100 protein-coding genes, 2 tRNA genes, 1 pseudogene and 1 riboswitch (1 of these 104 running past the window's edge) are annotated in these 115343 nt (G+C 72.9%); of the genes and pseudogenes, 44 read left to right on the top strand and 59 right to left on the bottom strand.

All coding sequences use genetic code 11. The features are described 5' to 3' along the window. Positions 1-110: 110 nt before the first annotated feature. Entirely contained in the window at positions 111-1373 is a 1263-nt protein-coding gene (locus tag ABT345_RS08195; RefSeq protein WP_345090703.1) for an LCP family protein, read from the top strand. 83 nt (positions 1374-1456) lie between these two features. Here ABT345_RS08195 and ABT345_RS08190 read toward each other — a convergent pair whose 3' ends face one another. Continuing rightward, entirely contained in the window at positions 1457-2629 is a 1173-nt protein-coding gene (locus tag ABT345_RS08190; RefSeq protein ID WP_030282242.1) for an acyl-CoA dehydrogenase family protein, read from the bottom strand. Between the two features lie 250 nt (positions 2630-2879). Here ABT345_RS08190 and ABT345_RS08185 point away from each other — a divergent pair, with 250 nt between their 5' ends. Then, a complete protein-coding gene (locus ABT345_RS08185; RefSeq protein WP_345090699.1) occupies positions 2880-4220 on the top strand; it encodes a UDP-glucose dehydrogenase family protein in 1341 nt (446 codons plus the stop codon). A gap of 59 nt (positions 4221-4279) precedes the next feature. Here ABT345_RS08185 and ABT345_RS08180 read toward each other — a convergent pair whose 3' ends face one another. After that, positions 4280-4846, bottom strand: coding sequence for a CGNR zinc finger domain-containing protein (locus tag ABT345_RS08180; RefSeq protein WP_345090696.1), 567 nt, complete (start codon positions 4844-4846; stop codon positions 4280-4282). A 74-nt stretch (positions 4847-4920) separates the two neighbouring features. Between ABT345_RS08180 and ABT345_RS08175 the strand changes: the two genes are divergently transcribed. Continuing rightward, the gene (locus ABT345_RS08175) at positions 4921-5289 is read left to right on the top strand and encodes a VOC family protein (RefSeq protein ID WP_345090693.1); all 369 of its coding nucleotides are present in this window, start codon (positions 4921-4923) and stop codon (positions 5287-5289) included. Between the two features lie 130 nt (positions 5290-5419). Here ABT345_RS08175 and ABT345_RS08170 read toward each other — a convergent pair whose 3' ends face one another. From ABT345_RS08170 to ABT345_RS08160, 3 genes are read right to left on the bottom strand one after another with little or no spacing between them, the layout of a single operon-like run. Next, a complete protein-coding gene (locus tag ABT345_RS08170; RefSeq protein ID WP_502965930.1) occupies positions 5420-6598 on the bottom strand; it encodes a dipeptidase in 1179 nt (392 codons plus the stop codon). A 14-nt stretch (positions 6599-6612) separates the two neighbouring features. Beyond that, positions 6613-7206: a 5-(carboxyamino)imidazole ribonucleotide mutase gene (gene purE, locus ABT345_RS08165; RefSeq protein WP_386460651.1), complete on the bottom strand. Its 594-nt coding sequence runs from the start codon at positions 7204-7206 to the stop codon at positions 6613-6615. After that, positions 7203-8354, bottom strand: a complete 1152-nt coding sequence (locus tag ABT345_RS08160; RefSeq protein ID WP_345090687.1) for a 5-(carboxyamino)imidazole ribonucleotide synthase — start codon at positions 8352-8354, stop codon at positions 7203-7205. The genes purE and ABT345_RS08160 overlap by 4 nt, the downstream gene beginning before the upstream one ends. Positions 8355-8591: 237 nt before the next feature. Here ABT345_RS08160 and ABT345_RS08155 point away from each other — a divergent pair, with 237 nt between their 5' ends. Then, positions 8592-9119, top strand: a complete 528-nt coding sequence (locus ABT345_RS08155; protein WP_345090684.1) for a GtrA family protein — start codon at positions 8592-8594, stop codon at positions 9117-9119. Between the two features lie 49 nt (positions 9120-9168). Here the strand turns inward: ABT345_RS08155 and ABT345_RS08150 are convergent, their stop codons facing one another. Together ABT345_RS08150 and ABT345_RS08145 are read right to left on the bottom strand one after the other, a co-directional pair. Then, positions 9169-10416: a sensor histidine kinase gene (locus tag ABT345_RS08150; RefSeq protein ID WP_345090681.1), complete on the bottom strand. Its 1248-nt coding sequence runs from the start codon at positions 10414-10416 to the stop codon at positions 9169-9171. 102 nt (positions 10417-10518) lie between these two features. After that, positions 10519-11199, bottom strand: coding sequence for a response regulator transcription factor (locus ABT345_RS08145; protein WP_030282226.1), 681 nt, complete (start codon positions 11197-11199; stop codon positions 10519-10521). Between the two features lie 479 nt (positions 11200-11678). Here ABT345_RS08145 and ABT345_RS08140 point away from each other — a divergent pair, with 479 nt between their 5' ends. Further along, positions 11679-13208, top strand: coding sequence for a peptide MFS transporter (locus tag ABT345_RS08140; RefSeq protein ID WP_345090676.1), 1530 nt, complete (start codon positions 11679-11681; stop codon positions 13206-13208). 111 nt (positions 13209-13319) lie between these two features. On the opposite strand, the gene ABT345_RS08135 is transcribed toward ABT345_RS08140, so the two are convergent. The 6 genes from ABT345_RS08135 to ABT345_RS08110 all read right to left on the bottom strand — a co-directional run bounded on the left by ABT345_RS08135 (position 13320) and on the right by ABT345_RS08110 (position 18889). Then, positions 13320-14750, bottom strand: a complete 1431-nt coding sequence (locus ABT345_RS08135) for a hypothetical protein (protein WP_345090673.1) — start codon at positions 14748-14750, stop codon at positions 13320-13322. A gap of 20 nt (positions 14751-14770) precedes the next feature. After that, on the bottom strand, positions 14771-15874 hold the full coding sequence (locus ABT345_RS08130) for a hypothetical protein (RefSeq protein WP_345090670.1): 1104 nt from the start codon (positions 15872-15874) through the stop codon (positions 14771-14773). After that, entirely contained in the window at positions 15871-16794 is a 924-nt protein-coding gene (locus tag ABT345_RS08125) for a COG1470 family protein (protein ID WP_345090667.1), read from the bottom strand. Before ABT345_RS08125 ends, ABT345_RS08130 begins: the two co-directional genes overlap by 4 nt. Positions 16795-16866: 72 nt before the next feature. Further along, the gene (locus ABT345_RS08120) at positions 16867-17580 is read right to left on the bottom strand and encodes an LPXTG cell wall anchor domain-containing protein (protein WP_345090664.1); all 714 of its coding nucleotides are present in this window, start codon (positions 17578-17580) and stop codon (positions 16867-16869) included. A gap of 264 nt (positions 17581-17844) precedes the next feature. Next, entirely contained in the window at positions 17845-18345 is a 501-nt protein-coding gene (locus ABT345_RS08115; RefSeq protein ID WP_345090661.1) for an ATP-binding protein, read from the bottom strand. Between the two features lie 169 nt (positions 18346-18514). Then, a complete protein-coding gene (locus ABT345_RS08110; protein ID WP_345090658.1) occupies positions 18515-18889 on the bottom strand; it encodes an STAS domain-containing protein in 375 nt (124 codons plus the stop codon). Positions 18890-19149: 260 nt separating this feature from the next. On the opposite strand from ABT345_RS08110, the gene ABT345_RS08105 reads away from it, so the two are divergent. Beyond that, entirely contained in the window at positions 19150-20088 is a 939-nt protein-coding gene (locus ABT345_RS08105) for an RNA polymerase sigma factor SigF (RefSeq protein WP_425584433.1), read from the top strand. A gap of 120 nt (positions 20089-20208) precedes the next feature. On the opposite strand, the gene hutI is transcribed toward ABT345_RS08105, so the two are convergent. Genes hutI through ABT345_RS08090 form a run of 3 tightly spaced genes read right to left on the bottom strand, consistent with a single transcriptional unit; the run spans position 20209 to position 24082 of the window. After that, complete coding sequence (hutI, locus tag ABT345_RS08100) at positions 20209-21378, bottom strand: imidazolonepropionase (protein WP_345090652.1); 1170 nt, start codon at positions 21376-21378, stop codon at positions 20209-20211. Between the two features lie 59 nt (positions 21379-21437). Further along, positions 21438-22835, bottom strand: a complete 1398-nt coding sequence (locus ABT345_RS08095) for a formimidoylglutamate deiminase (protein ID WP_345090649.1) — start codon at positions 22833-22835, stop codon at positions 21438-21440. Then, positions 22832-24082 carry an allantoate amidohydrolase gene (locus ABT345_RS08090; protein WP_345090646.1) on the bottom strand — a complete coding sequence of 417 codons (1251 nt, stop codon included), beginning with the start codon at positions 24080-24082 and terminating at the stop codon, positions 22832-22834. Before ABT345_RS08090 ends, ABT345_RS08095 begins: the two co-directional genes overlap by 4 nt. A 264-nt stretch (positions 24083-24346) precedes the next feature. Here ABT345_RS08090 and ABT345_RS08085 point away from each other — a divergent pair, with 264 nt between their 5' ends. The 5 genes from ABT345_RS08085 (at position 24347) to ABT345_RS08065 (ending at position 28767) form a co-directional block, all read left to right on the top strand. After that, on the top strand, positions 24347-24868 hold the full coding sequence (locus ABT345_RS08085; protein WP_345090643.1) for a hypothetical protein: 522 nt from the start codon (positions 24347-24349) through the stop codon (positions 24866-24868). 28 nt (positions 24869-24896) lie between these two features. Then, entirely contained in the window at positions 24897-25271 is a 375-nt protein-coding gene (locus tag ABT345_RS08080) for a transcriptional regulator (RefSeq protein ID WP_345090640.1), read from the top strand. After that, on the top strand, positions 25268-26212 hold the full coding sequence (locus ABT345_RS08075; RefSeq protein ID WP_345090637.1) for an ABC transporter ATP-binding protein: 945 nt from the start codon (positions 25268-25270) through the stop codon (positions 26210-26212). The genes ABT345_RS08080 and ABT345_RS08075 overlap by 4 nt, the downstream gene beginning before the upstream one ends. A 234-nt stretch (positions 26213-26446) precedes the next feature. Then, complete coding sequence (locus tag ABT345_RS08070) at positions 26447-27340, top strand: ABC transporter permease (protein ID WP_386460662.1); 894 nt, start codon at positions 26447-26449, stop codon at positions 27338-27340. 65 nt (positions 27341-27405) lie between these two features. After that, positions 27406-28767 (top strand): type III PLP-dependent enzyme domain-containing protein, encoded by a 1362-nt coding sequence (locus ABT345_RS08065; protein ID WP_345090631.1) that lies wholly within the window; start codon positions 27406-27408, stop codon positions 28765-28767. A gap of 240 nt (positions 28768-29007) precedes the next feature. Here ABT345_RS08065 and ABT345_RS08060 read toward each other — a convergent pair whose 3' ends face one another. Both ABT345_RS08060 and ABT345_RS08055 read right to left on the bottom strand, forming a co-directional pair. Beyond that, the gene (locus ABT345_RS08060; protein WP_345090628.1) at positions 29008-29598 is read right to left on the bottom strand and encodes a hypothetical protein; all 591 of its coding nucleotides are present in this window, start codon (positions 29596-29598) and stop codon (positions 29008-29010) included. 388 nt (positions 29599-29986) lie between these two features. Then, on the bottom strand, positions 29987-30877 hold the full coding sequence (locus ABT345_RS08055) for a MurR/RpiR family transcriptional regulator (RefSeq protein ID WP_345090625.1): 891 nt from the start codon (positions 30875-30877) through the stop codon (positions 29987-29989). Between the two features lie 527 nt (positions 30878-31404). Here ABT345_RS08055 and ABT345_RS08050 point away from each other — a divergent pair. Continuing rightward, positions 31405-32823 (top strand): purine-cytosine permease family protein, encoded by a 1419-nt coding sequence (locus tag ABT345_RS08050; protein ID WP_345090622.1) that lies wholly within the window; start codon positions 31405-31407, stop codon positions 32821-32823. Between the two features lie 387 nt (positions 32824-33210). Here ABT345_RS08050 and ABT345_RS08045 read toward each other — a convergent pair whose 3' ends face one another. Continuing rightward, positions 33211-34596, bottom strand: coding sequence for a cystathionine beta-synthase (locus tag ABT345_RS08045; protein WP_345090619.1), 1386 nt, complete (start codon positions 34594-34596; stop codon positions 33211-33213). Positions 34597-34796: 200 nt separating this feature from the next. Here ABT345_RS08045 and ABT345_RS08040 point away from each other — a divergent pair, with 200 nt between their 5' ends. From ABT345_RS08040 to ABT345_RS08030, 3 genes are all read left to right on the top strand, one after another. Further along, positions 34797-35846: an SGNH/GDSL hydrolase family protein gene (locus tag ABT345_RS08040; protein WP_345090616.1), complete on the top strand. Its 1050-nt coding sequence runs from the start codon at positions 34797-34799 to the stop codon at positions 35844-35846. 176 nt (positions 35847-36022) lie between these two features. After that, positions 36023-37243, top strand: a complete 1221-nt coding sequence (locus tag ABT345_RS08035; protein ID WP_345090613.1) for an acetyl-CoA C-acetyltransferase — start codon at positions 36023-36025, stop codon at positions 37241-37243. 474 nt (positions 37244-37717) lie between these two features. Next, positions 37718-38668, top strand: coding sequence for a hypothetical protein (locus ABT345_RS08030; RefSeq protein WP_345090610.1), 951 nt, complete (start codon positions 37718-37720; stop codon positions 38666-38668). A gap of 40 nt (positions 38669-38708) precedes the next feature. On the opposite strand, the gene ABT345_RS08025 is transcribed toward ABT345_RS08030, so the two are convergent. The 4 genes from ABT345_RS08025 to ABT345_RS08010 form a co-directional block, all read right to left on the bottom strand. Beyond that, positions 38709-39029: a hypothetical protein gene (locus ABT345_RS08025; protein WP_345090608.1), complete on the bottom strand. Its 321-nt coding sequence runs from the start codon at positions 39027-39029 to the stop codon at positions 38709-38711. A gap of 158 nt (positions 39030-39187) precedes the next feature. Continuing rightward, on the bottom strand, positions 39188-40015 hold the full coding sequence (locus tag ABT345_RS08020) for a Bax inhibitor-1/YccA family protein (RefSeq protein ID WP_345090605.1): 828 nt from the start codon (positions 40013-40015) through the stop codon (positions 39188-39190). 201 nt (positions 40016-40216) lie between these two features. Then, on the bottom strand, positions 40217-41308 hold the full coding sequence (locus ABT345_RS08015) for a baeRF2 domain-containing protein (RefSeq protein WP_345090602.1): 1092 nt from the start codon (positions 41306-41308) through the stop codon (positions 40217-40219). Between the two features lie 665 nt (positions 41309-41973). Beyond that, positions 41974-42055: transfer RNA gene (locus tag ABT345_RS08010), tRNA-Leu, on the bottom strand. 503 nt (positions 42056-42558) lie between these two features. On the opposite strand from ABT345_RS08010, the gene ABT345_RS08005 reads away from it, so the two are divergent. Next, positions 42559-43341, top strand: coding sequence for an ABC transporter ATP-binding protein (locus ABT345_RS08005; RefSeq protein ID WP_345090599.1), 783 nt, complete (start codon positions 42559-42561; stop codon positions 43339-43341). Between the two features lie 47 nt (positions 43342-43388). Next, positions 43389-45914, top strand: coding sequence for an ABC transporter permease (locus ABT345_RS08000; RefSeq protein WP_345090595.1), 2526 nt, complete (start codon positions 43389-43391; stop codon positions 45912-45914). A 59-nt stretch (positions 45915-45973) separates the two neighbouring features. Here the strand turns inward: ABT345_RS08000 and ABT345_RS07995 are convergent, their stop codons facing one another. The 12 genes from ABT345_RS07995 to ABT345_RS07940 form a co-directional block, all read right to left on the bottom strand. Continuing rightward, positions 45974-47284, bottom strand: coding sequence for a class I SAM-dependent methyltransferase (locus ABT345_RS07995; protein ID WP_345090592.1), 1311 nt, complete (start codon positions 47282-47284; stop codon positions 45974-45976). A 199-nt stretch (positions 47285-47483) separates the two neighbouring features. Next, positions 47484-48866: an NAD(P)/FAD-dependent oxidoreductase gene (locus ABT345_RS07990; RefSeq protein ID WP_345090589.1), complete on the bottom strand. Its 1383-nt coding sequence runs from the start codon at positions 48864-48866 to the stop codon at positions 47484-47486. A 457-nt stretch (positions 48867-49323) separates the two neighbouring features. Next, positions 49324-50265 carry a Ppx/GppA phosphatase family protein gene (locus ABT345_RS07985; RefSeq protein ID WP_345090586.1) on the bottom strand — a complete coding sequence of 314 codons (942 nt, stop codon included), beginning with the start codon at positions 50263-50265 and terminating at the stop codon, positions 49324-49326. Beyond that, the gene (locus ABT345_RS07980; protein ID WP_345090583.1) at positions 50262-50807 is read right to left on the bottom strand and encodes a DUF501 domain-containing protein; all 546 of its coding nucleotides are present in this window, start codon (positions 50805-50807) and stop codon (positions 50262-50264) included. Before ABT345_RS07980 ends, ABT345_RS07985 begins: the two co-directional genes overlap by 4 nt. Positions 50808-50893: 86 nt before the next feature. Then, on the bottom strand, positions 50894-51349 hold the full coding sequence (locus tag ABT345_RS07975; protein ID WP_345090580.1) for an FtsB family cell division protein: 456 nt from the start codon (positions 51347-51349) through the stop codon (positions 50894-50896). A 179-nt stretch (positions 51350-51528) separates the two neighbouring features. After that, complete coding sequence (gene eno / locus ABT345_RS07970; RefSeq protein ID WP_345090577.1) at positions 51529-52809, bottom strand: phosphopyruvate hydratase; 1281 nt, start codon at positions 52807-52809, stop codon at positions 51529-51531. A gap of 469 nt (positions 52810-53278) precedes the next feature. Next, a complete protein-coding gene (locus ABT345_RS07965; protein WP_345090574.1) occupies positions 53279-53947 on the bottom strand; it encodes a transglycosylase family protein in 669 nt (222 codons plus the stop codon). Between the two features lie 4 nt (positions 53948-53951). Further along, positions 53952-54119, bottom strand: a riboswitch (cyclic di-AMP (ydaO/yuaA leader). A gap of 259 nt (positions 54120-54378) precedes the next feature. Beyond that, positions 54379-55389, bottom strand: coding sequence for a transglycosylase family protein (locus ABT345_RS07960; RefSeq protein ID WP_345090571.1), 1011 nt, complete (start codon positions 55387-55389; stop codon positions 54379-54381). A gap of 232 nt (positions 55390-55621) precedes the next feature. After that, positions 55622-57061, bottom strand: a complete 1440-nt coding sequence (locus ABT345_RS07955) for a cytochrome P450 family protein (RefSeq protein WP_345090568.1) — start codon at positions 57059-57061, stop codon at positions 55622-55624. Between the two features lie 245 nt (positions 57062-57306). Next, a complete protein-coding gene (locus tag ABT345_RS07950) occupies positions 57307-58332 on the bottom strand; it encodes a nucleoside triphosphate pyrophosphohydrolase (protein ID WP_345090565.1) in 1026 nt (341 codons plus the stop codon). Positions 58333-58450: 118 nt separating this feature from the next. Then, positions 58451-59095: a SurA N-terminal domain-containing protein gene (locus ABT345_RS07945; RefSeq protein ID WP_386460675.1), complete on the bottom strand. Its 645-nt coding sequence runs from the start codon at positions 59093-59095 to the stop codon at positions 58451-58453. 341 nt (positions 59096-59436) lie between these two features. Continuing rightward, positions 59437-60168, bottom strand: coding sequence for an HNH endonuclease family protein (locus ABT345_RS07940; RefSeq protein ID WP_386460677.1), 732 nt, complete (start codon positions 60166-60168; stop codon positions 59437-59439). Between the two features lie 147 nt (positions 60169-60315). On the opposite strand from ABT345_RS07940, the gene ABT345_RS07935 reads away from it, so the two are divergent. Together ABT345_RS07935 and ABT345_RS07930 are read left to right on the top strand one after the other, a co-directional pair. Further along, complete coding sequence (locus tag ABT345_RS07935) at positions 60316-61830, top strand: DUF2079 domain-containing protein (RefSeq protein ID WP_345090559.1); 1515 nt, start codon at positions 60316-60318, stop codon at positions 61828-61830. A 52-nt stretch (positions 61831-61882) separates the two neighbouring features. Further along, entirely contained in the window at positions 61883-62416 is a 534-nt protein-coding gene (locus ABT345_RS07930) for a chloramphenicol phosphotransferase CPT family protein (protein ID WP_345090556.1), read from the top strand. 100 nt (positions 62417-62516) lie between these two features. On the opposite strand, the gene mfd is transcribed toward ABT345_RS07930, so the two are convergent. The 5 genes from mfd to ABT345_RS07905 form a co-directional block, all read right to left on the bottom strand. After that, complete coding sequence (gene mfd, locus ABT345_RS07925) at positions 62517-66065, bottom strand: transcription-repair coupling factor (protein WP_345090553.1); 3549 nt, start codon at positions 66063-66065, stop codon at positions 62517-62519. A gap of 286 nt (positions 66066-66351) precedes the next feature. Further along, positions 66352-67386, bottom strand: a complete 1035-nt coding sequence (locus ABT345_RS07920; protein ID WP_345090550.1) for a coiled-coil domain-containing protein — start codon at positions 67384-67386, stop codon at positions 66352-66354. Positions 67387-67547: 161 nt separating this feature from the next. Then, on the bottom strand, positions 67548-68606 hold the full coding sequence (locus ABT345_RS07915; RefSeq protein WP_345090547.1) for an LCP family protein: 1059 nt from the start codon (positions 68604-68606) through the stop codon (positions 67548-67550). Between the two features lie 110 nt (positions 68607-68716). Continuing rightward, positions 68717-71299, bottom strand: a complete 2583-nt coding sequence (locus tag ABT345_RS07910; RefSeq protein WP_345090801.1) for an SUKH-4 family immunity protein — start codon at positions 71297-71299, stop codon at positions 68717-68719. Between the two features lie 5 nt (positions 71300-71304). Next, on the bottom strand, positions 71305-72282 hold the full coding sequence (locus ABT345_RS07905; RefSeq protein WP_345090544.1) for an SMI1/KNR4 family protein: 978 nt from the start codon (positions 72280-72282) through the stop codon (positions 71305-71307). 293 nt (positions 72283-72575) lie between these two features. Here ABT345_RS07905 and ABT345_RS07900 point away from each other — a divergent pair, with 293 nt between their 5' ends. Together ABT345_RS07900 and ABT345_RS07895 are read left to right on the top strand one after the other, a co-directional pair. Further along, positions 72576-73088 (top strand): YwqJ-related putative deaminase, encoded by a 513-nt coding sequence (locus ABT345_RS07900; protein WP_345090541.1) that lies wholly within the window; start codon positions 72576-72578, stop codon positions 73086-73088. An 8-nt stretch (positions 73089-73096) separates the two neighbouring features. After that, positions 73097-73645: an SUKH-3 domain-containing protein gene (locus ABT345_RS07895; RefSeq protein ID WP_345090538.1), complete on the top strand. Its 549-nt coding sequence runs from the start codon at positions 73097-73099 to the stop codon at positions 73643-73645. A 474-nt stretch (positions 73646-74119) separates the two neighbouring features. Here the strand turns inward: ABT345_RS07895 and ABT345_RS07890 are convergent, their stop codons facing one another. Continuing rightward, positions 74120-75583 carry a sensor histidine kinase gene (locus ABT345_RS07890; protein WP_345090535.1) on the bottom strand — a complete coding sequence of 488 codons (1464 nt, stop codon included), beginning with the start codon at positions 75581-75583 and terminating at the stop codon, positions 74120-74122. Positions 75584-75737: 154 nt separating this feature from the next. Here ABT345_RS07890 and ABT345_RS07885 point away from each other — a divergent pair, with 154 nt between their 5' ends. The 7 genes from ABT345_RS07885 (at position 75738) to ABT345_RS07855 (ending at position 81518) form a co-directional block, all read left to right on the top strand. Beyond that, the gene (locus tag ABT345_RS07885; RefSeq protein ID WP_345090532.1) at positions 75738-76592 is read left to right on the top strand and encodes a hypothetical protein; all 855 of its coding nucleotides are present in this window, start codon (positions 75738-75740) and stop codon (positions 76590-76592) included. 38 nt (positions 76593-76630) lie between these two features. Continuing rightward, positions 76631-76702, top strand: a tRNA-Gln gene (locus tag ABT345_RS07880). Positions 76703-76877: 175 nt separating this feature from the next. Continuing rightward, a complete protein-coding gene (gene glmU, locus ABT345_RS07875) occupies positions 76878-78320 on the top strand; it encodes a bifunctional UDP-N-acetylglucosamine diphosphorylase/glucosamine-1-phosphate N-acetyltransferase GlmU (RefSeq protein WP_345090798.1) in 1443 nt (480 codons plus the stop codon). Positions 78321-78391: 71 nt separating this feature from the next. Then, positions 78392-79366, top strand: coding sequence for a ribose-phosphate diphosphokinase (locus tag ABT345_RS07870; protein WP_345090529.1), 975 nt, complete (start codon positions 78392-78394; stop codon positions 79364-79366). 203 nt (positions 79367-79569) lie between these two features. Continuing rightward, complete coding sequence (locus ABT345_RS07865) at positions 79570-80160, top strand: 50S ribosomal protein L25/general stress protein Ctc (RefSeq protein WP_345090526.1); 591 nt, start codon at positions 79570-79572, stop codon at positions 80158-80160. A 148-nt stretch (positions 80161-80308) separates the two neighbouring features. Continuing rightward, positions 80309-80896 (top strand): aminoacyl-tRNA hydrolase, encoded by a 588-nt coding sequence (gene pth / locus ABT345_RS07860; RefSeq protein ID WP_345090523.1) that lies wholly within the window; start codon positions 80309-80311, stop codon positions 80894-80896. 178 nt (positions 80897-81074) lie between these two features. Beyond that, positions 81075-81518 (top strand): hypothetical protein, encoded by a 444-nt coding sequence (locus ABT345_RS07855; RefSeq protein ID WP_345090520.1) that lies wholly within the window; start codon positions 81075-81077, stop codon positions 81516-81518. A gap of 103 nt (positions 81519-81621) precedes the next feature. On the opposite strand, the gene ppc is transcribed toward ABT345_RS07855, so the two are convergent. Further along, a complete protein-coding gene (gene ppc / locus ABT345_RS07850) occupies positions 81622-84411 on the bottom strand; it encodes a phosphoenolpyruvate carboxylase (RefSeq protein WP_345090518.1) in 2790 nt (929 codons plus the stop codon). A 446-nt stretch (positions 84412-84857) separates the two neighbouring features. Between ppc and ABT345_RS07845 the strand changes: the two genes are divergently transcribed. The 4 genes from ABT345_RS07845 to ABT345_RS07830 are packed head-to-tail and all read left to right on the top strand — an operon-like array spanning position 84858 to position 87203. Continuing rightward, positions 84858-85838 (top strand): acyl-CoA desaturase, encoded by a 981-nt coding sequence (locus ABT345_RS07845; protein ID WP_345090515.1) that lies wholly within the window; start codon positions 84858-84860, stop codon positions 85836-85838. A 7-nt stretch (positions 85839-85845) separates the two neighbouring features. Then, a complete protein-coding gene (locus ABT345_RS07840) occupies positions 85846-86538 on the top strand; it encodes a TetR family transcriptional regulator (protein ID WP_345090512.1) in 693 nt (230 codons plus the stop codon). Positions 86539-86598: 60 nt separating this feature from the next. Beyond that, on the top strand, positions 86599-86946 hold the full coding sequence (locus ABT345_RS07835; protein WP_345090509.1) for a DUF6247 family protein: 348 nt from the start codon (positions 86599-86601) through the stop codon (positions 86944-86946). Continuing rightward, positions 86943-87203 (top strand): hypothetical protein, encoded by a 261-nt coding sequence (locus ABT345_RS07830; protein WP_345090506.1) that lies wholly within the window; start codon positions 86943-86945, stop codon positions 87201-87203. Before ABT345_RS07835 ends, ABT345_RS07830 begins: the two co-directional genes overlap by 4 nt. On the opposite strand, the gene ABT345_RS07825 is transcribed toward ABT345_RS07830, so the two are convergent. Further along, positions 87187-87582 carry a VOC family protein gene (locus ABT345_RS07825; RefSeq protein ID WP_345090503.1) on the bottom strand — a complete coding sequence of 132 codons (396 nt, stop codon included), beginning with the start codon at positions 87580-87582 and terminating at the stop codon, positions 87187-87189. The genes ABT345_RS07830 and ABT345_RS07825 overlap by 17 nt on opposite strands. A 21-nt stretch (positions 87583-87603) precedes the next feature. Beyond that, complete coding sequence (locus ABT345_RS07820) at positions 87604-88419, bottom strand: trans-aconitate 2-methyltransferase (protein ID WP_345090500.1); 816 nt, start codon at positions 88417-88419, stop codon at positions 87604-87606. 195 nt (positions 88420-88614) lie between these two features. Here ABT345_RS07820 and ABT345_RS07815 point away from each other — a divergent pair, with 195 nt between their 5' ends. Next, the gene (locus tag ABT345_RS07815) at positions 88615-89112 is read left to right on the top strand and encodes a MarR family winged helix-turn-helix transcriptional regulator (protein ID WP_345090497.1); all 498 of its coding nucleotides are present in this window, start codon (positions 88615-88617) and stop codon (positions 89110-89112) included. A 653-nt stretch (positions 89113-89765) separates the two neighbouring features. Further along, positions 89766-91703: pseudogene (locus ABT345_RS07810) on the top strand (beta-galactosidase); the annotation flags it as partial. Positions 91704-92124: 421 nt separating this feature from the next. On the opposite strand, the gene ABT345_RS07805 reads toward ABT345_RS07810, so the two are convergent. From ABT345_RS07805 to galT, 4 genes are all read right to left on the bottom strand, one after another. Next, complete coding sequence (locus tag ABT345_RS07805) at positions 92125-92946, bottom strand: response regulator transcription factor (RefSeq protein ID WP_345090494.1); 822 nt, start codon at positions 92944-92946, stop codon at positions 92125-92127. 314 nt (positions 92947-93260) lie between these two features. Then, on the bottom strand, positions 93261-94457 hold the full coding sequence (galK, locus tag ABT345_RS07800; protein WP_345090491.1) for a galactokinase: 1197 nt from the start codon (positions 94455-94457) through the stop codon (positions 93261-93263). Then, positions 94457-95491: a UDP-glucose 4-epimerase GalE gene (gene galE / locus ABT345_RS07795; RefSeq protein ID WP_345090488.1), complete on the bottom strand. Its 1035-nt coding sequence runs from the start codon at positions 95489-95491 to the stop codon at positions 94457-94459. The genes galK and galE overlap by 1 nt, the downstream gene beginning before the upstream one ends. A 2-nt stretch (positions 95492-95493) precedes the next feature. After that, complete coding sequence (galT, locus tag ABT345_RS07790; protein WP_345090485.1) at positions 95494-96564, bottom strand: galactose-1-phosphate uridylyltransferase; 1071 nt, start codon at positions 96562-96564, stop codon at positions 95494-95496. Positions 96565-96868: 304 nt separating this feature from the next. On the opposite strand from galT, the gene ABT345_RS07785 reads away from it, so the two are divergent. Together ABT345_RS07785 and ABT345_RS07780 are read left to right on the top strand one after the other, a co-directional pair. Beyond that, positions 96869-98539: a sodium:solute symporter family protein gene (locus tag ABT345_RS07785; RefSeq protein WP_345090482.1), complete on the top strand. Its 1671-nt coding sequence runs from the start codon at positions 96869-96871 to the stop codon at positions 98537-98539. A 15-nt stretch (positions 98540-98554) separates the two neighbouring features. Next, positions 98555-98863 carry a hypothetical protein gene (locus ABT345_RS07780; RefSeq protein ID WP_345090479.1) on the top strand — a complete coding sequence of 103 codons (309 nt, stop codon included), beginning with the start codon at positions 98555-98557 and terminating at the stop codon, positions 98861-98863. A gap of 39 nt (positions 98864-98902) precedes the next feature. Here the strand turns inward: ABT345_RS07780 and ABT345_RS07775 are convergent, their stop codons facing one another. The 4 genes from ABT345_RS07775 to ABT345_RS07760 form a co-directional block, all read right to left on the bottom strand. Then, entirely contained in the window at positions 98903-99595 is a 693-nt protein-coding gene (locus ABT345_RS07775) for a response regulator transcription factor (protein ID WP_345090476.1), read from the bottom strand. A 148-nt stretch (positions 99596-99743) separates the two neighbouring features. After that, a complete protein-coding gene (locus tag ABT345_RS07770) occupies positions 99744-101540 on the bottom strand; it encodes an ABC-F family ATP-binding cassette domain-containing protein (RefSeq protein WP_345090473.1) in 1797 nt (598 codons plus the stop codon). Positions 101541-101666: 126 nt separating this feature from the next. After that, positions 101667-102014, bottom strand: a complete 348-nt coding sequence (locus ABT345_RS07765; RefSeq protein WP_345090470.1) for a hypothetical protein — start codon at positions 102012-102014, stop codon at positions 101667-101669. Beyond that, positions 102011-102229, bottom strand: coding sequence for a DUF302 domain-containing protein (locus ABT345_RS07760; RefSeq protein ID WP_345090467.1), 219 nt, complete (start codon positions 102227-102229; stop codon positions 102011-102013). Before ABT345_RS07760 ends, ABT345_RS07765 begins: the two co-directional genes overlap by 4 nt. Before the next feature lie 229 nt (positions 102230-102458). Here ABT345_RS07760 and ABT345_RS07755 point away from each other — a divergent pair, with 229 nt between their 5' ends. Both ABT345_RS07755 and ABT345_RS07750 read left to right on the top strand, forming a co-directional pair. Further along, positions 102459-103313, top strand: a complete 855-nt coding sequence (locus tag ABT345_RS07755; protein WP_345090795.1) for a helix-turn-helix domain-containing protein — start codon at positions 102459-102461, stop codon at positions 103311-103313. 10 nt (positions 103314-103323) lie between these two features. Continuing rightward, positions 103324-103524: a DUF397 domain-containing protein gene (locus ABT345_RS07750; RefSeq protein ID WP_345090463.1), complete on the top strand. Its 201-nt coding sequence runs from the start codon at positions 103324-103326 to the stop codon at positions 103522-103524. A 174-nt stretch (positions 103525-103698) separates the two neighbouring features. On the opposite strand, the gene ABT345_RS07745 is transcribed toward ABT345_RS07750, so the two are convergent. Next, positions 103699-104277, bottom strand: coding sequence for a TetR/AcrR family transcriptional regulator (locus ABT345_RS07745; protein WP_345090460.1), 579 nt, complete (start codon positions 104275-104277; stop codon positions 103699-103701). Positions 104278-104462: 185 nt separating this feature from the next. Between ABT345_RS07745 and ABT345_RS07740 the strand changes: the two genes are divergently transcribed. From ABT345_RS07740 to ABT345_RS07730, 3 genes are all read left to right on the top strand, one after another. After that, complete coding sequence (locus ABT345_RS07740; protein ID WP_345090457.1) at positions 104463-105281, top strand: SDR family oxidoreductase; 819 nt, start codon at positions 104463-104465, stop codon at positions 105279-105281. A 262-nt stretch (positions 105282-105543) separates the two neighbouring features. After that, positions 105544-106320, top strand: coding sequence for an SDR family oxidoreductase (locus ABT345_RS07735; protein WP_345090455.1), 777 nt, complete (start codon positions 105544-105546; stop codon positions 106318-106320). A gap of 114 nt (positions 106321-106434) precedes the next feature. After that, positions 106435-107115 (top strand): Rossmann-fold NAD(P)-binding domain-containing protein, encoded by a 681-nt coding sequence (locus tag ABT345_RS07730; RefSeq protein WP_345090452.1) that lies wholly within the window; start codon positions 106435-106437, stop codon positions 107113-107115. Positions 107116-107265: 150 nt separating this feature from the next. Here ABT345_RS07730 and ABT345_RS07725 read toward each other — a convergent pair whose 3' ends face one another. After that, positions 107266-107883, bottom strand: a complete 618-nt coding sequence (locus ABT345_RS07725; RefSeq protein ID WP_345090449.1) for a TetR/AcrR family transcriptional regulator — start codon at positions 107881-107883, stop codon at positions 107266-107268. A gap of 89 nt (positions 107884-107972) precedes the next feature. Between ABT345_RS07725 and ABT345_RS07720 the strand changes: the two genes are divergently transcribed. Both ABT345_RS07720 and ABT345_RS07715 read left to right on the top strand, forming a co-directional pair. Further along, the gene (locus ABT345_RS07720) at positions 107973-108917 is read left to right on the top strand and encodes a beta-ketoacyl-ACP synthase III (RefSeq protein ID WP_345090447.1); all 945 of its coding nucleotides are present in this window, start codon (positions 107973-107975) and stop codon (positions 108915-108917) included. A 40-nt stretch (positions 108918-108957) separates the two neighbouring features. Continuing rightward, positions 108958-109863: a ketopantoate reductase family protein gene (locus ABT345_RS07715; protein WP_345090444.1), complete on the top strand. Its 906-nt coding sequence runs from the start codon at positions 108958-108960 to the stop codon at positions 109861-109863. Between the two features lie 182 nt (positions 109864-110045). Here the strand turns inward: ABT345_RS07715 and ABT345_RS07710 are convergent, their stop codons facing one another. The 5 genes from ABT345_RS07710 to rsmI form a co-directional block, all read right to left on the bottom strand. Then, the gene (locus tag ABT345_RS07710) at positions 110046-110945 is read right to left on the bottom strand and encodes a 4-(cytidine 5'-diphospho)-2-C-methyl-D-erythritol kinase (protein ID WP_345090441.1); all 900 of its coding nucleotides are present in this window, start codon (positions 110943-110945) and stop codon (positions 110046-110048) included. After that, complete coding sequence (gene rsmA, locus ABT345_RS07705) at positions 110942-111865, bottom strand: 16S rRNA (adenine(1518)-N(6)/adenine(1519)-N(6))-dimethyltransferase RsmA (RefSeq protein WP_345090438.1); 924 nt, start codon at positions 111863-111865, stop codon at positions 110942-110944. Before rsmA ends, ABT345_RS07710 begins: the two co-directional genes overlap by 4 nt. 121 nt (positions 111866-111986) lie before the next feature. Next, the gene (locus tag ABT345_RS07700) at positions 111987-112928 is read right to left on the bottom strand and encodes a TatD family hydrolase (protein ID WP_345090436.1); all 942 of its coding nucleotides are present in this window, start codon (positions 112926-112928) and stop codon (positions 111987-111989) included. Positions 112929-113002: 74 nt separating this feature from the next. Beyond that, positions 113003-113425, bottom strand: coding sequence for a hypothetical protein (locus ABT345_RS07695; protein WP_345090433.1), 423 nt, complete (start codon positions 113423-113425; stop codon positions 113003-113005). Positions 113426-113718: 293 nt separating this feature from the next. After that, positions 113719-114585: a 16S rRNA (cytidine(1402)-2'-O)-methyltransferase gene (rsmI, locus tag ABT345_RS07690; protein ID WP_345090430.1), complete on the bottom strand. Its 867-nt coding sequence runs from the start codon at positions 114583-114585 to the stop codon at positions 113719-113721. Between the two features lie 522 nt (positions 114586-115107). Between rsmI and ABT345_RS07685 the strand changes: the two genes are divergently transcribed. Beyond that, positions 115108-115343, top strand: partial view of a hypothetical protein gene (locus ABT345_RS07685; RefSeq protein WP_345090427.1) — the 5' portion only. It continues 1 nt past the right edge of the window; 236 of the gene's 237 nt are visible here — the first part of the coding sequence; it begins with the start codon at positions 115108-115110; only part of the stop codon is in view: it crosses the right edge, with 2 bases visible at positions 115342-115343.

The raw sequence follows: 115343 nt of genomic DNA, 5'->3' as shown, positions 1-115343 counted from the left end.
ACATCCGCTTGGGGTATGGCCGCGCGCTTTGCATCAGCTCTGCAACAGCCCCGCCCCGAACCCACCCCCGCCCTGTAAGACCCGGTGCCCCGGCAGGCACACTCGTCTGCATGAATGAGTGGCACGGGAACGGACCCTCCCGCGACCAGCGCGGGTACGGACGCGGCAGTGGCCGCGCCCAGCCGGAAGGCGCACGCGCCATGCCGCAGGTACGGCGGGACGCCGGCCCCGGCTACGGCCGCCCGGGAACGGGAGCGGGCCCGCGCCGCGGCTCCGTCCCGCCGCAGCAGTCGCAGGGCTACGACGACTACGACGGCTACAACACCGGCCAGGTCTACGGCAGCGGCGGGCCCGGCGGTCCGCAGCAGGGCGGCTACAACGCCCGGCCGCGCCCGAACTGGGGCCGCCGCATCAAGTGGACGGCCCTGACCGTCGTCGCGGTCGTCGCGGTCGCCTCCGTCGCCACGTACTTCTGGGCCGACGGCAAGCTGCGCCGCGAGGTGGACCTGAGCAAGGTCATCGACCGCCCCGAGGCGGGCGACGGCACCAACTACCTGATCGTGGGCTCGGACAGCCGCGAGGGCATGACCTCCGAGCAGAAGAAGAACCTCCACACCGGATCCGTCGAGGGCAAGCGCACCGACTCGATGATGATCCTGCACGACGGCAGCAACGGCCCCACGCTGATCTCGCTGCCGCGCGACTCCGGCGTGGAGATACCGTCCTTCGTCGGCTCCGAGTCCGGCAAGAAGTACCCGGGCACCGGCCGCCGCACCAAGCTGAACGCGGCGTACGCCGAGGACGGCCCCGAGCTGCTGGTGCGGACCGTCGAGTACAACACCAAGCTGCACATCGACCACTACGTCGAGATCGGCTTCGCCGGCTTCGCCAACATCGTGGACGCGATCGGCGGCGTGGAGCTGGACATCCCCCAGGCGTTCAAGGACAAGGACTCCGGCTCCGACTTCCAGGCGGGCAAGCAGACGCTCAACGGCTCCCAGGCGCTCGCCTTCGTCCGCGCCCGCAAGGCGTTCGCCACCAGCGACCTGGCGCGCACCAAGAACCAGCAGAAGTTCCTGGCCGCCCTCGCCAACCAGGCGGCGTCGCCGGGCACGGTGCTCAACCCCTTCCAGCTCTACCCGACGCTCGGCGCGGGCCTGGACACCCTCATCGTCGACAAGGACATGAGCCTGTGGAGCCTGGGCAACATGTTCTTCGCGATGAAGGGCGTCAACAGCGGTGAGGGCACCTCGCTGAACATGCCGATGTCCGGCATCACGAACGGCTTCGTGGTGTGGGACAAGGCCAAGGTCCAGCAGCTCGTCCAGCAGCTCAACAACGACGAGAAGGTCACGGTCACCGACGGCAACTGACCCCGTCGCCCGCTCACCACGTACGCACACGACGGCCCCCGGCGAGAGCGCCGGGGGCCGTCGGCTGTGAGCGGGTGCCGCCGTTACGGCAGGTTCCGCGCCATCACGATCCGCTGGACCTGGTTCGTGCCCTCGTAGATCTGGGTGATCTTGGCGTCGCGCATCATGCGCTCGACCGGGTAGTCGCGGGTGTAGCCGTAGCCGCCGAGGAGCTGGACCGCGTCGGTGGTGATCTCCATCGCGGCGTCGGAGGCGTAGCACTTGGCGGCGGCGCCGAAGAAGGTGAGGTCCTCGTCCTTGCCGCCGGCGGAGATGCGCTCGGACTTGGCGGCGGCGGCGTAGGTCAGCTGGCGGGCGGCCTCGACCTTCATCGCCATGTCGGCGAGCATGAACTGCACGCCCTGGAAGTCGCCGATCGGCTTGCCGAACTGCTTGCGCTCGCGGACGTAGCCCTTGGCGTAGTCCAGCGCGCCCTGGGCGATGCCCAGCGCCTGCGCGGCGATGGTGATGCGGGTGTGGTCGAGGGTCTTCATCGCGGTGGCGAAGCCGGTGCCCTCGGCGCCGATCATGCGGTCGGCGGGGATGCGGACGTTGTCGAGGTAGACCTCGCGGGTCGGCGAGCCCTTGATGCCGAGCTTCTTCTCGGGGGCGCCGAAGGACACGCCCTCGTCGCCCTTCTCGACGACGAAGGCGGAGATGCCCTTGGAGCGCTTCTCCGGGTCGGTGACGGCCATGACCGTGTAGTACTCGGAGACGCCGGCGTTGGTGATCCAGCGCTTCACGCCGTTGAGGACCCAGAAGTCGCCGTCGCGGACGGCCTTGGTCTTCATGCCCGCGGCGTCCGAACCCGCGTCCGGCTCGCTCAGGCAGTACGAGAACATCGCGTCGCCCTTGGCCAGCGGGCCGAGGTACTTCGCCTTCAGCTCCTCCGAGCCGGAGAGGATCACCGGCAGCGAGCCGAGCTTGTTGACCGCCGGGATCAGCGAGGACGAACCGCAGACGCGGGCGACCTCCTCGATGACGATGACGGTGGCGAGCGCGTCGGCGCCGGCGCCGCCGTAGGTCTCCGGTACGTGGACGGCGTGCAGGTCGTTGGCGACCAGCGCGTCGAGCGCCTCCTGCGGGAAGCGGGCCTCCTCGTCGACGGCGGCGGCGAACGGTGCGATCTTCGCCTCGGCGAGGGCACGCACCGACTCCCGGAGCATGTCGTGCTCCTCCGACGGCCGGTACAGATCGAAATCAGCGGTTCCCGCCAAGGTTTCTCACTCCCCTGAGAGCTGCAGTGCTAACTACCGTTAAGTAACCCGTTCTGCTCGGGATTCTAGGCGCCCGGGGCCGGACGGGATACGTGAGGTTGCCGACAGACCATCCGTTCCCCGGTGGCCGGTGACCGACGCCCGCCGGCAGGGGCCCGACTATGCTCGGTCAGCGCCTTTTCGCCCGTCCGTCACCGATCCCGCACACCGCACACCGGCGCGCCGCGCCGAAACCTGGTTTGGAGCATCCATGGCCCTCAAGATCACCGTGATCGGCACCGGCTACCTCGGCGCCACCCACGCCGCCGCCATGGCCGAGCTGGGGTTCGAGGTCCTGGGACTGGACGTCGTCCCCGAGAAGATCGAGATGCTGCGGCGCGGCGAGGTCCCGATGTACGAGCCGGGGCTGGAGGAGCTGCTGCGCCGCCACATCGACGGCATCGAGGGCTCCACCGGCCGGCTGCGCTTCACCACCTCCTACGAGGAGGCCGGGGCCTTCGGCGATGTGCACTTCGTCTGCGTGAACACCCCGCAGAAGCACGGCGAGTACGCCTGTGACATGTCCTACGTCGAGAGCGCCTTCGCCTCGCTCGCCCCGCATCTGGACCGCCCGGTGCTGGTCGTCGGCAAGTCGACGGTGCCGGTGGGCAGCGCGGCGCGGCTCGCGCGGCTGCTGGCCGAGCAGGCGCCCGCGGGCGAGGCGGCGGAGCTGGCGTGGAACCCGGAGTTCCTGCGCGAGGGGTTCGCCGTCGACGACACCCTGCACCCGGACCGGATCGTCGTCGGCGTCGCGAGCGAGCGGGCCGAGGCGCTGCTGCGGGAGATCTACGAGAAGCCGGTCGCCGAGGGCTCGCCGTTCGTCGTCATGGACTACCCGACGGCCGAGCTGGTGAAGACCGCCGCCAACTCCTTCCTGGCGACGAAGATCTCGTTCATCAACGCCATGGCGGAGGTCTGCGAGGCGGCCGACGGCGATGTGGTGAAGCTGGCCGAGGCGATCGGGCACGACGAGCGGATCGGCAAGAAGTTCCTGCGCGCCGGGGTCGGCTTCGGCGGCGGCTGCCTGCCCAAGGACATCCGGGCGTTCATGGCCCGCGCCGGTGAGCTGGGCGCGGACCAGGCGCTGACGTTCCTGCGCGAGGTCGACTCGATCAACATGCGGCGTCGCGGCCACATGGTCGAGCTGACCCGGGAGGCGGTCGGCGGCAGCTTCCTCGGCAAGCGGGTCGCCGTCCTCGGCGCCACCTTCAAGCCGGACTCCGACGACGTCCGCGACTCCCCCGCCCTCAACGTCGCAGGTCAGATCCATCTCCAGGGCGGCCAGGTCACCGTGTACGACCCGAAGGGCATGGCGAACGCCCGGCGGCTGTTCCCGACGCTGGGCTACGCGGACAGCGCGCTGGAGGCGGTGCGCGGCGCGGACGCGGTGCTGCACCTGACCGAGTGGCGGGAGTTCCGGGAGCTGGACCCGGCGGTGCTGGGCGAGGCGGCCGGCGCCCGCCGCATCCTGGACGGCCGCAACGCCCTCGACCCGGAGCTGTGGCGGAAGGCCGGCTGGGTCTACCGGGCGCTGGGGCGTCCGCAGGCGTAACCCGTTCTCCTCTGCGTACCGCCCGGCCGGGTCCGTTCCCGGCCGGGCGGTCGCGCTTTTCAGCCGGATTCCGCGCGGCGGGCCCGGTAGCTGCGCATCTTCGCCCGGCTGCCGCAGACCGCCATGGAGCACCAGCGGCTGCGGCCGGCCGGGCTCCGGTCGTAGAAGACCCAGTGGCAGTCGTGGGCCGCGCACGCCTTGAGGCGCGGCCAGCTGCCGTCGGCGGCCGCGGTGGCGACACCGGCGGCCAGCACCGCGGTGAGGTGGTCGGCGCCGCGCAGTCCGGCGGCCGGGCGGAGCGCGGGGGCGCCGCCGGGGGCGACGGCGAGGACGAGCGGGGCGCGGGCCAGCAGCCGGTCCAGGGTGCGGGTGTCGGCGGGCGCCGGCGGGCGGCCCGCGGTGTGGGCGAGGCAGACGGCGCGCAGCGCCTCCCGCAGCTCGGTCAGTACGCGGACGGCCGCCGGGCCGTCGTCCTGCGGGGTGAGCGGGGGCAGGCCGTGCGCGGTGAGGAAGGCGTCGAGGCCGCCGTCCGCGGTCAGCGTGTCCGCGCCGATCTCGATGTCGAGGGTGTTCATCAGGTCCTGCACCGGGAGGAGGGACACCGGCGCCGTTCGGTTGTCCGCCACCCTTGCCACGTTACCGGCCGACCGCCATCATGCAGTAACGCAGTTACCGGTTAATGGCTTGAGAGGGTAACAACATGGCTCTGATCGAGCTGGGTGTCGTCGCGCTGGACTGTCCCGATCCGCGGGCGCTCGCCGGTTTCTACGCCGCGCTGCTCGACTGGCGGGTGACGGGCGAGGGGGACTGGTTCGAGGCCGTCGGACCGCGGGGCGAACGGCTGGCGTTCCAGGAGGTGGCGGGGTACCGGCCGCCGCAGTGGCCGGGCCAGGAGCAGCCGCAGCAGGCCCACGTCGACCTCGACGTGCGGCGCGCGGACATCGAGGCGGCGCAGGAGAAGGCGCTGGCGCTCGGCGCGAAGCTGGTCCAGCAGGACGACGCCCGGCAGAGCTGGCGGGTCTATCTGGACCCCGTCGGGCACCCGTTCTGCCTCTGCCTCGTCGGCTGACGGCGGGGCGGGCCCGGGCGGCCACCGCCGCGGGCGGTCGGCCCGGCGCCGCCCCGGCCGCCCGGATGCGGCAACGCACCGGCGGGCCGCCGTCCGGAGACGGGGCCCGCCGGTGCGCCTGGTGGTGCGCTCAGCCGTCCAGCTGCTCGATCGTGGCGATCGACTCCGGGCGGCGGGCCTGCTCGGCGCGCGCGACGTCCTCGGCGTCCCGCAGCGTGCGGACCGCGTTGCGCCAGGTCAGCTTGGCGAGGTCGGCGGTGGACCACTTGCGCTCCAGCAGCTCGGCGAGCAGGTTCGGGTAGCTCGCCACGTCCGCCAGATCGGTCGGGGTGAAGGCGGTGCCGTCGTAGTCGCCGCCCAGCCCGATGTGGTCGACGCCGGCGACCTCCCGCATGTGGTCGAGGTGGTCGGCGACGGTCGCGGCGGTCGCCTCCGGCATCGGATTCGCCGCCCGGAACTCCCGCTGCACCGCCATCGCCTCGGGCGTGGTCTCCAGGTGGTGGAAGCCGTGGGCCCGCATGTTCTCGTCGGCCCGCAGCACCCAGGGGCCGACCTCCTGGTGCACGAACTTCGGCACGAAGGTGGCCATCGCGGTGCCGCCGTTGGCGGGCAGCCGCTCCAGGACGTCGTCGGGGATGTTCCGCGGGTGGTCACAGACCGCGCGGGACGAGGAGTGCGAGAAAATCACCGGCGCGGTGGAGACCCGCAGCGCGTCGCGCATCGTCGTGGCGGCGACGTGCGAGAGGTCGACGAGCATGCCGAGGCGGTTCATCTCCCGCACGACCTCCTCGCCGAAGGCGCTCAGCCCGCCGGCGCGGGGCTCGTCCGTCGCGGAGTCCGCCCAGGCCAGGCTGTCGTTGTGGGTGAGCGTCATATAACGGACGCCCAGCCGGTGCAGGGCCCGCAAGGTGGCCAGCGAGTTGTTGATGGAGTGGCCGCCCTCGGCGCCCATCAGCGAGGCGATGACGCCGTCGGCGCGCGCCGCCTCCATGTCGTCGGCGGTGAAGGCGAGCCGCAGCGCCTCGGGGTAGCGCGCGGCCATCCGCCGCACCACGTCGATCTGTTCGAGGGTGGCGCTGACCGCCGTGTCGCCCGCGAAGTCGGCGCGGACGTAGACCGACCAGAACTGCGCGCCGACGCCGCCGGCCCGCAGCCGCGGGATGTCGGTGTGCAAGAACTCCGACTGGTCACCGGCGATGTCGCGGCGGTCCAGGTCGTAGCCGACCTGTGCGCGCAGCGCCCAGGGCAGGTCGTTGTGGCCGTCGACGACGGGGTGCTCGGCGAGCAGCGCGGCGATGCGCGGGTCCACCGCGCCGGCCGCCATCACTTGCCCCCGAAGCCGAAGCCGGCCGGGGAGGCGACCTTGTTCCGCAGCCGCTTGCCCTTCTCGGTGGCCTGGTCGTTCAGCTCCTGCTGGAACTCCCGCATCCGGCCGAGCAGTTCCTCGTCGTGCGCGGCGAGCATCCGCGCGGCGAGCAGCCCCGCGTTGCGCGCACCGCCGACGGAGACGGTCGCGACCGGCACGCCCGCGGGCATCTGCACGATGGAGAGCAGCGAGTCCATGCCGTCGAGGTACTTCAGCGGCACCGGCACGCCGATCACCGGCAGCGGGGTGACGGAGGCGAGCATGCCCGGCAGATGGGCGGCTCCCCCGGCGCCCGCGATGATCGCCTTGAGGCCGCGCCCGGCGGCCTCCTCGCCGTACGCGATCATCTCGTGCGGCATCCGGTGCGCGGAGACGACGTCGACCTCGTAGGGGATCTCGAACTCGTCGAGCGCCTTGGCGGCGGCCTCCATCACGGGCCAGTCGGAGTCCGAGCCCATGACGATGCCGACGACCGGCGCGGTGCCGGAGCTGGAGGGGCGCGCGTGAGCGCTCGGTGAGGGGTGGCGGTCGGGCGACGGGCGGGCAGTCATTCGGTGATCGTTCCTCGCAGGTAGCCGGCGGCGTGCGCGGCGCGCTCGCGCACGTCGGCAAGGTCGTCGCCGTAGGTGTTGACGTGACCGACCTTCCGGCCGGGCTTCACGTCCTTTCCGTACATGTGGATCTTCAGCTGCGGATCGCGTGCCAGGCAATGGAGGTACGCGGAATACATGTCCGGGTAGTCGCCGCCGAGAACGTTGGCCATCACCGTCCAGGGGGCGCGCGGGCGCGGGTCGCCGAGCGGGAGGTCGAGGACGGCGCGGACGTGGTTGGCGAACTGCGAGGTGATCGCGCCGTCCTGGGTCCAGTGGCCGGAGTTGTGCGGACGCATCGCCAGTTCGTTGACGAGCACCTGCGGTTCGCCGTCCGGGCCGGGGACCTCGAACAGCTCGACCGCGAGGTGGCCGACGACGCCCAGCTCCGCCGCGATGCGCAGCGCCATCTCCTGGGCGCGCGCCGCGAGGTCCGCGCTCAGGCCGGGCGCCGGGGCGATGACCGTGTCGCAGACGCCGTCGACCTGGATCGACTCCACGACGGGGTAGGCGACGGCCTGGCCGTGCGGCGAGCGGACGACGTTGGCGGCCAGTTCGCGGGTGAAGGGGACCTTCTCCTCGGCCAGCACGGGCACCCCGGCCCGGAACGGCTCGGCCGCCTCCTTGGAGGAACGTACGACCCAGACGCCCTTGCCGTCGTAGCCGCCGCGGACGGTCTTGAGGATCACCGGGAAGCCGGTGCCCTCCGCCGCGAACGCCGCCACGTCGTCCGGACCGGAGACGATGCGGTGCCTGGGGCAGGGCACGCCCAGCGCGTCCAGCCTCGCCCGCATCACCCCCTTGTCCTGGGCGTGCACGAGCGCGTCGGGGCCGGGGCGTACGGGGATGCCGTCCGCCTCCAGCGCCTTCAGGTGCTCGGTGGGTACGTGCTCGTGATCGAAGGTGATCACATCGCAGCCACGGGCGAAGGAGCGCAGCGTGTCCAGGTCGCGGTAGTCGCCGATGACGACGTCGCTGACCACCTGGGCCGCCGAATCCTGCGGGGTGTCGCTGAGGAGCTTGAACTTGATGCCGAGGGGGATGCCCGCCTCGTGGGTCATACGGGCGAGCTGACCGCCACCGACCATGCCGACTACCGGGAACGTCACGCCCCCCAGCGTATCCGTACGGGCGTGCCACTCCGCCGGGTGGTGATTGGAGGATCGTCCGAGTGCGGCCGCGGGACGGCGGTGATGTGCGGAGCGTGATCTTCCGCAGCACCGCCGGGCGGGCGTCGCTGCGCACGCCCGCGGGCGGCGGCCCCTGGGAAACGCTGGTTAGCATGAGGGGCGGTCCGGGACGACCGGCCGGGCCGGCCGCCACCGACAGGGAGCAAGACGATCACCATGAGTGAACGGAGCGCGCTGCGGTCGCGGCTGGAGCAGCTCCTGCGGGAGGTCGCCAAGTTCGGTGCCGTCGGCGGCGCCGGGGTGATCGTGAACTTCGCGGTCTTCAACCTCGTACGGCATCTGACGGAGCTGCCGGTCGTGCGGGCCAGCGTCATCGCGACGGTCGTGGCCACCGGCACCAACTACCTCGGCTACCGCTACTTCACCTACCGCGACCGCGACAAGCAGGGCCGCACCCGCGAACTCTCGCTCTTCCTGCTGTTCAGCATCGCCGGACTGATCATCGAGAACGGCATGCTCTACGCGGCGACGTACGGCTTCGGCTGGGACACCCCGCTGCAGAGCAACGTCTTCAAGTTCCTCGGCATCGGCGTCGCCACCCTCTTCCGCTTCTGGTCGTACCGCACCTGGGTCTTCCGCACCCCGGACGGCGAGGCGGCCGGGGAGGGCGGGCCGCTGCCGGACGCGGTCGGTGCCGGGGCGCGGGAGCGGCAGCCGCAGGCGCAGGGCGCCCCGCGCGGCTGACGGACCGGCCGGGCGGGTGACGGGACCCGAACCCGCGACACCGCCCCGCTCACCCCTCGGGCTGCTCGGCCTCCCGGGCCAGGAAGAGGGCGAAGACCGGCGGGTGCTGCTGAAGCAGTTCGAGCCGTCCGCCGTCCGCCTCCGCCAGATCGCGGGCGACGGCGAGGCCCAGACCCGTGGAGTTGCGACCGGAGACGGTCCGCTCGAAGACCCGCGAGCCGAGGTCGGCGGAGACGCCGGGGCCCGCGTCCGTGACCTCCACCACCGCTTGGTTGCCGGTGACGCGGGTGCGCAGCGCGACCGTCCCGTCGCCGTGCATCAGCGAGTTCTCGATGAGGGTGGCGAGCACCTGCGCCACCGCGCCCGGCGTGCCGACGGCCCGCAGCCCCTTCTTCCCGGAGCGGACGATGGAGCGGGCGGCGCTGCGGTAGGCGGGCCGCCACTCCTCGACCTGCTGCTTGACGACCTCGTCGAGGTCGAAGGCGACGGCGGAGCCGGAACGCGGGTCGCGGGAGTTGGTGAGCAGCCGCTGGACCACGTCCGTCAGCCGCTCGACCTGGGCCAGCGCGATGGTGGCCTCCTCCTTGACGGTGTCCGGGTCGTCGGTGAGCGTGATCTCCTCCAGCCGCATGGAGAGCGCGGTCAGCGGGGTGCGCAGCTGGTGGGAGGCGTCGGCGGCGAGGCGGCGCTCGGCGGTGAGCATCCGGGCGATCCGCTCGGCGCTGGCGTCCAGCACATCGGCGACCCGGTCCAGCTCCTGGACGCCGTAGCGGCGGTGGCGCGGGCGGGGGTCGCCGGAGCCGAGGCGTTCGGCGGTCTCGGCGAGGTCGGTGAGCGGTGCGGTGAGCCGGTGGGCCTGGCGGATCGCGAGCCCGACCGCGGCGACGATCGCCAGCAACGCGACCGCCAGGATGACCAGCAGCGTGCGGCCGATCTCCTCGTTGACGGTGGCGCGCGACTCCTGGACGGTGACCTGCTCACCGCGGTCGCCCGTCATCCGCGACTCGATGACGTCACCGGTGGGCCGGGTGCCGATCTCGATCGGCGCCGTGCCGGGCACCTTGATCCGGGCGTAGCGGTGGACGGTGATCTGTTCGGAGAGGGCGTCCGACGTGATCTTCTCGCCGCTGCCGATCCGGCTCTCGACGATGCCGACCAGCCGCACCGCCTCGGACGCCACGCTCTCCTGGGCGCCCGCCTGGATGGTGCGGGTCTCGACGACGACGAGTGAGAGGCCGAAGACGGCGATCACGACGAGCACCACCGCGAGGGTGGAGTTGATCAGGCGGCGGCGCACGGTGCCCTCCGGGCGGGGGTTGCGGTGGTCTGTCTGCGGGACAGCCCTCGGACGTCCCGCCCGGCGGGGGCTGCCCACGGCCGCGGCCGGGCCCCGGGTGTGTCAGCTCTTCTCGAAGCGGAAGCCGACGCCCCGGACGGTGGCGATGTAGCGCGGGTTGGCGGCATCGTCGCCGAGCTTCTTGCGGAGCCAGGAGATGTGCATGTCGAGGGTCTTCGTCGACGACCACCAGGTGGTGTCCCAGACCTCGCGCATCAGCTGATCGCGGGTGACGACCCGGCCGGCGTCCCGCACCAGCACCCGCAGCAGGTCGAACTCCTTGGCGGTGAGCTGCAGCTCCTCGTCGCCCATCCAGGCGCGGTGCGACTCGACGTCGATGCGCACGCCGTGGGTGGCCGGCGGCTGCTGCGGCTCGGCGGTCGAGCCGCGGCGCAGCAGCGCCCGGACGCGGGCGAGCAGCTCGGCGAGGCGGAAGGGCTTGGTGACGTAGTCGTCGGCGCCGGCGTCCAGACCGACGACGGTGTCCACCTCGTCGGCGCGGGCGGTCAGCACCAGGATGGGGAAGGAATGACCTTCGTTGCGCAGCCTGCGGGCGACCTCCAGGCCGTCCATGCCGGGCAGTCCCAGGTCGAGTACGACCAGATCGATGTGGTCCTGGAGGCCGGCGTCGAGCGCCGTGGGGCCGTCCTCGCGCACCTCGACTTCGTAACCCTCGCGGCGCAGTGCGCGGGCGAGCGGCTCCGAGATGGACGCGTCATCCTCGGCGAGCAGTACACGGGTCATGGCCCGATGGTAGTCCGATGCGCCGTGGCCAGGGGGCGAGCGGGGCGGGCGGGACGACATCGCGCGACAGGGGACGGCGAGGTTTCCCGACGGGCCGGAATGGTTCCCCATAACGAATGTGAGCGTTGTCTCACCCCTCCCAACGCCGGTCGAACGGGACGTATGGTGGGCCGAACGTCCATCGCACAACCGCCGGGGCCCGCGGCACCTCACGGGTGCCCGCGGTCCCCAGTTGTGTACGGGGTGCGGTACACCGCTCCCGGTGCACAGCGATTGACCTGTCGACCGGGTCCGCCACGCCAAGTAATGACGGGGGGCGTGGAAGGCGGTGTACGACCGTCCTGCCGACTCCGCATCCGGTGGCGTCGACCCCCTCGGACGTTGGGGTGCGCGGGCAGGTCTACGCCGGTGCCGGTCATCGACCCCCACCCGGGCGTGACGTTCGACCCTCGCGTCCCGAGCAGACCAAGGAAGCACCCATGGCGTCCAGCCTGACGAAGGACACCGCCGCGCAGGGGAACCCTGCATCCGGCGGTAAGACCTTCTTCGGCCACCCCCGCGGACTGGCCACTCTCTTCATGACCGAGATGTGGGAGCGTTTCAGCTTCTACGGCATGCGGGCCCTTCTCGTGCTGTACCTGATCTCCGGCGGCACGGATGCCAAGCCCGGGGCCCAGGGCGGCGGTCTCGCGATGACGATGGCCACGGCGTCGGCGATCTACGCGGTCTACCTCGCGATGGTCTACCTGCTGGCCATGCCCGGCGGCTGGTTCGCCGACCGCGTCTGGGGCCCGCGCAAGACGGTGATCATCGGCGGCTGCGTCGTGATCCTCGGTCACCTCACGCTGGCGGTGCCCGGTACGGCGATGTTCTTCGCCGGTATGGCGCTGGTCGCGCTCGGGTCCGGCCTGCTGAAGGCCAACATCTCGACGATGGTCGGCCACCTCTACGACGGTCCGCAGGACCCGCGCCGTGACGGTGGCTTCACGATCTTCTACATCGGCATCAACCTCGGTGGCTTCCTCGCCCCGCTGGTCGTCGGCACCATCGGCCAGAGCGTCAACTGGCACCTCGGCTTCGCGACCGCCGCGGTCGGTATGGGTCTGGGCCTGATCCAGTTCACCATCGGCACCCGTCACCTCTCGCCGATCAGCAGCACCGTGCCCACGCCGCTCTCCGTCCAGGAGCGCAACTCCTGGCTGCGCAAGGGCCTGATCTGGCTGGCCGTCGCCGCCGTCTTCTACGGCATCGTCATCGGCACCGGCACCTTCACCCTGAACTGGGCGCTCATCCCGATCGCGCTGCTCGGCCTGATCATCCCGATCTCGGTGCTGGCGCGGATCAAGCGCGACAAGGACCTGACCTCCGAGGAGCAGACGAAGGTCAGCGGCTACATCTGGTTCTTCGTCGCCGCCGCCGTCTTCTGGATGATCTTCGACCAGGCCGGCTCCACGCTGAGCGGCTTCGCCGAGAAGAACACCGCCGACTCCATCTTCGGTCTGCACTTCCCGTCGACGTGGTTCCAGTCCGTCAACCCGCTCTGGGTGATGGCGCTGGCCCCGATCTTCGCCTGGATGTGGCTGGCGCTGGCCAAGCGCCTCAAGGAGCCGAGCACCACGGTCAAGTTCGCCATAGCGATGGTGATGATCGGCATCTCGTACTTCGTCTTCATCGTCCCGATGGGGATGTCGTCCGACGGCACCAAGGTCAGCCCGATGTGGCTGCTCATGGTCTACATGATCCAGACCATGGGCGAGCTGTGCCTCTCCCCCGTCGGCCTGTCGGTCACCACCAAGCTGGCGCCGGAGAAGTACGCCAGCCAGATGCTGGGCGTCTGGTTCCTCGCCGTCACCGCGGGCGACTGCATCGTCAGCCTGCTCTCCACGGCCGGTGCCGACCTGAGCGGTGTGGGCGTCCTCGCCACGGAGGCGGCGCTGGCCGTCCTGGCGGGTGTCGCGATCTGGCTGAACCGCAAGAAGATCATGGCGCTGATGGGCGACGTCCGCTGACGCACCCCTGAGACGCACCGAGGGCCCGGCACACCACGTTCGGTGTGCCGGGCCCTCGTGCATGGCGCCGTCCGATGCCCGGTCATACGCGGCCGGGCCGCGCGGTGCCGGTCAGCGGCGGGCCCGGCGCCAAGGGGTGCCGAGCAGCAGCGCGCCGCCGATCAGCAGCACGGTGCCGGCGAAGAGGCCGAGGGCGCTCAGCCCGCCGTGGTCGCTCGCGCCGGTGTCGGCGAGACCGCCCGCGGCACCGCCCGTAGAGCCCGCGCCGCCCGTGGAGCCCGCGCCGCCCGCCGTGGACGTGCCGCCGGAGGCGCCGCCGGGCCGGGCCGCGGTGTCGAGGGTCAAGGAGGCGCCCGGGTCCTTCTCCGGGGTGCAGGTGGTGGTCGTCCCCAGCGCGTTGACGGTCAGGACGCCGGGGGTCAGCGTCGTGCGGCCGGTGGCGCCCGGGGTGTAGACGCCCTTGAGGTCGGGGATCTCGATGGGCTGCCCGGACTTGATGGGCGCGTCGTTGGCCGGGCCCTCGACCTTGACGGTGCCCTTGTCCGCGCCGCCCAGCGCGACCGCCATCGACGGCTTGACGGAGCCCTTGGGGATGTCCGCCGGGCTGTCCATCACGGACTTGGCGAACTTCACCGTCAAGTCGTAGCCGCCGCCCTTCGCCACCGCGTCGATCCGCACCGGCGAGGTGGCCTTCTTGTCCCCGATCGGCGTCTTGCAGGCGTACGGGACCTGCACCTGCTTCCCCTGGTGCGCGGTGCCGTCGGGCTCACCGCCGGAGCCGCCCGAGCCACCCGAGCCGCCGCCCGTGCCTCCGGAATCGGAGCCTCCGGAGGCGGCGCCGCCGTCCGTGCCGCCCGTGGACGCACCGCCCGCGGCCGTACCGCCGGACGACGTGCCGCCGGACGCCGCGCCACCCGAGCCGTCGGAACCACCGGAGGCGGCGCCGCCCGCGGCCGTCCCCCCGGAGTCGCCGCCCCCGGTCGTGCCGCCGCCGTCGTCGGTCACCTTGATCGTGACGGCCGGTTTCACCTGCTCCTTCGGGACGCACTTGGTGTCCGTGGAGATCGGCTTGTTGACGTTGATCGTGTACGCGCCGGGGGTCAGCGTCACCTCCCCCGGCTTCTCCAGCTTCAGCTTGCCGGTCATGTCGGACAGCACCATCGGGCTGTTCTTCGGGATCGGCGGATTGCTCCGCAACCCCTTCATCGCCAGCTCACCGGCCTGCGCCCCGGCCAGCTGCACCACGCCGGACGGCTGCACGGTGTCCTTGTCCAGGTCGAGGACGTCCGGGTTCTTCGAGGCGGCGGTGACCGTCTTCCACACCACCTCGATCTCCTCGCCGACCTTCGCGGTGGCCGGTGCGCTCAGCGCCACCGTCGTGGTGCCCTCGACCGGCGGCAGCCCCGAGATCGGTGGCGGGGTGCACTCCGTCCGGTACGCGGTGTCCGCCGCCTGCGCTGCCGGGGCCGTGGCCACCAGCCCCGCGCCCGCGAGCAGCAGCGCCGCCCCGGCGGCCACCCCCGCTCTCCTGCGCTGCCTCATCACGCTCCGCCGTTGCCTCATCACGATGGCCCTTCCGCTGTCGGTGGTGCGGTGGATGTGGTCGCGGACGGTGCGGTGTCCGGGGTGTACCAGGGCAGCGCGGCCGGGCGGTCCGCCGGTGCGGTCCTCCCGTCCGTGCCGCCACGACGAGCGTGCGGGCGGGCGCGCCACCGGCCCGGCGCCCGGGGCCCGGCGGCCGCGCGGGCGCCCGCGGCGGCGCGCGGCACCGGTGCGGCCCTGGGCCGTACGCGGTCCACGACGGCCATACCGGCGCGGAAGACGGCGGCGGGCACCACCAGGCAGAGCAGTACCCAAAACAGCGTCACGCCCCAGGGCCGGCCGACCCCCCATGCCTGCTCGACCAGCAGCTTTCCGCCGTACTTGGCGGAGACCTGGTAGTCGCCGTGGGCGCCGGCCGCCAGCTCCACGTCGAGTGCGACGCGGGCCTTCTTCCCGGCGGGCACGGTGCCGCGCCACTGCCGGTCCTCCCACTCGGGTGCGAACACGCCGTGCGCGGTGCCCACCGCGAAGACCGGGTCCTTGGCCGCGACCGCCCCGGTGTTGCCGACCGTGAAGGTCAGCCGGCGCCGCGGCGGGGCACCGAACCAGGTCAGCAGGTTGTCGCCGCCGGTCAGCTCGGGCCCGGAGAGCACGGCGAGGCGGGCGCCGCTCTCCTGCTTCGGCAGCGGGGCGACGGGGTGCCCGGCCACCGCGAACGGCACGTCGTCGGCGGCCGCCGGCCCGGTCACCGTCGCCACGTGCACCACGCAGGGACAGGGCTTGGGCGGCTCGGCCACCGGCAGCGCGGTGCTGAAGGCGCCGTGGCCGTCGGTGGTGACCGCGCGCCCGTCGCCGTTGGCGCAGGAGTTGGTGCCGCCGATCATGTTCTGGCCGCAGATCAGCAGGGTGAGCAGCGCCTTGGGCCGCCAGCCGCGCCCGGAGACGGCCACCGTCCCGCCGGTCCCGGCCTGGGCGGTGCCGACCTCGGCGGTGGGCGCTCCCGCGGCCGGTGCGGCGGCCGCGGCCGGCGGGTACGGCAGCAGCGCCGCGCCCAGGACGAGGACGGCGGCGGCCGCGCCACGCAGCCGGGCCCCTGCGGTGCGGCGCGCCGCGCCCCGGGTCACGGTCGGTCTCCCACGCGCGTCAACTCCCTTGAATTCGGGGCGAGTTCGGCTTGCGATGCAGTACGTCCGGCGCGCCGCCGCCGGCGCCACAGCGCACCGCCCGCGCCCGCGACGACGGCGAGCGCCCCCGCGCCGAGCGCGCCCCGGGAGAGAGGTGCGTATCCGGCGCGCGCGTAGGCGTGTGCGCCCCCGGCGGCGGTGACGGTGAGGGTCACGTCGAGGGCGTCCAGGGCGGGCGGATCGGACCAGGTCTCGGTGCGCCGGACGCGCTGTCCGGGGGCGAGCGCGAGCGGCAGCGCGCGGGCCGGGCGCCGCAACGCGCTCCCGAACACGCCGTCGGCGCGGACCGCGAGGCGGGGCCGGAGCACCGTGGTGCCGCGGTTGACCAGCGTGTAGCGGATCTCCGCGCCGCCGTCGCCCCGGGCCACGGCGACGTCCTCGACGGTCAGCGCGGCGAGCGCGGGCCCGGTCACCCGCAGATGGACGGGGACGGTCCGCCCGCCCCCGGGACCGTCGGCGCGCAGGACCGCGGTGCGCTCCCCGGGCGCGGCGTCCCGGGGCACCCGGACGGTGAACGGCACCGCCGCCCGGGTCCGCGCCGGGACGCGCACCCGCGCCGCGGCGGGCGCGAGCCAGGCGGAGGCGTCCGTACCGCCCCGCGCCGGGGCGCCGCGCAGCCGGACGGTGACGGGGTTCCCGGCCGGATTGGTCACCGCGAGCCGGTCGGCAAGGACGGTGCCGGGCGCGCCCTCCAGATAGAGGAACGGCCGGTCGCCGCCGGTCGGACGGCTCCCGGCGCCGGGCGCGGGCGCGACCGACCAGCCGGGCCGGGCGTCCGCCGCCGCGGCGCCCGGGGGCCAGCACGCCAGCGCGGCGGCCGTCGCGAGGGCCACGGACGCGCCGCGGGTACGGAACGGCATCGGCTGCTCCTGGTGCTCGGGCTCGTACGCGTACGGAAGGGGCGGTGCGGGTGCGCGCCCCGGGGCGCCGGGTCAGGCGGTGCGGCGGCGGCTGAGCCAGAGGGCGCCGGCCGCCCCGGCGAGCAGGACGGTGCCGCCGAACGTGCCGAGGGCGACGGCGGAGTCCGCGGGTCCGGTCTGCGGCAGCTGCCCGCCGGAGCCGGACGTGCCGCCGCCCGAGGCACCACCGGAGGAACCGCCGGACGCGCCGGAGCCGCCCTTGACGTCCAGGCTGAGCGACGGCTTGGGGTGGTTGTCGGGGGTGCAGGTGGTCGTGGTGCCGAGCGCCTTGATGGTCAGCTCGCCCGCGGTGAACGTCACCTTGCCGCTCGCCTTGGGCGTGTACGTACCGCTCAAGTCACTTATCTTGATAGGGGTGTTGGCCGGGACGGCCTGGTCGTTGGGCGGCCCCGACACCGGCACCGTCCCGCTGTCCGCGCCGCCCAGTTCGATGACGGCGGACGGTTTCATGGCGCCCTTGCCCAGCTCGACGGGGCTGGACGAGACGCCCTTCCGGAACGACATCACCAGCCGGTACCCGCCGCCGCTCGGGGTGGCCTTGATGTCGATGGGCGAGACGGCGCCCTTGTTGCCGATCGGGGTCTTGCACTGGTAGTTGACGTCGACGACCTCGGCGTGCGCGGCGGGCGCGGACAGCAGCACCGCCGCGCAGGTCAGCGCCGCGGCGACGGCGGGCCGGGCCGCGCGGCGGGGGCGGCGGATGTGCGATGCGTGGAAGCGGGCCACCTCTCGTTCCCTTCTCCCGGGTCCAGGGGCGCGGCGGGGCCCGTGCGGGCCGCGGGCCCGGCAGCCCCGTGCCGTCCCTGGGCGCCGCCCGTTTTACTGACGGCACATCAGATGGGTGGCTCAAGGTACGCCGGGGACCGCGAAGGGGGAAGGCACTGCGCGGGGCGGATCGGGGTGGAACGCACGGAGGGCGCGGACCCCGTGGCCCACGCCCTCGCCTCCCGGCCGCGCCGGGCTCCCGGGCGGCGCGCCGCCCGTCACCGCTCAGGACGGCGCGGCCAGTTCGGCCCAGACGGTCTTGCCGGGGCCGTCGGCGTTGCGGACGACGCCCCAGTCCAGGCAGAGCCGCTGCACGATGAACATGCCGTGCCCGCCGGGGCGGCCGGCGCGGTGCGGGGTGCGCGGGGCGGGCGAGCCGGCGCCGAGGTCGGCGACCTCCAGGCGCAGCACCTTGGCGCTGCAGCGCAGCCGCAGCTCCTCGGGACCCTCGGCGTGCAGGCAGGCGTTGGTGACCAGCTCGGAGACGACCAGCAGGACGTCCTCGGCGGCCGCGCGCTGATCGGCGGTGGCGGCCGGCAGCCAGCCCCAGTCCTGGAGGGCCTCACGGGCGAAGTCCCGGGCGCGGGCGACGGCTCCCCGGGTGCCGCTCAGGCGCAGCCTGCGGACCTGGCCGACCGGCGCGGCGGTCGGGGCGGCGGCGGAAGCACCGGCGCTGCCCGACTCCGGGCCGAGGTCGCCCGGCGGGTACGGCCGGGTGGTGCTCATCAGCGCTTCACCTCACCGATTCGCCTTTTCACGGAAAACGGATAACTGACAGATTCAACGGATTCAGATGTCTCCTGCCCGACCGGACCGTGAGAACACCCACTTCTTGGATACGGAAGATGTGACGCGGACTACGTGCCCGGAATGCCATCCTCCGGAGCATCCTCCGTCACCCCTCGGCGGCCAGCGCCGCGTCGAGTGAGTCGTGCACCGTGAAAACCGCCTCCGCGCCGGTGATCTCGAAGACGCGGGCCACCACGGGCTGCATCGCGACGAGATGGACCCCGCCCCCCGCGGCCTCCGCCTTGAGCCGCGCCCCGAGCAGGACGTTGAGTCCGGTGGAGTCCATGAATTCCAGGGGGCCGCAGTCGACCACGAGGCGGGCGTACCCCTCTTCCACGCACCCCTCCAGCGCGTCACGCAACAGATCGGCGGTGTGGTGGTCCAGCTCACCCGCCGCCGTCACGACCGCGCTGGCGCCGTGATGCCGGATCGCGACGTGAAGCCGGCCCCGGCTCGCACTGCCGACCGTCCCGCGGTCCATGCGCGCGCACCCCTCTTGCTGTCTCGACGTCGTTTGCCTATGACTGCGCTCATCGAACCCTACGCCTTCGCTTCACGCAGGGGTAGCTGAACAATCCGCATATAACACCAAATACGGGCATCGCACACTTGCCATCTTCCAGCAAAGCCAGGTAGGCGTAGATGCAGACACATTCGCCACGGCCGGCTTTGGAGGCGCCGCACACCGCAGCTTCACGTAGAGGCATCGGCAGCCATATGCCGAGAACGATGGAGGAGACCATGTCACCCCGGCTCGACGAAATGCGCACCGACGACACCCGGCAGCACACCTCGTCGACACCCCCGTCCGACCCGACCGGACAGATCCCTTCCCAGCCGGCCGCCGCCGAACCCGAATTGCCGGTGGTGCCCGAAGTCGACGGGCTGCCCGAGATCCCGCCGTTCGACGAGGTGGGTCCGGTCGACGCGAGGGCCCTGTCCAAAACCCTCTTCGAGCGGCTCGAATCCCTTGAAGAAGGCACCCACGAATTCGCCTACGTCCGTAACACCCTGGTCGAACTCAACCTCGCGCTGGTGAAGTTCGCGGCCTCCCGGTTCCGCTCCCGCAGCGAGCCGATGGAGGACATCGTCCAGGTCGGCACGATCGGTCTGATCAAGGCGATCGACCGGTTCGAACTGAGCCGCGGCGTCGAGTTCCCGACGTTCGCGATGCCGACGATCGTCGGCGAGATCAAGCGTTTCTTCCGCGACACCAGCTGGTCGGTGCGCGTGCCGCGGCGGCTGCAGGAGCTCCGCCTCGACCTCGCCAAGGCCGGTGACGAACTGGCCCAGAAGCTCGACCGTGCACCCACGGTCGGCGAGCTGGCCGAACGTCTCGGCATCACCCGGGACGAGGTCGTGGAGGGCATGGCGGCGAGCAACGCGTACACCGCGAGTTCGCTCGACGCCCAGCCCGAGGAGGACGACAGCGAAGGCGCGCTGGCGGACCGCATCGGCTACGAGGACCACGGACTCGAAGGCATCGAGTACGTCGAATCCCTCAAGCCGCTGATCGCCGAACTCCCGCCGCGCGACCGCAAGATCCTGTCGCTCCGCTTCGTCGCCAACATGACCCAGTCCGAGATCGGCGAGGAGCTGGGCATCTCCCAGATGCACGTCTCCCGGCTGCTCTCGCGCACCCTGGTGCGGTTGCGCAAGGGCCTGATGATCGACGAGTGACATCCCGCGGTCGCCACCGGTCCACCGGCCGGTGTCCGCCCGCGCGAAGGAGGGCCTGCCCCGGGCGACTCGGGGCGGGCCCTCCTTCGTGTGTGCGGCCCGTGGGGCCCGCGCCGGGGCTCAGGCCACCCGGACGCCCTTGCGCCAGACGCCCGAGACCAGCGGGACGCCGGGCCGGTAGGCGAGGTGGACGTGCGAGGGCGCGTCCAGCAGCGTGACGTCGGCGCGCGCGCCCGGGGTGATCCGGCCCACGTCGGTGCGGCGCAGCGCCTGCGCACCGCCCGCCGTCGCCGCCCACACCGCCTCGTCCGGCGTCATCCGCATGTCCCGGACGGCGAGGGCGATGCAGAACGGCATCGACGAGGTGAAGGACGAGCCGGGGTTGCAGTCCGTGGAGAGCGCGACGGTCGCCCCGGCGTCCAGCAGGCGGCGCGCGTCGGGCCAGGTGGCGCGGGTGGAGAACTCCGCGCCGGGCAGCAGCGTCGCGACGGTGGTGGAGTTGGCCAGCGCGTCGACGTCGGCGTCGGTGAGGTGGGTGCAGTGGTCGGCGGAGGCCGCGTCCAGCTCCACGCCGAGCTGCACGCCGGGCCCGTAGGACAGCTGGTTGGCGTGGATGCGGGGCAGCAGGCCGCGCTGCTTGCCGGCGGTGAGGATCGCGCGGGCCTGGTCGCCGTCGAAGGCGCCCTTCTCGCAGAAGACGTCGATCCACCGGGCGTGCGGGGCGCAGGCGTCCAGCATCGGGCCGGTGACGAGGTCGACGTAGCCGGCCGGGTCGTCGGCGTAGTCGGGCGAGACGATGTGCGCGCCCAGGTAGGTGACCTCGTCGGTGTGCTCCCCGGCGATGCGCAGCGCGCGGGCCTCGTCCTCGACGGTCAGGCCGTAGCCGGACTTGGTCTCGAAGGTGGTGGTGCCCTGACGCAGCGCCTCGGCCAGGTAGTGGGCGACGTTGGCGGAGAGCTGTTCGTCGGTGGCGGCGCGGGTGGCGGCGACGGTGGTGCGGATGCCGCCCGCCTCGTAGGGACGGCCGGACATCCGGGCGTTGAACTCCTCGGTGCGGTCGCCGCCGAAGACCAGGTGGGAGTGGGAGTCGACGAAGCCGGGCAGGGCGGAGCGGCCGCTCGCGTCGACGGCGTTGTCAGTGGCGGGTGCTTTGCTGGACGGACCGACCCAGGCGATGCGGTCGCCGTCGATGACGACGGCCGCGTCCTGGATCAGACCGAGGGGGCCTTCACCGAGGGAGGGGTCGTTGGTGACGAGCTGGGTGAGATGGGTCAGTGCGGTGGTGGTCATCGCGGTGGTGTTCTCCTTCGTCCGCTGGTTCGTCCGCTGGTTCGTCCGCTGGGGGCGCGTCAGTCGTTCGTGCGCACGGCGGCGATGGCCGCGGCGAGTTCGGCGGGCACGTCCGGCACCCGCGTGTGCACGCCGTCGCGGACGATCTGCCGGCCGCCGACGACGGTGTGCCGTACGTCGGCCGCCGTCGCGGCGAATACCGCGGTCTCCGCGCCGAGCCGGGGCAGCGGGCCCGCGGTCCGTACGGAGTCCAGCGCGATCGTGGTGAAGTCCGCGAGGGCGCCGGTGGTCAGGGCGCCGGCGTCGTCCCAGCCGAGGGCGGCATGCCCGTCGGCGGTGGCGGCGCGCAGCAGCGCGGCGGCGGTCCAGTGGCCGCGGGCGCGGGTGCGCAGCCGCTCGTTCAGCTCCATGGCGCGGGCCTCTTCGAGCAGGTCGATGACGGCGTGGCTGTCGCTGCCCAGGGAGAGCGGGCTGCCGCTGTGCTGGAGGCGGGCGGCGGGGCCGATGCCGTCGGCGAGGTCGCGTTCGGTGGTCGGGCACATGCACACCCCGGTACCGGAGTGGCCGAGCAGCCCGATGTCCTTGGGGGTGAGGTGGGTGGCGTGCACCGCGGTGGTGGTGCGGCCGAGGACGCCGTGGTCGGCGAGGAGGCGGGTGGGCGTGCAGCCGTGCGCCTCGTGGCAGGCGTCGTTCTCCGCGGTCTGCTCGGAGAGGTGGACGTGCAGCGGGGCGCTCCGCTCGCGGGCCCAGTCGGCGACGGTGCCCAGCTGGGCCGCGGGCACGGCGCGCACGGAGTGGATCGCCGCGCCGATGCGGGCGTGCTCGGCGCCCTTGAGCGCGGCGGCGCGCTCGGCCCAGGCGTCGGCGGTGCCGTCGGAGAAGCGCTGCTGGTGCGGGGCGGGCGGGGTGCCGAAGCCGGCGGAGAGATAGGCGGTGTCGAGGAGGGTGATGCGGATGCCGGCGTCGGCCGCGGCCGCGATCAGCGCCTCGCCCATGGCGTTGGGGTCGGCGTAGGCGCCGCCGCCGGGCCGGTGGTGGAGGTAGTGGAACTCGCCGACGCAGGTGATGCCGGCGAGCGCCATCTCGGCGTAGACGGCCCGCGCGAGGGCGTGGTAGCTGTCCGGGTCGAGGCGGGCGGCGGTGTCGTACATGACCTCGCGCCAGGTCCAGAAGGTGCCGGAGCCCACCTGCACGGTGGAGCGCAGCGCCCGGTGGAAGGCGTGCGAGTGGGCGTTGGCCAGGCCCGGCAGCGTCAGCCCGCGCAGGGCGGTGGCGCCTGGCGGCGGGGTGGCGGTGCCGGTGCGGACGGCCGTGATCCGCCCCTGCGCGGTCTCGACGGTCACCCCGGGCTCGACGTGCGTGTCGAGCCAGGCGTGTTCGAGCCAGTAGACGGTCGCGCCCTGTGGCGAGGGCGGTTCGGGCGCGGTGTCCTGCTCCGTCGTGTCCTGCGGCGTCATGCGCACGCGAGCCCCTCCAGTACGTCGGCGAGTGCGGTGACCCCGGCGACGCAGTCGTCCTCGGCCGCGGTTTCGGCGGGCGAGTGCGAGACGCCGGTCGGGTTGCGTACGAACAGCATGGCGGTCGGGACGGTCGCGGAGAGGATGCCGGCGTCGTGTCCGGCGCCGGTGCCGAGGACGGGCACGGGCCGTCCGTCGCCGGAGCGGGCGAGCAGGGTGCCCAGTTCGTCGCGGAGGGCGTGGCCGAATTCCACGACGGGGGTGAAGGATTCGCGGACGACGCGCAGGTCGACGCCGTCGCGGGCGGCGCTCTCCGCGGCGGCGCGTTCGATCTCCTTGACGACGGTGTCCAGGATGTCCTGGTCGGCGGCGCGGGAGTCGAGCCAGCCGCGGACGAGCGAGGGGATCGCGTTGACGCCGTTCGGCTCGACGGCGATCTTCCCGAAGGTGGCCAGGGCGCCCGCGGCGCGGGCGGCCTCGCGCGCGGCGAGGACGGTGCGGGCGTAGCTGAGCATGGGGTCGTGGCGGTCCTCCAGGCGGGTGGTGCCCGCGTGGTTGGCCTCGCCGTGGAAGTCGAACCGCCAGCGGCCGTGCGGCCAGATCGCGGAGGCGATGCCGACCGGGTCGCCGGTCAGGTCGAGGGCGCGGCCCTGCTCGATGTGCAGCTCCACGAACGCGCCGATCCGGTCCAGCCGGTCGCGGTCGGGGCCGATCGCGTCGGGGTCGTACCCGGCGCGCTCCATGGCCTGCGGCAGGGTGATGCCGTCGGCGTCGCGCAGCTCACGGGCGTCCTCGGGGGTGAGGGCCCCGGCGCTGAGCCGGGAGCCGACGCAGGCGAGCCCGAAGCGGGCGCCCTCCTCGTCGCCGAAGTTCACGAGGGCCAGCGGCGCGGTGAACTCCGCTCCCCGGCGGCGGAGTTCGTCGAGCGCGGCGAAGGAGGAGACGACGCCCAGCGGCCCGTCGAAGGCGCCGCCGTCCGGGACGGAGTCCAGGTGGGAGCCGGTGACGACGGCGGCGCCGGGGGCGACCTCGGTGTACGAGCGGACGCCGAGCCAGGCCCACTGGTTGCCGTTGCGGTCCACCTCGTACGCGAGGCCGCGGGACTCGGCCTGGGCGCGGAACCACGCGCGGCAGTCGGCGTCGGCGGCGGTCCAGGCGTGGCGGCGGTAGCCGCCGGAGGAGGCGTCGCGGCCGAGGGGCCGCAGCTCCCGCCACATGGTGTGGAACGACGCGGTCTGACCGGTCATGCGCGCGCTCCCGTCGTGGGATCGGCGGCGCCTTCACGCGGAACGGGACGAGGTCCTGGCACGGGTGCCTCCCGGCATCGATTGGATCGGGATATTCACATATTGGCTTCGCTGAATATGTCTAGTCAACAGGACGAAGAGGGCGACGCCTGCGCCGGCCGAACCGGGCACACGCGAAGATTCACCCCACTTTTTACTTGCCCAGCGGGAAAGCCGGTGTTAGCTTTCCTGGTGGGCAAGTAACGTCACGGGGAGGGACCGACCATGACCACACCGGTCGATGCGGAGCGCGCCTGGCAGGACCTGCAGCGCATCCGGGTGCCACAGGAGCGGGTCTACGACGAGGTGGAGCGCTGCGCCTCCGGCGATCCGGCCACCACCTACCTCTCGGCGGCCCTCATGTGGCTCTTCGTCGCCAGCTGGGGCCTCACGCTCCCGCGCTGGACCTTCCTGCTCATGACCGTGGCCTACGTCGCCCTGATCGGCGCCTTGGTCGCCCTGCGCGCCCGCCGCGCCCGGGTACGGCTGCACCGCTCGCGCCACACCTGGCGCTCGGGCGTCTCCGCCCTGCTCGGCGCCGTGACGACGCTCACCACCATCCTGCTCTCGGGCCATCTCGCCGAGACCCTGCGGCTGCCGCTGCCCACCGTCGTCCAGGCCACCGTCTCCGCCGGCGTCTTCGTGCTCTGCGCCGGCCCGATGAACCGCTGGACGCTGACCGCGCTGCGCGGCCGCGGCGACCGGCCCGCCCCGAGCGGCGCACCTGCCGCGCCGACCGCCCGATGATCCGCCCCCGTGGTGAGGAGTACGCCCGATGAGCGCCCCGACCGGCTTCGACGAACTGATCCATCCGGCGACCCGGCTGTCCGTGGTGGCCCTGCTCGCGGCCACCGAATGGGCCGACTTCCCGTTCATCCGTGACAGCCTCTCGCTCAGCGACTCGGCGCTCTCCAAGCAGCTCCACACCTTGGAGGAGGCCGGATATCTGGAGATCCGCAAGGAGGGCGGCGGCCGCCGGCGCCGCACCAAGGTCCGGCTCACCGGCCGGGGCAGGACCGCGTTCGAAGGCCATGTCGCGGCGCTCCGCGCCATCGTCGAGAACGCCCCGATCGCCACCCCGGCGGCCGCCGCACCCGCCGAGGACACCACCGCCCCGGCGCCCGCCGCCCCTGCCGAGGTGACCCGATGACGGCGCCCACGATGTCCGCGCGCCCCGGCGACGGCCCGGTGATCAGGGCGCACGACCTGCGGATGAGCTACGGCGAGCGGGAGGTGCTGCGCGGGGTGGATCTGGAGGTGCACCGCGGCGAGATCCTCGCCCTGCTCGGCCCGAACGGCGCGGGCAAGACCACCACCGTGGAGATCCTGGAGGGCTTCCGGCGGCGCTCGGCGGGCGAGGTCGAGGTGCTGGGCACGGATCCGGCCCACGGCGACGAGGCATGGCGCGCCCGGCTCGGCCTGGTCCTGCAGAGCTGGCGTGACCACGGGCGCTGGCGGGTCGGCGAACTCCTGACCCACTTCGCGCGCTACTACCGCGAGCCGCGCGACCCGGACGCCTTGCTGCGCCTCGTCGGCCTCACCGACCACGCCGGTCAGCAGGCGGCCCGGCTCTCGGGCGGACAGCGCCGGCGCCTCGATGTGGCACTCGGCATCATCGGCCGCCCCGAACTCCTCTTCCTGGACGAGCCGACCACCGGCTTCGACCCCGAGGCGCGCCGCGACTTCCACGTCCTGGTCGAACGGCTGGCCCGGGAGGAGGGGGTGACGGTCCTGCTCACCACGCACGACCTCGTGGAGGCCGAGCGGCTGGCCGACCGCATGGCGATGCTGGTCAAGGGCCGAATACGGGCCTGCGGCACGCCCCGGGAGCTGGCCCGGCGGGCGGCCGCGCAGGCAGAGGTCCGCTGGACGGCCCCGGACGGCACACCGCGCCGGGAGCGGACCGCCGACGCCTCCCGGCTGGTCTGGGAACTGCACCGGTCGGCCGGCGGCCCGATCCCCGATCTGGAGGTACGCCGTCCGACGCTGGAGGACACCTACCTCCACATGCTGCACGCACAGGACGGCGCGGCCGATCCGGCCGCGGACGGCCCGCAGGCGACCGCCGGCACCGCGGCACACCCGGCCTGACCATCCGGCCGCACACGGCACCGCACGGCCACCGCGCCACACCGCATCCACGCGAGCGATGCGAGCGATGCGAACGGCGCGAACGGCGCGAACGGCGCGAACGGCGCGAACGGCGCGAACGGCGCGAACGACGAGGAACATCACGGGGGCACGAGGGGGAATGAGGGGAATGACGTCATGACAGGTACGGGTACGGAGACGGCTTCGCGGGAGGCCTCCGGGCGGGCTCCGGGGGTGGAGCGAGGCCGGGGCGCCGGGGCGGCGGATGCCGGGGCGCGTGGGCGGAGCCTGCGGGCCGGGTGGGCGCGGGGCGTCATCGAGATACGGCATCTGCTGGGCAGCCGCAAGGAGATGACCGGGCAGCTGCTCAACATCGTGGTCGCGCTGGTGATCGCGGGGACGCTGAGCGGCACCGTTCCCGGCACCCGGATCCCGATGGGCCATCTCACCCTCGCCGGGTTCGCCGCCTATCTGCTCTTCCAGGTCGGGCTGATCAACCTCCCGCAGATGATGGTGACCGAGCGCGAGGAGGGCACGCTGCTGCGGCTGCGGGCCACGCCGGGCGGCATACCGGCCTATCTGCTGGCCAAGTCCCTGCTGATGGTCGCGATGGCCGTGGGCACCCTGGTGGTGCTGCTGGCGGCGGGCGCGCTGCTGGTGGACGGACCGCTGCCGCACGGAGTGGGCGGCTGGCTGACGCTGCTGTGGGTGACCACGCTGGGCCTGCTCGCCGTCATACCGCTGGGCGCCGCCATCGGCGCCGTGCTCCCCAACCCACGGGAGGCGCTGGCGCTGCTGATGCTGCCGGTGATGGCGCTGCTGGTGACGTCGGGGGCGATGTTCCCGCTGTCCGCGCTGCCCGAGGTGGTGCAGCGGGTGGCGTCCTGCTTCCCGCTGCGGTGGATGGCGCAGGGCATACGCTCGGCGCTGCTGCCGGACGCGGCACGGGCCGCGGAGCCCGCCGGTTCCTGGGATCTGCCGTGGGTCGCGCTGGTGCTGGCGGCGTGGACGGTCCTCGGGTTCCTGCTGGCCGTACCGCTGCTGCGGCGGGCCACCCGGCGGGAGTCCGGGTCGCGGCTGTCCGCGCGGCGGAAGAAGGCGGAGCTGAGCGGCGCCGGGGTGGCGTAACGGCTCGGTGACCGGTCCCCGGACACCTGTGGCGTCGCACGGCGGGGCGATGATGGAGTGGCGGCATGACTGGCCTCACCACTGGTTCTCCGACCGTTCCCGGCCTCACGGACCGGGACCGTGCCGTACGGGCAGCCGTCGAGCAGGGGCTCGTGAGCCCCGCCGCGCCCGTCGCCGGGCTGCTGGATGTCGCGGGGGTGCGGCGTTCGGCGGCCGAACTCCGCTCCGCGTTCGCCGAGTTCGCCGATGCCGGGGTTCCCGTGCTGCACGCGTTCGCGGTGAAGGCGGCGTCACTGGTGCCGGTGCTGCGGCTGCTCGCAGACGAGGGGCTGGGCTGCGAGGTGGCCAGCCCCGGGGAGCTGGCGCTGGCCCGTGCGGCGCGCGTCCCGGTGCGGCGCACGGTCCTGGACTCCCCCGCCAAGACCCCCGCCGAACTGCGGGAGGCCCTGGCGCTGGGCATCGCGGTCAACATCGACAATCCGGAGGAGCTGGCGCGCGTCGATGCCCTGGTGGCGTCGGCGCCGACCGGCGCCCCGCTGGGGCTGCGGGTCAATCCGCAGCTCGGCAGCGGCAGCATCGGCGCGATGAGCACCGCCACGGACACCTCCAAGTTCGGGGTGGCGCTGCGGGACGAGGGCGCCCGCGAGTGGGTGGTGCAGGCCTACCGAGACCGCCCGTGGCTGACCCGGCTGCACGGCCATGTCGGCTCGCAGGGCATGGCGTTGCCGCTGATGGGAGACGGGGTACGGGCGCTGTTCGACCTCGCCGAGGAGATCAACGCGCGGGTGGGGCGGGCGCAGGTCGACACCCTCGACATCGGCGGCGGGCTGCCGGTGAACTTCGCGTCGGACCGGGTCACGCCCACATACCGGGAGTATGTGGAGGTGCTCCGGGAGCGGGTGCCGGGGCTGTTCCGGGGGCGGTACGGGCTGGTGACCGAGTTCGGCCGGTCGCTGCTGGCCAAGCACGGCACGGTCGTGGCGCGGGTGGAGTACGCGAAGTCGGCGGGCGGGCGGCCGATCGCGGTCACCCATGCGGGGGCGCAGGTCGCCACCCGGACGGTGTTCGTGCCGGACGCCTGGCCGCTCCGGGTCGCCGCCTACGACGCGCGAGGGCTCCCCAAGGAGGGGACGCCCATGGCTCAGGACATCGCCGGGCCGTGCTGCTTCGCGGGCGATCTGGTCGCCGAGAACCGCCCGCTGCCCCTCCTGGCGTCCGGCGACCACGTCGCGCTGCTGGACACCGGCGCGTACTACTTCTCCACCCACTTCGCCTACAACTCGCTGCCCCGGCCCGGGGTCTACGGCTACACGGCGGATCCGTCGGGCGAGGTCCGCTTCGCGACCGTCCGTACGCCGCAGAGCCTGGAGGAGCTGACGGCGGAGAGCGGCGGCGCGCACGGGGAGGGGTTGCGGGCGTTGCGGTGAGGAGACCGGCCGAGGGGCGGGCCATATCGAGCCGGGGCTGTACGGGCCACCGGGCCGGGGCTGTACGGCCGCAACGGCCGGCCACATCGGGTCGGCCCGGTCACACCCCGCCCCCCGGCCGCGCCGGGCCAGCCCCATCCGCCCGGCCTGGCCCACACCCGCCCGGCCGCACCGCTGCCTGCCGCACCACCCAGCCACACCGGGCTGGCCCCCGCCCAGCCCTGCCGCATCGGGTCGCCCCTAACGCCGCCCCGCCCCCGTGGAGCGGCGCGGTTTGCGGGTGCCGCCCGGGGCGGCGTCGCCTGCGGCCAGGCCGGTGGTCCGGTGGCCGGGGACGGTGCGGCCCGCGGCGCCACCGCGTACCGCTGCTTCGGTGCGGACCCAGAGCAGGGCATCGTGGTCCCGTTCCCAGCGGCCGAGCCACAGCGCCTTGGCCCACAGCCCGAGCCCGGCGCCGGCGAGCAGCAGGCCACCGGCCGCGGGTAGGGCGAACGACGAGGCGACGGCGGCCAGGAACGCGAGGAGCAGCCACCGGCGGTGGGCCCGGCGCCAGGTGCGGAGGGTGACCGCCCGGTCCTGGAGGACGACGGACCGGCCGGCCCGTTCCGCGGCGCCGAGCAGGGCTCTCCAGCGGCGGCGGCGCGCGGCGTACACGGCGCTCGCCGCGATCAGACCGCCCGCGATCCCGGCGAGCACCCCGATCCGTCGCCCCGTCAGCCCCGGTGGAAGCGCCCCGATTCCGGCCGCGAGCAGCCCGGACCACCACAGCCATCCGGCCGGCGCGCGGACGATCACCGCCACCCGTGCCAACCCGTAAGCCCCACGCCCCACGCCGGGCCTCCTCACCTCGACCGTGCTGCGGCACCGACGGCCCGGCGCGGCCTCATCCGCGTACCGGCACGCCCGTACCGGCACACCTGCACCGACACCCCCGTACCGGCCGCGGATCGTAGTAAGTCCGGATGAGGATTCCCTGAGATGGGAGACGGCGGGAGGCCACGGCGGGCCCGGCCCTGGCCGCTTCTCCCCCGGTCAGACGACGGAAGAACCCCAGGTCACAGGCGCCCGAACCGCGCCGACGGCCACACACCGGACCCGCCTTCCACAGCCCCCGGACGAAGGCCCCGCACGGCGCAGGCCCCACGCAACGGCGCAAGCCTCACCCCGCGCAGGCCCACCCGGCTCCGGGCCGGTCCCGCGCCCCGGCCCCCACAGCCCCTCACTCCACGAACAGCCCCCGGGCCGCCGCCTTCGCGTCGAACTCCTCCAGGCCGGCCTGGGCGTCGGGCAGGGCGTCGCACATCGCCTCCAGCAGGACGCGGCCCAGGAGCATCGGGGCGCAGACCGTGTCGAAGGTCAGGCCGGTGCCGACGGGGGCGGGCAGCAGCAGATCGGTGTGGGGGGCGACGGGGGCGAAGGCGCTGTCGGCGACGGTGACGACGGTCAGCCCGACGGCACGGGCGTACTCCAGCGCCTCGACGACCTCGCGCGGATGGCGTGGCAGCGCGAAGCAGAGGAGGGCGCTCGCCCCGGCGCGGACGGCGGCGTCGATGCGGTCGGCCAGGAGCGAGCCGCCCTCGTCGAGGAGGCGGACGTCCGGGTGCACCTTGCGGGCGAAGTAGACGAAACCGGCGGCCTGGGCGGTGGCCGCGCGGAGCCCGAGGACGGGCAGCGGGCGGGAGGCGGCGAAGAGCCTGCCCGCCCGGACGACCGGTTCCGGGTCGGCGAGGACGGCGGCGAGATGGCGGAGGTTGTCGATCTCCGCCTGGACCGCCTGCTGGTACTCGTTGACGACGGCGGTGGCGTCCGGGCCGATCGGGGCGGTGTCGCGCAGATGGCGGCGGAGGGCCGGGTAGCCGTCGAAGCCGAGGGCGACCGCGAAGCGGGTCACGGAGGGCTGGCTGACCCCGGCGAGTTCGGCGAGTTCGACGCTGGAGAGGAACGGCACATCGGCGGCGCGGCGCACCATGCAGTGCGCGATGCGCCGCTGGGTGGGCGTCAGCCGCCGCCCCTCGAAGAGCCGCTGCAACCGCGCGGCCGCCGCATCGCCCCCCGGAACCCCGGCCGTCTCGACCACATCAGCCGCACCGGTCACCCCGGCCTCACCCATCGCACCGGCTGTACTGGTCGCCTCGGCCTCACCCATCACACCGGCCGCCGGGCCCCCGGCCCCACCACCCACCGGGCCCCCGGCCACACCGGCTTCACCACCCACCGGCCCCCCAGCCGCACCGTCCCCACCGACCGCCTCCACCGCTCCCACCACACTCCTCGCACCCGTCGCACCCGACGCACCGGCCGCACCGCCGCCGTGGGTCCCGTCCCCGTCCCCGTCCCCGCTCATCGCCTCTTCCTCCCGGCCCGGTCGGGGGCCATGTCGCGTACCGATCGACTCTACGGAAACTCCGGCCCCGCGACGCGCCCATGCCTCGCCGCACGCCCGCCCCGGTGTGCCGCCCGGACACCGCCGCCGGCCCGGCCGCCCGAAATCGGACCGCACCGGATCAGACCTCACCGAACCGGTCTCCCCGCCGCCCCGTCCGGCGCAGATGCCCCGCTCCCGCCTATTGACCTTCCATTCACTCCACCCTAATTCTGAATGAATTCATACAGGCGTCCCACAAGGAGGTGGTGTCCATGGCCGGTGTGGTGGAGAAGCGCTCGATCGATGTCGTCCCGGACGAGGAGCGGCACGGCAGCGCGTTCAGCCAGTTCACGCTCTGGCTGGGCGCCAACCTGCAGATCACCGCGGTGGTCACCGGCGCGCTGGCGGTCGTCTTCGGCGCGTCGCCCTTCTGGGCCCTGGCCGGACTGCTGGTCGGCAATCTGCTCGGCGGGGCCGTGATGGCGCTGCACTCCGCGCAGGGCCCCCGGCTCGGGCTGCCGCAGATGATCACCTCGCGGGCGCAGTTCGGGGTGCGCGGCGCCGTCGTCCCGCTGGCGCTGGTCATCGTGATGTACATCGGCTTCTTCGCCAGCGGCACGGTGCTGGCCGGGCAGGCGGTCGGTGAACTGACGCATCTCGGCGACACCACCGGAATTCTGGTGTTCGCGCTGGTCACGGGCGTCGCCACGGCCGTCGGCTACCGCCTGATCCACCTCCTCGGCAAGGTCGCCGGGCTGGTGTGCGCGCTCGCCTTCGTCTACCTCGGCGCCCGCCTGCTCCACCAGGCCGACCTGGGCGCACTGCTGCACCCGCACGGCTTCGGGCTGCCCGTCTTCCTGCTGGCGGTCTCGCTCTCGGCCTCCTGGCAGCTGGCGTTCGGCCCGTACGTCGCCGACTACTCGCGCTATCTGCCGCGCCACACCTCGGCCCGGGCGACGTTCTGGTGGACGCTGTCCGGCTCGGTGCTCGGCTCGCAGTGGTCGATGACGTTCGGCGCGCTGGCCGCCGCGGCCGCGCCCGCCGCCTTCGTCGGCCACGAGGTGACGTACATCGTGGGCCTCGGCGGCACCGGGCTGATCGCCTCGCTGCTCTACCTCGTCATCGCGCTCGGCAAGCTCACCATCAACATCCTCAACACCTACGGCGGCTTCATGTCGCTGGTGACCGGCGTCAGCGGCTTCCGTACGCAGCGGACCCTGTCGCCGCGCGCCCGCAGCGCGTACATCGCCGCGATCATGGCGGCGGGCACCGTCGTCGCGCTGCTGGGCAAGGATTCCTTCCTCGCCGCGTTCAAGGACTTCCTGCTGTTCCTGCTGACGTTCTTCACGCCGTGGTCGGCGATCAACCTCGTCGACTACTACCTGATCTCCAAGGAGCGGTACGACATCCCCGCGCTCACCGACCCGCGCGGCCGCTACGGCGCGTGGAACGGCACGGCGCTCGCGGTCTACGCGGCCGGCGTCCTGGCCCAGCTGCCGTTCCTGTCCTCCGCGTTCTACACCGGCCCGCTGGTCGCCCCGCTCGGCGGCGCCGATGTCTCCTGGCTCGTCGGCCTGCTGGTGCCCGCGGCGCTGTACGGGGTCCTCGCCCGGCGCGACACGGGGCGCCTGGTGCCGCCGGAGCCGGCCGCGGCCGCCGCCGAGGGGCCCGCAGCGGCCACGCCCCGCTGAACGCACGAGGCGGGGACCGCCGTACCCCGGCCGTGGCCGGGGTCGGGACGACGGCGGTCCCCGCGAAGGGACGCGTTCCGGGCCAGGACCGGACGCGGCGTCCCGGCGAAGCTGGAGGTCCGGGAGCCGCTCCGGAGTTCCGATCGCCGTGATCAGTAATCTGCCGGACCCGTGTTAAGCCCGTGCTGCGTCCACATGACGCATCCGTACATCTTGCGCGGCGGGGCGGCGGGGCCGCGGGGGGCCGCACACGGGACGGCCGGGCGACCGGCCGGAGCCCGGGCGCCCGGCCCGGCCCCACCCGGCGCGCCGGCCACGGGCCGCCCGGCTCCCGGCCGCACCGGGTCCCCGGCCGCCGGCCGCCCCCGCCTCACCCCCGAACGACCGTCACTTCCCGGCCTCGCGCGCCAGGTACGCCAGCAGGTCCTGCCGGCTGACGACACCGGTCGGCTTGCCCTCGACCAGCACGATGGCGGCGTCCGCGCCCTCCAGGACGGCCATCAGATCGGCGACCGGCTCGCCGGAGCCGACCTGCGGCAGCGGCGCCGACATGTGCTTCTCCAGCGGGTCCGAGAGCGAGGCGCGCTGGGCGAAGAGCGCGTCGAGCAGCTCGCGCTCGACGACGGAGCCGACGACCTCGGCGGCCATCACGTCCGGGTGCCCGGCGCCCGGCTTGACGATCGGCATCTGGGAGACGCCGTACTCGCGCAGCACCTCGATCGCCTGGCCGACGGTCTCCTCCGGGTGCATGTGCACCAGCGACGGCAGCGCGCCCTCCTTGTGGGCGAGCACCTCGCCGACGGCGGCGGCGCCGCCCTCCTCCAGGAAGCCGTAGTCGGCCATCCACTCGTCGTTGAAGATCTTCGAGAGGTAGCCGCGGCCGCTGTCCGGCAGCAGGACGACCACCACGTCGTCCGGCCCGAGCCGGGAGGCGACCTCCAGGGCGGCCACCACGGCCATCCCGCAGGAGCCGCCGACCAGCAGGCCTTCCTCCTTGGCGAGGCGCCGGGTCATCTGGAAGGCGTCCTTGTCCGACACCGCGACGATCTCGTCGGCGACGGTCCGGTCGTACGCGGTCGGCCAGAAGTCCTCACCGACGCCCTCGATCAGGTACGGGCGCCCGGAGCCGCCGCTGTAGACGGAGCCCTCCGGGTCGGCGCCGACGACCTTCACCCGGCCGTCGCTGGCGTCCTTCAGATAGCGGCCGGTGCCGCTGATCGTGCCGCCGGTGCCGACACCCGCCACGAAGTGCGTGATCTTCCCGTCGGTCTGCTCCCACAGCTCCGGGCCGGTCGTCTCGTAGTGCGAGCGCGGGTTGTTCGGGTTGCTGTACTGGTCCGGCTTCCAGGCACCGGGCGTCTCACGGACCAGCCGGTCGGAGACGTTGTAGTACGAGTCCGGGTGCTCGGGGTCGACGGCGGTCGGGCAGACCACGACCTCGGCGCCGTACGCCCGCAGCACGTTGATCTTGTCCGTCGAGACCTTGTCGGGGCAGACGAAGATGCACTTGTAGCCCTTCTGCTGGGCCACGATCGCCAGCCCCACGCCGGTGTTCCCGGACGTCGGCTCGACGATGGTGCCGCCCGGCTGCAACGCGCCCGACTCCTCGGCGGCCTCGATCATCCGCACCGCGATCCGGTCCTTGACCGAGCCTCCGGGGTTGAAGTACTCGACCTTGGCCAGAACGGTCGCCTGGATCCCTTGGGTGACGTTGTTGAGCCGCACGAGCGGGGTGTTGCCGACGAGCTCAATCATCGAATCGTAAAACTGCACGGTGGTCTCCGCGGTCGGGGGCACGCTGTCCTGCGCCCATCACATCAGCCTATTGCCCGCCCGTCTGCGGGGCCGCCGCGTTGCGTTCGGTGCGCTACGGGGCAACAACCTGTTGTACGTGTTCTCGCCGCATTTCCGGCGCGCGCCGACCGGTCCGGTACGGGGCGCGCCGGCGCACTGCACGGGGAGGTGCCCGGTCCATGCCGATGACGTTGTCCAGGGCGAGGGTGGCCCGGCGGATCGCCGCCGCCGCGGCGTACGGCGGCGGCGGGATCGGGCTGCTCGGGGTGGCCGCCGCCGGGGTGCTGCTGACCGAGGTCCGGTTGGCGCGCCGCACGGTCGGCAACTCCGGCGACATCCCGCCGTGCGCCGACGGCCGCTACGGCGCCGCGTTCGGCCACGGCGCCGACCGGCCGCCGCTGCGGCTCGCCTTCCTCGGCGACTCCACGGCCGCGGGCCAGGGCGTCCGCCGGGCCCGCGAGACGCCGGGCGCGCTCCTCGCCTCCGGCCTCGCCGCGCTGTCGGAGCTGCCGGTGGACTTCCGCAACGTCGCGCTGCCCGGGGCGCAGTCCGACGATCTGGAGCGCCAGGTCGATCTGCTGCTGGCGGACGGCGCGCCGGCCCCGGACGTCTGCGTGATCATCATCGGCGCCAACGACGTCACCCACCGCATGCCGCCGGCCCGCTCCGTACGGCTGCTGGCGGACGCGGTCCGCAGGCTGCGGGCGGCCGGCAGCGAGGTCGTCGTCGGCACCTGCCCGGACATGGGCACCATCGAGCCGGTCTACCAGCCGCTGCGCTGGGTGGCCCGGCGGCTGTCGCGGCAGCTGGCGGCGGCGCAGACCATCGGCGTGGTGGAGAACGGCGGGCGGACGGTCTCGCTCGGCGATCTGCTGGGCCCGGAGTTCGAGGCCCGGCCGCGGGAGCTGTTCGGCCCGGACAACTACCACCCGTCGGCGGAGGGCTACGCCACCGCCGCGATGGCCGTGCTGCCGACGCTCTGCGCCTCCCTGGGCCTGTGGCCGGAGGGCGAGCACCCCGAGCCCGCCCGGTACGAGGGCGTGCTGCCGGTCGAGGAGGCCGCCGCGGAGGCCGCGTCCGACGCCGGTACGGAGGTCGCCTCGGCCCGCGCCCCCTGGGCCCTGCTCAAGCACCGCAGGCGGCGCCGGATCCCGGCCCCGGAGGAGGCGGAAGCGCCGCCGGCGTCCCAGGGCGGTGGCGCCGTGGGCGCCGGGCCCGCCGCCACATAAGCATCCGCTCAGGCCGCCACATAAGCGTCCGCTTAGAAAAGAGTCCCGCATCACAGCGCGCACCCCGTGACCTCCGCGGTACGTACCGGTAACTTCCCTGACAGTCCCCGCCCGCCCGCGCCCGACGAGGCCCCCGGGTCTCGCGCCGCCGCACGTTACGACCCCATGGAGCCGTGATGCCCGAAGCCGTCATCGTCTCAGCCGCCCGCTCGCCGATCGGCCGCGCCTTCAAGGGCTCGCTCAATGAGCTGCGCCCGGACGACCTGACCGCGCAGATCATCGAGGCCGCGCTGGCCAAGGTGCCCGAGCTGGACCCGAAGGACATCGACGACCTGATGCTCGGGTGCGGGCTCCCCGGCGGTGAGCAGGGCCACAACCTCGGCCGCATCGTCGCGGTGCAGATGGGCATGGACCACCTGCCGGGCTGCACGATCACCCGCTACTGCTCCTCCTCGCTCCAGACCTCCCGGATGGCGCTGCACGCGATCAAGGCGGGCGAGGGCGACGTCTTCCTCTCGGCGGGCGTCGAGACCGTCTCGCGCTCCGTGAACGGCAGCTCGGACGGCATGCCCGGCACCCACAACCCGCTCTTCGCCGACGCCGAGGCGCGCACCGCGGCCCGCGCGGAGCAGGAGGGCGCAGGCTGGCACGACCCGCGCGAGGACGGCCTGGTCCCGGACGCGTACATCGCGATGGGGCAGACGGCGGAGAACCTCGCCCGGCTCAAGGGCGTCACCCGCCAGGACATGGACGAGTTCGGCGTCCGGTCGCAGAACCTCGCCGAGAAGGCCATCGCGGCCGGCTTCTGGGAGCGGGAGATCACGCCGGTCACGCTGCCCGACGGCACGGTCGTCTCGAAGGACGACGGCCCGCGGGCCGGTGTCACGCTGGAGGGCGTGCAGGGCCTCAAGCCGGTGTTCCGCCCCGACGGCCTGGTCACCGCGGGCAACTGCTGCCCGCTGAACGACGGCGCCGCGGCGCTGGTGATCATGTCCGACACCAAGGCGCGCGAGCTGGGCCTGACCCCGCTGGCCCGGATCGTCTCCACCGGCGTCTCCGGCCTCTCCCCCGAGATCATGGGCTACGGCCCGGTCGAGGCTAGCAAGCAGGCGCTGCGCCGGGCCGGTCTGACCATGTCCGACATCGACCTGGTCGAGATCAACGAGGCGTTCGCCGCCCAGGTCATCCCGAGCTACCGGGACCTGGACATCCCGCTGGACAAGCTGAACGTCAACGGCGGCGCCATCGCCGTCGGCCACCCCTTCGGCATGACCGGCGCCCGCATCACCACCACCCTGATCAACTCCCTCCAGTGGCACGACAAGCAGTTCGGCCTGGAGACGATGTGCGTGGGCGGCGGCCAGGGAATGGCGATGGTCATCGAGCGGCTGAGCTGAGCTGTAGCGGGACGCGACCATGAATACGCGCGGCTGAGCTGAGCTCAATCGCCGCCGAGGGTGCGCGGAAATCAGGAGGTCAACTCCCCCTTTCCGCGCACCCTTCGTCGTCGTGCGGGCACCCTCGGCAAGCGGGCGTGAGGTGGGTCACCCGGTGACAAGATCGCGACCCAATCGCCGCCAGGATTGTGACCAACGCCCCGCTGGAGAAGGGTTTTTGCAGGTCAGCCAGGGGACACCCACACGGAAGAGGCCCCAACCCCCCACTATTTCGGGACAAAGCGCTCGGGGCGCGGTCGCCGACGCCCGTCCGGCTGAGGTAGAAGTCGAAAGACCTTCTGCTATGGGGAGTACACCAGTGAGCGAGCGCAGCGAACGCAGCAGGGCCGCCTCCGCGGCCGCCGGCCGGGCCCGGGCCGTCGACGGGCGCGCGCCCCGCGCGGCCGGGGCCGCGGAGCGACGTGGGGAGGGCGCATGAGCGTCGTCGACCTCGTCCTGCTCCTGGCCGCGGCCTGCGCCGTGGCGGTGGGCGCCGCGGCGCTGCACACCGTCCGGGGGCTGCGCCGCCAGCTCACCGACGTGCGCACGGAGCTGGTGACCACCCGCGAGACCCTCGCCGCCCGGGCCGACGCGGTCCGCGCGGTCCCGGCCGCCCGGCAGGGCCCGGACGGGGCGACGCCGCTGGCGGACATACGCGCGGCGGTCGCCGACGCCCTCGCCGAGGAGCGGGAGCGGGAGCTGGCCGAGGCGCGGGCGTTCTGGGCCGCGCAGGAGGCCCGGGACGCCGCGGACGCGCCGTCGCTGCTGGGCGGGGTGCCCGGCATCGGCGAGGAGAGCCCGCTGGACCCGCGCGATCTGCCGGACGACCGGTTCGACGCGCGGCCGTTCCTGCCGCGCCAGGCGGACCTGGCCGGTCTGGAGCCGCTGCTCGGCCCGGACGCGCTGGAGCCGTTCGCCGTGCCGGAACCGTTCACCGCCGTGGAGCCCGCCCTGGAGTCGTCGGACGCGCTGCGGGCCGACGGGTGGGAGACGGCGGAGGAGGGCGAGTCGGCGGAGCTGGCCGCGGCCCGCCGCCGGCACCCCTCGCATCCGGACTTCACACCGGTCGCCGCCGTCACCGACCACGAGCGCACGGTGGCACGCCTGGAGGAGCTGGCCGAGCGGAGCGTGCCGCTGGTCGACGTCCGCCCGGGCCCGCTGGGCACCCTCGACGTCTACGTCTTCTCCGACGGCACCACCCTCTGTCTGACGCCGGGCCACCGCGAGACGTCCGAGAGCGTCGCCGAGGCGCTGCGCGAGGGGCACGCCCCGGTGCTGCTGGGCGGTTCCGCCATCGCCGGTGCGTACGCCCTGACGTTCGCCTGGGGCGAGGACCGGCAGGAGAGCGTCTACCTCCTGGCCGACCGCGTCATCGCCTCGCTCTGACCGTCCGTCGGCGCCCCGCTCACCGGGCCGCCGCCCCGCCTCACCAGCGCCGCGCCGTCTCCTCGACCCGCGCCACGGCCTCCGCCACATCCCCGGCGGAGGCCGTTTCCGCGTTCCGCAGCGCCTCGACGAGGTCGTGCCCGGCGACGGCGACCTGGTCGCCGACGGCGAACAGCCCCGCGTCGGGCAGCTCGTACGGCTCCCGGTCCGGGGCCTCCAGGCGCTGGGCGCGGGCGGTCAGCTCCCTCGCCAGGGCGAGCGCGTCGGCGGCCGCCCCCCGGCGCAGGGTGCTCTGCGGCAGCGAGCGGAGGCGGTCGGCGAAGGCGTCCACGGCGTGGACCAATGGCGTTACGTCAGGCACGGCGCGAGCCTATGCGACCGCGCACGGCGGCGCGCACGCAGTCAGGAGCAGCGCCCGCGTCCGGGAACGCCGAAGCCCCGCGGGCGGTGGCCCACGGGGCTTCGGGACGGCCGTCCCGGCGGACGGGCCGGGCGGCCGGGTGACGTCGCGTCAGCGCGTCAGTCGCGCAGGATCGAGATCAGCCGCAGCATCTCCATGTAGATCCACACCAGCGTCGTCGTCAGGCCGAACGCCGCCAGCCAGGACTCCTCACGCGGGGCGCCGTAGGCGATGCCGTCCTCGACCTGCTTGAAGTCCAGCGCCAGGAACAGCGCGCCGAGGACGACGCCGACCAGGCCGAAGACGATGCCGAGGCCGCCGCTGCGGAAGCCGAGGCCGTCGCCGCCGCCGAACACCATGAACAGCACGTTGACCAGCGACAGCAGCACGAAGCCCATCGTCGCGATCATCAGGAAGCGGGTGAAGCGGGCGGTGACCCGCACGATGCGCGTCTTGTAGGCGATGAGCATCGTGACGAAGACCGCCATCGTGCCCAGCACCGCCTGCATCGGCGCGCCGTTCATGTTCGGCAGGCTGTTGAGGTTGCCGCTGAGCGCGCCGAGGAAGACGCCCTCCAGTGCCGCGTACCCCAGGATCAGCGCCGGCGACGGCTTCTGCTTGAAGGACTGGATGAAGCCCAGCACCATCGCGGCGAGACCGGCGCCGATGGCGAAGCCGAGCTTCTCCGAGAGATACAGCCAGCCGACGACGGCGCCGACGATGACCGTGCCGAGGGTGAACGCCGTCCGCACGACGACGTCATCCATCGTCATGGGGCGGGTCTGCGGGGTGTGCTGCGGCGCCTGGGTGGCGGTCTGTGCGTACGGGTTGGCCCCGGCGTAGGGGTTGGCTCCGACGCCCCCGGCCTGCGGCGGCGCGTTGAAGCCCGCGTAGCCGGTGTCGCGGCTGAACCCCCGTCGCGAGAAGACCGGGTTGCTGCTCCTCATCCTCACTCCTCCATGGCCGCCCTGCGCGACCTCGCCACAAGAGTAATGGCCTGGCAAAGACACGGGGCTACTTCCTGAGCACGATTTCTCCCCGTCCGCCGGGGCCGCGTCTGCACCACGTGGAGTACGAACGGCCGCCCGCGATCGTGCCCGGCCCGGCGGCGGATCGCCCCGGACGCCGCCGGGCGGGTGGTGTGCGGCTCAGTAGCGCAGCAGGGCGGCCACGCCGTCGGTGCACTCGGTCGGCGGCAGGATCTCGCTGAAGGACGCGTCGCCGAGCACCGCCGCGCGCAGCAGCAGGAGCGGTGCGGGCGCCTCGAAGACCGTCGGGTCGTTGCCGAGGGCCGCCCGGTCGGTCGCCAGGGCCCGGGGGTTGCGCTCCGAGGCGAAGAGGGGGACGTCCCAGATGCCCTCGGGCGGCGCCATGAAGAGGGTGTCCACCCGGCCCTCGGCGAGGGCCTCCTTCACCGCCGGGATGCCCTGGAGGGCGCGTCCGCCGGCGAGGGCCTCCTCCAGCTGCCGCAAGGCCTCACGGTGGGACTCGGCCGAAATCTCGTGGAGCGCGGCGTCGGCCGCCTCGCGCAGCGCCGCGCGGGACTGCGCATCGGTACGGCCGCCGCCCACCTTCACCAACGACGCCGGCAGCGGCTCCAGATGGTCGCGCAGCAGCCCGAACGCCTTCGGGTCGCCGGCGACCAGCGCGACCTGGGCGCCCACCGCGTCGACGGCGGCGCGCACGTCCTGCGCCGCCTGCTCGGTGTTCTCGGACCAGACGTTGACGGTGCGCCGGTGGAACGACGCCTGGGCCTCGGCGCCGGCGCGGACGCGGGTGATGTGCAGGGTGCTGCCGTTGAAGGTGCGGCGGAAGGCCGGTTCGTGGGCGGCGGCCGGGTATCCCTCGACGTCGGCGCCCTCCCGGTCCACCGCGACGACCACGTGCGGCACCTGGTGGTCGCGGTCGAAGGCGAGCAGCAGCGGGTCCGGCACCGGCGCCCAGAGCGCCCGGTCGGCGGCGGGCGGCTCGGTCAGGGTGAAGACGCCGAGCAGCCGTCCGTCGGCGGCGAACAGCGCCTCGCCCTGGGGTCCGGGCAGGTCGGGCACGCCGCCGACCGTGGCGTCCAGCGCTTCGAGCGTCGCCTCGTCCGCGCCGTGCTCGGCCAGCGTGCGCCGCGCGGTCCGCCAGCGGGTGGCGATGCGCTCGTCCGCGTCCGGCACCGCGCGTGTGGTGTCGAGGTACACCGAGGCGACCGGAGCCCCCTCCGTGTAGAGGGGACGCAGGAAGGAGAGTTCCATGCCGTAAGCCACCGTCCTCAGTACGCTTAAATCCGACAAAGACTCACAATACGCACGGTTGACGCGACGTCCGGGACCCGGCACCCCGGCGCACGGGCCGCACCCCGGATGGGCCGCCCACCGGGAATTCGACGGCCGCGCGCCACCGCCCCCAAACCGCGCGGACCGACGGGGGCGCCTGCGGGCGGGGTCAAGCCGCGCTTCTCCGCGGGCGGGCGAAATCCGGTCGGCGGGGCGGCGAATTCCCCGGAACGAGCGAATGCGAAATACCGCGGAACGCCTCCCGGAAATCACCCGCACACGGCCTTCGGCCCGATATCCGGCGCCGGATCACGACGCGACCGCAAAGCCCGCACGCCACGGCGTCACCCTACGGATTCGTACGGTCACGGAAAGGCTCGCGGGAAGGAAGGGGCGTCCCCGCCAAACGCCTGCCGCATTTCTCCGGAAGCGGTACCCGGGCCGTCCGGTCACGCGGCGCGGCGCGCCCGGCGGAGCGACCGCGCCGCGCCGGGCACCGGCCGTCCGGGCAGGGAGAACGCGGCGGACGGGCGGCGGCGGACGGGCGCCGCCGGAGCGGAGTGTGAACGGGATGTGTCAGGGTATGTGCGGCACGGCGCAAGGCCCGGGAAAACCCTTCGGAACGGGCGGCCGATTGCCGGAAGTGCCCGGAGCCGGACTTGAACCGGCACGGCCCGAAGGCCAGCGAGGTTTAAGCTCGCCGTGTCTGCATTCCACCATCCGGGCGTGGACTCCCCCATGCCCCCACAGAGGCAACACGAGCGTAGCCCGCAGGCCGCCTGGCCCCCGGCCGCTCATCCCGAGGTTGTCTTATTTTATTGGCAACTGAGGGTGCGTCAGCCACTACCTCGGGCTGTTGTCACATGCCTGCGGCACACCTCCGGCGTAACGTCCTGAAACACGTTCGGGCCCCGAAATGACGGAAAGTCGCCGTACCGCCTCGCCAACCCGCCCCGATATGTGCTCGGCCGACACTCCGGCACGAATTCCACCGGTCCGGACACCCGCCGCCCGGCCCGCCCCGCGCCCCCGCGCCCCCTGGAACCGGGCGTCCGCCTCAGGGGCCGCCCTCATACCCAGGGATGACGGCCGACCCACCCGATACGCCCCAGGGCTGGTCCAGGTCGGCCGTCCGGGCTGACACGGCGGGCACTTCGCCGGGCCGACGATGGAAGGGTCCCCAGGCCGCGGCCGCCGGCCGCACCGTTTCGAAGTAGGAGCACCCTTCCGTGACCACCATCCCCTCCGGCGTCCCCACCGCCCCCCGCACCACCGCGGCGGCCGCCCGCGCGACGGATCTCACCAAGGTCTACGGAGAGGGCGAGACCCGGGTGGTCGCCCTCGACGCCGTCTCCGTCACGTTCCACCAGGCGCAGTTCACCGCGATCATGGGCCCCTCCGGGTCCGGCAAGTCGACGCTGATGCACTGCATGGCGGGGCTGGACACGATCTCCGGCGGCAGCGCCCGGATCGGGGACACCGAGCTGACCGGGCTGAAGGACAAGAAGCTCACCCAGCTGCGACGCGACAAGATCGGCTTCATCTTCCAGGCGTTCAACCTGCTGCCGACCCTGACGGCGCTGGAGAACATCACCCTCCCGATGGACATCGCGGGCCGCAGGCCCGACCGCGCCTGGCTGGACCGCGTCGTGGAGACCGTCGGCCTCAGCGGCCGCCTCAAGCACCGGCCCGGCCAGCTCTCCGGCGGCCAGCAGCAGCGCGTCGCCGTCGCCCGCGCCCTCGCCTCCCGGCCCGAGATCATCTTCGCGGACGAGCCGACCGGCAACCTCGACTCCCGCTCCGGCGCCGAGGTCCTGGGCTTCCTGCGCAACTCCGTCCGCGAGCTGGGCCAGACCGTGGTCATGGTCACCCACGACCCGGCCGCCGCCTCCTACGCCGACCGCGTCGTCTTCCTCGCCGACGGCCGCATCGTCGACGACATGCCCGACCCCACCGCCGACCTGGTCCTGGAACGCATGAAGGGCTTCGACGCCAAGGGCCGTACCAACTGACGCCCCGCCGCCCGCACTTCGGACCACTCCCCCAGGACTACTGACCCATGCTCCGTACCGCCCTGCGCAACGTCCTCGCGCACAAGGCCCGGCTGCTGATGACCGTCCTCGCCGTCATGCTCGGCGTCGCCTTCGTCTCCGGCACCCTCGTCTTCACCTCCACCATCTCCGACGCCCTGCGCTCCAGCGCCCGGGAGGGCTACGCCGACGTCGACGTGGCCATCCAGCCCCGCGGCGCCGACTCCGGCCCCGGCGCCCGCCCCGCCCTCGACCAGAAGCTGCTCGACGCGGCCGCCCACGTGCCCGGCGCCGCCTCTGCCACCGGCACCGTCACCGGCTTCACCGCCATCGCCGACCGCCACGGCAAGCTGGTCGGCACCGGCTTCTCCACCCGCGGCGGCAACTACTTCCCCGGCGCCGACGGCAAGGACGCCCGCTACCCGATGCGCGACGGCGCCGCCCCGCACGGCGCCGGCCAGATCGCCCTGGACGCCCGTACCGCCGACAAGGCCGGGTACAAGGTCGGCGACACCGTCCGGATCTCCTTCGACGGAACGGTCCACGAGACCCGGCTGACCGGCATCTTCACCACCACCGACGGCAACGTCTCGGCCGGCGGCAGCCTCGCGCTGTTCGACAACGCCACGGCCCAGAAGCAGCTGCTCGCCCCCGGCAAGTACAACGAGATCCACGTCAAGGCCGCCCCGGGCACCTCGCAGAGCGCCCTGGAGTCGCAGATCCGCACGGTGCTGCCCGCCAAGGGCGCCGAGGCCACCACCGGCCGGCAGCTCGCCGACGACGAGGCCGAGCAGATCGCCAAGAGCATGGAGAGCATGCAGACCGGCCTGCTGGGCTTCGCCGGCATCGCGCTCTTCGTCGGCATCTTCCTGATCGCCAACACCTTCACCATGCTGGTCGCCCAGCGCACCAAGGAACTGGCGCTGCTGCGCGCGGTCGGCGCCAGCCGCCGCCAGGTCACCCGCTCGGTGCTGATCGAGGCCTTCGTCGTCGGCGCGGCCGCCGCCGTCACGGGCCTGGCCGCCGGCATCGGCATCGGCGCCGCGATGCGCGCCCTGATGAGCGGCACCGGCGCGATCGTCCCCGACGGCCCGCTCGTCGTCGACGTCTCCACCGTCGTCACCTCGCTGGTGGTCGGCATCGGCGTGACCGTCCTCGCCGCCTGGCTGCCGGGCCGCCGCGCCGCGAAGATCCCGCCGGTCGCCGCGATGAACAGCGTCCACGCCACGGCCACCACCAAGTCCCTGGTCGTCCGCAACACCATCGGTGCGCTCCTCGCCGGCGCCGGCGCCGCCGCCGTACTTGCCGCCACCGGCATGGGCGACGGCAAGTTCATGATGGGCCTGGGCGCGGTGCTGCTGCTGGTCGGCGTGTTCGTCCTGACGCCGCTGCTCTCCCGCCCGCTGATCGCGCTGGCCGCCCCGCTGCTGCGGGTGTTCGGCGTCGCCGGCCACCTCGCCCGGCAGAACGCGCTCCGCAACCCGCGCCGCACCGCCGCCACCGCCTCCGCCCTGATGGTCGGCCTGACCCTGATCACCGGTCTGACGGTGATCGGGAACAGCGTCCAGAAGGGCATCGACAAGATGGCCGTCGACTCGCTCAAGGCCGACTACGTCGTCTCCATGGCCGGCCTCACCCAGCTCTCCCCGCAGGTGGCGCAGAAGCTCGGCGGCCTCGACGAGGTCACCGCCGTCAGCCCGCTGCGCAGCTCCGAGGCCGAGATCGGCGGCCGGACCGCCTATCTGACCGGCGTCAACGGCAAGGACTTCGGCGAGCTGACCCGCCTGGACTTCACCTCCGGTTCCCTCGGCGACCTCGCCGCCGGCGGCATCGTCGCCGACGAGGGCACCGCGAAGGAGCGGGGCTGGAACGTCGGCGCCCGCGTCCCGGTGACGTTCGAGGACGGCAAGCGGGAGACCCTGACCGTCTCCGGCGTCTACCGCGGCAACGAGATGATCCAGCAGATCATCGTCGACAACGGCGTCCTGGGCGCCCATCAGAAGCACGCCACCGACGAGAAGGTGCTGCTCAAGACCGCGGGCGGCGCCACCGACGCCACCAAGCAGCAGCTGATCGACGCGCTGGGCAAGAACCCGGCCCTGAGCGTCGAGGACCGCAAGGACGTCTCCGACGGCATCTCCCAGTCCGTCAACCTGCTGCTGAACATGCTCTACGCGCTGCTCGCCATGGCCGTGATCGTCGCCGTGCTCGGCGTCGTCAACACGCTGGCCATGTCGGTCTTCGAGCGCTCCCAGGAGATCGGCATGCTCCGCGCCATCGGCCTGGACCGCACCGGCGTCAAGCGGATGGTCCGCCTGGAGTCCCTGGTCATCTCGCTCTTCGGCGGTGTGCTCGGCATCGGCCTCGGCGTCTTCTTCGGCTGGGCCGCCGGTGAGCTGATCTCCGCCTCGCTCACCACCTACGAACTGGTGCTGCCCTGGGGCCGGATGGGCATCTTCCTAGCCCTGGCCGCGCTGGTCGGCGTGGTCGCCGCCCTGTGGCCGGCCCGCCGCGCGGCGAAGCTGAACATGCTCGCCGCCCTCAAGGCGGAGTAGCAGCCGGAACACCAGAAGGGCCCCGGACCGTACGCGGTCCGGGGCCCTCCTGCATGCGCTCAGCCCTGCCAGACGCGCGGGCGCAGCGGCAGCCCCGACGCCCCGGAGTCCGGCGTCCGCACGGCGAGCACCTGGTTGACCCCTATGCGGTTGCGCTCGAAGGACAGCGCGGACGCGGCCATGTACAGCCGCCACACCCGGGCCCGGCCCGGCGTCGTCAGCCGCACCGCCTCCTTCCAGCGGGCCTCCAGATTGGCCACCCAGCGCCGCAGCGTCAGCGCGTAGTGCTCCCGCAGCACCTCGACGTCCCGCACCTCGAACCCGGCGTCCTCCAGCGCACCCGCGGTCCGGCCGACGGGCGCCAGCTCACCGTCGGGGAAGACGTACCGGTCGATGAACTCGTCGACGTGGTAGGTGTCCTCGTCGTCCAGCGGCCGCCGGGCGATCTGGTGGTTGAGCAGCCGCCCGCCGGGCTTGAGCAGGGCGTACAGGGCGCTCGCGTACTCGGCGTAGCGGGCCCGCCCGACGTGCTCGGCCATGCCGATCGAGGAGATCGCGTCGAACGGCTCGTCATGGATCTCGCGGTAGTCCTGCACCCGGATCTCCACCCGGTCGGCCAGCCCCTCCTCCGCGACCCGCTTACGGGCGTACGCCGCCTGCTCCTCGGAGAGGGTGATGCCGACGGCCCGGACGCCGTACTCGCGGGCGGCGTGCAACACCATCGAGCCCCAGCCGCAGCCCACGTCAAGGAGCCGCTGCCCCTCGGCGAGGCCGAGCTTGCGGCAGATCAGGTCGAGCTTGTCGCGCTGCGCCTGCTCCAGCGTCGCGTCGGGGCTCTCCCAGTACGCGCACGAGTAGACCATCGACGGGCCGAGCACCAGCGCGTAGAAGTCGTTGCCGACGTCGTAGTGGTGGCTGATGGCTTCCTTGTCGCGCAGCAGCGTGTGGAGCGGACCGCGGCGGGTGCGGGCCTCCTCGGCGGGCGGGGACGGCGGCAGCGGGGCGCCCGCGAGGGTCAGCAACTCCTTGGCCGCCGCGCGGATCTCGGGCCGCGCCAGGGCCCGCAGCAGGGGCGCGCGCCGCGGCGCGGGGGCGGCGGTGCCGCGCTCCCAGATGAGGCCGGCCAGCAGGTCGAGCGCCTCGTAGAGATCGCCCTCGATGTCGAGGTCACCGGCGACCCAGGCGCGGGCCAGGCCGAGTTCGCCGGGTTTGAAGAGCAGGCGGCGCAGTGCGCGGCGGTTGCGGAAGACGAGAACCGGGGCGCCCGGCGGGCCGAACTCGCTGCGGTCCCACGCGCGGATGCGGACCGGGAGCTTCGCCCCCAGCACCTCCTCGGCGAGCTTGGTGAGCCGTCCAGCGGCGTCGGCCATGTCGCACACCTCCGTCTTGACGAGTCGGCGAAACACTTTCACCGACCACGTAAACGCCGTGCAGGCGCCCGGATAGTCCCGTTCCCGCGTAAGGGGACGGTAAAGCGCGTCACGGCTCCGACGGCGGACATGCCGAAGGGCGCCCGCCCCACGGATGGCGGACGCCCTTCGGGCCGACCGGACTACTCCGGCCTGGAGATCAAGAAGCCTTGGCCTTCGGCTTGTCGGCCTCGGCGGCGGGCTTCGGCGCCGGCTTGGCGGCCTCGTAGAACTCCTCGCGGGGGTTCTGCATGGCGCTGAGCGAGACGACCTCGCGCTTGAGGAACATCGCGAGCGTCCAGTCGGCGAAGACCCGGATCTTGCGGTTGAACGTCGGCATCGCCATGCCGTGGTACGCGCGGTGCATGTACCAGGCGAGACGGCCCTTGAGCTTGATCTTCGCCTTGCCGACGACGATCATCGCGACGCCCTTGTGCAGGCCCAGGCCCGCCACGGCGCCCTTGTTGGCGTGGCTGTACTCCTTCTGCGGGAAGCCCCGCATGCCGGAGACCACGTTGTCGCCGAGGACCTTCGCCTGACGCAGCGCGTGCTGGGCGTTCGGCGGGCACCAGGCGTTCTCGTTGCCGGCCCGGCGGCCGACCATGTCCGGCACCTGGGCGTTGTCGCCCGCGGCCCAGATGTAGTCGGTGCCCTGCACCTGGAGGGTGGCGGCGGTGTCGACGTGGCCGCGCGGACCCAGCGGCAGACCGAAGCGGCCCAGCGCCGGGTTCGGCTTGACACCAGCGGTCCACACGATGGTGTTCGAGTCGACCTCAAGGCCGTTGTTGAGCACGACGTGACCGTCGACGCAGGAGTCCATGCCGGTCTTGAGGTAGACCTCGACGCCACGGCCCTCAAGGTGCGCCTTGCCGTACGCACCGAGCTTCGGACCGACCTCGGGGAGGATCTTGTCGGCGACGTCGACCAGCAGGAAGCGCATGTCTTCGCGCTTGACGTTGTTGTAGTACTTCGCAGCGTCGCGGGCCATGTCCTCGACCTCGCCGACGGTCTCCGCACCGGCGAAGCCGCCGCCGATGAAGACGAAGGTCAGCGCCTTGCGGCGGACCTCCTCGTCGGTGGTGGAGTCGGCCTTGTCCAGCTGCTCCAGCACGTGGTTGCGCAGCCCGATGGCCTCCTCGACGCCCTTCATGCCGATGCCGTTCTCGGCGAGGCCGGGGATCGGGAAGGTACGGGAGACCGCGCCCATCGCGATGACCAGGTAGTCGAAGGGCAGCTCGTACGCCTCGCCGACGAGCGGCGCGACGGTGGCGACCTTGCGGTCCTGGTCGATGGTGGTCACCCGGCCGGTGAGAACCTCCGCCTTGGGCAGCACACGCCGCAGCGGAACCACGACGTGGCGCGGGGAGATGCTGCCGGCCGCAGCTTCAGGGAGGAAGGGCTGGTACGTCATGTACGAGCGCGGGTCGACGACCGTGACGGTCGCCTCGCCGTACCGCATCTTCTTGAGGATGCGACGCGCCGCGTACAAACCTACGTACCCACCGCCTACAACGAGGATCCTGGGACGCTCCGTGGTGCTCATGCAATCGAGTATCCACCTCCCCTTGGGGGGCTGCTCGTGAGCCCCTTCACAAGAACCAAAGGGGTGTCTGCTACACTGCGCCGCCCCCGTGACGGACGCCATACCACTTCCGGGGAACCACTCGCCGCCGCGGCCCGTTGAGACCCCTTGTGATCAGGGCTTGTGAACCCAGGGGCGACCGAACCACACACCGGGTGAGCACCGGCACCGCCCGCGCTCTGCCGCACATTCCCCGCCTCAAGAGGTCCTAGGACCTTCGATTGAGGCCCGTAGGGCCCCTTTCTTCGGCCGTCGGCCACCTTTTTCATGTGAAGAGTTTCACGAACTTTTTCGGGGGCGCCGCGCGGCGGGGTGCCAGAAGGAGCTGAATCCCCGTGAGAAAGGGGCCGCACCCGGTGAACACGACGGCCCCCGCCACCCCAAGGCGGCAGGGGCCGTGCGGACCGTCCGGGGTGGCTCAGGCCAGGCTCCAGGCGATGCCGTCGAGGATGTCGTGCTCGCTGACCACGACCTCCTCGGCGCCCGTGCGGTCCATGATCTCCAGGAGGACGAGGGCGCCGGCGGCGATGACGTCGACGCGGCCCGGGTGGATGACCGGGATCGCGGCGCGTTCGGCGTGGGTGGAGGTGACCAGGCGGTCGGTGATCTCCGCGACGCGGGCGCGGGAGATGCGGGAGTGGTGGACGGCCGCCGAGTCGTAGTGGTCGAGGCCGAGGGCGATGGCGGCGACGGTGGTGACCGAGCCGGCCAGTCCGACGAGGGTGGCGGCCTCGCGGAGCGGGACGGCGGCCTCTGCCTCGTCGAGGGCGGCGGCCGTGTCGGCCCTGATCGCGGCGATCCGGTCGGCGGCCGGCGGGTCGCTGATCTCGCCGTCGCGCACCAGGTGCCGCTCGGTCATCCGCACGCAGCCTATGTCGACGGAGCGGGCGGCCCGGACGGAGCCGTCGCCGAGGACGAACTCGGTGGAGCCGCCGCCGATGTCGACGACGAGGTAGGGGCGGGCGAGATCGGGGCGGCCGGTCAGCTCCCGCGTCGCGCCGTTGAAGGAGAACTCCGCCTCCTGGTCGCCGGTGATGACCTCGGGCTCGACGCCCAGGATGTCCACCACGCCGCGCACGAAGTCGTCGCGGTTCTCCGCGTCGCGGGAGGCGGAGGTCGCCACGAAGCGGGTGCGCTCGGCGCCCAGCTCCTTGATGACCGCGGCGTACTCGCGGCAGGCGGCGAAGGTCCGCTCCAGCGCCTCGGGGGCGAGCCGCCCGGTGCGGTCCACGCCCTGGCCGAGGCGGACGATCTGCATCCGGCGGTCCAGCTCGGTCAGCTCACCGGTGGCCGCATCGACGTCGGCGACCAGCAGACGGATGGAGTTGGTGCCGCAGTCGACGGCGGCGACCCGGGTCATTCGGCGGCTCCTTCGGCGGCGGCCTCCTGGCAGGGGCTCACGCAGGGGCCCTTGCGCCACCACTCGGGCAGCATCGCGATCGCCTCGTCGCCGAGCGGGTTGACGCCGGGGCCGGCCGCGAGGGAGTGGCCGACGAGGACGTGCAGGCACTTGACGCGGTCCGGCATGCCGCCGGCGCTGGGGAAGCCCTGGAGGACCTCGATGGCGTCGCGGCGCCGGATGTAGTCCTCGTGGGCGGCGCGGTAGGCGGCGGCCAGCTCGGGGTCGGTGGCCAGCCGCTCGGTCATCTCCTTCATCACGCCGTTGGCCTCCAGCGTGCCGATGGCGGAGGCCGCGCGCGGGCACGTCAGGTAGTACAGCGTCGGGAACGGCGTGCCGTCCTCCAGGCGCGGGGCCGTCTCGACGACGTCGGGCTGACCGCAGGGGCAGCGGTGGGCGATGGCCCGCAGGCCGCGCGGCGGGCGGCCCAGCTGCTCCTTGAAGGCGGCGATGTCCGCGGCGGTGGGCTCGGTGGGCTCGGTCTGGGGCGGAGGCGTGTCCATGTGCGCTTTCGGTGGGATCTTCGATGGGGTCTTCGGCTGGGACTTCGGTGGGCTCACGGCCGTCGGCCGGACCGGAGCACGGTGCGTCACCGGTCGGCCGCGTCGACGTCGGCCCAGAGGTTCTGGTACCAGGGGCTGGAGGCCGCATCCGCGCCCCCGCGGGCGCCGCCGTCGTCGGCGCGCGAGCCGTCCTGGACGATATAACCCGTCTCGCCGGGGCGGACGAAGTGCAGATGCAGCCGGGCCTGCTGCTCGACGTAGGCGGGGTCGCGCCAGCGGGACTTCTCGTCGCGCAGCCGGTCCAGCGCCTTGGCCGCCTCCTGGGCCTTGCGGCGCTGGTCGGCGATGTCGGAGCGCTGCGAGACGTACTGCCGTATCGGGTAGGCGAGGGCGACGACGAGGGAGCACATGACGAGGGCCAGCAGGGCGGCCCGGCCGGTGAGGCGGTTGCGGCGGGGGCGCCGGACGCGCTGGACGCGGGCCGCCGCCTGTTCGCCGAGCGCCTTGAGCCGGGTCGCGGTCGAGAACCGGTCCGCGGACACGTCGCCTCCCCTGTTGGCCGACCGTCATGGAGTTCGTACGCTCCCGCCGGGCGGGGCCGTTCGGAAGCGCAGCCGTCCCCGGCAACGGTACGGGACCGTCGCCGGGGACGAACGCAGGCCGTGGCGGCGGGTGGCCCGCCCACGGTCGGGCGGAGCGGGACGCACCCGGCGCCGGGAGGTCAGCCCTTGAAACGCGGGAAGGCCGAGCGACCGGCGTAGACCGCCGCGTCGTCCAGGATCTCCTCGATGCGCAGCAGCTGGTTGTACTTGGCGACGCGCTCGGAGCGGGCCGGGGCGCCGGTCTTGATCTGGCCGCAGTTGGTGGCGACGGCCAGGTCGGCGATGGTGACGTCCTCGGTCTCGCCGGAGCGGTGCGACATCATGCACTTGAAGCCGTTGCGCTGGGCCAGCTCGACGGCGTCCAGGGTCTCGGTGAGCGAGCCGATCTGGTTGACCTTCACCAGGAGGGCGTTGGCGGAGCCCTCCTCGATGCCGCGGGCCAGGCGCTCGGGGTTGGTGACGAAGAGGTCGTCGCCGACGAGCTGGACCTTGGCGCCGAGCTTGTCGGTGATGACCTTCCAGCCGGCCCAGTCGTCCTCGAACAGCGGGTCCTCGATGGAGACCAGCGGGTAGGCCGCGACCAGCTCCTCGTAGTACTCCGTCATCTCGGCGGCGGAGCGCTCCTTGCCCTCGAACTGGTACTTGCCGTCCTTGTAGAACTCGGAGGCGGCGACGTCCAGGGCGAGCGCGATGTCCTGGCCGGGGGCGTAGCCGGCCTCGCGGATGGCCTCCAGGATGAGGTCGAGGGCCTCGCGGTTGGAGCCGAGGTTGGGGGCGAAGCCGCCCTCGTCGCCGAGGCCGGTGGCCAGGCCCTTGTTCTTCAGGACCTTCTTGAGGGTGTGGTAGACCTCGGCGCCCCAGCGCAGCGCCTCGGAGAAGGACTCCGCGCCGATCGGAGCGATCATGAACTCCTGGATGTCGACGTTGGAGTCGGCGTGCGACCCACCGTTGAGGATGTTCATCATCGGGACGGGCAGGACGTGCGCGTTCGGGCCGCCGAGGTAGCGGAAGAGCGGCAGGTCGCTGGCCTCGGAGGCGGCGTGCGCGACGGCGAGGGAGACGCCGAGGATGGCGTTGGCGCCCAGCGAGCCCTTGTTGTCGGTGGCGTCCAGGTCGAACATGGCCTGGTCGATGAGGCGCTGCTCGGTGGCGTCGTAGCCGACCAGCTCCGGGCCGATCTGCTCGATGACGGCGAGGACGGCCTTCTCGACGCCCTTGCCCTGGTAGCGGTTGGGGTCCCCGTCGCGCAGCTCGACGGCCTCGAAGGCTCCGGTGGAGGCACCGGACGGAACGGCGGCCCGGCCGGTGGAGCCGTCGTCGAGGCCGACCTCGACCTCGACCGTGGGATTACCTCGCGAGTCGAGAATTTCGCGGGCTACGACGACGTCGATGGACGGCACGTTGTCTCCTTCATGGGTGTCTGGAGTTCTGCGGCACGAGCCTAACGGCCCCCGGGCCCTTCGCTACCTCGCGGCCCGCAGTACGGGACGAAAGGTGCCTCGGACGCCGGGTTCCTGACATTCGACAACGAAAGCCGCGGAACGGAAAAGCAGCTGATAAGGGGCGGAGCACGACGCTGTGTCCGGGACCAGGGTACGGAACGGCGAAACCCCGCCTCGGCGCGCGGAGGCGGCGCCGGCGGTGAGCCGGTGCCGCCCCGGGGACGTGCGCGCCGGGCGGGGCATCCCGTGGGGGGTGGGTCCGCGGGTGAGCGGGGCTCCCGGGCGATGCCGGGGCCGTGGCCCGCGGGGTCCGGGCGGGCCGGTGCCGCCTCCCGGTCCGGTGTGCCGCGCGTACCGCCGTACGCGCGGGCGAGGGGGCCGGGAGGGGCGGGGGCCCGGGGGCGGGGCGGCGTGGCCCCGCGCGGGATCAGACGTTGAGCTTCTGGCCCGGGAAGATGAGGTTCGGGTTGGAGCCGATGACGGACTTGTTGTCCGCGTAGACCGACTTCCAGTTCTTGCCGTGCGCCTTGGCGATCTTCGCCAGGGTGTCGCCGGACTTCACGGTGTAGTTGCCGTGGCCCATGACGTGGTGCTGCGGGGTCGCCGGGCGGGTCTGCTGCGGGGCCTGCTGCTTCGGCGCCTGCTGCTTGGGGGCGGCCTTGGGCTGCGGAGCGGCCTTGGGGGCGGCCTTGGTGGTACCGGTGTTCAGGTCGGGGGACGGGCCACCGGCGGTGAGGTTGCCGGCGCCGGCGCAGGACCAGGCGCCCGGGCCCTGGATGGCGAGGAGCTTCTCGGCGGCCTGGATCTGCTGGGCCTTGGTGGCCTGGTCGGCGCGGGGCGCGAACTGGGTGCCACCGGCCGCCGCCCAGCTGGACTGGGAGAACTGCAGGCCACCGTAGTAGCCGTTGCCGGTGTTGATCGACCAGTTGCCGCCGGACTCGCACTGGGCGACGGCGTCCCAGGTGGCGACGGAGGCGGCGGAGGCGTTGGTGGCGCCCATCAGCGGGACGGCCACGGCGGCGCCGGCGACACCGGCGAGGGTGGCGACGCGGACGGCCTTGGAGGGACGACGGTGCTTGGCCTTGTTGATCAGCATGCTTCGTTTTCCTCACCGACGCCTGCGAGGTGAGCTGTCGGGTTCGGGCGGTGTGGATTGCCCGGCCGCGTGACGTGCACGCGGCTTCACCCCAAGCCGGTTGGCCCGCTTTCACGGGCGGGGCCGGCGCTTACCTTGGGTCCCCCGCTCCTGCCTTCGGCGCTTGCGCGTCGACCACCTTCGCCCACCGGCAGGATTCGGCGTGTGAACGAAGGGCCCGCTTTGGCGAGCGGTGCTGACCCAATCAGAACCTCCCGTGTCGTTCAAACCCCGCTTTCTGCACCCAGTTGACTGCGAATGACCGCAGAGCGCGCATATTTCCGCAGGTAGGGCAGGGTGTGGATGTGAAGGACAGGTTAGGACACCGCGGACAGCGACGAGAGCCATGTCTCACTTTCGCCAAAACGGGCAAAAGCCGCCTACCGCCTCGATCAGTGGCCCAGATCGAGGAGTTGACCTGGGCGGATGAGGTCCGGGTCGTCGCCGATGACGTCCTCGTTGCGCTCGTACAGCGCGGGCCAGCCGCCGGGCAGCTCCCGCGCCTCGGCGATGGCTGACAGGTTGTCACCGGAGCGCACGGTGTACGCGCCCGCGTCCGGGTCCGTCCGCTCGCCGCCGCGCGAGGCGTGCCGCCCCGGGGTGCGGTCGCCGTCCCCGTCGTCCCCGTCGGCGCCGCTGCCGCCGCGGTGGCGTCCGGAGCCGTCGCCACCGCGGGAGCCGTCGGCGTCCGCCGGAGGCGTCGTACGGGACGGGTGTCCGGAGGGGGTCGTGCGGTCGGACGGGTCGGCGGACGGCTCGTCGGGCACATCGGGCCCGCCGGGCCGCTGCGAGTCCTCGGGCGCCTTCGGGGAGCCGGTGGCGTCGGGGGTGCCGGGCGAGGTGGACGGGTCCGGGGCGTCGGACGGGTCGGCGGTGTCCGTCGGGGCGGACGGGTCGGCGGTGTCCGGGGTGCCGGGGGCCGGGGTCTCGTCCTGGTCGGAGTCGGTGCCGGTGCCGGTGTGGGCACCGTCCGCGCCGGCGGGCGGGGTGGTGACGGCGCCGCCGGGGTCGACGTCGGGCGCCTGGCCGTCCTCGGTGAGTCCGGCTTCGGTCGCGCAGCGCGGCCAGGCGTCCGGACCGCGCTCGGCGAGGATCGCCTGCGCCACGGCTATCTGCTGGGCGCGGCTGGCCAGGTCGGGCCGGGCGGCGTACGCCAGCCCGCCGTGGTCGCGCCACATGTCGAGGGTGAGCTGGAGGCCGCCGTAGAAGCCGTTGCCACTGGCGCTGGACCAGATGCCGCCGGACTCGCACTGGGCGACGCGGTCCCAGGTGGAGGCGTCGGCGGCGTGGGCGGCGCCCGCGCCGAGGAGGGGCAGGGCGAGGCCCGCGCCGGTCACACCCGCCGTGACAAAGAGGGCCGGTGCCTGGCGGGGGCGACGGTGTCTGCCGTTGCCGGTGCGCATGCGATTGCCTTTCGAGCGGCGGTTGAGTTGTCCGTCCCGCCGCCCCGGTCCGGCCGCCCGGGGTCCGGTACGGCGTCCACCGGGGCGATGGAGCGCGTGTTCGGTGGCAAGGTAGCCGGGCTCACGGGGCGTCACAAGCCGGTGTAGCGGAGATCACGTGTAGGTCACGCGCCTGACGGCAAGTCAACTTCCGGCCTTCGGACGGGCTTCCGCGCAGGTGGGCGGCGTGTCGTCAGGGGGCCGGGGTGAACTCCACGGGGAGGGTGCGCAGACCGCGCATGATGAGGCCGCCGCGCCACCGCAAATCGCCCGGTTCCGCCGCAAGTCGGATGTCGGGCAGGCGGGTCAGGAGGGTGGCGAGGGCGGTCTGCCCTTCGAGGCGGGCGAGCGGCGCGCCGAGGCAGTAGTGGATGCCGTGGCCGTAGCCGAGGTGCGGGTTGTCGGTGCGGCGCAGGTCGAGGGTGTCGGGGGCGTCGAAGCGTGCGGGGTCGCGGTCGGCGGCGGCGAGCACCACCAGCACCGGATCGCCCACGGCTATCCGCTCGCCGCCGAGCGTCAGCTCCTCGGTCGCGAACCGCCAGGTGGCCAGCTCGACCGGGCCGTCGTAGCGCAGCAGCTCCTCGATGCCGGTGGCCAGGACGTCGCGGTCGCCGGCGGCCAGCGACTTCTGGAGGAGTTCGCGCTGGTCGGGGGTGCGCAGCAGGGCGTAGGTGCCGTTGCCGATGAGGTTGACGGTGGTCTCGAAACCGGCGAAGAGGAGGATGAACGCCATCGCGGCGACCTCGTTCTCGGTGAGGTGCTCGCCGTGGTCGGAGGCGCGGATCAGGCCGGAGATCAGGTCCTCGTCGGGCGCGGGCTCGGGCGGCAGGGCGGCGCGCTTGCGGTGGATCAGCTCGGCGAGGTAGCCGCGGATCTTCTTGACCGCCTTGGCGACGCCGCCGCGCGGACCGCCGCCGGTGCCGCCCGGTTTGGTGTGGCGGAGCATCATCCCGGCCCAGTCCCGGAAGTCGTCCTGGTCCTCGCGCGGGACGCCGAGCAGGTCGCAGATGGCGTAGATCGGCAGCGGGAAGGCGAACTCGTGGATGAGGTCGGCCTCGCCGCGGGCGGCGAAGCCGTCGATGAGCGCGTCGGTCAGCTCCTGGACGCGCGGGGCGAAGGCGGCGACGCGGCGCGGGGTGAACGCCTTGGAGACCAGGCGGCGCAGCCGGGTGTGGTCGGGTGGGTCGATGTTGAGCAGATGCGTCATGAGGTTGGCGCTGCGCTCGCCGGGGATGCCGACCTTGCCCTTGCCGTGGGCGCCCTCGCTGTGGTGCACCGGGTTCTTCGACAGCCGGGAGTCGGCGAGCGCCTGCCGCGCGTCGGCGTACCGCGTCACCAGCCATGCCTCGACACCGCTGGGCAGCTCCGTGCGGTGCACCGGTGCGTGCTCCCGCAGCCAGGCGTAGGCCGGGTACGGGTCGGCGCCGAACTCCCAGGTGAAGAGGGCGGGGGCGGGCGGATCGGCGGCCGCGGGGCGCGCGGCCTCCCCGGCGCCCGTGGCGGCCGTCGGGCAGCGGGCGGCGGACGGCGCGTCGCCGGGCGCCGGGCCCGCGGGGCGGACGGCCGGGGCGGGGACGGCCGGGCCCGGGGCCGGGAGGGTCGTGTCGGGGGCGGTGTCGGGCGTGTGGTGCACCTTTCGACGGTAACCGCTGCTGGGGGCGGTGCGGACGGCGCGGTGCGGGCGGGGGGGCGGCCTGCGCTCGGGGGCCGGGGGCCGCCCGGGGACAGGGCCGGTGGCCGGGGGCCGCTGCCCGGGGACGTGGGGCCACCCGGCTGCGGCTGCGGCTGCGGCTGCGGCTGCGGCTGCGGCTGCGGCCAAGCATCGGCAACGCCCGCGCTCGGGGCCGAGGCCGCCCGGGGCGCGGGGCCCGCCACCCCTTATTCGGGTATCTCCTCCGCCCCGGAGACCGGCAGGCCCTCCGCCGCGCGGATGGCGTCGCGGTAGGTGCGGGCGGCGGCGCGGAGGGCGGTTTCGGGGTCGGTGCCCTCGGCCTCGGCGCGGGCGGCCAGGGCCAGGAGTTCGTAGCCGATGCCGGGGGCCGCGGGGCGGACGTCGAGGCCGGCCGTGCGGGCGCGGGAGGCGAGCTTGGCGGCGAGGGCCAACGCGGGCTGGGTGAGCGGGACGCCGTCGGTGACCGAGGCGCGCCGCTTCTCGGTGGCCTTGGTGCGCAGCCAGTGCGCCCGGACCTCCTCGGGCGTCTCGGCCGGCTCGTCCCCGAAGACGTGCGGATGGCGGTGGATCAGCTTCTCCACGATCGTCCCGGCGACATCGTCGACCGAGAACGGTGCGTCGGGGTCGTCCTGGGCGATCCGGGCGTGGAAGACGACCTGGAGCAGGACATCGCCCAGCTCCTCGCGCAGCGCCTCGCGGTCGCCGGTCTCGATGGCCTCGACCAGCTCGTACGTCTCCTCCAGCGCGTACTTGGCGAGGTCCTCGTGCGTGCGGATGCCCGTCCACGGGCAGCTGGTGCGGATGCGGTCCATGACCTGGACGAGGTCGAGCAGCCGGGCGCCCGGCAGGTCGTAGGCGCCGGGCAGCAGCTCCAGGTCGGGCATGGTCTCGCGGCCGGAGCCGGCGAGCCGGGCCAGGCCGTCGGTCAGGGTGCTCTCGCCGTCGGCGGAGGTGAGGACGACGACCGTGCGGTCGCCGGCGACGCAGTCGTCGACCAGCTCGCGGGCGCCGGGGACGGCGGACTCCACCGTGACGCCTGCCTCGCGCAGATAGGGCAGCTGCGGATGGGCGGCGTCCGCGCAGCACACGCGGTCGGCGGCGCGCAGCGTCCGCCAGGCGTTCCAGGACAGCAGGCCGGGGGCGACCCGGTGGCTGGTGGTGAGCAGGACCAGGCGCCCGGTGCCGCCCTCGGGGCGGGCAGCGGCGTCGGCGGAGGGCACGTCAGCGTTCACCCCTCGAACGTAACGCACCCCACCGACAGCGCCCCGCGCCGCGAACCGGCGGCGGCCCCGGCACCCGCTGGCCGCGCCGGCCGGACGGGTGCCGGGGCCGCTCCCCGGGGCGTATCGGCTACGCCTGCTGCCGGGCGCCGGAGGCGTGGGAGATCCACGGGTCCTTGGTCTCGCCGAGGATCACCCGGCGGTCGTTCCAGCGGCCGAAGCGCGGGTTGACGTCGACGCCCATGGCGCGGGAGGTGCGGGCGAGGTTGTCGACGAGGCGGCGCTGGCCCTCGGCGCTGGCGCGGTCGGCGCCGATCTTCTTGGCGAGGCCGTCCAGCAGGAGTTGGTTGCGGACGGTCGCATCGACCTCGTCGGGGGCGACGGACTGCTGCTGCAGCCAGACGGCCTTCAGCCGCTCCGGGCCGCCCAGTTCCCGCTCGGCGGTGGTCCGCCACTTCTGCACATCGGCGCGGCTGACGGTCACCCCGGCGCGGTCCGCACTGCGCTCCAGGACCCGCCGGAAGATCATGCCGTTGAGGGTGACCAGGCTCAACTGGCCGGTGTTGGAGATGAGTTGACCGCCCTGCGGGGACTCGCTCTGGGCCCGGCGTACGTCCTTGACCTTCGCCTGGAGCTGGGCGACGGTGATCCGCTCGCCGCCGACGATCGCGGCGGCACCGGGGTGCGCGTCGCTGCCGCAGGCGGTGAGCAGCGGGGTCGCGGCCAGCAGGGCGGCGGAGACGGATACGGAGAGCACTGTCCTACGGCGGAGCACGGGGCCTCCCGGCAGAGATCGTGAACGAGACGGCGCGGCGCGAACGCCGTGCGGCGGCGGTGGGCGGGGCGCCCCCGGCGGGTGCCGGGAGCGGTCATCTCATCGATCTGGCGTTGATCGATAGTAGGGAGTCCGGGTGCCCCGGGCCACCGGTTGGCCAACGATTCCCCAGGTTTTTGGGTACGCGGGGCGGGGCACGGCGGGACCTTCGCCCACCGGGCACCGAGCGGGGCGCCGCAGGCCCTTCGCCCACCGGGCGGGGCGCCACGGGACCTTCGCCCCGGGCGCCCCGGTGGGCGCGCGCCCGGCCGTGCGCCGGACGCGCCCGCCGTCCGCCGCCGCTACTTCGCCGTGAAGCGCTCCGGCGCCTCGGTCGGGTTGCCGCCGGTCGGCAGCTTCTCGCCCGGGCAGCCGTCCAGCACCTTCGACATCGCCGCCTTCTCGTCCCGGGTGACCCACAGGCCGTACTTCTTCTTCACCGCGACCTGCCGGGCGACGTAGGTGCAGCGGTAGCCCTGGTTCTCCGGCAGCCAGGCGGCGGCGTCGCCGTCGCTCTTGCTGCGGTTGGCGGACGCCTCCACGGCGATGAGGTTCAGCGGGTCGTTGGCGAGCGCGATCCGCTTGCGCGGCTCCCAGCGGGCGGCGCCCTTCTGCCAGGCGTCGGAGAGCGCGACGACATGGTCGATGTCGACCTTGCTGCTGCCGCGCTGGTAACGGATGGTGCCGCCGGTGTACGGGTCGTCGGTGAGCGTCCCGGAGGTGACGGCGCAGGTCTTGCCGCGGTGCTTGGTGTTCTCCAGATCGCGCTCAAGGATGTCGTCGCGGGTGCCGCAGCCGTTGCCGTCGGTGTCGGCCCAGGCGCTGCCGAAGCGGTTGCGGGCGTAACCGTCCTGCGAGCCGCGCTTCTTGACGGGCAGTTCGGCCACCGCCGCCAGGGCGGAGCCGGGCGTGCCGGACGGCGTCGCGCCGGCCTTGGCGTCCGTGCCCCCCGGCCCGTCGGCGGGCGAACAGCCGGTCAGGGTGAGCAGTGCGGCGACGGCGGCGATGGGCAGCGCGGTCCGTATCCGGTTCAAGTCGGGTGTCCCCTCAGGTAGCTGGGCCGCCGGAGCGCCCGGTGGCCGGTCCGGCGAAGGAGCGTACGCGCCACGGGGCAGGTACGCCGTAACCGCCCGGTTCGACGGCTTCGAGTATCTTTTCGGAAGCCGAGACGGAGGACACGCATGGACACGGCCGCAGCGACCGCAGCGGGCGCCGGTCCCGCCGTGCCCGGCACGGCGACCGGAACGCCGCCCGGGCAGCGGACCGCCCCGCCCGACGCCCCCCGCGACGCCCCCCGCGACGCGCAGCCCGCCGGACCCGGCCCGCGCCGCCTCGCCGGGTGGCGTGCGCCGCGCCTCGATCCGTGGTGGCTGGCGGCCCTGCTCTTCGCCGCGTACGCCACGCTGTCGCTGCTGCGGCACCTCACGATGGGCACCGCCTCCTGGGACCTCGGCATCTTCGAGCAGGCGGTGCGCGGTTACGCCCACCTCGGGGCGCCGATCGTCGACCTGAAGGGGCCGGGCACCAACGTCCTGGGCGACCACTTCAGCCCGGTGCTGATCCTGCTCGCCCCCCTCTACCGGCTGCTGCCCTCCCCCCTGACGCTGCTGACGGCGCAGGCGGCGCTGTTCGCGCTGTCGTCGGTGCCGGTCACCCGCACCGCCGCCCGGTACCTGGGACGCGCCCGGGGCCTGGCGCTCGGCGTCGCGTACGGGCTGTCGTGGGGCCTGCAAAAAGCGATCGACTTCGACTTCCACGAGATCGCGTTCGCGCTCCCGCTGCTGGCGTTCGCGCTGGAGGCGGTGGTGCGCGGGCGGTGGACGGCGGCGGTGTGCTGGGCCGCGCCGCTGGTGCTGGTCAAGGAGGATCTGGGGGTCACCGCCGCCGCCGTCGGCGTGGTGGTGCTGATCCGTGCGCGGCAGGCGCTGCCGCTCGCCGTCGCGCTGATCGGCTTCGGGCTGGCCGCCACCGCCGTCACCCTCGGCGTGATCATCCCCGGCTTCAACGGCACCGGCTCGTACGACTACTGGACCAAGCTCGGCGGCGACGGTGCGCAGGGGCCGGCGATCGGGGCGGGGGAGGCGCTGCACACCCTGCTGTGGGTGCTGCTGCCCACCACCGGTCTGCTGGCGCTGCGTTCACCGCTGCTGCTGGCCGCGGTGCCGACGCTCGGCTGGCGGTTCGTCTCCCACGAGCCGCACTACTGGGGCATCGACTGGCACTACAACGCGGTGCTGATGCCGGTGGTCTTCCTCGCGCTCGTCGACGCGCTGGAGCGGGCGGGGCGTTCGCCGCGGCCCTGGCTGCGCTCGCTGGCGGGCCAGCTCCCGGCCGCCGCCGTCGCCGCGGCGCTGGCGCTGACCACCGCGCTGCCGCTGGCCCGCCTCACCGAGCCGGCGACGTACCGCATCCCGCCGGAGGTCACCGCCGCCGAGCGGCTGCTGGCGACCGTCCCGGACGGGGCGAGCGTCGAGGCGGACATCCGGCCGCTGTCCCGGCTCGTCTCGCGCACCCGGGTGTTCTGGATCGGCGACACCCGCGGCATCGCCCCCGACTACGTCGCCGTGCAGCTGGGCGAGGGCCGCACGGCGGCGCAGGTCCGCACCGAGGCCGGGCAGCGGCATCCGGGCGCCCGCTACGCGGTGTCCGGTACGGCCGGGGACTTCGTGGTGCTGCGGCGGGTGTCCGGGCCCTGAGCCGGGCGGAAATCCGGAGGCGGCGGCGGGCCGCGGTCGTTACGGTGGCGCGATGGCCTTCCAGGTGATCGTTCTCAACGGCGGATCCAGCTCCGGCACGTCGTCGCTGGCCCGCGCCCTCCAGGACGTCCTGCCACGCCCGTGGCTGACGTTCGGCGTCGACAGTCTGATCGAGGCGCTGCCGCCGGGTCTGATGGACGATCCGGACGGGCTGGTCCTCGGCGCGGACGGCTCGGTCACGCCCGGCGCGGCCTTCCAGGCGCTTCAGGAGAGCTGGCGGCACGGTGTCGCGGCGGTCGTCCGCGCCGGGGCGCCGGTCATCCTCGACGAGGTGTTCCTCGGCGGCGTCGAGGGGCGCCGCGCCTGGGAGCGCGCGCTGGGCGAGCTGTCCGCGCTGTGGGTCGGCGTCCGCTGCGACGCGGCCGTCGCCACCGCCCGCGAGAGCGCCCGCCCCGACCGCGTCCCCGGCATGGCCGCGGCTCAGGCGTCCCTGGTCCACCGCGGGATGACGTACGACATCGAGGTCGACACCGGCCGCCACACCCCGCGGGAGTGCGCGCGGAAGGTGGCGGAGCTGGTGGGCTGAGCGGCGCGCGGGCGGCGGCGCGCGGGCGCCGGGCCCGGGCGGCGGCCGCGTACGGGCCGCAGGCGCGCCGCCGCCGGCCCGTATCCGCGGATCGGCCGCCTCACGCCCCCAGGATCGTCGTCAGGAACTCCCCCACCCACGCCAGCAGTTCCCGGCCGACCAGCGGCTTGCCGCCGATCTTGCCGGTGGTGGGGCGGGGCACCAGCACCTGGTGGGTGGCCGGCTTGAGGACGGAGCGCGGATGGAGGCGCTTGAGGCGCAGCTCCTGGGACTCGCGCAGCTCCACCGGGCCGAAGCGGACATTGGAGCCCTGGAGGGTGATGTCGCTGACGCCGCAGGCCCGCGCCAGCATCCGCAGCCCGGCGACCAGCAGCAGATTCTCCACCGGCTCGGGCAGCTTGCCGTAACGGTCGGTCAGCTCCTCGCGGACCGCCGCGATGTCCTCCTCGCTCGACGCCGCCGCGATCGCCCGGTACGCCTGGAGGCGCAGCCGCTCGCCGGGCGCGTAGTCGTGCGGGACGTGCGCGTCGACCGGCAGCTCGATCTTGACCTCCAGCGGCGGCTCCTCCTCCACCCCGCCTTCCAGCGACGCGCGGTAGTCCGCCACCGCCTCGCCGACCATCCGCACGTACAGGTCGAAGCCGACACCGGCGATGTGGCCGGACTGCTCGCCGCCCAGCAGATTGCCCGCGCCGCGGATCTCCAGGTCCTTCATGGCGACGTACATACCGGCGCCCATCTCGGTGTGCTGCGCGATCGTCGCCAGCCGCTCGTGGGCGGTCTCCGTCAGCGGCTTCTCCGGCGGGTAGAGGAAGTAGGCGTAGCCGCGGTCGCGGCCGCGGCCCACCCGGCCGCGCAGCTGGTGCAGCTGGGAGAGGCCGAAGTTGTCGCCGCGCTCGACGATGAGGGTGTTGGCGTTGGAGATGTCGATGCCGGACTCGACGATCGTGGTGGAGACCAGCACATCGAACTTCTTCTCCCAGAAGTCCACGACGACCTGCTCCAGGGCCTGTTCGGACATCTGGCCGTGGGCGGTGGCGATCCGCGCCTCCGGCACGATCTCGCGCAGCCGCGCCGCCGCCCGGTCGATGGACTCGACGCGGTTGTGGATGTAGAAGACCTGGCCCTCACGGAGCAGTTCACGGCGGATGGCCGCGCCGATCTGCTTCTGCTCGTACGGCCCGACGAAGGTGAGCACCGGGTGGCGCTCCTCGGGCGGGGTGGTGATCGTCGACATCTCGCGGATGCCGGTGACGGCCATCTCCAGGGTGCGGGGGATGGGCGTCGCGGACATCGTCAGGACGTCGACGTTGGCGCGGAGCTTCTTCAGCTGCTCCTTGTGCTCGACGCCGAAGCGCTGCTCCTCGTCGACGATGACCAGGCCGAGGTCCTTGAACTTCGTCTCGGAGGAGAAGAGGCGGTGGGTGCCGATGACGATGTCGACGGAGCCGTCCCTGAGCCCTTCCAGCGTCGCCTTGGACTCGGTGTCGGTCTGGAAGCGGGAGAGCGCGCGGACGTTGACGGGGAACTGTCCGTACCGCTCGGTGAAGGTGCCGTAGTGCTGCTGGACGAGGAGGGTCGTCGGGACGAGGACGGCGACCTGCTTGCCGTCCTGCACGGCCTTGAAGGCGGCTCTCACAGCAATTTCGGTTTTACCGTACCCAACATCGCCGCAGATCAGCCTGTCCATCGGGACCGACTTCTCCATGTCCTCCTTGACCTCGGCGATGGTGGTGAGCTGGTCCGGCGTCTCCGCGTACGGGAAGGCGTCCTCCAGCTCGCGCTGCCAGGGGGTGTCCGGGCCGAAGGTGTGGCCGGGCGCCGCCATCCGCGCGGAGTACAGCTTGATGAGGTCGGCGGCGATCTCCTTGACCGCCTTCTTCGCCCGCGCCTTGGTCTTCGTCCAGTCGGCGCCGCCGAGGCGGTGCAGCGTCGGGGCCTCGCCGCCGACGTACTTGGTGACCTGCTCCAGCTGGTCGGTGGGGATGTAGAGCCGGTCGCCGGGCTGGCCGCGCTTGGCGGGGGCGTACTCGACGAGGAGGTACTCGCGGGTGGCGCCCTGGACGGTGCGCTGCACCATCTCGATGTAGCGGCCCACGCCGTGCTGTTCGTGGACGATGAAGTCGCCGGCCTTGAGGGTCAGCGGGTCGATGGTCTTGCGGCGGCGGGCCGGCATCCGGCCCAGCTCCTTGGCGGCGGCCTTCTGCCCGGACAGATCGGTCTCGGTGAGGACGGCGAGCCGCAGCCCCGGGTCGAGGAAGCCGGTGTCGAGGGAGCCGCAGGCGACATGGACGACGGACGGCGCGAGCGCGGTCAGCTCGGCGTCGAGGCGGGCGGCGATGCCCTCCCCGCCGAGCACCTCGACGGTGCGGGCGGCGGGGCCGTGGCCCTCGGTGACGTAGACGGTGCGCCAGCCGTCGGCGAGCCAGCCCTTGGTGTCGGCGAGGGCGCGGGCGGTGTCGCCGCGGTAGGTGTCGGGGGCGTGCATGCCGAGGGTGAGGGTGTCGCCCGCGTCGGCGGCGGTGGTCTCGTCGGCGGCGAACGGGCTGAGGGACCACCACATCATCCCCAGCTCACGGGCGTGGGCGCGGACATCGGCGATGCCCCACAGGGACGCCGCACCCACGTCGATCGGCGCCTCTCCCCCGCCCGCGCTGGCCGCCCAGGACGCCTGGAGGAACTCCTGGCTGGTGGCGACGAGGTCGGCGGCGCGGGTGCGGACCCGCTCCGGGTCGCAGACCACGGCCATGCTGCCGGCGGGCAGCACGTCCAGCAGCAGCTCCATGTCGTCGACGAGGACCGGCGCGAGGGACTCCATGCCCTCGACGGCGATCCCCTCGGCGATCTTGCCGAGGAGTTCGCCCAGCTCCGGGTGGTCCTCGGCGAGGGCGGCGGCCCGCTCCCGCACCTCGTCGGTGAGCAGCAGCTCGCGGCAGGGCGGCGCCCACAGGCCGTGCTCGGCGACCTCCAGGGACCGCTGGTCGGCGACCTTGAAGTAGCGGATCTCCTCGACGTCGTCGCCCCAGAACTCGATCCGGAGCGGATGCTCCTCGGTGGGCGGGAAGACGTCCAGGATGCCGCCGCGGACGGCGAACTCGCCGCGCTTCTCGACCAGTTCGACCCGGGCGTACGCGGCGGCCGCGAGCCCGTCGACGACCTCGCCGAGATCGGCGCTCTGCCCCGTGCGCAGGCTGACGGGGACGAGATCGCCGAGCCCCTTGACCTGCGGCTGGAGCACGGAGCGGATGGGCGCGACGACGACGGAGACCGGGCCGGTGGCCGGGTCGTCGGGGCTGGGGTGGGCGAGGCGGCGCAGCACCGCGAGGCGGCGGCCGACGGTGTCCGAGCGGGGCGAGAGCCGCTCGTGCGGCAGCGTCTCCCAGGAGGGGAACTCCACGACGGTGTTCTCCTCGCCGGCCGGGACCAGGGTGCGCAGCGCGGCGGCGAGGTCCTCGGCCTCCCGGCCGGTGGCGGTCACCGCGAGCACCGGCCGCTTCGCGTCCCGGGCGAGCGCGGCCACCGCGAAGGGGCGGGCGGCGGGCGGGCCGACGAGGTCCACATGCGGGCGGTGGCCGTCGGTCGCGGCCTGCACCGCTTCGGCGAGCGCCGGATCCTTGACGACGGCGTCGAGCAGACCAGCAAGGCTCATGAGAGGTTCCGTCCCAGCGAGGCGAACAACGCGAACAGCCCGGCGCGTCGATCTGGGCCGGGGCGGTCCCCATGTCGATCGGGCCGGGGTTGCCCACCTTACGCCCGACCACCGACAGACCGCCGCGCGAGCGAAGGCGCCCAGGTCACCGGGCGGACGGGGCCGCAGGACCCGGATCCGGGCACCGGCCGGGCCCCGCCGCCCGCCCGCCGTACGGCCCGCGCCGCCCCGCCGCCCTCCCTCGTACGGGCCGCGGCGGGTTCACGTCGGACGCCCCGTGGCCGGCTCACGTCGGGCGCGGCAGCTCCGTCTCGATGGTGTCCTCGTCGTCCGGGTTGACGGGGGCACGCAGATCGCCGGAGGCGGGGCCGGTCGTGGGGCCCGCGGGAGAGCCCGCGGGCGGCTCGGGAGCCGCCGGGCCGTCCTCCTCGCCCGTCAGGTCCCCCGGGTCCTTGCCGGTCAGGGCGGCCAGGCTGTTGCGGACATGGGTCATGTGGGAGCGCAGCTCATCGCGCTCCTCCTGGTGCTCGCGCAGGATCCGGGCGGTGGCCCGCTCGATCCGCTCGACCTCGACACCGGCCTGGGCCAGCAGCTCGGCGGCGCGGGCCTCGGCGTCCTCCTGCCGGTGGCGCGCGGCCTCCTCCGTCTCCGCGCGGTGCCGCTCCGCCAGCGCCACGACCTCCCGGCCGCGCTCCTCCAGCTCCACGATCCGCCGGGCCGTCTCCGCCTCCCGCCCGGCGATCTCCCGGCCGCACTCCTCCCACGCGTCGGCCTGCCGCTGCTCGGCGTCGGCGAGCATCTCGGCGGTGCGGCGCCGCATCTCCCGCAGCGCCTCGGCGGCCTCCTCGCGCCACTGCGCGGCGTCCTTCTCCGCCGCCTTCACCCGCGCCGCCGCGTCCGCGCGCGCCGCGTCGACCACCCGCTGCCCGCGCTCCTCGGCGTCCTTGCGGCGGGCGTGCGCGACCTCGTCGGCCGCCTCCCCGGTGTCGCACGCGTACGCCACCGTCGCGTCCCGCAGCTCCTCGGCCGCCCGCTCCGCGTCCGCGCGCAGCCGGGCCGCCTCGGACTCGGCGGTGGTGAGGATGAGCCGGGCCTGCTCGCCCAGGGACTCGTAGGTCTGCGGCGGCATCGTGGCGACGTACGCGCGCAGCTCCGACAGCTCCGCCGCCAGCCGCTCGGCCTCCTCGGTGAGCTGCGCGACCCGCTCCCAGCACGAGTCGCGGTCCACGGTGAGGCCCGCGACGCGGCGGTCCACGTCGTGCGGACGGTAGCCGCGTCCGCGTACGGTCACGAAACCGTGCGGCGATACCGACGCAGTCATCCTCATGCCCCTCTCCGGCGCGCGCACCGTCACGCCCTCCGCGACGATGCGCCGCCCGGACCGCTCTGTCCGGCCGACGCGCCGTCCCGCACTCAACTCTCCGGAGCGGCCCGGGCCGCCCGCAAGGCGGCAGGAGACCGCTCCCACCCCACCAGGATGCGTCAATTGATGACAGAAGTCGGAATTGGATCATCTTTGCGGAGCGCGTCGAACAGCAGCCGGGCCTTCGGCTCGTCCCACATCAGCACGTCCCCCGCACCGCTGACGCTCACCCCCGGCCGCGCCACCGGCACCGTCACCGCCCGGCCCGCACCGCCGGTGATCTTCCGCAGCGACCGGCCCAGCTCCACCAGCTGCCGGATCCCGGCGCCGTCGTCCACCCGGATCGCCGCGAGCGTGGTGCGCACCACCGGCGCCGGACGGGACGGATGGCGCAGCATCTCGGTGCTCAGCATCCGGTCCGCCACCGCCCCCATCAGCTGCCGCTGCCGCTTCACCCGCCCGAGGTCGCCCTGCGGATCGCTGTAGCGGGCCCGCGCGTACGCCAGCCCCTGCCGCCCGTCGACCTGCTGGCACCCGGCCCGGAAATCCGCACCGGACTCCGCGTCCTTCAGCGGCTTCTCCGGACAGATCCGTACGCCGCCGAGCGCGTCGACGACCTGCACCAGACCGAGGAAGTTCACCTCCGCGTACCGCTCGATGCGCAGCCCCGTCGCCTGCTCCACGGTGCGGGTCAGCAGCTGCGGCCCGCCCGCCGCGTACGCCCCGTTGATCTTGCGGCGGCCGTGGCCCGGCACCGTCACGTAGCTGTCCCGCGGCAGGCTCACCAGGGACGGGCCACGGGCGCCGGTGTGCAGCACCATCACCGTGTCGGTGTTCCGCCCGCCGCCGTTGCCCACATGCAGCTCCTTGCGCTGCTGCGGGGTGAGCCCGGCGCGGCTGTCCGAGCCGACCAGCAGCCAGTTCGTGCCCGCACCGGCCGCCGGACGGCCCGGGTACGCGCCGATCGCCGCGACGTGCCGCACCTGCCCGCCCGCCCAGCGGTACGCCGCCACACCCCCGGCGACCAGCAGCACCACCACGACCAGCAGCGCCAGCAGCGTCCGGCGCAGCCACCGCCGGCGCCGCCGGCCACTCCCGCCGGCGCGGCGCCCGCCGCACCGCCCGGCACGGTCGGCCGGTACGGACGGCGGTGGCGGCTCCTGCCCGAGCTGCTCCATACCGGTATGGTCCGCGCGCCGCGCCGCTCCCGCAGCCCGAGCGGGACGGCAAAGGGCCGCCGCCCCCGGAAAACCGGTGGTCAGCGACCCTTTCGCACAGGCTTACGGGCTTACAGCAACCCGTCCCACATCTGCTCCAGCAGCACCGACCACCACGTCTCCGGCGAACCGAGCGCCGCTGGGTCGAGCGCCACCAGCTGCGCCTGGAAATCGACCGTCCAGCGGCCCGCCTGCTCCGGGGTCAGCCCGTACCGCAGCCGCCACATCCGGCCCAGCATCGCCAGGCACCGCGTGAACTCCGGCAGCCCGCTGTTGACGAACTGCGCCGGCGCGGGCTGCCCGCCCGGCACCCCCTCCAGCGGCACCGCCACGATGTGCGCCGTGCCGTACTGCACACACAGCTGACGCCCGTAGTCGTTGCCCATGACCAGGTACGAGCCCGCGTCGGCCGACGGCTGCACACCGCGCTCCGCCGCCAGCTCCGCCAGCGTCGGCACCGGACGGCCCGGCTGCGCCTGCGCCCAGAAGAACGGCCCGAAGTCGACCGGCAGCCCCGCCCAGACCAGCATCTGCGCGACGACCTCCGGCACGCCCTGCCGGGAGACCGCCCGCTGATCGAAACGGAACAGCGCCTGCGGGCCGAACGCCTGCTCCAGCTCCTGCCCGATGACCTGCGGCGGCGCCGGGGGCACCGGCTGCACCTGCGAGGGGTGCGGCAGCGGCGCCCGCACCGGGGCCGGCCGCGCCGGACCGTCCGCCACCTGGTGCAACTCGCCCTGGTGCTCGACGAGATGACGGACGCCCTGCTGCCGCGAGGCGTGGTCACGGCCGTACGCGGCGGTGTGGCTGATCCGCACCTGCGGCCAGGTGTCCCGGACCAGCCGGGCGCAGTAGCCGCCCGGCACCTCACAGCACTCCAGCTCGGTGTGGAGCTCCAGCACCTGCTGCGGCGGGATGTTCATCCCCCGCAGCTCGTGCAGGAGCTGCCACTCCGGGTGCGGCGTACCGGGCGCGGACCGGCGCACGATCTTCTGCTCGGAACCGTCCGGCGCGCGGTAGCTGAGCACCGCCATGTAGCCGGGCCCGACCGTCGGCACCCCGCCCGGCGTCGGCGGATAGCCGTACCCGCCGGGGGCGCCCTGCGGGGGCGCGGCCTGCGGCGGAGCGGCGGGCCCCGGCCCCTGCGGCGGAGCGGGCGGCGGCGCGGCCGGACCCGCACCCTGCGGCGCACCGGAACCACCGGCCGCACCCGAACCCACCGGACCGGGCGCCACCGGACCGGGCACCGCCGCGCCGGAGGCCAGCATCGTCGCCGCGGCATGCACCCCGCCCCCGGCACCACCGACCGCGGGCACCGGCGGCGGAGGCGGCGGCGGACCGTCCGGAGCCGAGCCCGAACTCCCGCCCGCACCACCGGACTTGGCGGCGGCCCCCTTCGGCGCGCCGGGCGGACCGGGCGGCGGCGGCACACCGGGGCCGCCCGCACCGGGACCACCGGCCGCCGGATCGGGCAGCGCGGCACCGGACGCCAGCATCGTCGCCGCGGCATGCACCCCGCCCCCGGCCGCACCGGAACCGGCGCCACCGGACGCCCCGCCGGCCCCGTCCACCGCGCTCAGATCCACGTCCTCGCCGTCCAACTGCGAGACCAGCTGCGTCCGTACGTAACCCCCGGCGGGCGCGCCCGCACCCGCGGACGGCGCCTTCTCCGCACCGGGCACCGCGGGAGGCGGCGGCGGACCCGCCGCATCGGCGGGCACCGCGGCACCGGCGGCCAGCACCGTCGCCGCCGCATGCACGCCACCACCGGCGGCGGGCGGCGCAGGCGGCGCGGGCGCGGCGCCCTGCGGCGGCGGCACATCGGCGACCGGCGGGCCGGACGGCGGCGGCAGATCCGCCAGCCCCGGAGCCGCGGGCGGCGCCGGCGGCATCGGCGGCGCCGCGGCACCCGCACCGGACGCACCGTCACCTCCCGCCGCACCCGACGCACCGGACGCCTCCCGATCGACCGCCGGCGCCACCTGCGTCCGCGGCAACTGACTGCCGCCCCGCAGCAGCTCGGTCTTCGCCTCGGGGCTGATCCGCGGCGCGGCGGTGTCCGCCCCGTCCTCCTCGCCGACCTCGTCGAGACCGGCCAGCGGCGGCGCGAACACCGTCTGCGGCGGCGCCACCGACCGGTCGTCGTCCGCCACCCCCGGACCGTCACCGGCCCCCGGCGTCACGTTCACCCCGGCCCAGGCATCGGCCGCACCGTCCCCGCCGACCGGACCACCGGCCGCGGGCACCGGAGCGGCCGGAGCCGCGGCCTCCCCGCCGGACGCCTCGGCGCGCGCATCCGCCGCCTCCTGCAACCACTCCGGCGGCGTCAACAGGAACGACGTCGCCTCCAGATCGATCCGCGGCGCCGCCGCCACCGACGCCGGACGCGCCGCCGCCGCGCCGTACTCCTCCTCGTACCGCCGGATCACCTCACCCACCGGCAACCCCGGCCACAGCGTCGTCTCCCCGCTGTCCCGCGCGATCACCAACCGGCTCCGGCCCCCGTCGGACCGCGGACCGTCCTCCCGGTCCTCCGCCCACGCGACGAACCCGAGATCGAACTCCCGCACCCGCACCTCACGCTGGAGCTGCGCCGGTACGTCGCCGTTCACCCACAGCTCCGCACGCTCCTGCGCCTGCGCGAACGTCACCACCGCGCTCACCCCTCCACCGGGACGACCTGCGCGAAGCCACCGTCCACCATCAGATTCGCCACCGTCTCCAGCTCCGGCGGATTCCCCGCGAGCCGCTCCAGGAACGCATCGAAATCCGCCCCGCACGGCAACAGCAGCCGCTCCACCCGCTCCTGCACCGACCACCCGTCACGGTCCCGCGCATCGTCGTACGGGCAGAACCACACCGAACCCACGTCCGCACCGCGCACCTTCACCGCCAGCAACCCGCCCTGCGCGAACGCCACACCCAGATAGTCCTTGGTCAGGTGATCGCGCAGACACTTGTTGACGTAGACCAGATCGTTGACCGCCGCGTCGTCGCGCACCGTGAAGAACGGCTGGTCCACCAGCAGCCCCAACTCCGCGTCCAGCCCCACCCCCACCGGCGCACAGCCCCCCGCCGCCTTCAGGAACGACCGGTACGCACCCGGCAGCCGGTACCCCAGCGCCTCCTCCGCCTGCGCCACCTGCTCCTCACCCACCGAGATCCCCCGGTGCGCCAGACCGAAGTGCACCGGACGCGTCTCCTGCAACGGCCGCGTACCGCGCTTGTCGTGCGCCACCGCCGCCGTCGCCAGCCCGCCGTGGTGCCGCAGCAACGCCTTCACCTCGACCGGAACCAGCTCCAACCGCCGCGTCCCCGCGACGTGATGCCACGTCCAGCCGTGCGGCGTCGCCACCGCCGGACCCTCCGCCCACAGCTCGTGCCGCCGCGCGTGCATCGCCGCGTTCGCCGACACGTAATCCGTCAACCGCAGCTCATCGACGCCGAACCCCTCCGGCGGCTCGGCGATCTCCACGGCCGCCCGCGCATACGGCGTGAACGACGGGAAACCCCGCCCGTCCATCCGCACCCCCGCCGGGTGCCGGGCGGCACGGACCGGATCCGGGAAATGCACGACCTGCCCGGCATAAGCGGTGTTCGGTGGCGCGGCATGCTGCCCGAGCCGACCTGTCGTCATCGCGGTGCCCCCTGGCTGAATCTGGCTACTGCGCACAGCCTATGCCGTACCGCAAGGGCGTACCGCAGGTACCGGACGCCCTCCGCACCACCCCACGGAACCCCGCAAACCCCACCGCCCACTCCACCACGCCCCACCCACCACAACCGCCCCAGCCAGCCCTCTTGCCCCACCCGCAACACACTGTCACCCGCCCGTGACGCCCTCCACGGCATGCCCGACTACCGGAACACCCGGGACATTTGGCAGGCTGACCCCCGCAACCGGGGGGTTTGCAGGGAGGGAAGCACCGCATGAGCACCACGACACACCACACCACCGCCACCGGCGACCCCCGAATCGGCTGGAGCGGCACCACCGACGACGGGCACACCCCCACGCTCCGTCACCGCCGCGACGGCATCCTCCCCACCGTCGGCGCCGCCCTCTCCGTCCGCGGCGCCACCCTCACCTGCACCGCGAGCAAGGCCGAACACCCACCCGCGCTGCACCCCCTCGTCCAGGACTTCCTCGACACCCTCTCCACCGCCCAGCGCGAACGGTTCACCGGCCGCTGCCCCGAAGCCGTCCTGCTCTCCCGCCACCTCACCGCCGTCGAGGGCAACCGCGGCAAACGTGCCTCCCGCAAACCCCTCACCAACGGCGAGGCCCGCCGCTCCCTGAAACACTCCAAGATCACCGCCCGACACATCCGCGAGGACGGCGACCCCCTGCACGGAAGCTACGCACCCCCCTGCCGCTCCTGCGACGCGCTCCTCGCCCACTTCGGCGTCATGCCCATCGGCAACGCGCCCGCAGGGAGCTGACCACCACCGTGCCCGCCACCGACACCCACGACCCCCGCGACCACGCCGGCTCCACCCGCTTCCCCCCGGCCGTCGACGTCGCCCTCCAGAAAGCCGGCTGGACCCCCGGCCGCTGGGACATCAAACACGCCGAACACTGGGCCGACACCCTCCGCGACCACACCTCCCCCGCCGGCCACCGCCACACCGTCTTCCCCGCCGCCGTCGAGGCATGGGCCGAATTCGGCGGCCTCCACATCACCGGCCCCGGCCCCGGCCGCCACATCGCCCCCACCCCCTTCACCATCGACCCCCTCCACGGCCTCCACCTCGCCCGCACCCTCGGCGACCTCGGCCGCGCCCTCGACACCGACGTCTCCCCCCTCGGCCGCGAGGAACTCAGCGGCACCCACACCGCGGGCCACCCCCAGGCCCTCCTCGCCATCGACACCGAAGGCCGCGTCTACAGCATCGACCACACCGGCGACTGGTACCTCGGCCCCACCATCGACCACGCCCTCAACACCCTCATCCTCGGCACGCGACCGAGCCGGCTGGCACGACCGGAGAGCGCCTGAGCCGGGGCTTGGGCGGGGGCTGACCGAAGCTTGGGCCGGAGCCTGAACCGAGGCCTGAACCGGTCCTGACTCGGGGCTACAACCGGGCCTGACCTGGGGCTACTCGCCGTGGGCCACCGGGCGGCCACGTGCCTGAGCGGCTACGGGGACGGGCCTGACTTGGGGCTACGCGCCGTGGGCCGCCAAACGGCCGCATGCCTGAGCGGCTCCGGGGACAGGGGCTTGAGCCGGGGCCTGGACTGGGGCTAGGCCCCGTGGGCCACCGAGCGGCCACACGCCTGAGCGGCTACGGGCCGGGGGCGCGGCCGGCAGGCAGAACTTGCGCCGAGGCTTGAACCGGCCCCTGACCTGGGGCTACGCCCCGTGGGCCGCCGGGCAGCCGCACGCCTGAGCGGCTACGGGGACGGGGGCACGGCCGGCGGAAGCACTCGGGCACACGAGAGCCCCGGCCTCACCCCAGCCGCCCGGCCGGCCTCACCCCCCGGCGGCCACCCCGCCGCCGGAAGCCGACGCCGCACCCGCGTCCGACGCCGCCCCCGCACCGCCCGCCGGCACCACCGCCGACACCCGGAAACCCCCCGCATCCGTCGGACCGGCCACGAACACGCCCCCCAGCGCCGTCACCCGCTCCCGCATCCCCACCAGACCGTTCCCCCCGCTCGGCAACCCCGCCGGCGCCGCCGCACCGTCCGACGGACCGTTCTCCACCTGCACCGCGACCTCCGCCGCCCGATGCGCCAACCGCACCCGGGCCCGCGCCCCCGGCGCATGCTTGTGCACGTTCGTCAGCGCCTCCTGCACCACCCGGTACACCGTCTGCTCCACCCCCGCCGCATACCGCCCCGGCACCCCGGCACCCTCCGCACCGTCCACCGACAGCACCACCGCCATGCCCGCCGCCCGCGACTGACCCACCAACTCCGCCAGCTCCGCCAACGACGGCCCCTCGGCCTCACCGCCCACGGCCTCCGCGGCCACCGCACCCGGCTCCGGCACCGACGCCCTCGCCCCCGCGTGCGCCACCGCCTGCGCCGCCACCGCGGCCAACCGCTCCGGCCCACCCGACGCCCCCGACGCCGGACGCCCACCGGACGCCTCCCCCGTCCGCAGCACCCCCAGCATCTCCCGCAACTCCGTCAACGCCTGGCGCCCCATGTCCCCCACCAGACCCGCGTTCCGCGACGCCTTCTCCGGATCCTTCAACGCCACCGCCTGCAACGCCGCCGCATGCACCACCATCAACGACACCCGGTGCGCCACCACGTCGTGCATCTCCCGCGCGATCCGCGTCCGCTCCTCGTTACGGGCCCACTCCGCCCGCTCCTCCGCACGGTCCGCCAGCAGCGACAGCTCACGCTCCAAACCGTCCGCCCGCTCCCGCAGGCTCTCCACCAACCGCCGCCGGGCCCCCACATACAGCCCCCACAGCACCGGCGGCGCCGTCACCACCAACCCCATCGCCACCGACATCGTCGGCACGAACCACAGCGGCGGCTGATAATCCGGATCCGCCGCCACCTCCTGCCGCAGATTCAGGAACGTCGACACCAACGTCCCCGCCACCGTCATCCCCGCCAGCAACGCCGTCGTCCGCCGCGGCGTATCGGACGCCGCCAGCGTGTACAGACCCACCACGCCCAGCAGCACACCCATGTCCGCGGGCGTCACCGCGATCGACACCAGCACCACGACCACCGGCCACCGGCGCCGCACCAGCAACACCGGCCCGGCCACCAGACCCAGCGCAATCCCCACCGGCTCCGGCAACCCCACATCACCCGAGAACGCCGCGCCCTCCACGACGCACTCCAGCGTCGACAACAACGCCAGCACCACGTCCAGCACGGCACTGCGCCGCCGGGCCCACCACCACGGCCCCCGCGCGGGCACGGCACACGCCCGCGCTCCGGCCTCTCCGTCTGCCCCCGTCGCGCTCATACCGACCAGCCTACGGGCGCCCGCCCCGACCCCCCGAACAGCGCACGTGCACGTTCCCGACCCGTTACGCGCCCTTACCCACGGTTATCCCTCGAACTACTGAATCGCCCGCATATCCGCCCCACCCGCACACCCGTCCCGCCAGCCTGTTCCCATGCCGCACACCAGCACCCACGGACGCCACCCCGACCACGACGCACTACGCACCGAAGCCGTCGCCCTACGCCGCGCGGGCCTCAGCCGCCGCCAGATACGGGACCGGCTCGGCATCCACAACAACGACCTCCTCAACCGCTTCCTGGACGGCACACCGGCTCCGGAGTGGACCAAGCGCCCCAACGCCAAGGACGACGTACGCGCACGCGCCCGCGAGCTGCGGCTCCAGGGGAAGACCTACGACCAGATCCAACTGGAGCTGGGCTGCTCGAAGAGTTCGATCTCCCTCTGGGTGCGCGACCTCCCCAAGCCCGACCGTCGCCGCACCCGAGAAGAGGCGTCCGCCATCGCGAAGCGCGGCTGGGAGGCGACACTCCGCCGCCGCGAGGAGGAACGTCAGCGCACGAAGGCGGCAGCGACGGCAGAGATCGAGGTGCTGTCGGACCGGGACCTCTTCATCGCGGGAGTCGCTCTGTACTGGGCCGAGGGCACCAAGGACAAGCCCTACGCCCGGCGCGAGAGCGTGATCTTCGTGAACAGCGATCCTGGTGTGATCCGCGTCTTCCTCGCCTGGCTACGACTGCTCGACGTGGATCCGGCACACCTGGCCTACCGAGTGATGATCCACGCAACGGCGGACGTACCGGCCGCCGAAGCGTATTGGGCGGAGTTCGTCGGAATCGACACCTCCGCACTGCAGAAGACGACGATCAAGAAGCACAACCCGAAGACGGTCCGCAAGAACGTCGGGGAGGACTACCACGGCTGCCTCGTGGTGCGGGTACGGCAGAGCGCAGAGCTGTACCGTCGCGTCGAAGGCTGGTGGTACGGCATAGTGTTGGGTACCGCATGACCGGCCTGACGGAATGTCCGGTTTGATGTCATAAACACTCCCCTGTGGTGTAATTGGCAACACGGGTCACTTTGGATGATTTGTTCCAGGTTCGAGCCCTGGCAGGGGAGCAAAGCAAAGTTCGGGTCCCGACCTCTCGGTCGGGACCCGCATGCGTTTCGTCAGGAATACGCCCCGGTATCCTTCGGATGTCCACCACCCGAAGTAGCCAAGAAGCCGAAGGGCACCTCCGTGAGCGCCAACCTTCCTCCCGTTCTCGGCTCCGCTCGGACGGGGGAGACCCCACTGGCGGCCGTCGTCGTTCTCGCCGCGGGTGAGGGAACCCGCATGAAATCGGCGACCCCCAAGGTCCTCCACGCGATCTGCGGACGGTCCCTCGTCGGGCACGTCGTCGCCGCCTCCCGCGAGCTGGACCCCGAGCACCTCGTCGTCGTCGTGGGCCACGCCCGTGACCAGGTCCGCGCGCACCTGAGCGAGATCGACCCGTCGGTCCGTACCGCCGTGCAGCACGAGCAGAACGGCACCGGCCACGCCGTGCGGATGGGCCTGGAGGAGCTGACCGCCGGCGGTGCGGCGCTGGACGGCACCGTCGTGGTGGTGTGCGGTGACACGCCGCTGCTGACGGGCGAGACGCTGCGCCGCCTGAGCGAGACGCACGCCGCGGACGGCAACGCCGTGACGGTGCTGTCGGCCGAGGTGCCGGACGCGACGGGTTACGGCCGGATCGTGCGGGACGGTGCGAACGGCGCGGTGACCGAGATCGTCGAGCACAAGGACGCGAGTCCGGCGCAGCGGGCGATCCGGGAGATCAACTCCGGGGTGTTCGCGTTCGATGCGCGGCTGCTGGCCGAGGCGCTGGGCAAGGTGCGGACGGACAACAGTCAGGGTGAGGAGTACCTCACGGATGTGCTGGGGATTCTGCGGGAGGCCGGGCACCGGGTGGGTGCGGCGGTGGCCGGGGATCACCGGGAGATTCTGGGGATCAACAACCGTGTGCAGTTGGCGCAGGCGCGGCGGCTGTTGAACGAGCGGTTGCTGGAGCGGGCGATGCTCGCGGGTGTGACGGTGGTGGATCCGGCGTCGACGTGGGTGGATGTGTCGGTGACGTTCGGTGCGGATGCGGTGGTGCATCCGGGGACGCAGTTGCTGGGTGCGACGCGGGTGGCTGCGGGCGCGGAGGTGGGTCCGCATTCGCGGCTCGCGGACACGGTCGTGGGTGAGGGCGCGGTGGCGTCGTTCACGGTGGCCGAGGGTGCGGAGATCGGTGCGGGGGCGTCGGTGGGTCCGTATGCGTATCTGCGTCCGGGGACGGTGCTGGGGGCGCGGGCGAAGGCCGGCACGTATGTGGAGATGAAGAACGCGTCGATCGGTGAGGGCACGAAGGTGCCTCATCTGTCGTATGTGGGGGATGCGACGATCGGTGAGTACACCAATATCGGCGCGGCGAGTGTTTTTGTGAATTACGACGGTGAGGCGAAGCATCACACCACGGTCGGTTCGCATTGCAAGACGGGGTCGGACAACATGTTTGTGGCTCCTGTCACGATCGGGGACGGCGCGTATACCGCGGCGGGTTCGGTCATCACCAAGGATGTGCCCCCGGGTTCGTTGGCGGTCGCGCGTGGCCAGCAGCGGAATATCGAGGGTTGGGTCGCTCGTAAGCGGCCTGGGAGTGCCGCCGCGCAGGCTGCTTCTTCCGCTCGCCAGGAGTCCGAGGGCGAGCGCTGACCGTGCCGTGGTGCGCCGTGCGGGGCGTACCGTGTTGAGCGCACGCAAACAGGAATTCGAGGAGATTTGCTGTGACCGGGATCAAGACGACCGGCGAGAAGAAGATGATGCTCTTCTCCGGCCGCGCCCACCCCGAGCTGGCCGAGGAGGTCGCGCACCAGCTGGGTGTCGGCCTGGTCCCGACGAAGGCGTTCGACTTCGCGAATGGTGAGATCTACGTTCGCTATCAGGAGTCGGCGCGTGGTGCGGACTGCTTTTTGATTCAGAGCCACACGGCTCCGATCAATAAGTGGATCATGGAACAGCTCATCATGATCGATGCGCTGAAGCGGGCTTCGGCCCGGAGCATCACCGTGGTGGTGCCGTTCTACGGTTATGCGCGTCAGGACAAGAAGCACCGTGGTCGTGAGCCGATTTCGGCGCGGCTGATCGCGGATCTGATGAAGACGGCGGGTGCGGACCGTATTGTCACGGTCGATCTGCACACGGATCAGATCATGGGCTTCTTCGACGGTCCGGTGGATCATCTGTTCGCGCTGCCGGTGCTGGCGGATTACGTGGGTGCGAAGGTCGACCGCAACAAGCTGACCGTGGTGTCGCCGGATGCGGGCCGGGTGCGGGTGGCGGACCGTTGGTGTGACCGTCTGGGTGCGCCGCTGGCGATCGTGCACAAGCGTCGTGACAAGGACGTGGCGAATCAGGTCACCGTTCACGAGGTCGTCGGTGATGTGAAGGACCGGGTGTGTGTGCTGGTCGACGACATGATCGACACGGGTGGCACGATCTGTGCGGCGGCGGATGCGCTGTTCGCGAATGGTGCGGCGGATGTGATCGTGACGGCGACGCACGGTGTGCTGTCGGGTCCGGCGGCGGATCGGCTGAAGAATTCGAAGGTGAGTGAGTTCGTGTTCACGAACACGCTGCCGACGCCTTCGGAGCTGGAGCTGGACAAGATCACGGTGCTGTCGATGGCGCCGACGGTGGCGCGGGCGATCCGTGAGGTGTTCGAGGACGGTTCGGTGACGAGCCTGTTCGACGAGCAGTGAGGCGCTGATCGGCGTCGTTGCTGATCGGCGTGCGCGCTGATCGACTTTGGGGCGGCCTCCCGGCCGGGTAGACTCACGGAGTTGCTCGGCGAGGGAGGCCGCACCTGTGTGTGCGGCGGTCCGTTATCGACGCGCTCTTCGTAGCAGGTCTGTCGTGGGCCGGGTAACGGTCAGCGGTTTTCCGAGATACGAGGAGTGCAGTCATGGCTGAGGTCAAGCTCACCGCGCAGGTGCGTACCGAGTTCGGTAAGGGTGCCGCGCGTCAGGCGCGTCGCGACAACCTGGTTCCCGCGGTCATCTACGGTCACGGCGCGGAGCCGAAGCACGTGGCCATTCACAACCACGCGCTGATGATGGCGCTGAAGACCCCGAACGTGCTGATCCGCCTGGACGTGGACGGCAAGGACGAGCTGGTCATCCCCAAGGCGGTGCAGCGTGAGGCCATCCGTGGCTTCCTGGTGCACGTGGACTTCCTGGCCGTGAAGAAGGGCGAGAAGGTCACCGTTGAGGTGCCGATCGTGACCGAGGGCGACCTGGCTCCGGGTGCGAACCTGCTGGAGCACCTGATGAACAGCCTGTCGGTCGAGGCCGAGGCGACTCACCTGCCGGAGTCGGTCACGGTGTCGATCGCCGGTCTGACCGCGGGTGACTCGGTGCAGGCGAAGGATGTCGTGCTGCCGGCCGGTACCTCGCTGGCCGTTGAGGACGACGCCGTGGTGCTGCAGGTCGTCGCGGCGCAGGCCGAGGCCGCTGCCGAGTCGGCCGAGGGTGAGGGCGCGTCGGCCGAGGGCTGATCCGTCGTCCCTGCCTTTGGTGGGGTGTTTTCCAACCGCTGCCGCGCGCCTTCGGGTGCGGGGTGGCGGTTGGGTTGTTTCGTGGCTCGTTGTGGTGGCGGGCTTTGGGGTGCTCGGGGTGGTCCGGGCGGATGCGGGAGTGGTGGAGATGGCGGACGCCGAGCCGTGGCTTGTGGTGGGGCTGGGTAATCCGGGTCCGGAGTATGCGGGTAATCGTCACAATGTGGGTTTCATGGTGGCGGATCTGCTGGCGGAGCGGATGCGGGGGAAGTTCAAGGCGCACAAGGCGCGGGCGCAGGTGGTGGAGGGCCGGGTGGGTCCGCCGGGTCCGGGGAGCCGTCGGGTGGTGGTGGCCAAGCCGATGTCGTTCATGAATTTGTCGGGTGGTCCGGTGTCGGCGCTGCGGGACTTCTACAAGGTGCCGGTGGGGCAGATCGTTGCGATTCATGACGAGTTGGACATCGATTACGGTGCGTTGCGGTTGAAGCTGGGGGGCGGCGACAACGGGCACAACGGTCTGAAGTCGATCACGAAGTCGTCGGGTGCGGAGTATCACCGGGTGCGGTTCGGGATCGGGCGGCCGCCGGGTCGGATGCCGGTGGCGGATTTCGTGTTGAAGGATTTCGGTTCGGCGGAGCGTAAGGAGCTGGACTATTTCGTGGACCGGGCGGCGGATGCGGTGGAGGCGTTGATTCTGGAGGGGTTGGAGCGGGCGCAGAGCGCGTACAACTCGTGAGGTGAGGGCGCGGGTTGGGGGCGGAGGGGGGTTTCGGCGGGGGTGTGGGTCCGGCGTTCGAGGTTGACCGGGTGCGGGGCCATGGCCAAAGATCCCGGGCATGTCCAGAGGCAAGGTGGGGTCCAGACCGGTCAAACGCAGTCGTACGCGGCGGGCGGGTGAGAGCGCCTTCGGGGTGATGTTGCTTGTCCGGAACGGGCTGCTGGTGCTGGTGGCGGCGGTGTTGCTGGTGGCGGGCGGGTGGACGTCGTGGGGGTCGGCCCGGTATGCGCTGGGGGTGTCGGGGCGGGAGACCGGCACGGTGAAGGTGACGTCGTGTGATGACGAGCGGTGCGCGGGGCCGTTCGTGCCGGTGGGCAAGGGGCGGCCGCGGGAGCGGGTGTCGTTGGTGAAGGCGGCGTCGCCGGGTGTGGGTGAGCGGGTCACGGTGGCGTTGCGGCCGGGGGGTGACCGTGCGGTGCGGACGGGTCCGGCGGGTGTGTTGTACGCGTGGGTGCCGTTCGCGGGGGCGTTGTTGCTGGCGTCGTTGGTGATCGCCGGTGGGTTGCGGTGGCGGCGTACGGCGTGGGGGATGGGGTTGGCCGGGGTGGCGTTGCTGGTGGGGGCGTGGGTGGCGTTGTAGGCCCGCGGTGGTGGGATTTCGAGTGAGATTGCGGCGGCGGCCCGCTCCCGGTGTTCGGGGGCGGGCCGCCGTGGTGTGGGCAGATCCGTGGTGTGTGCGGGGGTCAGCCGGTGTTGCGGAGGCCGGCGGCGACGCCGTTGACGGTGAGCAGCAGGGCGCGGGCGAGGACGGGGTCGGCCTCTTCGCCGCGGGCGGCGGCCTCGCGCTGGCGGGCCAGCAGAGAGACCTGGAGGTAGCTGATCGGGTCGAGGTAGGCGTCGCGGATGTGGAAGGTCTGGCGCAGGACGGGGTTGGAGTCGAGGAGTTCGCTCTCGCCGGTGACGCGGAGGACTTCCTGGACGGTGAGGGCGTGTTCGGCCTTGATGGTGTCGAAGACGTGCTTGAGGTCGTCGGGGACGAGGGTGTCGACGTAGTGCTCGGCGATCCGCAGGTCGGTCTTGGCCAGGGTCATGGTGACGTTGGACAGGAAGTTGCGGAAGAAGTGCCAGTGGGTGTGCATTTCGTCGAGGACGGTGTCGAGTCCGGCTTCGCGGGCGGCCTTGAGGCCGGTGCCGACGCCGTACCAGCCGGGGACGATCTGGCGGGACTGGGTCCAGCCGAAGACCCAGGGGATGGCGCGGAGGCCGTCGAGTCCGGCGCCGGAGTCGGGGCGGCGGGAGGGGCGGGAGCCGAGGTGGAGTTCGGCGAGCTGGTCGACGGGGGTGGCGGCGAAGAAGTAGGCGGGCAGGTCGGGGTCCTCGACGAGGCGGCGGTAGGCGCCGTGGGCGGCGTCGGAGACGGTTTCCATGGCCGCGTCCCAGCGGGAGAGCGCTTCGTCGGACTGGCGGGGTTCGGTGTGCAGGGCGGAGGCCTGGAGGGTGGCCGCGACGGTCAGTTCCAGGTTTTCGCGGGCGAGGGAGGGGACGAGGTACTTGTCGGAGATGACCTCGCCCTGTTCGGTGACCTTGATCTCGCCTTCGAGGGTGCCGTAGGGCTGGGCGAGGATCGCGTCGTGGGAGGGGCCGCCGCCGCGGCCGACGGTGCCGCCGCGGCCGTGGAAGAGGCGCAGGCGGACGCCGTGGCGGTGGGCGACGTCGCGCAGCAGTCGCTGGGCGCGGTGGATCTCCCACTGGCTGGTGGTGATGCCGCCGAACTTGGAGGAGTCGGAGTAGCCGAGCATGACCTCCTGGACGTCGCCGCGGAGGGCGACGAGGCGGCGGTAGGAGGGGTCGGAGAGCATTTCGTCGAGGAGCTGGTCGGCGATCTTCAGCTCGTCGGTGGTCTCCAGGAGGGGGACGATGCCGATCTTGGCCCAGCCGGCGTGCAGGTCGATGAGGCCGGCTTCGCGGGCGAGGACGGTGGCGGCGAGGACGTCGTCGGAGCCCTGGCACATGGAGATGATGTACGACTCGATGACCTCGGGGCCGAAGGTCTTCTTGGCCTTGAGGATCGTGCGGAAGACGCCGAGGGTCTTGGCGCCGGCTTCGTCGAGGGGGGCGGGGCTGGGGGCCAGGGGGCGGCGGGAGCGCAGTTCCTTGGCGAGCAGCTTGCGGCGGTATTCGCGCGGCATGTCGACGTAGCGCCAGGATTCCTCGCCGAGGCGGTCGAAGAGCTGGCCGAGGGCGTGGTGGTGGGCGTCGGCGTGTTCGCGGACGTCCATGGTGGCGAGCTGGAGGCCGAAGGCGGCGAGGGTGCGCAGGGTGCGCTCCAGGCGGCCGTCGGCGACGAGCGAGCCGCGGTGGGCGCGCAGCGAGGTCTGGATGAGGGTGAGGTCGTCGAGGAGTTCGGCGGTGCCGAGGTAGTCGCGGCCGGGGACGTGCGGGGTGTCGGCGGCGAGGCGGTCGCGGGTGTTGAGGAGCTTCTGGCGGATGCAGGTCGCCTTGAGGCGGTAGGGCTCCTCGGCGTTGAGGCGCTTGTAGCGGGGGCTGATCTCGGGGAGGAGTTCGAGGTCGCGGCCGAGGGAGGTGAGGAGTTCCTCGGTGGCGCCGCTGTTGCGGATGGAGTTGGAGAGGGCGCCGCGGAGTTCGTCGATGTGCTCCAGGGCGTCGGTGATGCCGTGCTCGTGCTGGAGGATCAGGACGTCCCAGGTGACCTGCGGGGTGACGTTGGGGTTGCCGTCGCGGTCGCCGCCGATCCAGGTGCCGAAGGTGAGGGGGCGGGTGCCGGCGGGCAGGGGGGCGCCGGCGCGTTCGAGTTCGGCGGCGAGGTCTTCGAGGACGTCGCCGACGGCGCCGCGGCCGAGTTCGTCGAGGTAGTAGATGGCGTTGCGGGCCTCGTCGGTGGGCTCGGGGCGGGCGACGCGGAGTTCGTCGGTCTGCCAGATGAGGTCGATGCTCTCGGCGAGGCGGAGGTCGGTGCGGCGGCGCTCGGTGAGGTCGGTCTGCTCCAGCAGTTCGGCGATCTTGCGGAGCTTGGTGAGGACGGAGCGGCGGGCGGCCTCGGTGGGGTGCGCGGTGAAGACGGGGCGTACGCCGAGGTGGGCGGCGGTCTCGCGCAGGTGCTCGGGGTCGGCGTCCTTGAGCATGTCGGCGGTGCGGCTGAGGATGCCGCCTTCCGCGGCGCGGCGGGCGCGCAGCTCGCGGCCGCGGTGGACCTGCTCGGTGACGTTGGCGAGGTGGAAGTAGGTGGAGAAGGCGCGGACCAGCTTGGCGGCGGTGGCGAGGTCGGTGGCGCCGAGGAGTTCGGCGGCGGCCTCGCCGTCGGTGCGGGTCAGGGCGCGGACGCGCTCGACGAGTTCGAGGAGTTCGGGGCCTTCCTGGCGGACGAGGGTCTCGCCGAGGAGGTCGCCCAGTCGGCGGATGTCGGCGCGCAGGGCGGTGTGGTCGCCGTTGTCGCCGGCCGTGCCCGGCGTGTCCGGCCGGCTGCTTCCGGGGGCGCTGATCTCGGCGGCGGAGGTGTTGTCGGCACTGCTCACAGGTGCGGCTCCTTGCGGCGATCTGGGCGGGGCGTCGTGCCGTGCCGGTCCGGGGCCTGTCCGGTCCCCGGGGCGCGGCGGGCGACGGCCCGGGAGGTGCGTCGCTTCGCGGCTCCTTGGTACCGGTGGGGGCGCGGGCGACGGGGTGCACGTCCGGGCTTGTGGGCGGGTTGCGGACCGCGCTGTCCGACGCCCACCAGGATAGGTCTCCCGTTCGGAGGGTGGTCACACCGTCCACCGGCTGGGAACCCGCCGTCCGGGCGGGGCCGCAGGTCAGGGGCGGGCGGGGGCGGCGGGCCGGGGGCGGCGGGGCGGCTTCGCGGTGCACCCCGGTGGCGGGTACGGGCCTGTCACGGCCTTGTCCGGGGGCGGCGCGCTGCCATACTTACGAAACCGTAGGTTACGGTTCCGTAGCCGTGCCCCGAGCCCCCGACGAGGGACGCCACATGACCGCTGATCCGCAGACCGTCGAAGAGTCACCCCGGCCCGCCGGTACGCCGCTGCCGTCGGCGACGCTGGGCGGTGACAGCAAGGGTTCCGTCGAGCAGATCACGCTGCTGCTGTTCATCACGGTGCCGTTCCTGGCGCTGGCCGCGGCGGTGCCGCTGGCGTGGGGGTGGGGGGTGAGCTGGCTGGATCTGGGGCTGCTGGTGGTGATGTATTACGTCGGCTGCCACGGCATCACGATCGGCTTCCACCGGTACTTCACGCACGGCGCGTTCAAGGCGAAGCGGCCGCTGCGGATCACGCTGGCGGTCATGGGGTCGCTGGCGGTGGAGGGGCCGCTGGTGCGCTGGGTGGCGGATCATCGCCGGCACCACAAGTTCTCCGACGCGGAGGGCGACCCGCACTCGCCGTGGCGGTACGGCGAGACGGTGCCGGCGCTGCTGAAGGGCCTGTGGTGGGCGCATATCGGCTGGATGTTCGACGAGGAGCAGACGCCGCAGCACAAGTACGCCCCGGACCTGGTCAAGGACCCCACGCTGCGGGCGATCTCGCGGCAGTTCGTGCTGTGGACGTCGGTGTCGCTGCTGCTGCCGCCGCTGATCGGCGGGCTGGCGACGATGTCCTGGCAGGGCGCGCTGTCGGCGTTCTTCTGGGGGTCGCTGGTGCGGGTGGCTCTGCTGCACCACGTGACGTGGTCGATCAACTCCATCTGCCATGCGGTGGGCAAGCGGCCGTTCCGCTCCCGGGACCGCTCGGGCAACGTCTGGTGGCTGGCGGTGCTGTCCTGCGGCGAGTCGTGGCACAACCTGCACCACGCGGACCCGACCTCGGCGCGCCACGGGGTGCTGCGGGGGCAGCTGGATTCGAGTGCCCGGCTGATCCGCTGGTTCGAGAAGGCGGGCTGGGCGTACGACGTGCGGTGGCCGCAGGCGTCCCGCATCGATGCCCGGCGCAAGGAAAAGACCGCCCAGGCGGCATGATTGTCTGGTGGCGATCGACGGCAGCAGCGTGAGCAACGGCAACAAGGGCAAGGCTTCCCCCTCCGGCGGGAGCGGGAGGCGACCCCGGCGGGTCCGGATGACGGGCGCGGAGCGCCGTGAGCAACTGCTGGACATCGGCCGCACCCTCTTCGCCGAGCGGGGCTTCGAGGGCACGTCGGTGGAGGAGATCGCCGCGAAGGCGGGCGTCTCCAAGCCGGTGGTGTACGAGCACTTCGGCGGCAAGGAGGGGCTGTACGCCGTGGTCGTCGACCGCGAGATGCGTCAGCTCCTGGACATGGTGACGGGCGCGCTCACCGCGGGCCACCCGCGGGAGCTGCTGGAGCAGGCGGCGTTCGCGCTGCTCGACTACATCGAGACGTTCACGGACGGTTTCCGCATCCTGGTGCGGGACTCCCCCGTCGCCCAGTCGACGGGCACCTTCGCGTCGCTGATCAGCGATATCGCCACCCAGGTGGAGGACATCCTGGGCCTGGAGTTCAAGGCCCGCGGTTTCGACCCGAAGCTGGCGCCGCTGTACGCACAGGCGCTGGTCGGCATGGTCGCGCTGACCGGCCAGTGGTGGCTGGACGTCCGCAAGCCGAAGAAGGCGGAGGTCGCCGCCCATCTGGTGAACCTCGCCTGGCACGGCCTGGACGGCCTGGAGGCCAAGCCGCGCCTGGTGGGGCACCGGAAGAACTGAGGCCGGCGCGGGGGGCTGCGGCCGGTACTGTACGAAGTCCGTACAGCACCGGAGGCCGCCGTGAGCGCTCAGTCCGACAGTCCCTACGGGCCGCTGCTGCCCATGCCCGAGCTCACACCTGACGCACTGCGGGCAGCGGTCGCCCGTATCGCTCCGAGCCGGATCCCGGCGTTGACCCAGCATCTCTTCGAGGCCACGACGAACGCGCAGCAGACGCAGAGCCTCGCGCCCTTGCGGGCCTTCGTTCATTCGTGGGCGGTCTTCGTCGCGATCGAACGCCACCCGGAGCGCGCCGCCCGCCTGCACCATCTGGAGCGGATCGTGGCGGACGGCGAGCAGGACCCCTCCGACGCCATTGCCGAGATCCGCCGGATCCGGGAGGCGGCAGAGGCGGAGGCCCAGCTGTGACGGACTGGGCATGGGACTACAACCCGAGTGCCGAATACGTCACCGAAGGGCTGCCGCCCGGCGTCGTGGCCGAGGTCGAGCGGCTGACAACCGAGTTGGCCGCGCTGGGCCCGGAGGCGGCGAAGGTCGGCCGCCCCTTCGACCGGGAGGGCGGCCTCCGGGAGTTCGACCTGATGCGCGGACGCGGCTTCCTCAGCTTTCTCGCCGTGCCCCGTCACCGGTGCGTCTATGTCTGCAACGTCACCTGGTACGGATGACAGCGGGCGTCGCCCGTCCGTCCGTCTCCGTCAGGAACTCCAGCCGGTTGCCCGCCGGGTCGAGGGCGAAGCAGCGGCAAAAGCCGGGCAGGGCGTCGTCCCGGGTGACGGGGACGCCGGCGGCGGTCAGCCGGGTGGCGAGGGCGTCGGCGTCGGGGACGCGGAAGGCCGCGTGGGCCTTGGCGGACGGGTGGTGATCCGGGTCGATGCCGAGGTGGAGGCGGGCGGTGCCGGCCTCGAACCAGCAGCCGCCGCGTGCGGCGAGCGGCTCCGGCTTGGGCACCTCGGTCATGCCGAGGAGCCCCGCGTAGAAGGCCCGCAGCGCGGGTTCGCTGCCCGGGGGCGCGGCGAGCTGAACGTGGTCGAGGCCGGTGATCACAGCGTTTCCTCCGGGTGACGGCTATCCGCGGCGGGCCACCGCGAAGATGCGGCGGAAGGGGAAGGCCGTGCCGTGGCGGCCGGTCGGGTAGGCCTTGCGGAGCAGGTCGCGGTATTGGGCGAGGAATTCCTCACGGGCGGGCGGGTCGTCGGCGAGGGCGGTGAGGACGGGGCGCAGGGCGGTGCCCTTGACCCAGTCGAGGACGGGGTCCTCGCCCTGGAGCAGCTGGACGTAGGTGGTCTCCCAGACGTCGGCGGTGCAGCCGAGGTCGGCGAGGAGGTCGAGGTAGTCGGCGGGCTGGAGGATGTGGACGTAGCGGCGGCCCTTGTCGGCGAGGCGGTCGCGCCACTGCGGGGCCTCGCACAACTCGCCCAGCAGGGCATGGCTGGGGGCGGTGAAGTTGCCGGGGACCTGGAAGGCGAAGGTGCCGCCCGGGGTGAGGGCGTCGAGCCAGCGGCCGAAGGACTCGGGGTGGTTGGGGACCCACTGGAGGGCGGCGTTGGAGACGATCAGGTCGAAGCGCTCGGCGGGGGTCCAGTCGGCGGCGTCGGCGGCGGCGAAGTCGAGCCGGCCGCCGCCGGGGGTGGGCCCGGCGAGAGCGGCGGCCTCGGCCAGCATCTGGGGGGAGCTGTCGAGGCCGGTGATGTGGGCGTCGGGCCAGCGGCCGGCGAGCAGAGTGGTGACGTTGCCGGGGCCGCAGCCGAGGTCGGCGATGCGCGCGGGGCGCCCGCGCGCGGGCAGCTCGGGTATCCGGGCGAGAAGGTCGTGGAAGGGACGGCTGCGGTGCGCGGCGTGACGGAGGTACTGCTGCGGGTCCCAGGTGGGTGCGTCAGGCATGGGCGGTAACCCCTCTGCTGGTACGGCCGGTTCCGGGTGGAGCGGGGGCCGTGTTCAGGACAAGTCGCCGGAACGACGGGTTCAGGCGGACCTGCCCAGTCGCCTCGATATTTATATCTCTACATCAAGATAGTCGATATCGAGAAGGCTCATGTCAAGAGACTTCATGTCGACAGACCCCTTACACTGATCGCCATGGAGGACGAGGTCGACCGTCTGGTCGCAGCATGGCGCCGCGAGCGCCCGGACCTCGACGTGGAACCGCTTGAGGTCCTCAGCCGCGTGAGCAGGCTGGCCAGGCATCTCGACCGGGCCCGTCGCCTCGCCTTCTCCGAGGTGGGACTGGAGCCCTGGGAATTCGACGTCCTCACCGCGCTCCGCCGCGCCGGGGCGCCGTACCAGCTCTCCCCCGGCGCACTGCTCACCCAGACCCTCGTGACGTCCGGCACGATGACCAACCGCATCGACCGGCTCGCCAAGAAGGACCTCGTCGAGCGCCTGCCCGACCCCAACGACCGGCGCGGCGTCCTGGTCCGCCTGACCCCCTCGGGCCGCGACAAGGCCGATGCCTCCCTGGCCGGCCTGCTCACCCAGGAACGCGCCATTCTCGCCGAACTCTCCCGCGACCAGCGCCGCGAACTCGCCGGACTGCTGCGGCGGTTGACGGGACCGTTCGACAACCTCCCAGGGTGAGCGGGGCCGGCGAAGCCATGCCGGGTGGAGCTTTCAGGGACCCTTCCTGTACGAACCGGGCGGCGCGCGCAGCGTTCAGGAAGCCTTCCTGAACGAGCCGGGCCACGCTCGCACCTTTCAGGGGCCCTTCCTGTACGAACCGGGCCGGGCTCACACCTTTCAGGAACCCTCCCTGTACGAACCGGGCCACGCGCAATCATCAGGAAACCTCCCTGCATAAGCCAGGCTATGCCGGGCGGAGCTTTCAGGAAGCCTTCCTGAGCGCGCCGAGCCGGGCGGGCCGGGCCCGGGGTGAACAGCGGACCGAGCCGGGCCGAGCGGGCCGAGCCGAGCCAGGCCGGGCGGGCCGAGCCAGGCCGGGGCGGGCTGAGCCGGGCGGGCGGGCCGAGCAGCGCGAAGCGGGCCGAGCCGGGCGCGGCGGCCCCTTCAGGAAGCCTTCCTGAACGAATCCGCGCCCTCTCCCGATCTTCAGGAACCCTCCCCGAACGAGAACTCTCCCTGAACAGCGGGGGCCGCGCCGTCGGGGTCCTTGTGGTGGGCGGGTGGGGCGCGGATGCTGGCGCGGACGTCGTCGGGTGGGACGGGCGGCGTCGCAGTCCGCGTCCGTACCGGCGGCCGTGCGGGCGCCGGGCTTGACCCTGGAGGGCCGAACGATGGGCATCCGATTCGGCGGCGACTACAACCCGGAGCAGTGGCCCGAGGAGGTGTGGGCCGAGGATCTGGAGCTGATGAAGGCGGCCCGGGTCTCGATGGTCACCGCGGGGATCTTCTCCTGGGCGCGGGTCGAACCCCGGCCCGGCGTCTGGGAATTCGGCTGGTTCGACCGGGTCATGGACGGGCTGGCCGACTCCGGCATCGAGGTGTGTCTGGCCACGATGACCGCGTCGCCGCCGCCGTGGCTGAGCCATGCGCACCCCGAGATCCTGCCCGAGGACGCCGACGGGCGACGCCGCTGGCCGGGGGCCCGGCAGCACTACTGCCCCTCCAGCCCGGTCTACCGCGCGCACGCCGTCCGCCTCGTCGAACAGCTCGCCACCCGCTACGCCGGGCACCCGGCGCTCGCCCTGTGGCACATCGGCAACGAGTACGGCTGCCACACCCGGCAGTGCTACTGCGACGTCTCCGCCGCAGACTTCCGGAGCTGGCTGCGGGAGCGTTACGGGACCGTGGACGCCCTCAACGACGCCTGGTCCACGGCGTTCTGGTCGCAGACGTACGGCGACTTCGCGGAGGTGCTGCCGCCGCGTACCGCGCCCACGTTCCCCAACCCGGCGCAGCAGCTCGACTATCTGCGCTTCGGCGACGCCGCGCTGCGCGCCTGCTATCTGGCGGAGAAGGAGGTGCTGGCGCGGTGCACGCCCGGGGTGCCGGTGACCACCAATCTGATGCCGCAGCACAAGCCGGTGGACGCGTTCGCCTGGGCGCCGCACATGGACGTGATGGCGCTGGACTTCTATCAGGATCCCTTCCTGTCGGATGACCATCTGCGGGCGGCGTACGTCTTCGATCTGATGCGGTCGGCGCGGGGCGGGCAGCCGTGGCTGTTGCTGGAGCAGGCGCCCGGCGCGGTCAACTGGCGGCCGCGCAACGGCCCGAAGCCGCCGGGCACGATGCGGCTGTGGAGCTGGCAGGCGGTGGCGCAGGGCGCGGACGCGGTGCTGTTCTTCCAGTGGCGGCAGTCGCGGGGCGGGGCGGAGAAGTTCCACTCGGCGATGGTGCCGCACGGCGGAACGGACACCCGGATCTTCCGTGAAGTAACCGCGCTGGGGAGGGAGTTGGCGTCGGTGCCGGAGCTTGCCGGGACGCGGTCGCGGGCGGAGGTGGCGCTGCTGGCCGACTGGCAGAGCTGGTGGGCGCTGGAGCTGGAGGCGCGGCCGTCCGCCGCGCTGGACCACTCGCGGCTGGCGCTGGAGCACCACCGGCCGCTGTACGAGGCCGGTGTGGCCTGCGATGTCGTCCCGCCGTCGCGGGAGCTGTCCGGCTACCGGATGGTGGTGGCGCCGCAGCTGTATCTGCTGACGGAGGAGGACGCGGCGCGGCTCGCGGCGTATGTGCGCGGCGGCGGTCACCTGGTGGTGTCGTTCTTCTCCGGCATCGTCGATGCGCAGGACCGGGTGCATCCCGGCGGCTACCCGGGTCCGTTGCGGGAGTTGCTGGGCCTGCGGGTGACGGAGTTCTGGCCGCAGCCGGAGGGGGCGGTGATCGGCCTGCGGGGTTCCTACGCGGGCCGGGCCGACCTGTGGGCGGAGGACGTCGCCCTGGAAGGCGCCGAGGCGGTGGCCCGCTTCGCCGGCGGCCCGCTGGACGGCCGTCCCGCCGTGACCCGGCACGCGTACGGGCGCGGGACGGCCTGGTACGTCGCCACCCGCCCGGAACCGGCGCTGCTGCGGGCGCTGCTGGACGACGTACGGGAGGCGGCGGGCGTGACCCCGGTGGTGGCCGGGCTGCCCGCCGGGGTGCAGGCGACCGTCCGCGAAGGCGCGGCCGGGCGTTTCCTGTTCCTGCTCAACCACGGGACGGAGACGGCCCGGATCACCCTGCCGGAGCCGGGCCGGATGATCGTGGCCGACGGGGCGGGGCAGCCGGACGCCGGGGGCGGGCCTGCTTCCCTGGGCGCCACGAGCGCGTCGGGCCGCGCGGACGGGCGGGGCGAGCGGGACGGGCTGCGCGAGTTGGGCGGGCCCGGTGAGCCGAACGGGCCGAGTGCGCCGGGCACGCCGAACGGGCCGGGCACGCCGGATGAGCCGGGTGCGCCGAACGGGCCGGGTGAGCTGGGGAAATCGAGCCGGCCGAGCGAACCGAGCGAACCAACTGCGTACGGCCCGGACGCACCGGACACGGCGCAGGCCCCCGGCGCACCGGACACCGCGCAGACCCCAGGCGCACCGGACGCCCCGCCCCCCGTAGGCGCATCGGTCCACCGGCTCACGCTCGCCCCCAGGGGCGTCGTCGTCATCGCGCTTCCCGGGGGCGCGGGCTGAGGGGCGGGCCCGCCTCAGCGGGAGACGCCGCTCAGCGCCCCGGAACCGCCGCCGCGGCCCCTGCGCGAGCGGCCACCGGGGCGGCCGCTCCCGGGCTCGGCGCCGGCTCCGGTTCCGCCGGGCCGATTCCCGCTCGGCGGGCCAGGGCCACCGCGGCGAGGGTGGAGTGGACGTCGAGCTTGCCGAGGACGTTCTGCATGTGGGTGCGGACGGTGTGGGGGGAGAGGAAGAGGCGTTCGGCGACGGCCTTGCGGCCCATGCCGGCGACCATGCAGCGCAGTACCTCGCGCTCGCGAGGGGTGAGGGTCTCGACGAGGCGTTCGCTCTCCGTGCGGTGCCGGCGGGCGGCGGTCAGCTCGCGCAGGACGCCGGTGAGCAGGGCGGGCGGCAGATGCGTTTCCTCGCGGAGGACGCCGCGGATCACGGCCAGCAGCCGGGAGAGGGAGCAGTCCTTGGCGACCCAGCCCTGGGCGCCCGCCTGGAGGGCGGCGGCCGCGCGGCGCGGGTCGTCGCGTTCGGCGAGGACGACGGTGCGCAGCTCCGGGTGGGCGGCGCGGACCGCGGCGGCCAGCGCGATGCCGTCGCGGGGCGGGCGCGCCGGGCCGCCGCCGCGGCCCCGCGTCTGCTGGGCGGGGACGGTGGTGAGCGCCGGCGCCGCGGCGGTGAGGTCGGCGTCGGCGAGCAGGACGTCGACGGGGCGTCCCTCGGCGGCGGCGCGTTCGAGGGCGCGCAGCGCGGCGTGGGCGCTGCCCGCCGTCGCCACGCAGACGTCCGCCTCGGCGGCGAGCGCCGCGGCCAGCGACTCGGCGAAGATGCGGTGGCCGTCGGCCACCAGTACCCGGATGCGTTGCACGTGGACCCCCTGTCGTGGGGAACGGACCATAGCGGGCACCGGGCCCGGGGTGAAGATCGCCGTAGCCGCACGGCCGTCGCCGTGGCCCCCGTACCCGCCGCCCGGCGCGCGCGGTGCGGCGCCGCTCCCCCGGATGAACGCACCGGCCCCCACCGGCGCTCATCTCAGGATACGGACGGGCGCGGCGGGCAGCGGGCCTTTGCCGAAAGTCCCGGCGCGCGCGGCCGCGGCGCGCTCCCCGCCCCGCGCCGGTGGGTACCGCCGGGGTGGTGCGCCGGGTTGACGCGGCTGCCCGGCGTGCGCCGGTCGGTACGTCAGGCGGCGCGGTGCGCGCCGGGCCCGGGGCGGGCGGTGAAGACGCGCGGGGCGGTGTGTCCGGCGGCGGCGAACGCGGCGAGGACGGCGGCGGTGATCTCCGGCGCCGCCGCGTCCTCGACGAGGGCGATGGCCGAGCCGCCGAAGCCGCCGCCGGTCATCCGGGCGCCGAGCGCGCCGGCGGCCAGTGCGGTGTCGACGGCGAGGTCGAGTTCGGCGCAGGAGATGGCGAAATCGTCGCGGAGGGAGGCGTGTCCGGCGGTGAGCAGCGGGCCGACGGCGCGCGGCTCGCCCGCGTCCAGCCGGGCGATGACCTGCTGGACGCGGTGGTTCTCGGTGACGATGTGCCGCACCAGGGGCCGCACATCGGGGAGTTCGGTCAACTGCCGCAATGCGTCCGTGAGTTGGAGGTATTCGATGTCGCGCAGGGCGGGGATGCCGAGGTGGCGGGCGGCGCGTTCGCAGCCCGCGCGGCGCTCGGCGTAGGCGCCGTCGGCCAGCGCGTGGCGGACGCGGGTGTCGATGACGAGCAGCCGCAGTCCGTGGCCGGTGAGGTCGAAGGGGACCTGGCGGGTGGTGAGGTCGCGGGTGTCGAGGAGGAGGGCGTGGCCGGTGGTGCAGCTGGTGGCGGCCGTCTGGTCCATGATCCCGCAGGGCACGCCGACGAAGGCGTTCTCGGCGCGCTGCGTCAGCCGGGCCAGCTCCTGCCGATCGAGCCCGAGGCCGTACAGCCCGTCGAGGGCGAGGGCGGTGGCGACCTCCAGGGCGGCGGAGGAGGAGAGTCCGGCGCCGGTGGGGACGGTGGAGTCGAGGTGCAGGTCGATGCCGCCGACGGGCAGTCCCGCATCCCGCATCGCCCACACCACGCCCGCCGGGTACGCGGCCCAGCCCAGGTCCCGGCCTGGTGTCAGGGCGTCGGCCGGGACCTCGACGACGCCGCCGGGGACGTCGCCGGAGTGCAGCCGCAGCGCCCCGTCGGTGCGGGGCGCGGCGGCGGCGAGGGTGGTGTCGGTCAGGGCGAAGGGCAGCACGAAGCCGTCGTTGTAGTCGGTGTGTTCACCGATCAGGTTGGCCCGGCCGGGCGCCGCCCAGACGCCGGTGGGCGCGGCGCCGTACACGGCGTGGAAGGCCGCGGCGGTGCGGGCCGCGCCGTGCGGCGGCGTGACGGTCGGACCGTCGGCTTCGTGCGCGGGCATCAGGACTCCTTCGTCCGGGCGGTGCGGCGGGCGAACTCCCAGGCGTCCGCGATGATTCCGGCGAGGTCGGCGCGGGTGGGGCGCCAGCCGAGGCGGTCGGTGGCGGTCTGCGCGGCGGCGACGAGGACGGCCGGGTCGCCCGGGCGGCGGTCGGCGAGGACCTCGGGGATCGGGTGGCCGGTGACCTTGCGGGCGGTGTCGATGACCTCGCGGACGGAGAAGCCGTTGCCGTTGCCGAGGTTGCAGATGAGGTGTTCGCCGGGGCGGACGCGGGGGCCGGTGGCGTCGGCCGGTGCGAGCGTCGCCTCCAGCGCCAGCAGATGGGCCTCGGCGAGGTCGGCGACGTGGATGTAGTCGCGGACACAGGTGCCGTCGGGGGTCGGGTAGTCGTCGCCGTAGACGGAGATCGCCTGGCGGCGGCCCTGGGCGACCTGGAGGACGAGCGGGATGAGGTGCGACTCGGGGTCGTGGCGCTCCCCGCAGTCGCCGTACGCCCCGGCGACGTTGAAGTACCGCAGCGAGACGGCGGCCAGGCCGTGGGCGGCCGCCTCGCCGCCGATGAGGTGGTCGACGGCGAGCTTGCTCGCGCCGTACGGGCTGGTCGGCGCGGTGGCGGCGGTCTCGGTGATCGGGGTGGTGGCCGGTTCGCCGTAGGTGGCGGCGGTGGAGGAGAAGACGAGGGCGCGCACGCCCGCGCCGCGCATCGCGTCGAGGAGGTCCATGGTGCCGCCGACGTTGTTGCGCCAGTACTTGGCGGGATCCGCGACGGACTCGCCGACCTGGGAGAACGCGGCGAAGTGCAGCACCGCGTCGTACGAGGAGTCGAGGTACCGGGCGGCGTCCTGGACGCGGCCCTCGATGAAGCGGGCGCCGGCCGGGACGCCCTCGCGGTGGCCGGTGGAGAGGTCGTCGAGGACGGTGACCTCGTGCCCGGCCTGGAGCAGATGGGCGGCGACGACGCTGCCGACATAGCCGGCACCGCCGGTGACCAGGCATTTCGCTCGGGTGGTCGGCTGGGGGGACGGCACGCTCACACTCACTTGGTCGCTACCTCTCGCAGTCGCTGGGCCGCGGCTTCCGGCGGCACATCGTTGATGAACACGTTCATGCCGGATTCGGAACCCGCGAGAAACTTCAGCTTTCCGGCGGTACGGCGAATGGTGAAGAGCTCCAGATGGAGCGCGAACGCGTCGCGGTCGGGGATGCCGACCGGCGCCTGGTGCCAGGCGGCGATGTACGGCGTGCGGGCCGCTGTGTCCGCGTCCGGCCCCTGGCCGTCGCCCGCGCCGAAGATCCGGTCGAAGCGGCGCAGCAGCTCCAGGTAGACCCGCGGGAACTCGGCGCGCGCCGCGTCGTCGAGCGCGGTCAGGTCGGGGACCCGGCGGCGCGGGTAGAGGTGGACCTCGTACGGCCAGTGGGCGGCGTACGGGACGAAGGCGGTCCAGTGGTCGGTGTCGAGGACGATGCGGACGCCGTCGGCGCGTTCGCGGGCGACGGTCTCGTCGAAGAGGTTGGCGCCGGTGGCCTCGCGGTGCGCGGCGAGCGAGGCGAGCATGCGGGCGGTGCGCGGGGTGGTGAAGGGGTACGCGTAGATCTGGCCGTGCGGGTGGCCGAGGGTGACGCCGATCTCGGCGCCGCGGTTCTCGAAGCAGAAGACCTGGGCGACCTCGGGGAGTTGCTGGAGGGCGGCGGTGCGGTCGGTCCAGGCGGCGAGGACGAGGGCGGCCTGGTCCTCGGTGAGGTCGGCGAAGGACGCGTCGTGGTCGGAGGTGAAGCAGACGACCTCGCAGCGTCCGCTGTCCCCGGCGAGGGAGGGGAAGCGGTTCTCGAAGACGGCGACGTCGTAGCCGTCGGCGGGGATCTCGGAGGGGCGGCCCTCGCGCGTGGGGCAGAGCGGGCAGGCGTCGGCGGGCGGGAGGTAGGTGCGGTCCTGGCGGTGTGAGGCGATGGCGACGTGGTCGCCGAGCAGCGGGTCGCGGCGGATCTCGGAGGAGGTGGCGACCGGGGGCAGGGGTCGGCGGTCGGGGGCGGTGCGGTCGGCGTCGTCGCGGGAGTCGTAGTAGATGAGCTGCCGGCCGTCGGACAGCCGGGTCGTCGTCTTCTTCACGGGGGCTCCTCAGCCTGCCACTCGGCCGGCGCCACCGCCACGACCGAACACAAAAACAAACACAATGAAGCACAAGCCAACAGGTCAGTCAATACGGGGCCGGGGTGCGGGGACGGCCCGCCGGACGCCTCGCACACCAGGCATAACGCCGCAAAAGCACCACACACTCGCCCCTTGTCCAAACTGAAACGAACACAACTGTTCAGTTTCTGGGACCTCGCGCGTACGTTTTTGTGCGTTCCACGTGAGCACAACGATGTGTCCTCCTGGGGGTCTCCCCCAGCCCCCGGAAATGAGTGCCCCCATGATCACCTTGGCCGAAGGGCTCAGGCTCCCCACCAACGGGCTCGATTACGCGATCCTGGCCCTCTACTTCGCCGTCGTCCTCGGCATCGGCATCGCCGCCCGGCGCAGCGTCCGCACCAGCCTGGACTTCTTCCTCTCCGGCCGGTCGCTGCCCGCCTGGGTCACCGGTCTCGCGTTCGTCGCCGCCAACCTCGGCGCCACCGAGATCCTCGGCATGGCCGCCAACGGCGCGCAGTACGGCGCCTACACCGTCCACTGGTACTGGATCGGCGCCATCCCCGCGATGGTCTTCCTGGGCCTGGTGATGATGCCGTTCTACTACGGCTCCAAGGTCCGCTCGGTGCCCGAATTCCTGCTGCACCGCTTCGGCCCGTCCTCGCACCTGCTGTCGTCGGTGATCTTCGCGGTGTCGTCGGTGCTGATCGCGGGCGTCAACCTCTACGCGATGGCGATCGTCCTCCAGGCGCTGCTGGGCTGGCCGCAGTGGGTGGCGATCGTCGTCGCCGGGTTCTTCGTCCTGGCGTACATCACGATCGGCGGGCTCTCCTCGGCGATCTACAACGAGGTGCTGCAGTTCTTCGTCATCCTCGCCGCGCTGATACCCCTGACGATCGTCGGGCTCAAGCGCGTCGGCGGCTGGGACGGGCTGACCGACTCGCTGACCTCCTCGCACGGCGATGCGTTCCTCACCGCCTGGAAGGGCACCGGCATCGGCGAGGCCAACCCGCTGGGCGCCAACTGGCTCACCCTCGTGCTCGGTCTCGGCTTCGTGATGAGCTTCGGCTACTGGACGACCAACTTCGCCGAGGTGCAGCGCGCGCTGTCCGCGAAGAACCTCTCCGCCGCGAAGCGGACCCCGCTGATCGCCGCCTTCCCGAAGATCTTCATCCCGCTGGTCGTGGTCGTCCCCGGGCTGATCGCCCTGGTCATGGAGCCGACGCTGGGCAAGACGAAGGACGGGCTGCAGTACAACGACGCCATCCCGGTGCTGATGCGCGATCTGCTGCCCAACGGCGTCCTGGGCATCGCGGTGACCGGTCTGCTCGCCGCGTTCATGGCCGGTATGGCGGCGAACGTCTCGTCGTTCAACACCGTCTTCACCAACGACATCTGGGGCGCGTACCTGAAGAAGGGCCGCGAGGACGGCTACTACCTGAAGACCGGGCGGGTGGTCACCGCCGTCGGCGTGCTGATCGGCATGGGCACCGCGTTCATCGCCTCGTCCTTCAGCAACATCATGAACTACCTCCAGACGCTGTTCTCCTTCTTCAACGTCCCGCTGTTCGTCGTCTTCATCATCGGGATGTTCTGGAAGCGCACCAGCGCCGCCGCCGGATTCTGGGGCCTGCTCTCCGGCACCGCCGCCGCGATGATCAACTACTTCGGGCTCTACAAGCAGGGCGTCATCGCCATCCCGTCCGAGCAGGGCGCCAACTTCGTCTCCTCGATCGTCGCCTTCGTGGTCGGCGCGGTGGTGATGGTCCTGGTCACCCTCGTCACCAAGCCGAAGCCCGCCGAGTCGCTCGCCGGGCTCGTCTACGGCACCAGGTCGCCGGAGATGGCGGAGGTGCCCGCCGACGGCGACGACGCCTGGTACCGCAAGCCCGCCCTGCTCGGCTGGGGCGCCGTCGCCCTCGCCGCCCTCTGCTACGTCCCCTTCTCCTTCTGAGCCCGGGAGCCCGCCATGTCCGACCACCAGCACGACGTCGCCGCCCTCGAACGCGAATCGGCGACCGCCGCCCGGCTCTTCGACGTCCGGCGCATCATCGGCGGCCTGTTCGCCGTCTACGGCGTGATCGTCACGATCGCCGGCTTCACCGCCTCCGAAGCCGACCTGAAAAAGGCCCAGGGAATCAACATCAACCTCTGGACCGGCCTGGGCATGTTCGCCCTCGGCCTCTTCTTCCTGATCTGGCTGAAGCTGCGGCCCACCGTGCCGCCGAGCGCGGAGGAGCTGACCGGCGAGGCGCCGCAGGACACCCCGGCGAGCTGATCCGACGCGGCCGGGCGCGCGCCCGCGGGCCCGGCCCCGCTACGCCCGCGGCTCCTGGCTCTCCGCCGCCTCCGCGGCACGCTCCAGCAGTCCGGTGCGGGCCGCCAGCGCCGCCGCCTCCAGCCGCGAGCCGACCTCCAGCTTCATCAGCACCCGCTGCACATGGGTGCGCGCGGTGGACGGGGCGGTGCCCATGCCCGCCGCGATCTGCCGGGTGCCCTCGCCGTCGGCGACCCGCATCAGCACCTCGACCTCGCGCGGGGTGAGCAGCGCCAGCAGCCGCGCGCCCTCGTCGTCCGGCTCCGCCGCCGGGTGCAGCAGCTCCTCGCACGCCTGCTGGAGCAGGACCGGCGCGACGGCCACCTCGCCCGCCCGCGCCTTGAGCATCGCCCGCTCCACGCCCTCGATCCGCTCGTCGTGCCGGACGTAGCCGGAGGCGCCCGCGGCGAACGCGGCGGCGATGCCCCGCGGCGACGGCACCGGCCCCAGCACCACCACCGCGATGCCCGGCCGCTCCCGCTTGATCCGCGCCACCGGGTCGAACACCCCGGGCTCGGCGGGCACCGCCGTCCCCAGCAGGCAGACCTCCGGGGCGCGGTTCACCACCAGCTCCGCGGCGCCGGCGCACGGCGCGGCCGCGGCCAGCACCCGGTGCCCGCGCAGCTTCAGGGCCGAGGCCAGCGCCTCGGCCAGCAGACGGTGATCGTCGACCACCACGAGCCGTACGCCCATCCCGCGGCCCTCCTCCCGGCGCACGGGGCCCTGGCCGGGCCCGCCGTGCACGGGAAGGTACACGCTCACCGCGCCGGGCGCGCCCCGTCCGGCCGGACTCGGCCGGATTGCCCGGGGCCCGGGCCACGCCCCGCGCGGACCGCGGCCGTCAGGCGTCCTCGGCCAGCTCCAGCCAGCGCATCTCCAACTCCTCGCGGCGGCCGGTCAGTTCACGCAGTTCGGCGTCGAGACCGGCGACCTTCTCGAAGTCGGTGGCGTGCTCGGCGATCTGGGCGTGAAGCTTCGCCTCCTGGTCACCGATCTTGTCCAACTGGCGTTCGATCCGCTGGAGTTCCTTCTGCGCGGCGCGGTTGACCGCGGCCGACTTCTTCGGCGCCTCGGCCGGTGCGGGCGCCGGTGCCGCCGCCTCGGCCTGCTCCTGACGGCGCTCGATGTACTCGTCAAGACCGCGCGGCAGCATCCGCAGCCGGAAATCGCCGAGCAGCGCGAAGACCCGGTCGGTGGTGCGCTCGACGAAGTACCGGTCGTGGCTGATGACGATCATCGAGCCGGGCCAGCCGTCGAGCAGGTCCTCCAGCTGCGTCAGCGTCTCGATGTCCAGGTCGTTGGTGGGCTCGTCGAGGAAGAGGACGTTGGGCTCGTCCATCAGCAGCCGCAGGATCTGCAGCCGGCGGCGCTCACCGCCGGAGAGGTCGCCGACCGGCGTCCACTGCTTCTCCTTGGTGAAGCCGAACTTCTCGCACAGCTGGCCCGCGGTCATCTCCCGGCCCTTGCCGAGATCGACGCGCTCGCGGACCGCCTGCACCGCCTCCAGCACCCGCCACTGCGGGTTCAGCTCGGCGACCTCCTGCGAGAGGTACGCCAGCTTCACGGTCTTGCCGACGACGACCTTGCCGCCGGCCGGCTGCACCTCGCCCTGCGTCCGCGCCGCCTCGGCGAGCGCCCGCAGCAGCGAGGTCTTTCCCGCGCCGTTGACGCCGACCAGACCGATCCGGTCGCCCGGCCCCAGCTGCCAGGTCAGGTGCTTGAGCAGCACCTTCGGCCCCGCCTGGACGGTCACGTCCTCCAGCTCGAAGACGGTCTTGCCCAGCCGGGAGCTGGCGAACTTCATCAGCTCGGCGCTGTCCCGCGGCGGCGGCACGTCCGCGATCAGCTCGTTGGCCGCCTCGATGCGGAACCGCGGCTTGCTGGTGCGCGCCGGGGCGCCGCGCCGCAGCCAGGCCAGCTCCTTGCGCATCAGGTTCTGCCGCTTGGCCTCCTCCGACGCCGCGATGCGCTCCCGCTCCGCGCGCGCGAAGACGTAGTCGCTGTAGCCGCCCTCGTACTCGTGGACGTCGCCGCGCTGCACGTCCCACATGCGGGTGCAGACCTGGTCGAGGAACCAGCGGTCGTGGGTGACGCAGACCAGCGCGGAGCGGCGGGCGCGCAGATGGCTGGCGAGCCAGGAGATGCCCTCGACGTCGAGGTGGTTGGTGGGCTCGTCGAGGACGATGAGGTCCTGCTCGGCGATGAGCAGCTTCGCCAGCGCGATCCGGCGGCGCTCACCACCGGAGAGCGGCCCGATGACGGTGTCCAGGCCCTGACCGAAACCGGGCAGGTCCAGGCCGCCGAAGAGGCCGGTCAGCACGTCACGGATCTTGGCGTTGCCCGCCCACTCGTGGTCCGCGAGATCGCCGATGACCTCGTGGCGGATGGTCGCCGCCGGGTCCAGCGAGTCGTGCTGGGTGAGCACGCCGAGCCGCAGGTCACCGGCGTGGGTGACGCGGCCGTCGTCGGCGCCCTCCAGCTTGGCGAGGATCCGGATCAAGGTGGTCTTGCCGTCACCGTTACGCCCGACGACGCCGATCCGGTCCCCCTCGTTGACGCCGAGCGAGACACCGTCGAGCAGGGCACGCGTCCCGTAGACCTTGCCGACGGCTTCCAGATTGACGAGGTTGCTGGCCATTGCTCTCCCTGCTGACGGCTGACGGCCCGCGCGGCTCCGGTACGGCGCACGCTGCCTGGGCCCTTCCAGGATCCCATGGCGGGGCCGGGGGCCGGGGCGCTGCCCCGGGGCCCCCGGGGAACGGCCTCAGCCGCGCCCGCCGCCACCCGACGACCACGCGTTCAGCGCCCGCACGGCCTCCTCCAGCTCCCTGCGTCTGGCGCGCTGCTTCGCCAGGCGCTGCCGCTCCTGCGCGGCGAGCACGTACGGCCGGACGAGGCCGGTGCCCTCGTCCCCCAGCACCAGCAGGGGGAGCAGGCCGGGTGGCACCCGGGGGACGCACACGAGGCGTCGCCTCGGCGTCACCGCTGGTGGCCGGGCCGTTGCGGCGAAGGCGCCGGGGCCACGGGTCGCACGGTGACCGCCCCGCCCCGGGAGCAACCAGCCCAGCAGCGCCACGAAGATCGCGCAGACCAGGCCGGTCATGCCGCTCATCGGCCGGCCGCCTTGCGCAGCACCTCGGTGAGCTGGTGGGCGGTGGCCGCGTTGCAGTTGCCGAGCGCGACGAGCGGGACGCCGTAGCTGCCCGCGAAGCCCGGCAGATCGACACCGAGCGAGGGCAGCGTGATGCCGTGGTCTTTGAGCGCGGCACGAAGCTTCTCGGCGAGGTCGTACACGTCGTCGGGCGTGATGGAGGGGTGAGTGGGCATGCGGATGCACCTTTCTGGGTGCGGAGTCGGGCACGCTGAAGTGAGCCCGTGGAGATCCCAACGGGCATGCGGGTGGCTGCACTTGGGGAGTCCCCGCGTGCTGCGCTGCACTACCTGGACAGTAGGGCCATGCTTGTTCCGGGACAAGCATGTTCCGTGGCATTAATCAGGTCGAGTGGACCGTCCGCACCGTTACGCGCAAGACTGGGCGCAAAAAGGGGAAGGTGACATGCCACCGAGGGACAACCCAACGGCCCGCCAGGCTCGACTCGGCGGCGAGCTACGGAAGTTGCGCGAGCGCGCGGGCATGACCGCCCGTGAAGCTGCGGGGATGATTTCGACCGACCAGGCCAAGATGAGCAACATCGAAGCGGGCCGCGTCGGCATCAGCGAAGACCGCATCCGCCGACTCGCCACCTTCTACGCCTGCGATGACGAAGCCCTTGTCGAAGCGTTGTGCGCCATAGCGCGCGAGCATCGCGGACAGTACTGGTGGGACGACTATCGCGGCGTCCTCGCTCCCGGGTTTCTCAACATCGCCGAGCTTGAGCACCACGCCACGGGCCTGCGGTGCCTGCAACCCGTCACGTTTCCCGGCATCCTCCAGACCGAGGAGTATGCGCACGCCCTGTTCGCCAGCGTGATTCCGAAGCTTCCCGACGACGAGCTGAAGGCCCGAGTCGAGCATCGCATGAAGCGGCAGGACATCCTGGAACGGGATGCACCGCCGAAATTCGAGGCCATCGTGCACGAGGCGGCGCTACGCATGCGGGTAGGCGGGCGAAAGGTTGCTCGCAGGCAGCTCGAATACCTCTTGTCCGCGTCCGAGCGTCCCGGCCTCACCCTCCGGGTCATCCCGTTCACGAGCGAGGACTTCATCGAGGTAACGCAGACAGCGATGTACGCGAGTGGCATCGTTCCGCAGCTCGACACCGTCCACATCGACACACCGTTCGGTGGTCGCTTCCTGGATGCAGCCGCCGACCTCGACCGCTATCGCACGCTGTTCAGCCTCGCCGAGCAGGCGGCGCTCACACCCGAAGAGTCACGACGTTTTATTCACCACGCCGCAAAGGAGCTGTGAGAGTCAAGGCATGAACAGCGAAATCAAGTGGCAGAAATCGAGCTTCTCCGGAGGCGGCGGCGAGCAGTGCCTCGAAACCGCCATATCCAACGGTGAAATCCTCCTGCGCGAGAGCGACGACCCCACCGTCATCGTCAAAACCACCCCGGAAAAACTCGCCGCCTTCCTCCTCGGGGTGAAGAACGGCGAGTTCGACCACTTCGTCAGCTAAGACGGTGTCTCATCCGGTACTCAAGGGGCCGCCTCAGCCGATTCGCCATACCTGCCGTCCGGTACCCGCCGTAAAGGCGTAGATCGAAGCCGCTCATGGATGGCGGAAGCCGCACGGGGCCGGTGAGGGCGCGGTCAGGGGCTTTGTCCCGAGGAGTGTCTCCGCCCCGCCCTGTCAGGCGGTGGTGTCCGGGCGGCCTCGGGTGGTGAGGCCGGGCAGGACGAGGATGAGCCAGCGGTCGGTGGCCCCGGCGGCGCGGGAGGCAGGGGCCCCGTCGAGGAGCAGGTAGAAGTCGGTGAGGGTGACGTCGGGGTGGACGTCACCTTCGGTCTGCCCGGTGTGGATGAGGGTGTTCAGCGCGGTGGTGACGCGCTGAAGGGGTGCGTCGGGGTCGGTGTCGGCGCCGAGAGCGCGGGCGGCGGCTTTGACGGCCATGTCGTTGGCCGCGGTCTCCAGGAAGTGCCGCAGGAAAGCGGCGATCTCGTCCAGCGCGCGGGATCCGGCCGCGAGGCGGGCCACGGCGGCCTCCAGCCCGTCGGCGACGCCGTCCATCCAGTCCGCGACGACGGCCTCGACGAGGTCCGTCTTCGCGGGGAAGTGCCGGTAGAGGGTGCCGACGGCCACCCCGGCGGCGGCCGCGATCTCGTCCATGCCGACGTCGGGTCCATGGGTGGCGATCTGCTCCCGGGCCGCGTCGAGGATCTTCTTCCGGTTGCGGGCGGCGTCTGCGCGCAGGGGTCGGGTCGAGGCCATGGCGTGCTCCGGGGCTGGTCGGGCGGGTGCGCTTGCACAAAGGTGAACTCTGCTTCACTATAGATGGTGAACGCAGGTTCATCTTAGTTTCCTGCGACGAGCCGAGCCATGGCACGACGGACCGCCCCGCAACGGGCGGCACCGCGCCGCTCGCTTCCACCATCACGGATTCACGAGGCAGTGACATGAGCAAGATCTGGTTCATCACCGGCGCATCCCGCGGCTTCGGCCGCGCCTTCACCGAGGCGGCCCTCTCCCGCGGCGACCGGGTGGCCGCGACCGCCCGCAACACCGACACCCTGAAGGACCTCGCCGACGTCCACGGCGACGCGGTCCTCCCCCTGAAGCTGGACGTCACCGACCGCCGGGCCGTCCAGGAGGCCGTCGCCGCGGCGCACGAGCGCTTCGGTGGCCTGGACATCGTCGTCAACAACGCCGGCTACGGCCTGTTCGGCATGGTCGAGGAGGTCACCGAGCAGCAGGCCCGCGCGCAGCTGGACACCAACTTCTTCGGCGCCCTCCACGTCACCCAGGCCGCGTTGCCCCTGCTGCGCGCCCAGGGCAGCGGGCACATCGTGCAGGTCTCCTCCATGGGCGGCGTCATCGCCTTCCCGTCCCTGGGCCTCTACCACGCCTCCAAGTGGGCCCTGGAGGGCATGACGGAATCCCTCGCCCAGGAGGTCGCCCCCTTCGGCGTCAAGGTCACCCTGGTCGAGCCGGGCGGCTTCGGCACCGACTGGAGCGGCTCCTCCGCCGCGCACGCCGCGCCGATCGACGCCTACCAGCCGGCCCGCGACGCGCTGGCCACGGTGGCCGAAGGGACGAAGTACGGCGACCCGAAGGCCGCCGCCGCAGCCCTGCTGAAGGTCGTCGACGCCGAACAGCCCCCGCTGCGCGTCCTGTTCGGCGCCGCGCCCCACGACCTGGTCAAGCAGGCCTATGCCGAGCGGCTGCGGACCTGGGCCGACTGGGAGTCCGTCTCCGTCGCCGCCGACGGCGACTGACTCACCTCGCCGCGCCCCGGGCGGGCCCGGACGCCGGCGAGCGCGACCGCCCCGGGCCGGCGACGTGCCGCCCGAGGCGGTCGCGGCCCGGCAGCGGGTGTCCGCCCTCGCCGGATACCCGCTGCCGGGCGCCCTGCGGGACACCGGTCCGGTCCCCGACGCTCCTCCGGTGAGGAAGAACAGCCCGACGCCTGAGCCCGGTCCGGGGCGCCGGCCTGCCCCGCATGCTCACCCCCACCTCCAGTACAACGATCGGAACGCCATGAAGCTCAACCTCACCAACAAGACGGCGGTCGTCACCGGTGCCGGCCGTGGCATCGGACTGGCCACCGTCCGGACCCTGATCGGCGAAGGCGTCCGTGTCGTGGGCGCCGCCCGCAACCTCACGCCCGAGCTGAAGGAGACCGGCGCCCATACGGTGGCGGCAGACCTGAGCAGCGCGGAAGGCGTCTCCGCCCTCATCGGCACCGCGCTCGCCGAACTGGGCGGCATCGACCTGCTGGTGAACAACGTGGGCGGCGGAAACGGAACATCCGTCGGCTTCCGCGACGCCGACGACTCCGTGTGGACCCGCGCGTTCGAGATCAACGTGCTCAGCACCGTCCGCGCCACGCGCGCGGCCCTGCCCAGCCTGATCGAGCGCCGGGGAGCGATCGTCAGCATCTCCTCCATCAGCGGGCTGATGCCCGGGGCCTTCCCCGTCATCAGCGCTGTCAAGGCGGCCCTCACCACGCTCGGCAAGTCCCTGGCCGAGGAGTTCGGCCCCCAGGGCGTCCGCGTGAACACCATCTCCCCCGGCATGGTCAACACCACCGCCTTCCAGGACCCGGACGGCCAGGCCGCCCACTGGGCCGCCGCCTCCGGCATGACCCTCGCCGAATTCACCCAGCAGCTGGTCGAGGACCAGAACGTCACGACCGGCCGCATCACCGAGCCCGAGGAAGTCGCGGCCCTGGCCGCGTTCCTCCTCTCCGACGTGGCCGGCAACATCACCGGCGTCAACCACGTCATCGACGGCGGCATGTCCAAGACCGTCTGAACCACAAACACGCCGGACGGACGCTTCACCGGCCCCGGCAGCAGGGCCGAGACGCGTGCGCCCCGGTCGGCCGCCCGGCGGACGCGCCCAGCCCCACGACAGAACGGAAACAGCGTGCGCATCATCGTCTTCGGCGCCACCGGCATGGTCGGCCAGGGAGTACTGGACGCCTGCCTGCGCGACGACGCGGTCACCGAGGTCCTCGCCGTCGGCCGCATCCCCACCGGCCGCACCCACCCCAAGCTCCGCGAGCTCCACCACGAGCGCTTCACCGACTTCACCGCGGTCCAGGACCGGCTCGCCGGATACGATGCCTGCTTCTACTGCCTGGGCACCTCGGCCCTCGGCATGCCCGAGGCCGACTACCGGGTCGTCTCCTACGACTTCCCCCTGGCCGCCGCCCACGCCCTGCTCGACGCGAGCCCCGGCATCACCTTCTGCTACGTCTCCGGCGCCGGCACCGACCCCACCGGCAAGACCCGCATGATGTGGGCGCGCGTCAAGGGCGAGACAGAGAGCGCCCTGCTCGCACTCACCCCGCGCGCCTTCATGTTCCGCCCCGGCATCATCACCCCCCTGCCCGGCACCACCGCGAAGACCCCGGTCTACGCCCTGCTCTACCGGGTCCTCACCCCGCTGGCCCCCCTGATCCGCCGTATCGCCCCGCGCCACATCACCAGCAGCACCGACCTCGGACGAGCCATGATTCACACCGTCCGCACCGGAGCACCCCGCCGGGCCCTGACCACCGCCGACATCAACGAGATGGCCGCCTCCCGATCCCCGGCACCGTGACTCCCGCACGGACACGTCCGCGTCACCATCCACGAGATGAGGCCGTTGACCTATGGGCCATGGTCGAGCCCGTATTGCCGCCCTTCCGGCCGCGCCCACAGGGCGGTGGCACCACGCCGATCGACCACTCCGGAGCCGGTGTGGTGCGAGTCATCTCGTCAGGTCTTGTCCGAGGAGGCGGGCCAGGGCCCGGCGAGCGCGTTCGGCGGCTGCCGGGTCGGCGAAGAGCTGGATGTCCTGGTTGAACGCCATGTAGAGGCCCGTCAGTTCGTAGGCGATCTGGTCGGGATCCGTGCCGGCGGGCAGGTCGCCGCAGTCGGCAGCGACGCGTACCTCGCCGGCCAGCCGTCGGCGCCACACCCGGTACATGCGTGCCACCGCATCGCGCACCGGGCCGCTGCGCGCATCGAACTCGACGGCCGCGGTGGTGAAGAGACAGCCGCCCGGGAAGACTTCGCGCTCGGTCTCGACGTACGCGATCCAGGCGTCGCAGACGGCCCGCAACCGGGGAAGGCCGGGCTCTTCGTGTTGCGCCCGTCCCCATACCGTGCGCGCGAAAATCGCCGATGCCTCGTCCAGGGTGGCGAGTTGGAGGGCTTCCTTGGTGCCGAAGTGTCCGAGTACTCCGGCCTTGCTCATGCCGAGATCCGTGGCGAGCCGTCCGATGGTCAGCCCTTCGAGGCCCTCAACCGAGGCGACGGCGATGGCGTGTTCCACGATCCGCTCTCGCGTCCTGCGGGCTTCGGCAACGGACTTGCGGGGGCTCATGGCGTCATCGTAGCCAACCACCACCCATTTAGCTTCCGACCGATCGGTTGCTATATTCCCGGCACTGCTGTCGATCAAGGAGCGCCACCGTGCCTGGATCCCGTCTCGCCGCCCTGGGGCACCACCAGCCCGCTCGCGTCCTCACCAATGACGACCTGGCCGGCATGGTCGACACCAGCGACGACTGGATCCGCCGCAGGACCGGGATCGCCACCCGCCGGATCGCCGCGCCGGACGAGTCGGTCACCGACCTGGCAGCCGCCGCCGCGAGCAAGGCGCTGGCCGCATCCGGCCTCCGGCCGTCCGATATCGGCCTGGTCACCGTGGCGACCTGCTCCGCAGTCGACCGCTGTCCTTCCATCGCCGCCCAGGTCGCGGGCCGCCTCGGCATCCCCTCAGCCGTCGCCTACGACCTCAACAACGGCTGCGCCGGGTTCTGCACCGCCCTTGCGGGCGCGGACCACGCCATACGAGCCGGCGCAGCGCGGCACGCTCTGGTGATCGGCGCCGAGAAGATGTCCGACGTCACCGACTGGAACGATCGCAGCACCTGCGTCCTGCTCGGCGACGGCGCGGGCGCCGCGGTCATCAGCGCCGACGAGAAGGCGGGAATCGGCCCGGTCGCCTGGGGCTCGGACCCCACCCGCAGCGATGCCGTCCGCCTGGTCGACGACTGGCATCCCCACTTCGCCCAGGAGGGCCAGACGGTCTTCCGCTGGGTCACCACCGAACTGCCCGCCCTCGCCCGCGACGCCTGCCACCGCGCCGGACTCACCCCCGCCGACCTCTGCGGCGTCGTCACCCACCAGGCCAACCTCCGCATCATCGAAGCCGTCACACGCCAACTCGACCTGTCCGAGGACGTCATCATCGCCAAGGACGTCATCGACTCCGGCAACACCTCGGCCGCATCCGTCCCCCTGGCCCTGTCCAAACTGACCGAGCGCGGCGAGGTCCCCTCCGGCTCCCCCGTCCTGCTGCTCGCCTTCGGCGGCGGACTGTCCTGGGCAGGCCAGGTCGTCACCTGCCCCTAGCCAAAACACGCCTACCCCAGCCCTCTGCCGAAGGACCACGATGAACCTCGACAACAATCGCCCGTGTACCGTCGCCGTCCTCGGACCCGGTGGCGTAGGCGGTCTGCTGGCCGCCCTGATGGCCCGTGCCGGACACAGGGTGATCTGCCTCGCCGGCGAGGAGACGGCACAGACACTGCGCCGCGACGGAATCCAGGTGCGCAGCAAGCAGTTCGCAGACTTCACCACTCGGGTCGAGGCCGACACGCAGCTACGCGCACCGGTCGATCTGTGCCTGATCACCGTCAAACAGACCAGCCTCGAACCCGCACTGCGGCGCGTACCGTCCGCGATGCTGGGCGACGGCCTCGTCGTGCCGCTGCTCAACGGCATCGAGCACCCGGCCCTGCTGCGTCGCCACTACCACCCCCGGCAGGTGGCCCCTGGGGTGATCCGCGTCGAAGCCGCGCGCCGCACGCCGGGGCTCATCGAGCACGGCAGCCCCTTCACCGACGTCGATCTCGCCGGCGGCACGGCACCGCGCGAACGCCTCGACGCGCTCGCCGCAACACTCACCGCTGCCGGTGTCCGCACCCGCGTCCGCGACGACGAGACCGCCACGCTCTGGGCGAAGTTCGCCTTCCTCGCTCCTTTCGCCCTGCTCACCACGCGGTACGGACTCACCATCGGCGAGATCCGCACCGACCGACGCCCGGAACTGCTGGCGCTGCTCGAGGAAACGGCCGCCGTCAGCCGCGCCTGCGGGGCCCCCTCCGACACCGCGGCAGCCCTCCGGCTCTACGACGCCTTCCCGTCCGAGGCCAAATCTTCCATGCAGCGAGACGCCGAAGCCGGACGCCCCCTGGAACTCGACGCAATCGGCGGCGCCCTCCTGCGCGCCGCCGAGCAGCACGCCGTAGAGGTGCCCCTCGCCGCCCGCCTGGTGACCGAACTCGCGGGCCGATAACCCCGGAACCGCTGCCCAGACCGCACCGACGGACCGTCGGTGCCTCAGACCGGCGGCAACCCGCCCCGGCCGCGTAGACGGATCCGGACCGCTACGACGAACCGGGGCGGGTGCCGACCCCCCTCTGACCGCTGCAACAAGCCGCGCAAGCGCACCCACGAAGGACTTACGGAGCTGACCGCTCAGAGCACCGTCGCCCCGGGCGCCGGAGCAACGGCGATCCGTACGGAACGGCAGGTCCCCGAAGCCGTCAGCGCCGCCGCGACCTTCTCCGCGCCCTCCGGGCCGGCGGCGAGGAACGCCGTGGTCGGGCCGGAGCCGGAGACCAGCGTGGCCAGCGCGCCCGCGGCGGCGCCCGCGTCCAGAGTCGCCGCCAGCGACGGGCGCAGGGAGAGCGCCGCGGGCTGGAGGTCGTTGACCAGCTCGCTCGCCAGGGCCGTCGCGTCGCCCGCCGCGAGGGCGGCGAGGAGGGCGGGGGAGGCGGCCGGTTCCGGTACGTCGGTTCCGGCTGTCAGGCGGTCGAACTCGCCGTAGACGGCGGGGGTGGACAGGCCGCCGTCGGCGACCGCGAAGACCCAGTGGAAGGCGCCGCCGACCGGCAGCGGGGTCAGGACCTCGCCGCGGCCGGTGCCCAGGGCCGCGCCGCCGACCAGGCTGAACGGCACATCGCTGCCCAACTCGGCGCAGATCTCCAGGAGTTCGGCGCGGGAGGCGCCCGTCTGCCACAAGGTGTCGCAGGCCAGCAGGGCGCCGGCGGCGTCCGCGCTGCCGCCGGCCATGCCGCCCGCGACGGGGATGTCCTTCTTCAGGTGCAGATGGACGTCGGGGGTGCGGCCGTGGCGGGCCGCGAGGAGGGTCGCGGCGCGGGCGGCGAGGTTGGTGGCGTCGAGCGGGATGCCGGCCACGCCCTCGCCCTCGGCGGTGATCCGCAGGCCGTCGGCCGGGGCGGCGGTGACCTCGTCGTACAGGCCGACCGCGAGGAAGACGTTGGCCAGGTCGTGGAAGCCGTCCGGGCGGGCGGCGCCGACCGCCAGCTGGACGTTGACCTTCGCCGGAACCCGTACCGTCACCGCCGCGCTCACCGCGTGCTCCCCTGCTCGTCCTGCTGCTCGTTCTGCTGCTCGTTCTGCCGCTTCGGCTTGTGTTCCGCGATGCGGGCGAACTCCTCGACGGTCAGCGCCTCGCCGCGGGCCTTCGGCGAGATGCCGGCGCCGACCAGCGCTTCTTCCGCGGCGGCGGCCGAACCGGCCCAGCCCGCGAGCGCCGCCCGCAGCGTCTTGCGGCGCTGGGCGAACGCGGCGTCGACGACGGCGAAGACCTCGGCGCGGCTCGCGGTGGTCTCCGGCGGCTGCCGCCGCACCAGCGACACCAGACCGGAGTCGACGTTCGGCGCGGGCCAGAAGACGTTCCGGCCGATCGCCCCGGCGCGCTTGACCTCGGCGTACCAGTTGGCCTTGACGGACGGGACGCCGTAGACCTTGTTGCCGGGGCGGGCCGCGAGCCGGTCGGCGACCTCGGACTGGACCATGACCAGCGTGCGCTCGATGGTCGGGAACGTCGCCAGCATGTGCAGCAGCACCGGCACCGCGACGTTGTACGGCAGATTGGCGACGAGCGCGGTGGGCGGATTGCCGGGCAGCTCGGTGACCTGCATCGCGTCGCTGTGGACCAGCGCGAACCGGTCGGCGCGCTGCGGCAGCCGCGCCGCGACGGTCGCCGGGAGCGCCGCGGCCAGCACGTCGTCGATCTCCACGGCGGTGACCGCGTCGGCCGCCTCCAGCAGTGCCAGGGTCAGCGAGCCGAGGCCCGGGCCGACCTCGACGACGGTGTCGTCGGGCCGCACGTCCGCGGTCCGCACGATGCGGCGGACGGTGTTGGCGTCGATGACGAAGTTCTGGCCGCGCTGCTTGGTGGGGCGTACGCCCAGCGCGGCGGCCAGCTCGCGGATGTCGGCGGGGCCCAGCAGGGGGCCGGACTCGTCGCCGGTGGTGCTCTCACTCATGCCGAAGCCTCGCCGCGCGCCGCCGTGACCGTCCACGGGGCGCGCCTTTCCGTTGTTCGCTGACTGCGCTGGTTCACCGGTGCAGCTTACGGGCCGGAAGGGCCTCGCCTTGCCCGCGCGGTCAGTAGCCGAAGGCGCGTGCCGTGTTCGCCGCGACGGCGGTGGCGAGCGCGTCCTCGGTGACGCCCTTGACCTCGGCCATCGCCCGCAGCGTGACGGGGATCAGGTACGGCGCGTTGGGGCGGCCGCGGAACGGCGCCGGGGTGAGGAACGGCGCATCGGTCTCGACGAGCAGCAGCTCGGCGGGGGCCACCGCGAGCGCCTCGCGCAGCGGACCCGCGTTCTTGAAGGTGACGTTGCCGGCGAAGGAGAGGAAGTACCCGGCCGCCGCGCATTCCTCGGCCATCGCGGCGTCGCCGGAGTAGCAGTGGAAGACGGTGCGCTCCGGGGCGCCCTCCTCGCGCAGGATGCGCAGCACGTCGGCGTGGGCCTCCCGGTCGTGGATGACCAGCGCCTTGCCGTGCCGCTTGGCGATCTCGATGTGCGCGCGGAACGAGCGTTCCTGCGCGGTCGTGCCCTCGGGGCCGGTGCGGAAGTAGTCGAGCCCGGTCTCGCCGACGCCGCGGACGTGCGGGAGGGCGGCCAGCGCGTCGATGACGGCCAGCGCCTCGTCGAGGGCCGCGTCGCCGCCCGGCTCGCGGGCTCCTTGCCGCGACCAGCCGTCGGGGTCGCCGTGGACGATGCGCGGCGCCTCGTTGGGATGCAGCGCGACGGCGGCATGCACCGCCTCGTGCGCCGCGGCGGTCTCGGCCGCCCACCGGGATCCGGCGACATCGCAGCCGACCTGCACGACCGTGGTGACGCCGACGGACGCCGCCTTGGCGAGGGCGTCCTCGACGGTGCCCTGCTGCATGTCGAGGTGGGTGTGGGAGTCGGCGACCGGCACCCGCAGCGGCTCGGGCAGCGGCGGCGGGGCGTCCTTCGCGTCCTTCGCCTTGGGCGAGGTGCCGCTGCCGGCGGCGGTGGGCGGGGCGGTCTCGGAGCCGGTGTCGTGCGGGGCCATGGCCGCGATCCTACGAGGACGGCGGCCACGGCCTCACCTCGCGGTCCCCGGGCGCCGGGCCCGGGCGCCGCGGCTCAGCGGCGGTGCTGGAAGGGGTGGAGGAGGTCGGAGAGGTGCCAGTGGTGCTCGCGCGGGGCGGCGGAGCTGCCTCCGCGCTCCGGGCCGGCGGACCGCCGCTCCGTACCGCCGGTGCGCTGGTGCAGGCTCTCCATCGCGTGGGACACCTTCGAGACCTCGCCCGCGCGCATGATCCGCACCACGGTGGAACCGCAGCTCAGGCAGCCGGGACTGGTCAGCGGGGACGGCACCCGCTCGCCGTCCGCGTAGTAGACGGCGTGCGTGACGCCCTTGACGTCCACCTGGTGACGTATCTCGTAGGCCTGCTCCCAGCCGTGGCCGCAATGCATGCAGGCGAAGGCGTACGCCTCGTGGACGGGGGCATCGGTGGTGGGGTGGGTGTCGGGGTAGCTGGTGCGGATGTCCGCGATCTCACTCATGTGCCGCTCCTCTTGTCCGGTGGACAAGGTCTCCGGGGAACCGTGCGTCCCGGTTCCCAGTGGACTCCCCTCCCGGGCGAGGTGCGGCGGATGTTCTTACCTGTTGGCCCAGATTTGGCCCGCTCCAGGCCAAAGTCCCGGCCGTCCGGAGGCTCCCTTTACCCTTCGAGGCCGGACGTTTACCTTCCGGCAGCGGCTTTCGGACACCGGGCGGGGCGGCCTGGCGGCGGGGCGGCCCCGGGCGGCCAGGCGCCGGCGGGTCAGTCCCCGGCGCCCTTCCCCTCGGGCTTCCCCTAGGACTTCTCCGCCTTCTCGGCGTTCTTCGCGGCCACCACCGCGTCGAACACCTCCCGCTTCGGCAGCCCCGCGTCGGCGGCGACCGCGGCGATGGCCTCCTTGCGCCGCTCCCCGGCCTCCTCCCGCACCCGCACCCGGCGCACCAGCTCCGCGGGGCCCAGCTCCTGCGGACCGGTCTCGGGGGCGCCCTCGACCACGATCGTGATCTCCCCGCGCACGCCCTCGGCCGCCCACGCCGCCAGCTCCCCGAGCCCGCCGCGCTTGACCTCCTCGTACGTCTTGGTCAGCTCCCGGCAGACCGCGGCGCGGCGGTCGGCGCCGAAGACCTCGGCCATCGCGGCGAGGGTGTCGTCGAGGCGGTGCGGCGCCTCGAAGTAGACGAGGGTGCGGCGCTCGTCCGCGACCTCCCGCAGCTTGGTGAGGCGCTCGCCCTGCTTGCGGGGGAGGAAGCCCTCGAAGCAGAACCGGTCGACGGGCAGCCCGGACACCGCCAGCGCGGTCAGCACGGCGCTCGGCCCGGGGACGGCGGTGACCTTCACACCCCGCTCGACGGCGGCGGCCACCAGCCGGTAGCCGGGGTCGGAGACGGACGGCATCCCGGCGTCGGTGACCAGCAGCACCCGGGCGCCGCCGGCCAGCGCGTCGGCCAGCTCCGGCGTCCGGGCCGCTTCGTTGCCCTCGAAGTACGACACGATCCGGCCACCGGGCGTCACGCCGAGGCCCTGGGTGAGGCGGCGCAGCCGGCGGGTGTCCTCGGCGGCGATCACATCGGCGGCGACCAGCTCGGCGGCGAGGCGCGGCGGGGCGTCCTCGATGTCACCGATGGGCGTCCCTGCGAGTACCAGCGTCCCTGTGTTGCCCATTGGCCCTTCTCACCTGCACTTTTATCGTGTTGCGCCGCGGTCTGGGGCGCCCGGGGAGCAGCTCCACCGAAGTGACCACCGATTCCTCGGCCTCCCACTGTACGGACGCGCGGGTGGGCCACCGCACATGGCGCCTGCCGCGGGGCCGGCGCCTCCGCGCAGAAATGCCGGAGGGCGGTGGCGGCCGGAAAATGAAAGGGACACCTCAGAAGCGAACCCGGGGAAGGATCATGGCCAACATCAGTCTCATGAGTACCGGCCGCCTCTTCCTGGCCAAAGGCCAACAGGCCTGGTTCGGCTACTACTACCAAGGACCGTCCACCAGCAACGCCTTCATCCGGCCGGCGCTGACCCACACCCCGTTCACGGGCGCCCACCCCTACCTGCGGTACACCGCCGAGTACGCGGCATACGACACAACACCGCGCCGTACACCGGCTGGGGGGTCATCGCGACCTCGGAGCAGGACGACTCCGAATTCGTCTTCAACATCGTGGCCATCAGCTGATGCGAGGAATTCCCATGCGCATCAAAGCACTCTACGAACCGGACGGAACGATCATCGCCATGGCGGAGCTGCGGGACGGCGCGGAGGTACGCCCGGAGCTCCTGCCGTCCCCGTCCTCGGCACACCCAGGCGAGCAGCGGGTGGCGGAGCTGGAGATCCCCGACGAGTTCCGGGAGCGCCCCCTCGCGGAGGTGGCGGCCGGCTTCCGTGTGGAGCCGGCTCCGGAGGGTGTCCGGCTCGCCCGTAAGTG

It is taken from the genome of Streptomyces sp. NPDC000404 (assembly GCF_040300365.1).
GTDB classification, from domain to species: domain Bacteria; phylum Actinomycetota; class Actinomycetes; order Streptomycetales; family Streptomycetaceae; genus Streptomyces; species Streptomyces ramulosus.
Note: the sequence above shows the minus strand (reverse complement) of the source record. Positions and strands in the feature narration are given on the sequence as shown.

Bases quoted from the DNA above. Each gene is read 5' to 3' on its own strand.
- ABT345_RS08195 (WP_345090703.1), top strand. From the start codon at position 111: ATGAATGAGTGGCACGGGAACGGACCCTCCCGCGACCAGCGCGGGTAC.
- ABT345_RS08185 (WP_345090699.1), top strand. From the start codon at position 2,880: ATGGCCCTCAAGATCACCGTGATCGGCACCGGCTACCTCGGCGCCACC.
- ABT345_RS08175 (WP_345090693.1), top strand. From the start codon at position 4,921: ATGGCTCTGATCGAGCTGGGTGTCGTCGCGCTGGACTGTCCCGATCCG.
- purE (WP_386460651.1), bottom strand. From the start codon at position 7,206: ATGACTGCCCGCCCGTCGCCCGACCGCCACCCCTCACCGAGCGCTCAC.
- ABT345_RS08155 (WP_345090684.1), top strand. From the start codon at position 8,592: ATGAGTGAACGGAGCGCGCTGCGGTCGCGGCTGGAGCAGCTCCTGCGG.
- ABT345_RS08145 (WP_030282226.1), bottom strand. From the start codon at position 11,199: ATGACCCGTGTACTGCTCGCCGAGGATGACGCGTCCATCTCGGAGCCG.
- ABT345_RS08140 (WP_345090676.1), top strand. From the start codon at position 11,679: ATGGCGTCCAGCCTGACGAAGGACACCGCCGCGCAGGGGAACCCTGCA.
- ABT345_RS08135 (WP_345090673.1), bottom strand. From the start codon at position 14,750: ATGAGGCAGCGCAGGAGAGCGGGGGTGGCCGCCGGGGCGGCGCTGCTG.
- ABT345_RS08125 (WP_345090667.1), bottom strand. From the start codon at position 16,794: ATGCCGTTCCGTACCCGCGGCGCGTCCGTGGCCCTCGCGACGGCCGCC.
- ABT345_RS08115 (WP_345090661.1), bottom strand. From the start codon at position 18,345: ATGAGCACCACCCGGCCGTACCCGCCGGGCGACCTCGGCCCGGAGTCG.
- ABT345_RS08110 (WP_345090658.1), bottom strand. From the start codon at position 18,889: ATGGACCGCGGGACGGTCGGCAGTGCGAGCCGGGGCCGGCTTCACGTC.
- ABT345_RS08105 (WP_425584433.1), top strand. From the start codon at position 19,150: ATGTCACCCCGGCTCGACGAAATGCGCACCGACGACACCCGGCAGCAC.
- hutI (WP_345090652.1), bottom strand. From the start codon at position 21,378: ATGACCACCACCGCACTGACCCATCTCACCCAGCTCGTCACCAACGAC.
- ABT345_RS08095 (WP_345090649.1), bottom strand. From the start codon at position 22,835: ATGACGCCGCAGGACACGACGGAGCAGGACACCGCGCCCGAACCGCCC.
- ABT345_RS08090 (WP_345090646.1), bottom strand. From the start codon at position 24,082: ATGACCGGTCAGACCGCGTCGTTCCACACCATGTGGCGGGAGCTGCGG.
- ABT345_RS08085 (WP_345090643.1), top strand. From the start codon at position 24,347: ATGACCACACCGGTCGATGCGGAGCGCGCCTGGCAGGACCTGCAGCGC.
- ABT345_RS08080 (WP_345090640.1), top strand. From the start codon at position 24,897: ATGAGCGCCCCGACCGGCTTCGACGAACTGATCCATCCGGCGACCCGG.
- ABT345_RS08075 (WP_345090637.1), top strand. From the start codon at position 25,268: ATGACGGCGCCCACGATGTCCGCGCGCCCCGGCGACGGCCCGGTGATC.
- ABT345_RS08065 (WP_345090631.1), top strand. From the start codon at position 27,406: ATGACTGGCCTCACCACTGGTTCTCCGACCGTTCCCGGCCTCACGGAC.
- ABT345_RS08055 (WP_345090625.1), bottom strand. From the start codon at position 30,877: ATGGGTGAGGCCGGGGTGACCGGTGCGGCTGATGTGGTCGAGACGGCC.
- ABT345_RS08050 (WP_345090622.1), top strand. From the start codon at position 31,405: ATGGCCGGTGTGGTGGAGAAGCGCTCGATCGATGTCGTCCCGGACGAG.
- ABT345_RS08040 (WP_345090616.1), top strand. From the start codon at position 34,797: ATGCCGATGACGTTGTCCAGGGCGAGGGTGGCCCGGCGGATCGCCGCC.
- ABT345_RS08035 (WP_345090613.1), top strand. From the start codon at position 36,023: ATGCCCGAAGCCGTCATCGTCTCAGCCGCCCGCTCGCCGATCGGCCGC.
- ABT345_RS08030 (WP_345090610.1), top strand. From the start codon at position 37,718: ATGAGCGTCGTCGACCTCGTCCTGCTCCTGGCCGCGGCCTGCGCCGTG.
- ABT345_RS08020 (WP_345090605.1), bottom strand. From the start codon at position 40,015: ATGAGGAGCAGCAACCCGGTCTTCTCGCGACGGGGGTTCAGCCGCGAC.
- ABT345_RS08015 (WP_345090602.1), bottom strand. From the start codon at position 41,308: ATGGAACTCTCCTTCCTGCGTCCCCTCTACACGGAGGGGGCTCCGGTC.
- ABT345_RS08000 (WP_345090595.1), top strand. From the start codon at position 43,389: ATGCTCCGTACCGCCCTGCGCAACGTCCTCGCGCACAAGGCCCGGCTG.
- ABT345_RS07995 (WP_345090592.1), bottom strand. From the start codon at position 47,284: ATGGCCGACGCCGCTGGACGGCTCACCAAGCTCGCCGAGGAGGTGCTG.
- ABT345_RS07990 (WP_345090589.1), bottom strand. From the start codon at position 48,866: ATGAGCACCACGGAGCGTCCCAGGATCCTCGTTGTAGGCGGTGGGTAC.
- ABT345_RS07985 (WP_345090586.1), bottom strand. From the start codon at position 50,265: ATGACCCGGGTCGCCGCCGTCGACTGCGGCACCAACTCCATCCGTCTG.
- ABT345_RS07980 (WP_345090583.1), bottom strand. From the start codon at position 50,807: ATGGACACGCCTCCGCCCCAGACCGAGCCCACCGAGCCCACCGCCGCG.
- ABT345_RS07965 (WP_345090574.1), bottom strand. From the start codon at position 53,947: ATGCTGATCAACAAGGCCAAGCACCGTCGTCCCTCCAAGGCCGTCCGC.
- ABT345_RS07960 (WP_345090571.1), bottom strand. From the start codon at position 55,389: ATGCGCACCGGCAACGGCAGACACCGTCGCCCCCGCCAGGCACCGGCC.
- ABT345_RS07935 (WP_345090559.1), top strand. From the start codon at position 60,316: ATGGACACGGCCGCAGCGACCGCAGCGGGCGCCGGTCCCGCCGTGCCC.
- ABT345_RS07930 (WP_345090556.1), top strand. From the start codon at position 61,883: ATGGCCTTCCAGGTGATCGTTCTCAACGGCGGATCCAGCTCCGGCACG.
- mfd (WP_345090553.1), bottom strand. From the start codon at position 66,065: ATGAGCCTTGCTGGTCTGCTCGACGCCGTCGTCAAGGATCCGGCGCTC.
- ABT345_RS07920 (WP_345090550.1), bottom strand. From the start codon at position 67,386: ATGACTGCGTCGGTATCGCCGCACGGTTTCGTGACCGTACGCGGACGC.
- ABT345_RS07915 (WP_345090547.1), bottom strand. From the start codon at position 68,606: ATGGAGCAGCTCGGGCAGGAGCCGCCACCGCCGTCCGTACCGGCCGAC.
- ABT345_RS07905 (WP_345090544.1), bottom strand. From the start codon at position 72,282: ATGACGACAGGTCGGCTCGGGCAGCATGCCGCGCCACCGAACACCGCT.
- ABT345_RS07900 (WP_345090541.1), top strand. From the start codon at position 72,576: ATGAGCACCACGACACACCACACCACCGCCACCGGCGACCCCCGAATC.
- ABT345_RS07890 (WP_345090535.1), bottom strand. From the start codon at position 75,583: ATGAGCGCGACGGGGGCAGACGGAGAGGCCGGAGCGCGGGCGTGTGCC.
- ABT345_RS07885 (WP_345090532.1), top strand. From the start codon at position 75,738: ATGCCGCACACCAGCACCCACGGACGCCACCCCGACCACGACGCACTA.
- ABT345_RS07865 (WP_345090526.1), top strand. From the start codon at position 79,570: ATGGCTGAGGTCAAGCTCACCGCGCAGGTGCGTACCGAGTTCGGTAAG.
- pth (WP_345090523.1), top strand. From the start codon at position 80,309: ATGGCGGACGCCGAGCCGTGGCTTGTGGTGGGGCTGGGTAATCCGGGT.
- ABT345_RS07855 (WP_345090520.1), top strand. From the start codon at position 81,075: ATGTTGCTTGTCCGGAACGGGCTGCTGGTGCTGGTGGCGGCGGTGTTG.
- ABT345_RS07845 (WP_345090515.1), top strand. From the start codon at position 84,858: ATGACCGCTGATCCGCAGACCGTCGAAGAGTCACCCCGGCCCGCCGGT.
- ABT345_RS07820 (WP_345090500.1), bottom strand. From the start codon at position 88,419: ATGCCTGACGCACCCACCTGGGACCCGCAGCAGTACCTCCGTCACGCC.
- ABT345_RS07815 (WP_345090497.1), top strand. From the start codon at position 88,615: ATGGAGGACGAGGTCGACCGTCTGGTCGCAGCATGGCGCCGCGAGCGC.
- galK (WP_345090491.1), bottom strand. From the start codon at position 94,457: ATGCCCGCGCACGAAGCCGACGGTCCGACCGTCACGCCGCCGCACGGC.
- ABT345_RS07785 (WP_345090482.1), top strand. From the start codon at position 96,869: ATGATCACCTTGGCCGAAGGGCTCAGGCTCCCCACCAACGGGCTCGAT.
- ABT345_RS07780 (WP_345090479.1), top strand. From the start codon at position 98,555: ATGTCCGACCACCAGCACGACGTCGCCGCCCTCGAACGCGAATCGGCG.
- ABT345_RS07775 (WP_345090476.1), bottom strand. From the start codon at position 99,595: ATGGGCGTACGGCTCGTGGTGGTCGACGATCACCGTCTGCTGGCCGAG.
- ABT345_RS07770 (WP_345090473.1), bottom strand. From the start codon at position 101,540: ATGGCCAGCAACCTCGTCAATCTGGAAGCCGTCGGCAAGGTCTACGGG.
- ABT345_RS07765 (WP_345090470.1), bottom strand. From the start codon at position 102,014: ATGAGCGGCATGACCGGCCTGGTCTGCGCGATCTTCGTGGCGCTGCTG.
- ABT345_RS07760 (WP_345090467.1), bottom strand. From the start codon at position 102,229: ATGCCCACTCACCCCTCCATCACGCCCGACGACGTGTACGACCTCGCC.
- ABT345_RS07755 (WP_345090795.1), top strand. From the start codon at position 102,459: ATGCCACCGAGGGACAACCCAACGGCCCGCCAGGCTCGACTCGGCGGC.
- ABT345_RS07750 (WP_345090463.1), top strand. From the start codon at position 103,324: ATGAACAGCGAAATCAAGTGGCAGAAATCGAGCTTCTCCGGAGGCGGC.
- ABT345_RS07745 (WP_345090460.1), bottom strand. From the start codon at position 104,277: ATGGCCTCGACCCGACCCCTGCGCGCAGACGCCGCCCGCAACCGGAAG.
- ABT345_RS07740 (WP_345090457.1), top strand. From the start codon at position 104,463: ATGAGCAAGATCTGGTTCATCACCGGCGCATCCCGCGGCTTCGGCCGC.
- ABT345_RS07735 (WP_345090455.1), top strand. From the start codon at position 105,544: ATGAAGCTCAACCTCACCAACAAGACGGCGGTCGTCACCGGTGCCGGC.
- ABT345_RS07725 (WP_345090449.1), bottom strand. From the start codon at position 107,883: ATGAGCCCCCGCAAGTCCGTTGCCGAAGCCCGCAGGACGCGAGAGCGG.
- ABT345_RS07715 (WP_345090444.1), top strand. From the start codon at position 108,958: ATGAACCTCGACAACAATCGCCCGTGTACCGTCGCCGTCCTCGGACCC.
- rsmA (WP_345090438.1), bottom strand. From the start codon at position 111,865: ATGAGTGAGAGCACCACCGGCGACGAGTCCGGCCCCCTGCTGGGCCCC.
- ABT345_RS07700 (WP_345090436.1), bottom strand. From the start codon at position 112,928: ATGGCCCCGCACGACACCGGCTCCGAGACCGCCCCGCCCACCGCCGCC.
- ABT345_RS07695 (WP_345090433.1), bottom strand. From the start codon at position 113,425: ATGAGTGAGATCGCGGACATCCGCACCAGCTACCCCGACACCCACCCC.
- rsmI (WP_345090430.1), bottom strand. From the start codon at position 114,585: ATGGGCAACACAGGGACGCTGGTACTCGCAGGGACGCCCATCGGTGAC.